Source organism: Mesorhizobium sp. ES1-3 (assembly GCF_020164795.1).
Taxonomy (GTDB): domain Bacteria; phylum Pseudomonadota; class Alphaproteobacteria; order Rhizobiales; family Rhizobiaceae; genus Mesorhizobium.
Genome location: NZ_JAIUGW010000013.1, coordinates 1 through 114847, shown reverse-complemented (window position 1 = coordinate 114847; position 114847 = coordinate 1). Strand labels below are relative to the sequence as shown.

General features: G+C 63.1%; 103 protein-coding genes, 2 tRNA genes and 3 pseudogenes (1 of these 108 cut by a window edge). 53 read left to right on the top strand and 55 right to left on the bottom strand.

The genetic code is table 11. From position 1 onward, the window contains the following. A protein-coding gene (locus LB536_RS18825; protein WP_181183012.1) for a nitroreductase crosses the window boundary here: on the top strand, nucleotides 1-278 show its final stretch. The gene continues 427 nt to the left of window position 1, outside the view; only the last 278 of its 705 coding nucleotides appear in the window; its start codon lies beyond the left edge, outside the window; it ends in the stop codon at nucleotides 276-278. A gap of 21 nt (nucleotides 279-299) precedes the next feature. Here LB536_RS18825 and LB536_RS18820 read toward each other — a convergent pair whose 3' ends face one another. From LB536_RS18820 to LB536_RS18800, 5 genes are all read right to left on the bottom strand, one after another. Next, on the bottom strand, nucleotides 300-1742 hold the full coding sequence (locus LB536_RS18820) for an MFS transporter (protein ID WP_224595358.1): 1443 nt from the start codon (nucleotides 1740-1742) through the stop codon (nucleotides 300-302). A gap of 161 nt (nucleotides 1743-1903) precedes the next feature. Next, a complete protein-coding gene (soxG, locus tag LB536_RS18815; RefSeq protein WP_224595356.1) occupies nucleotides 1904-2491 on the bottom strand; it encodes a sarcosine oxidase subunit gamma family protein in 588 nt (195 codons plus the stop codon). Further along, the gene (locus LB536_RS18810) at nucleotides 2484-5477 is read right to left on the bottom strand and encodes a sarcosine oxidase subunit alpha (protein ID WP_224595354.1); all 2994 of its coding nucleotides are present in this window, start codon (nucleotides 5475-5477) and stop codon (nucleotides 2484-2486) included. The genes soxG and LB536_RS18810 overlap by 8 nt, the downstream gene beginning before the upstream one ends. Beyond that, a complete protein-coding gene (locus LB536_RS18805) occupies nucleotides 5474-5770 on the bottom strand; it encodes a sarcosine oxidase subunit delta (protein ID WP_027145874.1) in 297 nt (98 codons plus the stop codon). Before LB536_RS18805 ends, LB536_RS18810 begins: the two co-directional genes overlap by 4 nt. Nucleotides 5771-5779: 9 nt before the next feature. Beyond that, nucleotides 5780-7039, bottom strand: a complete 1260-nt coding sequence (locus tag LB536_RS18800) for a sarcosine oxidase subunit beta (protein ID WP_140758226.1) — start codon at nucleotides 7037-7039, stop codon at nucleotides 5780-5782. A 199-nt stretch (nucleotides 7040-7238) separates the two neighbouring features. On the opposite strand from LB536_RS18800, the gene LB536_RS18795 reads away from it, so the two are divergent. From LB536_RS18795 to LB536_RS18730, 14 genes are all read left to right on the top strand, one after another. Next, on the top strand, nucleotides 7239-9725 hold the full coding sequence (locus LB536_RS18795) for a mechanosensitive ion channel family protein (RefSeq protein ID WP_224595352.1): 2487 nt from the start codon (nucleotides 7239-7241) through the stop codon (nucleotides 9723-9725). A gap of 128 nt (nucleotides 9726-9853) precedes the next feature. Beyond that, nucleotides 9854-10117: a hypothetical protein gene (locus LB536_RS18790; RefSeq protein WP_224595350.1), complete on the top strand. Its 264-nt coding sequence runs from the start codon at nucleotides 9854-9856 to the stop codon at nucleotides 10115-10117. A 226-nt stretch (nucleotides 10118-10343) separates the two neighbouring features. Further along, entirely contained in the window at nucleotides 10344-11777 is a 1434-nt protein-coding gene (locus LB536_RS18785; RefSeq protein ID WP_224595348.1) for a UbiA family prenyltransferase, read from the top strand. A 2-nt stretch (nucleotides 11778-11779) separates the two neighbouring features. Beyond that, entirely contained in the window at nucleotides 11780-13129 is a 1350-nt protein-coding gene (locus tag LB536_RS18780) for an FAD-dependent oxidoreductase (protein ID WP_224595346.1), read from the top strand. A gap of 124 nt (nucleotides 13130-13253) precedes the next feature. Continuing rightward, nucleotides 13254-13688, top strand: a complete 435-nt coding sequence (locus tag LB536_RS18775) for an EamA family transporter (protein ID WP_224595344.1) — start codon at nucleotides 13254-13256, stop codon at nucleotides 13686-13688. Further along, nucleotides 13685-14692 (top strand): NAD-dependent epimerase/dehydratase family protein, encoded by a 1008-nt coding sequence (locus tag LB536_RS18770; RefSeq protein WP_224595342.1) that lies wholly within the window; start codon nucleotides 13685-13687, stop codon nucleotides 14690-14692. The genes LB536_RS18775 and LB536_RS18770 overlap by 4 nt, the downstream gene beginning before the upstream one ends. Before the next feature lie 61 nt (nucleotides 14693-14753). Continuing rightward, entirely contained in the window at nucleotides 14754-16226 is a 1473-nt protein-coding gene (locus tag LB536_RS18765) for an aspartate aminotransferase family protein (RefSeq protein ID WP_411966556.1), read from the top strand. Between the two features lie 17 nt (nucleotides 16227-16243). Beyond that, nucleotides 16244-17476: a hypothetical protein gene (locus tag LB536_RS18760; protein WP_224595340.1), complete on the top strand. Its 1233-nt coding sequence runs from the start codon at nucleotides 16244-16246 to the stop codon at nucleotides 17474-17476. After that, nucleotides 17473-18231, top strand: coding sequence for an FkbM family methyltransferase (locus LB536_RS18755; RefSeq protein ID WP_224595338.1), 759 nt, complete (start codon nucleotides 17473-17475; stop codon nucleotides 18229-18231). Before LB536_RS18760 ends, LB536_RS18755 begins: the two co-directional genes overlap by 4 nt. 151 nt (nucleotides 18232-18382) lie before the next feature. Next, nucleotides 18383-20944, top strand: a complete 2562-nt coding sequence (locus LB536_RS18750; RefSeq protein WP_224595335.1) for an FAD-dependent oxidoreductase — start codon at nucleotides 18383-18385, stop codon at nucleotides 20942-20944. A 94-nt stretch (nucleotides 20945-21038) separates the two neighbouring features. Next, a complete protein-coding gene (locus LB536_RS18745; protein ID WP_181178486.1) occupies nucleotides 21039-21887 on the top strand; it encodes a DUF1194 domain-containing protein in 849 nt (282 codons plus the stop codon). Between the two features lie 113 nt (nucleotides 21888-22000). Further along, entirely contained in the window at nucleotides 22001-22951 is a 951-nt protein-coding gene (locus LB536_RS18740) for an ABC transporter substrate-binding protein (RefSeq protein WP_224595332.1), read from the top strand. Between the two features lie 68 nt (nucleotides 22952-23019). Then, entirely contained in the window at nucleotides 23020-23793 is a 774-nt protein-coding gene (locus tag LB536_RS18735) for an ABC transporter permease (protein WP_140758239.1), read from the top strand. Then, on the top strand, nucleotides 23790-24575 hold the full coding sequence (locus LB536_RS18730; protein ID WP_140758240.1) for an ABC transporter ATP-binding protein: 786 nt from the start codon (nucleotides 23790-23792) through the stop codon (nucleotides 24573-24575). Before LB536_RS18735 ends, LB536_RS18730 begins: the two co-directional genes overlap by 4 nt. Nucleotides 24576-24612: 37 nt before the next feature. Here LB536_RS18730 and LB536_RS18725 read toward each other — a convergent pair whose 3' ends face one another. The 3 genes from LB536_RS18725 to LB536_RS18720 all read right to left on the bottom strand — a co-directional run bounded on the left by LB536_RS18725 (nucleotide 24613) and on the right by LB536_RS18720 (nucleotide 26590). Continuing rightward, a complete protein-coding gene (locus tag LB536_RS18725) occupies nucleotides 24613-25626 on the bottom strand; it encodes a GlxA family transcriptional regulator (RefSeq protein WP_263489191.1) in 1014 nt (337 codons plus the stop codon). A 293-nt stretch (nucleotides 25627-25919) separates the two neighbouring features. Further along, nucleotides 25920-26054, bottom strand: coding sequence for a hypothetical protein (locus tag LB536_RS31135; protein ID WP_127281166.1), 135 nt, complete (start codon nucleotides 26052-26054; stop codon nucleotides 25920-25922). Between the two features lie 350 nt (nucleotides 26055-26404). Then, nucleotides 26405-26590, bottom strand: a complete 186-nt coding sequence (locus tag LB536_RS18720) for a hypothetical protein (RefSeq protein ID WP_140812411.1) — start codon at nucleotides 26588-26590, stop codon at nucleotides 26405-26407. Nucleotides 26591-26808: 218 nt separating this feature from the next. Between LB536_RS18720 and LB536_RS18715 the strand changes: the two genes are divergently transcribed. Then, nucleotides 26809-27708, top strand: coding sequence for a LysR substrate-binding domain-containing protein (locus LB536_RS18715; RefSeq protein WP_015317416.1), 900 nt, complete (start codon nucleotides 26809-26811; stop codon nucleotides 27706-27708). Here the strand turns inward: LB536_RS18715 and LB536_RS18710 are convergent, their stop codons facing one another. Both LB536_RS18710 and LB536_RS18705 read right to left on the bottom strand, forming a co-directional pair. Continuing rightward, a complete protein-coding gene (locus tag LB536_RS18710; RefSeq protein ID WP_224595327.1) occupies nucleotides 27709-28689 on the bottom strand; it encodes an alpha/beta hydrolase in 981 nt (326 codons plus the stop codon). It abuts the gene before it with no gap. A 216-nt stretch (nucleotides 28690-28905) separates the two neighbouring features. After that, nucleotides 28906-29091 carry a hypothetical protein gene (locus tag LB536_RS18705; protein WP_224595323.1) on the bottom strand — a complete coding sequence of 62 codons (186 nt, stop codon included), beginning with the start codon at nucleotides 29089-29091 and terminating at the stop codon, nucleotides 28906-28908. Between the two features lie 335 nt (nucleotides 29092-29426). Between LB536_RS18705 and LB536_RS18700 the strand changes: the two genes are divergently transcribed. Further along, on the top strand, nucleotides 29427-30401 hold the full coding sequence (locus LB536_RS18700; protein WP_224595319.1) for an acyltransferase family protein: 975 nt from the start codon (nucleotides 29427-29429) through the stop codon (nucleotides 30399-30401). Between the two features lie 75 nt (nucleotides 30402-30476). Here the strand turns inward: LB536_RS18700 and LB536_RS18695 are convergent, their stop codons facing one another. The 7 genes from LB536_RS18695 to LB536_RS18665 all read right to left on the bottom strand — a co-directional run bounded on the left by LB536_RS18695 (nucleotide 30477) and on the right by LB536_RS18665 (nucleotide 37254). Continuing rightward, nucleotides 30477-32606, bottom strand: coding sequence for an ASKHA domain-containing protein (locus LB536_RS18695; protein WP_224595316.1), 2130 nt, complete (start codon nucleotides 32604-32606; stop codon nucleotides 30477-30479). Beyond that, nucleotides 32557-33531 carry a methyltetrahydrofolate cobalamin methyltransferase gene (locus tag LB536_RS18690; RefSeq protein WP_140758244.1) on the bottom strand — a complete coding sequence of 325 codons (975 nt, stop codon included), beginning with the start codon at nucleotides 33529-33531 and terminating at the stop codon, nucleotides 32557-32559. The genes LB536_RS18695 and LB536_RS18690 overlap by 50 nt, the downstream gene beginning before the upstream one ends. 81 nt (nucleotides 33532-33612) lie before the next feature. Further along, nucleotides 33613-34704 (bottom strand): methylenetetrahydrofolate reductase, encoded by a 1092-nt coding sequence (locus LB536_RS18685; protein WP_224595314.1) that lies wholly within the window; start codon nucleotides 34702-34704, stop codon nucleotides 33613-33615. Continuing rightward, entirely contained in the window at nucleotides 34701-35294 is a 594-nt protein-coding gene (locus tag LB536_RS18680; protein WP_224595311.1) for a methylenetetrahydrofolate reductase C-terminal domain-containing protein, read from the bottom strand. The genes LB536_RS18685 and LB536_RS18680 overlap by 4 nt, the downstream gene beginning before the upstream one ends. Continuing rightward, nucleotides 35287-35589 (bottom strand): virulence factor, encoded by a 303-nt coding sequence (locus LB536_RS18675; protein WP_140758247.1) that lies wholly within the window; start codon nucleotides 35587-35589, stop codon nucleotides 35287-35289. Before LB536_RS18675 ends, LB536_RS18680 begins: the two co-directional genes overlap by 8 nt. 202 nt (nucleotides 35590-35791) lie before the next feature. Continuing rightward, on the bottom strand, nucleotides 35792-36574 hold the full coding sequence (locus tag LB536_RS18670) for a formyl transferase (RefSeq protein WP_224595308.1): 783 nt from the start codon (nucleotides 36572-36574) through the stop codon (nucleotides 35792-35794). 104 nt (nucleotides 36575-36678) lie between these two features. Continuing rightward, nucleotides 36679-37254 (bottom strand): DUF4893 domain-containing protein, encoded by a 576-nt coding sequence (locus LB536_RS18665; RefSeq protein WP_224595307.1) that lies wholly within the window; start codon nucleotides 37252-37254, stop codon nucleotides 36679-36681. A gap of 123 nt (nucleotides 37255-37377) precedes the next feature. Here LB536_RS18665 and LB536_RS18660 point away from each other — a divergent pair, with 123 nt between their 5' ends. Next, nucleotides 37378-38298 (top strand): NAD-dependent epimerase/dehydratase family protein, encoded by a 921-nt coding sequence (locus LB536_RS18660; protein WP_224595306.1) that lies wholly within the window; start codon nucleotides 37378-37380, stop codon nucleotides 38296-38298. A gap of 4 nt (nucleotides 38299-38302) precedes the next feature. On the opposite strand, the gene LB536_RS18655 is transcribed toward LB536_RS18660, so the two are convergent. Beyond that, entirely contained in the window at nucleotides 38303-38932 is a 630-nt protein-coding gene (locus LB536_RS18655) for a DUF1638 domain-containing protein (RefSeq protein ID WP_224595305.1), read from the bottom strand. A gap of 55 nt (nucleotides 38933-38987) precedes the next feature. Between LB536_RS18655 and LB536_RS18650 the strand changes: the two genes are divergently transcribed. Then, entirely contained in the window at nucleotides 38988-39125 is a 138-nt protein-coding gene (locus tag LB536_RS18650) for an entericidin A/B family lipoprotein (protein ID WP_140758252.1), read from the top strand. A gap of 80 nt (nucleotides 39126-39205) precedes the next feature. Here LB536_RS18650 and LB536_RS18645 read toward each other — a convergent pair whose 3' ends face one another. Beyond that, on the bottom strand, nucleotides 39206-39904 hold the full coding sequence (locus LB536_RS18645; protein WP_027046950.1) for a corrinoid protein: 699 nt from the start codon (nucleotides 39902-39904) through the stop codon (nucleotides 39206-39208). A 288-nt stretch (nucleotides 39905-40192) separates the two neighbouring features. Here LB536_RS18645 and LB536_RS18640 point away from each other — a divergent pair, with 288 nt between their 5' ends. From LB536_RS18640 to LB536_RS18610, 7 genes are all read left to right on the top strand, one after another. Continuing rightward, nucleotides 40193-41767 carry a trimethylamine methyltransferase family protein gene (locus tag LB536_RS18640; protein ID WP_140615930.1) on the top strand — a complete coding sequence of 525 codons (1575 nt, stop codon included), beginning with the start codon at nucleotides 40193-40195 and terminating at the stop codon, nucleotides 41765-41767. Nucleotides 41768-42330: 563 nt separating this feature from the next. Then, complete coding sequence (locus tag LB536_RS18635; RefSeq protein WP_224595304.1) at nucleotides 42331-43050, top strand: 4Fe-4S dicluster domain-containing protein; 720 nt, start codon at nucleotides 42331-42333, stop codon at nucleotides 43048-43050. 106 nt (nucleotides 43051-43156) lie between these two features. Then, on the top strand, nucleotides 43157-43894 hold the full coding sequence (locus tag LB536_RS18630; protein ID WP_224595303.1) for a dienelactone hydrolase family protein: 738 nt from the start codon (nucleotides 43157-43159) through the stop codon (nucleotides 43892-43894). A 102-nt stretch (nucleotides 43895-43996) separates the two neighbouring features. After that, a complete protein-coding gene (locus LB536_RS18625; protein WP_224595302.1) occupies nucleotides 43997-45175 on the top strand; it encodes an NAD(P)/FAD-dependent oxidoreductase in 1179 nt (392 codons plus the stop codon). A 123-nt stretch (nucleotides 45176-45298) separates the two neighbouring features. Further along, the gene (locus tag LB536_RS18620; protein ID WP_224595301.1) at nucleotides 45299-45859 is read left to right on the top strand and encodes an RNA polymerase sigma factor; all 561 of its coding nucleotides are present in this window, start codon (nucleotides 45299-45301) and stop codon (nucleotides 45857-45859) included. Nucleotides 45860-45861: 2 nt separating this feature from the next. Further along, on the top strand, nucleotides 45862-48003 hold the full coding sequence (locus tag LB536_RS18615; protein ID WP_224595300.1) for a vWA domain-containing protein: 2142 nt from the start codon (nucleotides 45862-45864) through the stop codon (nucleotides 48001-48003). 353 nt (nucleotides 48004-48356) lie between these two features. Beyond that, nucleotides 48357-48626, top strand: a complete 270-nt coding sequence (locus tag LB536_RS18610) for a hypothetical protein (RefSeq protein ID WP_224595297.1) — start codon at nucleotides 48357-48359, stop codon at nucleotides 48624-48626. 17 nt (nucleotides 48627-48643) lie between these two features. Here LB536_RS18610 and bmt read toward each other — a convergent pair whose 3' ends face one another. Continuing rightward, nucleotides 48644-49666 (bottom strand): betaine--homocysteine S-methyltransferase, encoded by a 1023-nt coding sequence (gene bmt / locus LB536_RS18605; protein ID WP_140813183.1) that lies wholly within the window; start codon nucleotides 49664-49666, stop codon nucleotides 48644-48646. A gap of 125 nt (nucleotides 49667-49791) precedes the next feature. Continuing rightward, a complete protein-coding gene (locus LB536_RS18600) occupies nucleotides 49792-50649 on the bottom strand; it encodes a helix-turn-helix domain-containing protein (RefSeq protein ID WP_224595294.1) in 858 nt (285 codons plus the stop codon). Nucleotides 50650-50879: 230 nt separating this feature from the next. On the opposite strand from LB536_RS18600, the gene LB536_RS18595 reads away from it, so the two are divergent. Continuing rightward, nucleotides 50880-51890 (top strand): fatty acid desaturase, encoded by a 1011-nt coding sequence (locus LB536_RS18595; RefSeq protein WP_224595292.1) that lies wholly within the window; start codon nucleotides 50880-50882, stop codon nucleotides 51888-51890. A 93-nt stretch (nucleotides 51891-51983) separates the two neighbouring features. Next, nucleotides 51984-52832, top strand: coding sequence for a phosphate/phosphite/phosphonate ABC transporter substrate-binding protein (locus LB536_RS18590; protein WP_224595290.1), 849 nt, complete (start codon nucleotides 51984-51986; stop codon nucleotides 52830-52832). Here LB536_RS18590 and LB536_RS18585 read toward each other — a convergent pair. The 4 genes from LB536_RS18585 to LB536_RS18570 form a co-directional block, all read right to left on the bottom strand. Beyond that, complete coding sequence (locus LB536_RS18585) at nucleotides 52797-54152, bottom strand: M24 family metallopeptidase (RefSeq protein ID WP_224595288.1); 1356 nt, start codon at nucleotides 54150-54152, stop codon at nucleotides 52797-52799. The two genes, LB536_RS18590 and LB536_RS18585, sit on opposite strands and share 36 nt — an antisense overlap. Before the next feature lie 9 nt (nucleotides 54153-54161). Then, nucleotides 54162-56732, bottom strand: a complete 2571-nt coding sequence (locus LB536_RS18580) for an FAD-dependent oxidoreductase (protein ID WP_224595286.1) — start codon at nucleotides 56730-56732, stop codon at nucleotides 54162-54164. Continuing rightward, entirely contained in the window at nucleotides 56729-57214 is a 486-nt protein-coding gene (locus tag LB536_RS18575; protein WP_224595284.1) for an endonuclease domain-containing protein, read from the bottom strand. The genes LB536_RS18580 and LB536_RS18575 overlap by 4 nt, the downstream gene beginning before the upstream one ends. Nucleotides 57215-57351: 137 nt before the next feature. Beyond that, entirely contained in the window at nucleotides 57352-58929 is a 1578-nt protein-coding gene (locus LB536_RS18570) for a trimethylamine methyltransferase family protein (protein ID WP_140813178.1), read from the bottom strand. 408 nt (nucleotides 58930-59337) lie between these two features. On the opposite strand from LB536_RS18570, the gene LB536_RS18565 reads away from it, so the two are divergent. From LB536_RS18565 to LB536_RS18545, 5 genes are all read left to right on the top strand, one after another. After that, on the top strand, nucleotides 59338-60498 hold the full coding sequence (locus LB536_RS18565; RefSeq protein ID WP_224595283.1) for an MFS transporter: 1161 nt from the start codon (nucleotides 59338-59340) through the stop codon (nucleotides 60496-60498). Nucleotides 60499-60598: 100 nt separating this feature from the next. Then, nucleotides 60599-62668 (top strand): prolyl oligopeptidase family serine peptidase, encoded by a 2070-nt coding sequence (locus LB536_RS18560; protein ID WP_224595282.1) that lies wholly within the window; start codon nucleotides 60599-60601, stop codon nucleotides 62666-62668. A 72-nt stretch (nucleotides 62669-62740) separates the two neighbouring features. Then, a complete protein-coding gene (locus tag LB536_RS18555) occupies nucleotides 62741-62866 on the top strand; it encodes a capsid protein (protein ID WP_081850491.1) in 126 nt (41 codons plus the stop codon). A gap of 48 nt (nucleotides 62867-62914) precedes the next feature. Then, entirely contained in the window at nucleotides 62915-64294 is a 1380-nt protein-coding gene (locus LB536_RS18550) for an aspartate aminotransferase family protein (RefSeq protein ID WP_224595281.1), read from the top strand. 311 nt (nucleotides 64295-64605) lie between these two features. Then, the gene (locus LB536_RS18545) at nucleotides 64606-65250 is read left to right on the top strand and encodes a cytochrome c oxidase assembly factor Coa1 family protein (RefSeq protein ID WP_224595280.1); all 645 of its coding nucleotides are present in this window, start codon (nucleotides 64606-64608) and stop codon (nucleotides 65248-65250) included. A gap of 282 nt (nucleotides 65251-65532) precedes the next feature. On the opposite strand, the gene mmsB is transcribed toward LB536_RS18545, so the two are convergent. The 3 genes from mmsB to LB536_RS18530 are packed head-to-tail and all read right to left on the bottom strand — an operon-like array spanning nucleotide 65533 to nucleotide 68040. Next, nucleotides 65533-66417, bottom strand: a complete 885-nt coding sequence (gene mmsB, locus LB536_RS18540; protein WP_224595277.1) for a 3-hydroxyisobutyrate dehydrogenase — start codon at nucleotides 66415-66417, stop codon at nucleotides 65533-65535. A gap of 53 nt (nucleotides 66418-66470) precedes the next feature. Then, nucleotides 66471-66839, bottom strand: coding sequence for a four helix bundle protein (locus LB536_RS18535; protein WP_224595275.1), 369 nt, complete (start codon nucleotides 66837-66839; stop codon nucleotides 66471-66473). 34 nt (nucleotides 66840-66873) lie between these two features. Further along, on the bottom strand, nucleotides 66874-68040 hold the full coding sequence (locus tag LB536_RS18530) for an isobutyryl-CoA dehydrogenase (protein WP_140813172.1): 1167 nt from the start codon (nucleotides 68038-68040) through the stop codon (nucleotides 66874-66876). A gap of 136 nt (nucleotides 68041-68176) precedes the next feature. Between LB536_RS18530 and LB536_RS18525 the strand changes: the two genes are divergently transcribed. Next, on the top strand, nucleotides 68177-68791 hold the full coding sequence (locus tag LB536_RS18525; protein ID WP_224595272.1) for a dimethylsulfonioproprionate lyase family protein: 615 nt from the start codon (nucleotides 68177-68179) through the stop codon (nucleotides 68789-68791). Beyond that, on the top strand, nucleotides 68791-70266 hold the full coding sequence (locus tag LB536_RS18520; RefSeq protein ID WP_224595270.1) for a cobyric acid synthase: 1476 nt from the start codon (nucleotides 68791-68793) through the stop codon (nucleotides 70264-70266). Before LB536_RS18525 ends, LB536_RS18520 begins: the two co-directional genes overlap by 1 nt. Nucleotides 70267-70393: 127 nt before the next feature. Here the strand turns inward: LB536_RS18520 and LB536_RS18515 are convergent, their stop codons facing one another. The 4 genes from LB536_RS18515 to LB536_RS18500 form a co-directional block, all read right to left on the bottom strand. Then, nucleotides 70394-70813, bottom strand: coding sequence for a VOC family protein (locus LB536_RS18515; RefSeq protein ID WP_140758272.1), 420 nt, complete (start codon nucleotides 70811-70813; stop codon nucleotides 70394-70396). Between the two features lie 72 nt (nucleotides 70814-70885). Further along, a complete protein-coding gene (locus tag LB536_RS18510; RefSeq protein WP_224595266.1) occupies nucleotides 70886-71716 on the bottom strand; it encodes a helix-turn-helix domain-containing protein in 831 nt (276 codons plus the stop codon). 99 nt (nucleotides 71717-71815) lie between these two features. Further along, nucleotides 71816-71986 (bottom strand): hypothetical protein, encoded by a 171-nt coding sequence (locus LB536_RS18505; RefSeq protein ID WP_140758274.1) that lies wholly within the window; start codon nucleotides 71984-71986, stop codon nucleotides 71816-71818. Between the two features lie 51 nt (nucleotides 71987-72037). Continuing rightward, nucleotides 72038-72823 (bottom strand): TSUP family transporter, encoded by a 786-nt coding sequence (locus LB536_RS18500; protein WP_140758275.1) that lies wholly within the window; start codon nucleotides 72821-72823, stop codon nucleotides 72038-72040. A gap of 118 nt (nucleotides 72824-72941) precedes the next feature. Here LB536_RS18500 and LB536_RS18495 point away from each other — a divergent pair, with 118 nt between their 5' ends. Beyond that, nucleotides 72942-73373, top strand: a complete 432-nt coding sequence (locus tag LB536_RS18495; RefSeq protein WP_224595263.1) for a TerB family tellurite resistance protein — start codon at nucleotides 72942-72944, stop codon at nucleotides 73371-73373. A gap of 106 nt (nucleotides 73374-73479) precedes the next feature. On the opposite strand, the gene LB536_RS18490 is transcribed toward LB536_RS18495, so the two are convergent. The 5 genes from LB536_RS18490 to LB536_RS18470 form a co-directional block, all read right to left on the bottom strand. Further along, complete coding sequence (locus LB536_RS18490) at nucleotides 73480-75102, bottom strand: ABC transporter ATP-binding protein (RefSeq protein WP_224595261.1); 1623 nt, start codon at nucleotides 75100-75102, stop codon at nucleotides 73480-73482. Continuing rightward, nucleotides 75099-75968: an ABC transporter permease gene (locus LB536_RS18485; protein WP_140758278.1), complete on the bottom strand. Its 870-nt coding sequence runs from the start codon at nucleotides 75966-75968 to the stop codon at nucleotides 75099-75101. Before LB536_RS18485 ends, LB536_RS18490 begins: the two co-directional genes overlap by 4 nt. After that, on the bottom strand, nucleotides 75965-76912 hold the full coding sequence (locus LB536_RS18480) for an ABC transporter permease (protein ID WP_224595258.1): 948 nt from the start codon (nucleotides 76910-76912) through the stop codon (nucleotides 75965-75967). Before LB536_RS18480 ends, LB536_RS18485 begins: the two co-directional genes overlap by 4 nt. A 211-nt stretch (nucleotides 76913-77123) precedes the next feature. Continuing rightward, nucleotides 77124-78605, bottom strand: a complete 1482-nt coding sequence (locus LB536_RS18475) for an ABC transporter substrate-binding protein (protein WP_224595255.1) — start codon at nucleotides 78603-78605, stop codon at nucleotides 77124-77126. 164 nt (nucleotides 78606-78769) lie between these two features. After that, nucleotides 78770-80050 (bottom strand): acetylornithine deacetylase/succinyl-diaminopimelate desuccinylase family protein, encoded by a 1281-nt coding sequence (locus tag LB536_RS18470; RefSeq protein ID WP_224595252.1) that lies wholly within the window; start codon nucleotides 80048-80050, stop codon nucleotides 78770-78772. 214 nt (nucleotides 80051-80264) lie between these two features. Between LB536_RS18470 and LB536_RS18465 the strand changes: the two genes are divergently transcribed. Continuing rightward, on the top strand, nucleotides 80265-80693 hold the full coding sequence (locus LB536_RS18465) for a L,D-transpeptidase (protein WP_224595250.1): 429 nt from the start codon (nucleotides 80265-80267) through the stop codon (nucleotides 80691-80693). Nucleotides 80694-80765: 72 nt separating this feature from the next. Here the strand turns inward: LB536_RS18465 and LB536_RS18460 are convergent, their stop codons facing one another. The 9 genes from LB536_RS18460 to LB536_RS18420 all read right to left on the bottom strand — a co-directional run bounded on the left by LB536_RS18460 (nucleotide 80766) and on the right by LB536_RS18420 (nucleotide 88279). Beyond that, on the bottom strand, nucleotides 80766-81749 hold the full coding sequence (locus LB536_RS18460; RefSeq protein WP_224595248.1) for a lipid A biosynthesis lauroyl acyltransferase: 984 nt from the start codon (nucleotides 81747-81749) through the stop codon (nucleotides 80766-80768). 13 nt (nucleotides 81750-81762) lie between these two features. After that, nucleotides 81763-82791: a zinc-binding dehydrogenase gene (locus LB536_RS18455; protein ID WP_224595246.1), complete on the bottom strand. Its 1029-nt coding sequence runs from the start codon at nucleotides 82789-82791 to the stop codon at nucleotides 81763-81765. A 36-nt stretch (nucleotides 82792-82827) separates the two neighbouring features. Then, a complete protein-coding gene (locus LB536_RS18450; protein WP_224595244.1) occupies nucleotides 82828-84099 on the bottom strand; it encodes a beta-ketoacyl-ACP synthase in 1272 nt (423 codons plus the stop codon). A gap of 45 nt (nucleotides 84100-84144) precedes the next feature. Further along, a complete protein-coding gene (locus LB536_RS18445) occupies nucleotides 84145-85332 on the bottom strand; it encodes a beta-ketoacyl-ACP synthase (RefSeq protein WP_224595242.1) in 1188 nt (395 codons plus the stop codon). Between the two features lie 55 nt (nucleotides 85333-85387). Further along, nucleotides 85388-85681, bottom strand: a complete 294-nt coding sequence (locus tag LB536_RS18440) for an acyl carrier protein (RefSeq protein WP_140813160.1) — start codon at nucleotides 85679-85681, stop codon at nucleotides 85388-85390. A 175-nt stretch (nucleotides 85682-85856) separates the two neighbouring features. Next, nucleotides 85857-86999, bottom strand: a complete 1143-nt coding sequence (locus LB536_RS18435; protein WP_224595431.1) for a slipin family protein — start codon at nucleotides 86997-86999, stop codon at nucleotides 85857-85859. Between the two features lie 358 nt (nucleotides 87000-87357). Beyond that, nucleotides 87358-87425 (bottom strand) — tRNA-Met (locus LB536_RS18430). A 2-nt stretch (nucleotides 87426-87427) separates the two neighbouring features. Further along, nucleotides 87428-87501 (bottom strand) — tRNA-Tyr (locus tag LB536_RS18425). Nucleotides 87502-87730: 229 nt separating this feature from the next. Then, nucleotides 87731-88279: a histidine phosphatase family protein gene (locus LB536_RS18420; protein WP_140813159.1), complete on the bottom strand. Its 549-nt coding sequence runs from the start codon at nucleotides 88277-88279 to the stop codon at nucleotides 87731-87733. A gap of 255 nt (nucleotides 88280-88534) precedes the next feature. Between LB536_RS18420 and LB536_RS18415 the strand changes: the two genes are divergently transcribed. The 3 genes from LB536_RS18415 (at nucleotide 88535) to LB536_RS18405 (ending at nucleotide 92231) form a co-directional block, all read left to right on the top strand. Continuing rightward, nucleotides 88535-89485 (top strand): AEC family transporter, encoded by a 951-nt coding sequence (locus tag LB536_RS18415; protein WP_224595240.1) that lies wholly within the window; start codon nucleotides 88535-88537, stop codon nucleotides 89483-89485. A 180-nt stretch (nucleotides 89486-89665) separates the two neighbouring features. Continuing rightward, nucleotides 89666-91123 (top strand): NAD-dependent succinate-semialdehyde dehydrogenase, encoded by a 1458-nt coding sequence (locus tag LB536_RS18410; protein ID WP_140758288.1) that lies wholly within the window; start codon nucleotides 89666-89668, stop codon nucleotides 91121-91123. Nucleotides 91124-91208: 85 nt separating this feature from the next. Continuing rightward, nucleotides 91209-92231, top strand: a complete 1023-nt coding sequence (locus tag LB536_RS18405) for an aldose epimerase family protein (protein WP_224595239.1) — start codon at nucleotides 91209-91211, stop codon at nucleotides 92229-92231. Between the two features lie 6 nt (nucleotides 92232-92237). Here LB536_RS18405 and LB536_RS18400 read toward each other — a convergent pair whose 3' ends face one another. After that, nucleotides 92238-93161, bottom strand: a complete 924-nt coding sequence (locus LB536_RS18400; RefSeq protein WP_224595237.1) for a sugar kinase — start codon at nucleotides 93159-93161, stop codon at nucleotides 92238-92240. A 151-nt stretch (nucleotides 93162-93312) separates the two neighbouring features. On the opposite strand from LB536_RS18400, the gene LB536_RS18395 reads away from it, so the two are divergent. From LB536_RS18395 to LB536_RS18380, 4 genes are all read left to right on the top strand, one after another. Next, nucleotides 93313-93762, top strand: coding sequence for a FixH family protein (locus LB536_RS18395; protein WP_224595429.1), 450 nt, complete (start codon nucleotides 93313-93315; stop codon nucleotides 93760-93762). A gap of 7 nt (nucleotides 93763-93769) precedes the next feature. Continuing rightward, on the top strand, nucleotides 93770-94969 hold the full coding sequence (locus LB536_RS18390; RefSeq protein ID WP_224595235.1) for a cytochrome-c peroxidase: 1200 nt from the start codon (nucleotides 93770-93772) through the stop codon (nucleotides 94967-94969). 68 nt (nucleotides 94970-95037) lie between these two features. Continuing rightward, a complete protein-coding gene (locus tag LB536_RS18385) occupies nucleotides 95038-95361 on the top strand; it encodes a type II toxin-antitoxin system RelE/ParE family toxin (protein ID WP_140758292.1) in 324 nt (107 codons plus the stop codon). Next, nucleotides 95358-95672, top strand: a complete 315-nt coding sequence (locus LB536_RS18380; RefSeq protein WP_140758293.1) for a helix-turn-helix domain-containing protein — start codon at nucleotides 95358-95360, stop codon at nucleotides 95670-95672. The genes LB536_RS18385 and LB536_RS18380 overlap by 4 nt, the downstream gene beginning before the upstream one ends. Nucleotides 95673-95676: 4 nt before the next feature. On the opposite strand, the gene LB536_RS18375 is transcribed toward LB536_RS18380, so the two are convergent. Further along, entirely contained in the window at nucleotides 95677-96129 is a 453-nt protein-coding gene (locus LB536_RS18375; RefSeq protein ID WP_027046935.1) for an Lrp/AsnC family transcriptional regulator, read from the bottom strand. 162 nt (nucleotides 96130-96291) lie between these two features. On the opposite strand from LB536_RS18375, the gene putA reads away from it, so the two are divergent. Next, nucleotides 96292-99900, top strand: coding sequence for a bifunctional proline dehydrogenase/L-glutamate gamma-semialdehyde dehydrogenase PutA (putA, locus tag LB536_RS18370; RefSeq protein WP_224595233.1), 3609 nt, complete (start codon nucleotides 96292-96294; stop codon nucleotides 99898-99900). Nucleotides 99901-99912: 12 nt separating this feature from the next. Here the strand turns inward: putA and LB536_RS18365 are convergent, their stop codons facing one another. From LB536_RS18365 to LB536_RS18355, 3 genes are all read right to left on the bottom strand, one after another. Beyond that, the gene (locus LB536_RS18365; RefSeq protein ID WP_140758295.1) at nucleotides 99913-100227 is read right to left on the bottom strand and encodes an antibiotic biosynthesis monooxygenase family protein; all 315 of its coding nucleotides are present in this window, start codon (nucleotides 100225-100227) and stop codon (nucleotides 99913-99915) included. Nucleotides 100228-100284: 57 nt separating this feature from the next. Further along, on the bottom strand, nucleotides 100285-101394 hold the full coding sequence (locus tag LB536_RS18360; protein ID WP_318013471.1) for a TonB family protein: 1110 nt from the start codon (nucleotides 101392-101394) through the stop codon (nucleotides 100285-100287). Nucleotides 101395-101521: 127 nt separating this feature from the next. Next, on the bottom strand, nucleotides 101522-103615 hold the full coding sequence (locus tag LB536_RS18355; RefSeq protein ID WP_224595424.1) for a TonB-dependent hemoglobin/transferrin/lactoferrin family receptor: 2094 nt from the start codon (nucleotides 103613-103615) through the stop codon (nucleotides 101522-101524). On the opposite strand from LB536_RS18355, the pseudogene LB536_RS18350 reads away from it, so the two are divergent. Beyond that, nucleotides 103593-104177, top strand: a pseudogene (locus LB536_RS18350) (FecCD family ABC transporter permease); the annotation flags it as partial. The gene LB536_RS18355 and the pseudogene LB536_RS18350 sit on opposite strands and share 23 nt — an antisense overlap. 26 nt (nucleotides 104178-104203) lie before the next feature. Further along, a pseudogene (locus LB536_RS18345) lies at nucleotides 104204-104985 on the top strand (heme ABC transporter ATP-binding protein). 150 nt (nucleotides 104986-105135) lie between these two features. Here LB536_RS18345 and rirA read toward each other — a convergent pair. Then, nucleotides 105136-105600, bottom strand: coding sequence for an iron-responsive transcriptional regulator RirA (gene rirA / locus LB536_RS18340; RefSeq protein ID WP_224595232.1), 465 nt, complete (start codon nucleotides 105598-105600; stop codon nucleotides 105136-105138). 275 nt (nucleotides 105601-105875) lie between these two features. Between rirA and LB536_RS18335 the strand changes: the two genes are divergently transcribed. The 3 genes from LB536_RS18335 (at nucleotide 105876) to LB536_RS18325 (ending at nucleotide 108460) form a co-directional block, all read left to right on the top strand. Continuing rightward, nucleotides 105876-107171, top strand: a complete 1296-nt coding sequence (locus LB536_RS18335; protein WP_224595230.1) for a DUF445 domain-containing protein — start codon at nucleotides 105876-105878, stop codon at nucleotides 107169-107171. A 105-nt stretch (nucleotides 107172-107276) separates the two neighbouring features. Continuing rightward, a complete protein-coding gene (locus tag LB536_RS18330) occupies nucleotides 107277-107705 on the top strand; it encodes a phasin family protein (RefSeq protein ID WP_224595228.1) in 429 nt (142 codons plus the stop codon). A 257-nt stretch (nucleotides 107706-107962) separates the two neighbouring features. Next, the gene (locus LB536_RS18325) at nucleotides 107963-108460 is read left to right on the top strand and encodes a MaoC family dehydratase (RefSeq protein ID WP_224595226.1); all 498 of its coding nucleotides are present in this window, start codon (nucleotides 107963-107965) and stop codon (nucleotides 108458-108460) included. 43 nt (nucleotides 108461-108503) lie between these two features. On the opposite strand, the gene LB536_RS18320 is transcribed toward LB536_RS18325, so the two are convergent. Further along, the gene (locus LB536_RS18320; RefSeq protein ID WP_224595224.1) at nucleotides 108504-109961 is read right to left on the bottom strand and encodes an MFS transporter; all 1458 of its coding nucleotides are present in this window, start codon (nucleotides 109959-109961) and stop codon (nucleotides 108504-108506) included. A 129-nt stretch (nucleotides 109962-110090) separates the two neighbouring features. Here LB536_RS18320 and LB536_RS18315 point away from each other — a divergent pair, with 129 nt between their 5' ends. Next, nucleotides 110091-110981 (top strand): LysR family transcriptional regulator, encoded by an 891-nt coding sequence (locus LB536_RS18315; RefSeq protein ID WP_224595222.1) that lies wholly within the window; start codon nucleotides 110091-110093, stop codon nucleotides 110979-110981. A 15-nt stretch (nucleotides 110982-110996) separates the two neighbouring features. Here the strand turns inward: LB536_RS18315 and LB536_RS18310 are convergent, their stop codons facing one another. Next, nucleotides 110997-112400, bottom strand: coding sequence for a PLP-dependent aminotransferase family protein (locus tag LB536_RS18310; protein WP_224595220.1), 1404 nt, complete (start codon nucleotides 112398-112400; stop codon nucleotides 110997-110999). Nucleotides 112401-112506: 106 nt separating this feature from the next. Between LB536_RS18310 and LB536_RS18305 the strand changes: the two genes are divergently transcribed. After that, on the top strand, nucleotides 112507-113397 hold the full coding sequence (locus tag LB536_RS18305; protein ID WP_224595218.1) for a DMT family transporter: 891 nt from the start codon (nucleotides 112507-112509) through the stop codon (nucleotides 113395-113397). A gap of 19 nt (nucleotides 113398-113416) precedes the next feature. On the opposite strand, the gene LB536_RS18300 is transcribed toward LB536_RS18305, so the two are convergent. Beyond that, nucleotides 113417-113815: a GFA family protein gene (locus LB536_RS18300; protein WP_140813144.1), complete on the bottom strand. Its 399-nt coding sequence runs from the start codon at nucleotides 113813-113815 to the stop codon at nucleotides 113417-113419. Nucleotides 113816-114067: 252 nt separating this feature from the next. Between LB536_RS18300 and LB536_RS18295 the strand changes: the two are divergent. Continuing rightward, a pseudogene (locus tag LB536_RS18295) lies at nucleotides 114068-114847 on the top strand (IS701 family transposase); the annotation flags it as partial.

Sequence of the window (114847 nt, the reverse complement as noted above, 5' to 3'; positions counted from 1 at the left end):
TCTTCACCATCGACCGCCGGCTCAACCAGGGTTCGTGGATCGATTACGGCATGTTCCTGCAGAACATCATGGTCGCGGCGCGGGGCAGGGGTCTGCATACCTGTCCGCAGGCGGCCTTCGCGCCCTACCACCGGCAGATCCGGCCGGTGCTCGACATTCCCGACGAGGAGATCGTCGTCTGCGGCATGGCGCTCGGCTATGAAGACATTTCCAAGCCCGAGAACGCCTTCCGCACCGATCGTGAGCCGCTCGAGGAATGGGTGACGTTCAGCGAATAGGTTTCGCCCGCCGCAGGCCCGCTATTCCGTATTCATGTGCGCACCGTGACCGCTGACATGGGCGCCGTCCTGTGGCGTCAGCTTGAGATAGGCGAGCAGGGCGCAGAGCGTGATGACGCCTTCGATCACGAACAGGATCCGGAAGTCGCTGGCGACGGCCGGCCCGCCGCCGGCGAGAAACGACAGCATCGCAGCCGCCAGGCCGACGCTGATCGCGACCGCCAGCTGCCAGAGGATGTAGTAGAGCGCACTGAAGCGGGCGAGCTGTTCGGGCGCGATGTCGGAATAGGCGAGGTTGCCGGTCGAAGCCCATTGCACCGAGCGAAAGACGCCAAAGACGAAGATGTAGGTGAGCGTGACCCAGACCGGCGTCGTTGCTTGCATCAAGGCGAAGCCAGCGACCATGCCGGCAACAACGGGCGTGTTGAAGACCAGCACGCGGCGAAAACCGAAGCGGTTGAGAAGGCGTGGCATGAAGACACGCATACCTACCGAGCCGACCGCTGCCACGAAGGTCAGCGATCCCGCCTGCACCGCGCTCATGCCGAAGCCGAGCTGGAACATCAGTGGCAGCAGGAAGACGACGGAGCTGAGACCGATCGTATCCAGCCCGCCGCCGGTAAGGAAGGAGATGCGGAAGGTGCGGATGCGCAGGAGCTTGAGATCGAGCAGGGGATTGCGCACACGCAGACAGTAGAAGGAGGCGGACGCAAGGATGATGAGCGCCAGCACGAGCTCGGCGGCGATCATGCTGCCGGCCGCGTCTTTCGCCGCGAGCGAGTCCATGCCGAAGACCAGTAGGACCATGCCGCTGCCGACCAGCAAAAAGCCTGGAAAATCGAACCGCGTGCGCACCGGCTTGGTCATTGTCGGGAACAGTGAGGCGGCAAGGATTGCCGCCGCGAGCGCGAACGGCACGTTGATGAAGAAGATCCAGCGCCAGGAGATGTAGGTGGTCAGCGCACCGCCGACGAGCGGACCGACCAGCGGCCCGGACTGTCCGGCCAGCGAGATATACATGTTGATCTTCAAGGTCCGGCTGCGCGGGAAGGTCGACAGGATGACGACTTGCCCAAGCGTGCCCATCAACGCACCGCCGAAGCCCTGCAGCGCTCGGGCGCCGACCAGCATCCAGATGTTATCAGACAGTCCGCACAGGGCCGATGAAGCGGCAAACACCAGCAAGGCGAAGCAATAGACGTTGCGCAGACCGAAACGGTCGGCCGCCCAGCCGCCGAGCGGCATCGAGATGATCAGGCTGGCGACATAGGCGGTGATCAGCAGGCCGAGCTGGCTGGGCGGCCGGCCAAGGCTTTCGCTGATGCCCGGCAGCGCCGTCACCACGACATTCTGGTCGAGGCTGGTCATGAACACGCCGCAGGCGACCGTCAGCGGCAGCAGGAGCATCGCTCTGGCCGGCACATCGGCGCGATCGGTGGCGCCGGCTGATAGTTCAGCGGTCATGGGGATGTTCGAACCAAATATGCCGACTCTGAGACGGGACTTTCATCCCTTGGACCGGTTGGGCGGCCACGTTTTCCATCATGGGCGCCCAAGGCGGGATTCTCTAGCGGCAGAACCGGCCGGCATTGAGGCCAGAGGCAGCGGCTCTAAGGCCAGGCCGCCTACTGCACCTCGTAGCCGACTTCCTCGCTGGCGTGGCAAAGCGCCTTCCAGAACGAGCGGGCGAAGGAGCGGAAGACATAGATGTCGAATTGGTCGGTGCCGGTGCGCTGGATCTGGGCGAAGACATCGTGGTGCGTCGTCGAGCGGCCGGCGCCGACCGGAAAGGCGGGCAGGGCGAAGTCGATGGCGAAGAATTTCGACAGCACCCATTCGGCTTTCGGCCCGGCGATGCGGATGGCGGTGCGGCCATGCGACAGATCTGTCACCGTGCCGATGGCCGGCGTCACCGGTTCGGCGAAGGCCGCAGCCAGTCCTTCGGCCTCATCTGCTACCGTGAACTTTCCCGGTGCGAAGCCGAACACCGATTTCACGCCGTCGCTCGAGCCGCCGCCGGCGCCGTCGGGCAGCGCAAGCCCGGTGACAGCGTGGATGGCCGCGATCAGTTTCTTCTCCTCGCCAGGCCATGCCGCGAGTTGCACGATCGAGCCCGGCCTGGTTTCGGTGAGCAGGAGCTCGACGCCATGCTCGAAATTGCCGTGCGAGCCGACAAGGAATTCCGGCTCGAGGGGCGATTGACGCTCAGCCATGCATGCGGGTCCCTTCCGGATCGTAGAAGTGGTTGGAGACGATCTCCACGGGCCCAAAGCGGTTGCGTAAGGGATCGGAGACATGGGCACGCGTGCCGTGCCTGGCCTTGCCGCCCTTGACCAGTGCCAGCGCGATATGCTTGCCGAGCGCCGGCGAATAGCAGCAGGCGGTGATGTGCCCGATCGAGCCGTGCGGATTGGCTTCGTCGACTTCCTCGACAATGTGTGCGCCGCCATTGAGCGGCCGGTTGTCGAGCGCGATCAGGCCGACCAATTCCAGCCGCTCGGACGCGACGAGGCCTTCCCGGTCCATCATCGCCGAGCCGATGAACGGCTTCTTCTTCGACAGCATCCAGTCGAGATGCAGGTCGCGCGCCGTGGTGCGGCCGTCGATCTCGGCGCCGGTGACATGGCCCTTCTCGATGCGCATCGTGCCCAGCGCCTCGAGTCCGTAGGTGACCAGCCCGAACGGCTTGCCGGCCTCGACCAACGCTTCCCAGACATTGGTGCCGTACCCGGCGCCACAATAGACTTCGAAGGCCATTTCACCGGAGAAGGATAGCCGGCAAATCATCACCGGTACGCCTGAGATCTCGCCATGCACGATGCCCATGAAGGGCAGCGTCGCATTGTCGACAGCAGTGCCGGTGACACAGGCTGCGAGAATCTGCCTCGCTTTCGGGCCGCCGATCGCGGCTCCCGCCCATTCGTCGGTCACCGAGGTGACGTGGACCTTGAATTCCGGCCAGATCACGTCGAGGAAATATTCCAGATGCTGCATCACCTTGCCGGCATTGGCCGTGGTGGTGGTCATCAGGAAATCCTGTTCGCCGAGCCGCCAGGTGGTGCCGTCGTCGAAGGCGAAGCCGTCCTCGCGCAGCATCAGCCCATAGCGTGCCTTGCCGACGGCGAGCGTCGAGAACATGTTGGTGTAGACACGGTCGAGGAACGCGGCGGCGTCGGGGCCCTGCACGGCGATCTTGCCCAGCGTCGAGACATCGACGATGCCCGCACTTTCGCGCGTCGCCTTGGCTTCGCGCACATAGGCCTGTTCGACGGTTTCGCCCGCGTGGCCGTAGATCATCGGCCGGTACCAGAGGCCGGCCGAATACATGGTCGCGCCATTGTCGACATGCCAGTCATGCATCGGCGTCAGCCGTTCGGGCTTGAGGTCGCCGAAACGTTCGGCTGCCAGCGAGCCGATCGACACCGGCGCGAAAGGCGGTCGGAAGCGCGTCGTGCCGACTTCCGGGATCGGCCTGCCGAGCGCTTCCGCCATTATGGCGAGGCCGGGAACGTTGGAGCTCTTGCCCTGGTCGGTGGCCATGCCGAGCGTGGTGTAGCGCTTCAGGTGCTCGACAGAGACGAAGCCTTCGCGATGCGCCAGGCGGACATCCTCCGCCGTGACGTCGTGCTGGAAGTCGACAAAGCTCTTGCCGCTGCCCTTGATCTCGAACACGGGCGCGGGACAGGGGTCACAAGGCAAGGATTCGATATCCGGGTACGCCATCGGCGCAACTGTCGCCCCGACCGCGGTGAGACCTGCGTTGCGGCCGTCCAATATTGCTTCAAGGGTCATGAAATGGCCGTTGAAGGCGCCGGCGCCTACCCATTTCTGCGTCGGCATCGGCGGTAGGAAGGCTTGCAGCGCCTCATTCCACTCCGCCCTGGCACCGGCCTGGCTGGCCAGATGGATGGTCGGCGACCAGCCGCCCGACATCAGCAGGCAATCGGCATGGACGCTGCGTGCATCGCCGCTCAGCGCACCGGCGACCATGTCGAACCGCTGAACCTTGAGGCCGGACAAGGCCTTGCCACCTTCCGTGGCGACCACCGCATGGCCGGAAAGCAATTCCGCCTCGGCTTCGCCGGCCAGGGCGCTCATCTCGGCGGACGGTTGCGGGCGCACGTCGACGATGGCTACGATCGCCGCACCTGCCTGCTTCAGCGCCAGCGCCGACCGGTAGGCGCTGTCATTGTTGGTGAACACCACGACCCGCTGCCCCGGCAGCACGCCGAATTCGTTGGCGTAGCGCTCCGCCGCATGCGCCAGCATCACGCCGGGCCTGTCATTGCCCGGAAACACCAGCGGCCTTTCGAAGGCGCCGGTGGCCAGCACGACGGATCCGGCGCGGATCGCCCAGTAGCGATGGCGCGGCTCACCCTTGGCGGGCTGCGCCTTGTGGTCGCTGACCCGCTCGAGCGCGGCAAGCGTGTTGCTGTCGTAGTAACCCCAGACCGTGGTGCGCGGCAGAAGCCGGACATTGTCCCGCGCCTCGAGCTGGGCGACGGTGCGCCGCACCCAATCAGCGGCGGGCGCGCCATCGATGGTTTCGCCGGACCAGTTGGCCGACCCGCCGAAACGCGGCTCGAGATCGGCCAGCATGACGCGGGCGCCTTGATCCGCGGCGGTCTTGGCGGCCATCAGGCCGGCCGGGCCGGAGCCGACCACCAGAACGTCGCAAAAGGCGTTCATGCGCTCGTAGCGGGCCGGGTCCTTTGCCGATCCGGCGCTGCCGAGGCCGGCGGCGCGGCGGATGAAGTGTTCGCAGAACATCCAGAAGCGCGTGCCTTTCAGCGGGCCGACAACCGGTCCCATGAAGGTCTTGTAGTAGAAGCCGGCCGACAGCAGCTTGCCGCCGAGCTGGTTGACGGCATGGATGTCCCAGGTGAGCGAGGGAAAACGGTTCTGGCTGACGGCGATCAGCCCGTCATGGATCTCGACCATGGTTGCAGGAATGTTGGGCTCGCGCACTTCGCCCTTCAGCACCGTTACCAGCGCATTGGGTTCTTCCACGCCTGCGCTCAGCAGGCCGCGCGGGCGGTGGTATTTGAAAGAACGCCCGAACAGCGTGACGCCGCTGGCCAGCAGGGCGGATGCCAGCGTGTCGCCGCCATGCCCGGTATAGGCAACGCCGTCGAAAGTGAAGCGGATCGTCTTCAGCCGGTCGATGCGGCCGCCGGTGTCGGTGCGGCGCGGGCTCATGGCTTGTCCTCCGCCTTGCGGCGCGCGGCCGAGCTGTGATCGCCGCGCACGAAGGCGACACTGGAAATCTCATGCGTCAGCGTGTTGCGCACAACCCTCAGGTGAGCCCGGCAGCCGCCGGAATGCTGCCAGATCTCGTTGTGGTCGCCGGCCGGGTTCAGCCGGTCGTAGACATAGGCGTTCCAGGCCTCGAAATTCTGCGAGGCAGGATCGGGACGTTCGCGGTTGCCGTCACCCTGATAGGTGAACTCGATGACGTCGCGTGGGCCGCAATAGGGGCAAGTGATCAGCACGGAATGTTCCTAATGAAGCCGCGGATTCGCGCCCTGGCCCTTGTCGTCGATCACCAGGCCTCGATGGAAGCGGTCGAGCGTGAAAGGGGCGTTGAAATCGTGCGGTTGGTCCTTGGCGATGGTCCAGGCAAAGCACCAGCCGGAAGCCGGCGTTGCCTTGAAGCCGCCATAGCACCAGCCGCAATTGAGATACATGCCGGGCAGGGGCCCCATGGTGATGATCGGCGAGCCGTCCATCGACATGTCGCAGACGCCGCCCCAGGAGCGCAGCATGCGCACACGCGCAAGACCCGGGAAAAGCGCGAGCATCTCGCTCATCACCTCGTCGACGATGGGCAGGTTGCCGCGCTGGGCGTAGCTGTTGTAGCCGTCTATGTCGCCGCCATAGACAAGGCCGCCCTTGTCGGACTGCGACATGTAGAAATGGCCCATGCCGAACGTCACGACCGTGTCGATGAAGGGTTTCAGGGATTCGGTGACGAAGGCCTGCAGCACATGGCTTTCGATCGGCATCGTCTCGACGCCGGCAAGTTGCATGACGCGGCCGGTGCTGCCGGCCACCGCGACCGCTACCTTCTTGGCCCTGATATCGCCGCGCGAGGTGGTAACGCCGGTGACGCGGTCGCCGTCACGCAGGAAGCCGGTGACCTCGCAATTCTCGACGATGTCGACGCCGCGCCGGTCGGCGCCGCGTGCATAGCCCCAGGCGACCGCATCGTGCCGCGCGGTGCCGGCGCGCCGCTGCATCAGGCCGCCGACGACAGGAAAGCGTGCATCGCTGGAGATGTCGAGCGCCGGGATCAGGCGCTTGATCTCGGCTGGGGTCATCAATTCCGCATCGACGCCGAGATGGCGCATGGCATTGCCGCGCCTTGCATAATCGTCGAACTGAGCCGGTGTGTGCGCCAGGTTCAGGCAGCCGCGCTGCGAGAACATGACGTTGTAATTGAGTTCGTGCGACAGGTTCTCCCACAGCTTCATCGAATGTTCGTAGAAGCGGGTGTTGGCGGGCAGGAGATAGTTCGAGCGAACGGCCGTGGTGTTGCGGCCGACATTGCCGGAGCCCAGCCAGCCTTTTTCCAGCACCGCGACATTGGTGATGCCGTGCTCCTTGGCCAGATAGTAGGCCGTCGCCAGGCCGTGACCGCCGCCGCCGATGATGATGACGTCGTAGGATGCCTTCGGATCCGGCTTGCGCCAGGCCGGCTTCCAGTCCTTGTTTCCCTTGAACGCGTTCGCGAGCAGCGAAAGGGCCGAGTACTCTGCCATGTGTAAGGTGTCCGTTGCGGGCGATGCGGCAGACTATAGAGCAGGGGGCTGATAGAAAGCCAATATTGCGCCATCGCCTTTCGACTGGCCGACGCTTGATGTGTGCGATCGGTCGCGGTGGCTTGCCCCATGATATGGCCGTCTTTATCAAGGACAGGCTTTTTGAATGCCTTTGCCGCCCGCGAGTCGCCGATCCATCATGTTTTTTCGATTGCTTCGCCTCATATTGATCCTGGCGCTTGTCGTTTCGGCGCCGCTGTCGTTCGAGGCGGCGGCGCAAGGCGTTGGCCAGGCGCCCGCGGGACTGGTCGCCGACCAGCAGAAGATCATCCAGGGCCTGACGACCAAGGCCGACAATTTCGAGAAGCAGATACAACAGGATGGCGAGGACGACAGCAACCTCGTCGATATCCGCCTGCAACTCGAGGAATTGTCACGGCAATCGCTGACCAGCGCGCTGGCGTTCCGGACACGCCTGGGCGAAATCAACAGCAGGCTCGAACAGCTCGGGCCGGCACCTGCCGCCGGCCAACCGGCGGAGCCCGACATCGTCAGCGGCGAACGCCAGGCGCTGACGTCCGAAAAGGCGGAGATCAACGCGGTCATCTCGCAAGCTCAGGCCTTGTCGATCCGTATCAGCGGGCTGATCGACAAGATCGGCAACATGCGCAGCGCGCTTTTCCGCAATCTTTTGACCAAGCGCTATGTGCTCTCGGACGCCTTGAGCCCGCAGGTCTTTTCCGATGCCCGGGAAGAGTTCGGCAATTTTTACAAGGCAGTGTCATCCTGGCTGAGCTTCGCCTTCAGGTTCAAGTTCCAGGCCATCCTCGCGGCAACCTTCGTGGCGCTCGGCCTTGCGCTGGTGCTGCTGGTCGGCGGCAGGCGCCTGTTCGGACGGGTTTTCGAAGCCGATCCGACCAACGAGGACCCGTCCTATCTCACTCGCCTTTCGGTGGCCTTCTGGTCGACCCTACTGCCGACGCTTGCAGTCGGCGCCTTTCTCGGATCGACGATCTTCTTCTTCAATTATTACAATGTCTTGCGCGGCGATATCGGCCTCTTTCTCAATGCCCTTGCGATGGTCGTCGGAGTAGTGTTCTGCGTCAACCGGCTGACAAACGCAGCCCTTTCGCCGCGGCTGCCGAACTGGCGCCTGATCCCTGTCGAGACCGGGCCGGCGCGCTGGCTGGTCCGCTTGGCCACAGCCATGGCCGTGGTCATCAGCTTCAACACCTTCCTCTCGGTGATCAATGACAAGATGGGGTCGCCCCTGTCACTGACGATCGCGCGCAGCTTCGTCGCCACCATCGTCGTCGGCATCATCCTGATCCTGATGGCGATGCTGCGGCCGTTCAAGGCGCGCGACGGTAGCTGGCGACCTTGGCCCGCATGGCTGCGTTACCTGTCGCTATCCCTTGGCCTGTTCACAATCATAGCCGCCTTGCTTGGCTATATCGGCCTTGCGCTCTTTGTCTCCTTGCAAGTCGTGGTCACAGGCACAGCCTTGATCACCGCCTATATCGGCTTCCTGTCGGCGCAGGCGATCGGCGAGGAGGGCGCTTTCACCAACACGTCGGTCGGGCGCTGGCTGTCGGCCAATTCCAGCTACGAGGATACCGCACTCGACCAGCTCGGCCTGGTCGTCAGCATCGCCATCAACGTGATGATCGTGCTGGTGTTCCTGCCGCTGATCCTTTTGATGTGGGGCTTCCAGCCCGGCGATATCGAGGCGTGGGCATATAAGCTCGCAACCGGGATCAATATCGGTTCGGTGACGATTTCGGTCACCGGCATAGTGTCGGGCATCGTCGTCTTCGTCATCGGCTATTTCCTGACGCGCTGGTTCCAGGGCTGGCTGGACGGCTCGGTCATGGCGCGCGGCAAGGTCGATACCGGGGTCCGCAACTCGATCCGGCTGGCGGTGGGCTATGCCGGCGTTGCGCTCGCCGCGCTGGTCGGTATTTCGGCGGCCGGCATCGACCTCTCCAGCCTGGCGCTGGTCGCGGGTGCGCTTTCCCTCGGTATCGGCTTTGGCCTGCAGAATGTGGTGTCTAATTTCGTCTCCGGCCTGATCCTTTTGGCCGAACGCCCGTTCAAGGTCGGCGACTGGATCGTGGCCGGCCAAGTGTCCGGCACAGTGAAGCGGATCAGTGTGCGCGCCACCGAGATCGAGACTTTCCAGCGGCAGTCGGTGATCCTGCCGAACTCCGATCTGATCAACGGGCCGGTGGGTAACTGGACGCACCGCAACAAGCTTGGCCGCATCGAAATTCCGGTTGGCGTCGCCTATGGCTCGGATGCGAGGCGCGTGCACGATCTTCTGCTCGATATTGCCCGCAACCACCCGCTGGTGCTCAAGAACCCTGAACCTTTCGTTCTGTTTGCCGCACTGGCCGACTCTTCATTGAACTTTGAGATCAGGGTCTTCCTTGCCGATGTCAGCAACGGCGTGATCGTCCAGAACGACATCCGCTTCGCCATCCTCGATGCCTTCAGGCTGGCGAACATCGAAATCCCGTTCCCGCAACGCGACGTCCATGTAAAGTCCGGCACTACGGCGGCGAAATGGCCCGCCGACGACGACAAGGCCGAGGCGGAGTTCGTGGAGCGTGAGCTTGCCAGGGCCAAGGCTGCCGAGCTTCCGCAAAAGGCCAGGCGCAAAAGCCGAAGACCGGATCCGGCCTGATCCGTTGAACTGTGGCATGAATGCGGCATTCAGTTGCGGTTCAGCTTCCATCTCATATAAGCTCCCATGCAAAGGCGAGAATGCCTTGCGAAATGCAACAGAGGCGGTGGGAACACCGATACTGCAAAATGTGGAAGTCTCTCGTCGCTGCCCTGGCCTTGCTCGCCGTGAGCGGCTCGGCCCATGCCGCAAGTGCGGTCAACAAGGACGCCGAGACCCGCACGCTGGTCGTGACTGAGGGCGGCAGCAAGACCGAGCTCGCGCTGGCCGGCGGTGAAACCGTCGAGTTCTGCCAGAACGGCTGCTTCGTCACCTTGCCGAACGGTGACCTCGAAGCTCTGACCGGTTCGGAAACCGTCGAGATTTCCGGCGGCGTCGCCCGCATCAAGTAGTCTCTGCGGCATGATTGGAAAGGCCGGGCGTTTGTCCGGCCTTTTATCGTTTCCAGTAGCGGTTGTTTAACAATGACGCTGAAAATACCGTCTCGGCAGCCGCTTGCAACCCTGCGTTTTAACGTTCGCTAGGCGATACCCCGCTATACCGCTATCCAAGACGCCGAAACACGGCGCTCAACGGGATTCCGGTTTCCGGATCACACGCTGGCAGGGCAGGACGGGCATGGACGCGCGGTCGGACAGGAACGCAATACCGCTTGCGGTCGATCTCGACGGCACGCTGATCGCGACGGACCTTTTATGGGAAGGACTGTTCATCCTCCTCAAGAACAACCCGCTCTATCTCTTCCTTGTCCCTTTCTGGGCGGCTGGCGGGCCGGCGCGGCTGAAGCAGGCGATCGCCCAGCGCATCGACATCGATCCCGCCACGCTGCCCTATCGGGCGCCGCTGCTCGACCGGCTCCGCGCCGAGCACGCCGAAGGCCGCAAGCTCGTTCTGGCGACCGGCACGCCGCGCAAGTTCGCCGATGCCATTGCTGTCCATCTCGGCATCTTCGATCGGGTGCTGGCCACTGACGGCCTCGACAACCTCACTTCGGGCAAGAAGCGCGCCTCGCTCCTCGATGCCTATGGCGATGCCGGTTTCGACTATGCCGGCAACAGCCGCCATGACCTCCAGGTCTTCGACGCGGCGCGCAGCGCGATCGTGGTGGCGCCGGACCGTCATGCCGCGCGCTGGCAGGCGGCGCATGGCGCCGAAACGATGCCGGCGCCGAAGCCGACATTGCGGATCATCGTCAAGATGCTGCGCGTCCACCAGTGGCTGAAGAACTCCCTGATCGCCGTGCCGATGATGCTGTCGCACGAATATTTCAATCCCAACATGATCTGGCAATGCCTGCTGGCATTCATCTCGTTCAGCGCGGTTGCCTCGGCGATCTATATCCTCAACGATTTCTTCGATCTTGCGCTCGACCGCAGGCATCCCACCAAGCGCAACAGGCCGTTTGCCAGCGGCGCGCTTTCGATCCCGTTCGGCCTCGGCGCGATCGCGGTGCTGCTGGCGATCGGCGTCGGCACCGGCTGCCTTCTGCCGATCGAATTCCTCGGGGTGCTCGGTGGCTATATGGTCGTTACCACGGCCTATTCGCTGTCGTTCAAGCGCATGCTTCTGGTCGACGTGCTGACGCTTGCCGGGCTCTATACGATCCGCGTGCTCGCCGGCGCGGCCGCGACCGGCGTCGACGTGTCGTTCTGGCTGCTCGCCTTTTCGATCTTCTTCTTTCTGTCGCTGGCATTGGTGAAGCGCTTCGTCGAACTGCGCACCACAGCCATACCGCCAGGCGAACGCATTGCCGGCCGCGGCTATCGCACGGAAGACCAGGAGATCGTCGCCCAGGCCGGCATGGCTTCGGCCTTCTCCTCGGCGCTGGTGCTGGCGCTCTACATGGACAGCGTCGCGGTGCGCGAACTCTATCCGCATCCCTGGCTGATCTGGCCGCTGGCGCCGATCGTGCTCTATCTCACCATGCGCGTCTGGATCCTGGCGCGCCGCGACGAAATGCACGACGACCCGGTCGTCTTCATCATCAGCGACTGGCGCAGCCAGATCGTGGTGGCGATCGGCGCCGTGCTGCTGGTCATCGGGGGCTGGTAAGTATGGCCGAACGCTTCCAGAGCTTTGGCCGTGCCACACCGCCAGCGGCAAGGGCGATCCATGCCGATGACGCCATTGCATTGCTGAAGGGTGGCCAGGCGAGGCAAGCATCGCTGCTTGCCTATGGCAATGGCCGGTCCTACGGCGATTCCTGTCAGAACCAGGCCGGTACGGTCATCGACATGCGGCCCTTGAACCGCATTCGCGGCTTCAACGCCGAGAGCGGTCTGCTCGAAGCGGATGCCGGTGTGCTGCTCGCGGATGTCATTGCACATGCCGCGCCTCACGGCTTCTTTCCGGCGGTGGTCCCCGGCACACAATTCGTCACGCTCGGCGGCGCAATTGCCAACGATGTCCACGGCAAGAATCATCACCGGCGCGGCACTTTCGGTTGCCATGTGGAAAGCTTTACGCTGCTGCGGTCGGATGGACGCAGCTATCGCTGCTCGGCGACTGACAATCCGCGGCTGTTTCGGGCGACCATCGGCGGCATGGGTCTCACCGGCCTGATCCTGTCGGCCTCGATCCGGCTGATGTGGGTTCCGTCGCTCGACATCATGGAAAAGACGACGCGGTTCCGCGATCTCGGCGAATATTTCGACTTCGCCGAAGCGGCGGACCAGGCCAATGAATATGCCGTCGCCTGGATCGACCAGCTTGCCGGTGGCCGCAACAGCGGACGGGGGCTGCTGTTTACCGGCAACCATGCCGAGCATGGCTCGCATGTGGCCGTGCGTGCGAGCGGGAAATTCTCCGTGCCGTTCCAGCCGCCTTTCAACGTGCTCGGCCGGCCATTCCTGACCGCGTTCAACGCTGCCTACAGGTGGAAAAAGGGCCGCGCTGCCGTGCCGCGCCAGATCGAATACCAGGGCTTCTTCTTCCCGCTCGACGGCGTTCGCGACTGGAACAGGCTCTATGGACCGAAGGGGCTGTTCCAGCATCAGAGCGTGGTTCCGGAAGAGGCCGCACGCACGATAGTGCCGGCATTGCTCGAGGCTGCCCGGCAGGCCGGGCAGGGGTCGCTCCTCACCGTCTTGAAGCGCTTCGGCGCGGTCCGCTCGCCGGCATTGCTGTCGTTCCCGAGGCCTGGTTACACGCTGACGCTGGACTTCCCCAACAAGGGAGCCGCGACGCTTGCCCTGCTCGGCGAACTCGACCGCATGACCATCGCGGCCGGTGGCGCGGTCAACCCCTACAAGGATGCGCGCATGGGCGCTGCGACCTTCGCCGCCTCCTTCGTCGACTGGCCGAGACTGGAAGCGTTGCGCGACCCTGCCTTCATGTCCGATTTCTGGGCGCGCACGGCCGGGAGCATCGAACTGCGGCGGCGCGGCGCCGAGGCGGCCGAATAGGTAAAACTAGAATGAATCATGGTTTCCGAATGCTTAACACCAAGGTTTACCCAAAACAGTCTTGTGAGTTCACGAAATATTTTTAGGTTTGTATTAGCTAATATCACGAGGGTGGCGGGCTGAAATGAAATATATCTTTTTCATTCTCTTTACGGTCATGACCAATGCCGCTGCGCAGCTGATGCTGAAGCAAGGCATGATATCGCTCGGACCGATTTCGTTCGAGGGCACCAATCCGCTGATCAAGCTGCTGCAGATCGTCTTCAGCCCCTGGGTCTTCCTTGGCCTGTGCACCTTCGTCATTTCGATGGCCTCGCATCTTTATGTGCTGTCCAAGGTCGAACTCTCCTTCGCCTATCCGTTCCTGAGCCTGGCTTACGTCGCCGTCGCGATCTTCGCCTATTTCGTCTTCCGCGAAGATCTCAATGGCTGGCGCATCGCCGGCATTGCCTGCATCTGCGTCGGCACGGTGCTGATCGCGCAAAGTGGGCGAGGGCATGAGGATCAGAACGCGTCCATCACCTCCGACAAGATACAAGCAAACGAGATCGTTCGATGAGACATGTGATTTTCGGCGGTGACGGCTTCGTCGGCCGCCATCTTGCCCCGAAGCTCGCGGCCGATGGCGAAGAGGTTGTCGTCGCCGACATCGTCAACAACGACTTCGCGCATTACCGCAATGTCCGCTTCATCGAGTGCGATGTCACCGATCCGGCGTCGGTCGCCGCCGTCGGGCTCAAGGCCGACGACATGGTCTACAATTTGTCGGCCAAGATGCTGTCGCCGATCCAGGTGCGTGCGAAGCGGCATGACTTCTTCTTCCCGGTCAATTTCCATGGCGCCGAGCACATAATGCAGGCCATGGACAAGGCAGGTGCCTCCAAGCTCGTCCACTATACGACCGACATGATCTACGGCCACACGGTCACCCAGCCGATGACCGAGGAGCACCCGGTCGCGCCACTCGGCGAATATGGCTGGTCGAAGCAGAAGACCGAGGAACTGGCCGCCGAATGGCGCAAGCGCGGTATGTCGATCTCGCTGTTTCGTCCGCGCCTGATCATCGGGCCCGGCCGGCTCGGCATTCTCGAAAAACTGTTCAAGCTGATCGACTGGAGTTTTCCGGTGCCGATGATCGGTTCCGGCAAAAACCCCTATCAATTCATCTCGGTGTTCGACTGCGCCGAGGCCGCATGTGCCGCATGGAAGGCCGGTGTGCCCAACGAGGCCTATAATCTTGGCTCGCTCAACCCGCCACCGGTGAAGAAATTGCTTGGCGACCTGATCCGACATGCCGGCTCGAAGTCGATCCTGCTGCCTACGCCCGGTTGGGCGGTCAAGCGCACGCTCGACCTGCTCGACCTCATCAACATGCCGATCATGGATCCGGAGCAATATCTGATCGCCGACGAGGAATGCGTGCTCGACGTGTCCAAGGCCAAGCGCCAGCTCGGCTGGGTCCCGCAATATCGCGATGAGGACATGCTGATCGCCGCCTACAGCGAATACCGCGCCAAGAAGGCGGGTCCGGCTGTCGCCGCCAAACATGTGCCCGCCGAATAGCGGATAGCCAAACAGTTTTATGGCGCACGACGCTGGTCGTAGGCGCGGACAGGAGATTGAAATGACCGTCATGGCCAAGCCGGAACAGACGAATGCGCGCACCCTGGTTGACGCACCGGCGCTTTCGCCCGCCACTATCGCCAAGCCCGACCTGATCTCCGTCGAGCAGGCGAAGGCGATGGACGTGGCCGGGATGACCGGCCTGTTCAAGGCGCATCTCAACCCCGGCCAGCTGCATTTCATGAAGCTGCTCGGCTTCCACAAGATCAAGATCGAGCGTGCCGAGGGCATGTTCTACATCGACCAGAATGGCCGCAAGATCCTCGACTTCTTCGGCGGCTTCGGGTCGCTGGCCTTCGGCCATAACCATCCGCGCATTCTGGAAGCGAGGAAGAAATTCCAGGAAGAAAAGCGCCAGGAGATCGCCATCGCCTTCATGTCGCAATATGCGGCCGCGTTGGCGCATAACATCGCCAAATGCTCGCCCGGCGACCTCGACATGGTATTTTTGGGCTCGTCCGGCTCGGAGGCGATGGAAGCGGCGGTGAAGCTTGCCGAACGCGCCGCCGGCCCGAAGCGGCCGAAGATCGCCTATGCGGAGAACTCCTTCCACGGCAAGACCAAGGGCGTGCTGGGCATCACCGATGGCCAGCTCTATCGCGCCGACTTCAAGATGGCCGACAACACGGTCCGCATCCCCTTCGCCGATATCGAAGCGGTCGAACGCCTGTTCCGCTCCGATCCGGAGATCGGCGTCATCGTGCTGGAAACCATCCAGGGCGGCGGTGGCATCATCCAGGCGCCGGCGCAATATTGGCAGAAGCTGCGCGCGCTATGCGACCAGCATGGCGTGCTGTGGGTCGCCGACGAAGTGCAGTGCGGTTATGGCCGCTCGGGCCGCTTCTATGCCTTCGAGCATTATGGCGTCGTGCCTGACGTGACGGCATTGGCCAAGTCTCTGGGCGCCGGCAAGGCCGCGGTCGGCGCAATGATTGCGCGTCGCGAAATCTACATGAAGGCCTATGGCACGCCGAAGACGGCGATGATCCATGCCATGGCCACTTTCGGCGGGATGGGCGAGGCATGTGCCACCGCGATCGAGGGCATCAACGTGCTTTACGACGAGGGGCTGATCGACAACGCCGCGATCACCGGCGACTATCTGCTGACCCGCTTGCAGGCGCTGAAAGAAAAATATCCGAAGATCATCAAGGACGTGCGTGGCAAGGGTTTGATGATCGGCCTGGAGTTCCACGACTTCTCGCAGACCTTGCCGATGGTGCTGCGCCCCATCGTCAGCGTGCTCGACGACAAGCTGAAAGGCTCGCTGTCCGGCTTCGTCGGCGCGCTGCTCTTGCGCGACTATGACGTGCTCGTCGCCTTCACCGAATACAACCGCAACGTCATCCGGCTCGAGCCGCCGCTGATCTGCCAGCGCGAACATGTCGACCGCTTCGTCGACGCCTTCGACAGCCTGCTGTCACGCGGCATCGTGGCGATCGTGAAGGACTTCGTGAAAAGCCAGGTCCGTTGAACGTTCGCTGATCAGACATGCTGACCAAGTCGCCCGCTCCGCAAAATCCACTCGACCGGTTCGCCGAAGCCGGTCTGGCGTGGGGCGAGCGGACCTATGCACGGCTGGCGGCTCCGATCGGTGCGGCGGCTTTCGCGCTCTATATCGTTTTGACGGCGCTCACGGCCTGGGCGATGCCCGATGCCAACTGGGACATGCTGCCCTATCTCGCCATATCGGAGGAGGGCACCTATCCTAATGCGCAGACGCTGCATGATTATGCCTACAACACCGTCAAATCGGGTGTCTCGGCCGGCGACTACAAGGGGCTGACCGACGATGGCGGTGGCTTCCGCAGCCACATGGCGCAGAACGCCGTCGACTTCCATTCGCTGCTTGGGATGTACCGGATCAAGTTTCTCTATGCCGAGATCCTGTCGACGCTGGGTTCCGTAATGTCGCCGATCGAGGCGATGCGGCTGGTGCAGGTGTTTTCGGTACTGCTGTTCGGCGCGATCACATTGCTCTGGCTGCGTGGGGAAAAGGCATTGGCGTTGGCGCCGGTGGTCGGCGCGGTGCTGATCATGGCCGATTTCGGCGATGCGGCGCGCGCCTCGACGCCTGATCTGCTCACGTCGGCGCTGCTGCTCGGAGGGCTCTATGCCTATATTAGAGGCCGCGAGGCGGCGACGGCGATCCTGCTCTTCCTTGCCTTCATGGTGCGGCCTGACAACATTGTTTTCCTTGCCGTTTTCGCAGTGCTGCTGGTCGTGTTCCGGCAGAAGGCATGGGGCGCATTGGCGGGCTTCGCCGCCTCGCTGGTCGCTTATTTCGCCATTTCGCATTGGGCGCATCATCCAGGCTGGTGGCCGCATCTATGGTTCTCCAGCATCGAACAGCACTACAACATGGACGGGTTCGAGCCGGCTTTTTCCATCACCGCCTATCTCCGGGCGTTTGCCGCCTCGCTGCTGCGCGCCGTCAATCTGAACAGCTGGGTCGGGGTCTCGGTGCTGGCGCTGGCCGGCTGGTTTGCGGCCAACCGTGCCGGCTTCGGGCTCGGTCGCCGCGCCGGTATCCTGTTTGCGGCGCTGGTGCTCGGTGCGCTGGCCAAATTCACCGTCTTCCCGATCCACGACACGCGCATCTATTTTCCGCATCTGGTCCCGCCCTTCCTGCTGCTGGCATCGCCCTTCATGGCGCTGTGGGCGGCGGTCGCCCGCGGCCAGCACCGCGTCGCCTTGCACGTCATACCAGGAGACAAATCATGAGCTCAGTTTCCAGCCTGGCGCGCATTGCCCTGTCGCTTGGCCTTCCCGCCGGCCTGCTGGATCGCGGGCCATCGCTGCGCGGCACCAAGTTCCTCGCCAAAGCGGCGCTGAAGGCACGCTTCGGTGGTAGCGGCCGGCCATTCCAGATGGTCAATGTGGGCGCCTGCGATGGTGCGCTGTTCGATGACGTGACGCCGTGGCTGCACCGCATTCCAACGGCCCGCGCCATGCTGGTCGAGCCAATCCCGTACAACCAGAAACGGCTGCGCGCCAATTATCCCGACACGGACCGCTTCGTCATCGAACCGGTGGCAGTGACGAGGACAAAAGGTACGATCACCGTCCACACCTTTGACGCGGCCGCGCTCGAGGCCGGCACGCTGCCGATCGAGTTCATTGGCTGCTCGTCGGTCACGGACACCAATCTGACGTCGGGCAAGAATGCCTGGGGCGAGGCCGACGCGAATTTCAACAAGTTCGCGCCGCACCTGAAAGACATCGAGGTGCCATCGGAGACCTTGCAGACATTGCTCGACCGCAATGGCATCACCCATATCGATGCCTTCCTCGTCGATTGCGAAGGCGCCGACTGGATCGTGTTCGAGCAGCTCGACCTCAAGCGCTATCGTCCCGGCATGATCAAGGTCGAGGTCGGTGCACTGCCTGCCCTGGAGATAGGCCAGGTCGTGGTCAAGCTGAAAACGGCGGGCTACCAGCTTGGCTTCCAGGCCGAGGATGTCTGGGCATTTGCCTGATGGGTAGCTGTTTTCCCTGATTTGGGAAGGGTCGCGCCGCATCCGCGGCGTGTCGCAAACAGGCGGTAGCGCCGTGCCCGTCGCCTGCATATTGTGCGCCGATCAAACGGGCGCCGAAGCCGCCCGCAACAGCATTCTGGAGTCGCGGGCAATGGCAGAGTTTCCGAAAAAGGCGAAGGTCGTCATCGTAGGCCTCGGCGGCATTGTCGGCGCATCGATCGCCCATCATCTGATCGAGCGCGGTTGGGACGACATTGTCGGCATCGACAAGTCGGGCATCCCGACCGACATCGGCTCGACCGCGCACGCTTCCGACTTCTGCTACACCACCAGCCACGATTTTCTGTCGTGCTGGACGACGCTCTATTCCATCGATTTCTACGAGAAGATGGGCCATTACGCGCGCGTCGGCGGCCTCGAGGTCGCCCGTGTCGGCGACGACGGCCGCATGGACGAGATCAAGCGCAAGATTGCCTCGGCCAAGGCTTTCGGCACACGTGCGCGCCTGATCGAGCCGGCCGAGATCAAGGAAAAATTCCCGCTGATCGAACAGGATCTGGTGCAGGGCGGCCTGTGGGATCCGGACGCCGGTCTCGTCATTCCGCGCTCGCAGACCGTCGCCGGCAAGCTGGTCGACCAGGCGGAAGCGTCCGGCAAGCTCAAATCCTTCGCCAACACGCCGGCGAAGTCGCTTGTCGTCAAGGACGGCCGCATCAGCGCCGTGGTGACCGACCGCGGCACGATCGAGGCCGACTATGTCATCGTCTGCGCCGGCATCTGGGGCCGGCTCATCGCCGAAATGGTCGGCGAGGATCTGCCTGTCATGCCGATCGACCATCCGCTGACCTTCTTCGGCCCGTACACCGAGTTCGCCGGCACCGGCAAGGAGATCGGCTGGCCGCTGCTGCGCGATCAGGGCAACTCGGCCTATATGCGCGACACCGGCGATCCCAAGACCGCCGAGGGCGGCCAGATCGAATGGGGCTATTACGAAGAGACCAATCCGCGCCTTTGCCACCCCCGCGATCTGCTGGAGAAGGACCAGGCGCGGCTGTCGCCGTCGCAGCGCGATCTCGACATGGAGCAGATCCTAGCGCCGCTCGAACGCGCCATGGAGCTGACGCCGATCCTGGGCGAACTCGGCTATAACGAAAGCCATTCGTTCAATGGCCTGCTGCAGGTGACGGCCGATGGCGGCCCATCCATGGGCGAAAGCCAGAAGGTGAGGGGCCTGTGGTACGCCGTCGCCATCTGGGTCAAGGACGGCCCCGGCATGGGCAAGCTGATCGCCGACTGGATGACGGACGGCCGCACCGAGATCGACCACCACGCGATCGACTATGCCCGCTTCTATCCGCACCAGACCAAGGAACAGTTCATCTGGGATCGCTGCACCGAGACGGCGATGAAGGTCTACAATCCGGCGGTGCATCCGCGTGAACCCTTCTCCAAGGCCCGCAATATCAGGCGCTCGCCGTTCTGGGAGCGCGAGAAGGAACTCGGCGGCTATTTCATGGAGCTCGGCGGCTGGGAGCGCGCACATGGCTATGCCGCCAACGAGCATCTGCTCGAGAAATATGGCAACCGGGTGCCGGTGCGCGAGAACGAATGGGACAACCGCCATTTCTGGCGCGTCTCCAACGCGGAGCATCTGGCGATGAGCGAGGATTGCGGCATCGTCAATCTCTCGCATTTCTCGATGTATGACATCGAAGGGCCCGACCATGTCGCGCTGCTGGAATGGCTGTGCGCGGCCAAGATCGGCGGCGACAACAACATCGGCAAGGGCATCTACACCCACTTCCTCGATGAGGAAGGCATGGTGCGCGCCGACTTCACCGTGATCCGCATGGCGGACCGCTGCCGGCTGATCGACGGCGCCGACGCCGGGCCGCGCGACTTCCAGTACATGCGCCTTACGGCTCAGGACAAAGGGTTCGACGTCACCATCACCGATGTGACCGAGAAGTACGTCACCATCGGCATCTGGGGACCGAACGCGCGGACGACCTTGAAGAAGGTGGTCGAGAACCCGGATGGGCTTTCGCCGGAGAATTTTCCATTCGCGGCCATCAAGCCGGTCAGGATCGGCGGCAAGGATGTCACCGCCTTCCGCATCTCCTATGTCGGCGAGCAGGGCTGGGAACTTCATATGCGCTACGAGGACGGTCTGGCCGTCTGGGACGCGCTGCGCTCGACAGGCGTCATGCCGTTCGGCGTCGAGACCTACGCCAACACCCGCCGGATGGAAAAGAGCCTGCGGCTGCAGAACGCCGACCTTCTGACCGAGTATAATCTGCTGGAAGCCGATCTCGCCCGACCGAAGGTCAAGGAGAACGATTTCTGCGGCAAGGCCAAGCATGTGGAGTATCGCGAACGCGCGCACCAGCCTGCCATGCTGTGCACGCTGGTGATGACCGAGAATACGGATTCCAAGGGTGTTGCCCGTTATCCCGTCGGCATCATGCCGGTGATGGACCCCGAGAGCGGGGAAACGCTGGTCGACGAACTCGGCCGCCGCTCCTTCACCACATCGGTCGCCTATGGCCCGACCATCGGCAAGAACATCGCGCTCGCCTATCTGCCGTGGGCCTATGCGCAGGAGGGCCGCAAGCTCGCGGTCGAGTATTTCGGCGAGACCTATCCGGTCGAGGTGGCAAGCGTCGGCTACAAGCCGCTTTACGACCCGGAGAATCTGAAGCCGCGGAGCTGATCGCCCAACGCCAGGGCGCGCACAGATTGGATCAGCCCGGCAAAGGCCGGGCTTTTCTCTTTTTCGGTGGGCGATTCTGGCTTACCCTCGCGGAATGTCTGGTTTGCCCTGCGCAAGACATCTGTTTTCCGCCTCTGCCGTACTGGGACTGATGCTCTGGCCGGCGCCAATGTCCCGCGCGGACGAGCCGGTCGATGTCGAGCTGGTGCTGGCGGTGGATGTTTCGCTGTCGATGTCGGCGGATGAGCTTGAGATCCAGCGCCATGGCTACGCAGCGGCGCTGACGCATGACAATGTGCTGCAGGCGATCGCCGATGGCGTCTATGGCAAGATCGCCGTCACCTATGTCGAATGGGCCGGTACCAGCTGGCAACGCGTCATCGTGCCGTGGACGGTGATCGCAAGCCGGGCCGACGCCGAGCGGGTTGTGGCGCAATTTTCGGCCCAGCCGCCCGACAGCGCGCGGCGCACCTCGATCTCCGGTGCGCTGGAGTTCGGTAGCGACCTTTTCGCCGAAAGCGGCTACCAGGGAACCAAGCGCGTCATCGACATTTCGGGCGACGGGCCAAACAACCAGGGCGCGCCGGTCAATCTCGCCCGCGACGGCGTGGTCAGGCAAGGCATCGTCATCAACGGCCTACCGCTGATGACCCGAGGCGGCTTTTCCGGGGTCTATGACGTCAACGATCTCGACCGCTACTACAGCGACTGCGTCATCGGCGGCGCCGGCGCCTTCATGATCCCGGTCAACGACTGGACGCAATTTCCCGAAGCCATCCGCCGCAAGCTGGTGCTGGAGCTTGCCGGTCCGGCGTCGCGCCAATGGGCGGCGGAGGAGGCGGATCACCCGCCAGTGGTGCTGGCGCAGGACAAACCCGCCGCCGACTGCCAGGTCGGCGAGAAAATGTGGCGCAACCGCAACTGGATGCCCGACACCAGGTAGAACAATCTGAAACCGGTTGCCGGCTGCTTTCCACGCAAACACGTTCCTGTCGATTGACAAGCCCATCGGCCTCTGTGAACAATTTCCCCCAGAGAAACAAAAGGGGAACCGACATGAACAGGATAACCGTCTTTGCCGCGACATTGACGCTTGCCGCGGGTTTGACCGCGCCGGCGATGGCCGCCACGTCACTTACCATCGGCATCAGCGGATGGACCGGATTCGCGCCGCTGACGCTCGCCAAGCAGACAGGGCTGTTCGAGAAGCATGGCCTCGACGTGACCTTGAAGAAGGTGCCGCAGGCCAGCCGTCCGCTCGCCATCGCCAGCGGCGACCTGCAATGCGCCGCCACCACGGTCGAGACCTGGCTGGTCTGGAACGCCAGCGGGGTGGCCACCAAGCAGATTTTCCAGCTCGACAAATCCTATGGCGCCGACGGCATCGTCGCGCGCAACGACATCAAGACCGTCGCCGATCTCAAGGGCAAGACCGTCGCCTCCTCGGCGCCAGGCACGTCGCCCTATTTCCTGCTCGCCTGGGTGCTGAACAAAAACGGCATGTCGACCAAGGACGTGACGGTCGTCAATCTCGAGCCTGACGCGGCGGCGCAAGCCTTCCTCGCCGGCCAGAACGATGCGGCGGTCACCTATGAGCCGTTCCTTTCGGCCGTGCGCGACAAGGCCGACCAGGGTCATATCCTGGCGACCACGCTCGACTATCCGATGGTTCTCGACACGGTCGGCTGCACGCCCGAATTCCTCAAGGCCAATCCTAACGCCGCCAAGGCGCTTGCCGACAGCTATTTCGACGCTCTCGACATGATCAAGAAGGATCCGCAGAAATCCTACGAGATCATGGGCGCCGACGTGAAACAGTCGGCCAAGGAATTCGAGGATTCGGCGAAGTACCTGAAATGGGCCGACAAGGCTGAGAACAAGCAGTTCTTCACCAAGGAATTCCAGGATTTTTCCAAGACCGCGGGTGCACTGCTGCTGCAGATGGGGCTGATCAAGGAGGCGCCCGACGTCGCCACGCTGGCCGACACCAGCGCCGTGGCGAATTGACGGTTCAACCCTTGGGCATCGTGCGGTGGCGCAGAGCGCCGCCGCCTTCCCCCTGACAAAGGACGAAGATGCGCCCCTTGCATCCTGTCTCACCGAGCCTGCGAACAGTGCTCGGCATTTCCTTCTTCGTGCTGTTCGTGGCCTTCTGGGCCTGGATCACGCTTGGCGGCCACGTCAACCGCATCTTCCTCGCCGATCCGCTGTCGATGCTGCGGGACGGCTGGCGGCTGCTGGTCGAGGACCGTTTCTGGCTCGACATACTGATCACCATCTGGCGCGTCTTCGGCGGCTTTGTGCTGGCCTCGGTCGTCGCCGTGCCGCTCGGCATCGCCATGGGCGCCTGGAAGCCGGTGGAAGCGTTTCTGGAGCCCTTCGTCTCCTTCGCCCGCTACCTGCCGGCGTCGGCCTTCATTCCGCTGCTCATCCTGTGGGCCGGCATTGGCGAACTGGAAAAACTGCTCGTCATCTTCGTCGGCTCGGTGTTCCAGATCATCCTGATCATTGCCGTCAAGGTGGGTTCCACGCGGCGCGACCTGGTCGAGGCCGCCTATACTCTGGGCTCGACCAGCAACGGCATCGTCAGGCGGGTGATCATGCCGGCCAACGCGCCCGAGATCGCCGAGACGTTGCGGCTGGTGCTCGGCTGGGCCTGGACCTATGTCATCGTTGCCGAACTGATCGGTTCGTCGTCCGGCATCGGCTACATGATCATCAACAGCCAATCGCGGCTGGCGACCGGTCAGATCATCTTCGGCATCATCGTCATCGGCCTGATCGGGCTGTTGTCCGATTTCGCTTTCAAGGCGTTCAACCGCTGGCTCTTTCCGTGGAGCCTGGCGTGAGCAAGCTTCTCATCGAGGGCGTTTCCCGGACTTTTGCCGGCGTGCGCGGCGGAGAGCCGGTCAGGGCGCTGATGCCGGTCGACCTGGCGGTCGCGGCCAATGATTTCATCACCATACTGGGGCCGTCCGGTTGCGGAAAGTCGACGCTGTTGAGGATCGTCGCCGGCCTGGAGGCGCCAAGCGAAGGCCGCGTTCTGCTTGATGGCAAGGCGGTGACGAGACCGGGACCGGATCGCGGCATGGTCTTCCAGTCCTACACGCTTTTCCCATGGCTGACGGTCGCCGAAAACATCGCCTTCGGCCTACGCGAACGCGGCATGGCCGAAGAGGAGCGGGACGGGATCGTTGCCTCCTATGTCGATCTCGTTGGGCTGAAGGGGTTCGAGAACCATTGGCCGAAGCAGCTTTCCGGCGGCATGCAGCAGCGCACGGCGATAGCGCGGGCACTGGCCAACGATCCGGAAATCCTGTTGCTGGACGAGCCGTTCGGGGCGCTCGACAACCAGACGCGCGGGCTGATGCAGGAATTGCTGCTCGGCATCTGGGAACGGCGCAAGAAAACGGTGCTGTTCGTCACCCACGATATCGAGGAGGCGATCTTCATGGCCTCGCGGGTTATCGTGATGACGGCACGGCCCGGCCGCATCAAGTCGGATGTCGCCATCGACCTGCCGCATCCGCGCCACTACACGCTGAAGACCAGTCCGGAATTCTCGGCGTTGAAGGCACGGCTGACCGAGGACATCCGCGTCGAAGCGATGCGGACGGCAGACGCGCACTAACCGCTCGCGGCTCGGTCGTCCGCGCGTATGGTTTGGATCAGGCCGCCAGCAACTGCTTGCGGTCAACGCGCTCCTGCTGCGGCGAGCGGGCGTAGAGCTCGCGGTAGCATTTCGAGAAATGCGAGGCCGAGACGAAGCCGCAGGCGACCGCCACTTCGACCACCGGGAGCGACGACTGGATCAAGAGATGGCGGGCGCGGTCGAGGCGGATTTCGAGATAATAGCGAGCTGGGGAACGGCCCATCTCGGTGCGGAACAGGCGCTCGATCTGGCGGCGCGACAAGTCGACATGGTCGGCGATCTCGATCAGCGACAGCGGCTCGGACAAATTGGCCTCCATCAGTTCGATGATGGTCAGCACTTTCGAGTTCTGCACGCCGAGGCGGGCACGCAGCGGCAGGCGTTGGCGGTCGGTCGGGCTGCGCACACGGTCGGTCAGCACCTGCTCGCACACGCGGTTGACGAGGTTCTCGTCGAAATCGTCGCCGATCAGCTTCAGCATCATGTCGAGCGCGGCGGTGCCGCCGGCGCAGGTGTAAATGTTCTGGTCGATCTCGAACAGGTCGGCAAAGACATTGGCCTTCGGGAAGGCCTCGGAAAAGCCCGGCAGGTTTTCCCAATGGATGGCGCAGCGCTTGTTCGACAACAGCCCGGCGGCGGCGAGGATATGCGCACCGGTGCACAGGCCGCCGACGGCGACGCCGCGGTTGTATTCCTCGCGCAGCCAGGCAAAGGCCGATTTGTTCTGGTAGCGCTCGACATTGATGCCGCTGCAGACGATGGCCATGTTGGGGCGATCCGGCCCTGCCATCTTCTTGCGTTCCTCCTCGAGCGAGGTGTTGACCGCACACTCCACGCCGTTCGAGGCGCGCACGGGTTTGCCGTCGATGCTGGCGAGACGCCAGCAATAGGCCTCGTAGCCGAGCATCCGATTGGCGGAGCGCAACGGGTCTAGCGCGGTCGCAAAAGCGATCATGGTGAAATCGGGGACAAGGAAGAACACAAACGATCGCTTGATCGGATGCTTGACGGCGTTCACGGGGAACCTCATCTGGCCATGACGCGAACAGGATGTCGCGAATAGCATAGCGTCATCAGGAAAAACCATTCCTGTCAATTGGCTAGACGGCTTTGGCAAGATTAAATTTGCGACATGGGTCGCAAATGGACAATCGCCGCGCGGTGCTGCTCAAACTAGGCCACCGCCAGGTTGTGAAAAGGCGATGGAAGCGCAACGAGATAAACGCCGCCTCGGCGGAACCGAAGCGGCGGCAGTCGACTCTCAAGCCGTAGCAGGGAGCACGGCTCTGGAGATATCTTTGTATTCTCTATTTTTTACGCAGTTCAGGCGACGAAGCCGAGACGCGCGGCAGCCATGGCGCCAGTCTGGCCAGGCATGGTCTTGGCAAGGCGCTGACGCTCGAGAGCCGTGGTCAGGTTCATTTCGCGGCGTGCGAAGAGGCGGGCAAAAAGCTTCATGATCATCTCCAATCGGTTGCTCAGACGGGTCGCCTTCGCTTGATGGAGTGGGGCAGCTCGTTTGCTGGCGGTGATATAGGCTCGTGTAAGCAGAAACTAAATCGCAAAAGCGAAGCGCTTGATATGAAAAGCGACACCGAATGCGGCAAATTTGGGCAGGGTGTGGGTGGTGTGCTCAATATTTACGAATAGTTACAGATGGTTAGCTTCAAAAGCGAGCTGCCATGCGGCTTGCTCATATGCGCCATGCGGCGGCAGCATGGCTCCTGAATTCATTTGAATACAAATAAAATAGAGAAGGCCTGCCGGGCGGGTTGCGCGGCAGGCCTTCAGCACGAGGTACACACGATCTACTTTACTCCAGCCCAGGATCCGACGCCATTGCGAATGCCGGTCTTGGTGTCGGAAGCTTCCGGCCAACCGATGTCCTTCTGCAACTCGATCGGCAGGGAACGGATGGCGCGTTCGGTCTGGTAGCGGGCGCGGGCCGCGCTGAATTCGGTCGCGATGCGGCCGAGGGAGGACAGGATAGACATTTCGATCTCCTTTGCAGCGGCGCGGGAGGCGCCGGCAATGCGTTACGTCAGTCTGTTTCAGCTTCATTTCACGTCGAATGCAGGTCTGCGCCGTGGGCGTTTCGTGACCGCTTCTGGCAGCATGCTGCTTCGACGGAGTTGACTATGCTCCTGATCTGATGTTCAATCAAACGAAATGGAATGATGCTTTGTATCAGAAAAATTGAAGGCTGATCGCCATGAACGCCCCACTCAATCACCCGCTGCCGCTGCTCGACCTCGATGTTTTGCGCACTTTCGTGGCGATTGCCGAGACCGGCAGTTTCACCACCGCGGCCAATGCGGTGTTCCGCACACCGTCGGCGGTCTCCATGCAGATCAAAAAGCTGGAAGACATTCTCGGCCGCTCGGTGTTCGCGCGCGACGCGCGTTCGGTGACGCTGACCACGGACGGCGAAATGCTGCTCGGCTATGCCCGCCGGCTTTTGTCGATCAACCGCGAGGTGGTATCGAAGTTCATCATCCCCGACATTGTCGGCGTGGTGCGGCTCGGCTCACCTGACGACTATGGCGAGCGCGTGCTGCCGCATGTGCTGAAGCGTTTCGCGCAGTCGCATCCCTCGATTGCAGTCGATGTCACCATCGACCAGAGCAGCAATCTGCGTCGGCGCATGGACGACCGGGCGCTCGACATCACGCTTCTGACCAACTCCTACAAGACCAGCGCGCTCGGCGCCGAGGTGCTCTTGACCGAGCCGATCGTGTGGGCCGGCGCCAAGGGCGGCTGCGCGCATCTGCGCGAACCGCTGCCGGTGTCATTGTGGGAAGAAGGCTGTGCCTGGCGGGCCGGTGCGCTCGAAGCATTGGGCCGCGAGGGCCGCAACTATCGCGTCGCTTACATGAGTGCCCATACCGCAGGCCAGCGTGCCGCGATCATGGCAGACCTTGCGGTCGCGCCGCTGCCGCGATCGTTCCTCGGCAACGACATGGTCGAACTCTGCCCGAAGGACGGGATGCCCGATATCGGCACTTACAATCTTGCCATGGTGGTGGCGCCGGACGCCAGCGCGCCGGTCAAGGCCGTCGCCGACCACATTCGCGCGACCTTCGAGGTGTTTCGGGAAACCGGCAAGTTCTGATCATCCGGGATACTCGGACCGAAGGCCTTGCTCCGCCGCCTCTTCGGAGGGCGCTTTGAACCTTGCCGCCGTGCCTTGAACGATCGGCGACGGGCTCTCGCTCAGGAAAGCGACGATGTGTTGGCGCGCACGCCGCGCTTCCGGCATGTCGATCAACGGCCAAACGTGGAACATGCCTTCCTCGTAGACCAACTCCACCTCGACACCGACGGCGCGCGCTTTTTGTGCAAAGATCAGATTGTCGGGCGTGAGAAGATCGCGGGAGCCGGTCAGGAGCAATGTCTTCGGCAATACCGACAGTTCGCCATAGACCGGGCTGATGCGCCAGTCGGTCGGATCCATACCGGCACTGTAGAGCCGGATTGCCTCCCGCCCACCGGCAATGCCCAACCATGGATCGTTCCGCTCCGCCTCGAACACTTCGGGGTTTGCGAGCGAGACGTCGAGCCCGGGTGAAATCAGCACATGGCGCGAGGGCAGGGGCAAGCCCTCTTCCGCCGCCATCATGGTCAGCACCACGGCCATGTTGCCGCCCGCGGAATCGCCCATGAAGATGATCTCTTCGGCCTCCATCTCCTCAAGCATCTGGCGATAGACGGCGCCGACCATGCCGAACATGGCGTGGAAATCATGTTCAGGGGCGATGGGATAGATCGGCACGGTGATGCCGTAGCCCAGCCGCTCGGCCATGTCGGCGATCAGATACCAGTGATAAGGCGTAATCTCAAAGACATAGGCGCCGCCATGCAGGTAGAGTATCCGTTTGTGCTCTCCAGCCCTGGGGGCGACTTCGTAGACCGGGAAACCGTCAACGGTGCGCGTCTGGATGTCGTAACGCTGCTGCAGCGCGGCCGGCGGATGGTGATCCTCGGTCTTGCGCGCGGCCGCGATCCAGCGCTGCAGGTTTTCCGGGCTGGAAAAGGCCTGCTTGCGGCTGTGCCTGAGCACGAAGGACACGACGTGGCTTTTCAAACTTGGCATGCGGATACACGGACTTCGGCTGCAGCCGACTAAGAGAATTCCCCTTCGCTCTTGAAGATCGTGCCCTGGCCAAAGATGTCAAGATCGGCGCCTTGTCCACACGCTGGTGTGATCAGTGGCGCGGCAGAAGTGCCGCGCGCAGCCGGTTGTTGGCCGTCGGGAACGTACGAGGTCCCCGGCGGAGGCCGAGCAATTTGCATTTCTCGGAGAAGGTCATCAGCGCGTCGTCCCCAGAAGCAGCGAGGCGAGCGTGGCCTGCGGATCGTTCGGCGGCGATGCGGGCCAGCCGATGTCCTTCTGGACATGCGCCGGAAGACTGTTCAGCGCGCGGATCGTCTTGTTCCTGGCATGGGTTTGCCTGATGGCCACACCGAAGCGGCCGAGACTTTCGAACATCGACATTTTCATCTCCCTTGATGAACGGCGCTGGCCAAGGACTGTCTTCGGCCGCCGTTCGATGCGGGGTAAATGCGCCTGACATGTATCGGATAGATTTCGCGAAAATAGAGCGTTCGTTTCAAGATCCACCTGATCTGGAAACATTGCATACAAATGAGTTTCCGAGGCGCTGAAGCCGTTTTCAGGCTCCGAAAAATTCCATGTCCTCGCGCGGTGGTGCGCTGCGACTCGAATAGAAAGTGGTTGACAAGTCGCCCCGCAACTGCCCGTAATTGTGCAGTGCAGCAGAAGAAGTGTGCGCTGCAGCGCAAATACGGAAACCATGACCGGGAGTCATCGTGCCGAGTATCCATAGTATTCAATACCTGCGGGCGTTGGCCGCGAGCGCCGTGGTCTGCTTCCACGTCAGCGAGCAGTTTGGCGGCCCGTTCTCGGTCGGCGCCGCCGGGGTCGACATCTTCTTTGTGATCAGCGGTTTCATCATGTGGGTGACGACGGCGAGCCGCCCGGCGGATCCAGCGGGCTTCATCAGCCGCCGGATCACCCGCATCGTGCCGCTCTACTGGATCGTCACCTTGCTGATTGCGTCAGCCATGCTGATCAAGCCGCAATTTTTTTACGATCATCTGTTCAGTCCGCTGAATCTCGGCCGCTCGCTGTTCTTCTTGCCGCTTCGGGAAAACGGCGCATTGCACCCAATCGTCCTCCAGGGTTGGACGCTGAGTTACGAGATGATGTTCTACCTGGTTTTCGCGTTGACTCTTTTTCTGGGCGAACGATGGCGTTTGAGCGTGCTCGTCGGCGTTCTCACCATCATCGTCGCGCTGCATCTTGTCTTGCCTGACGGATATCCACGCTCCTTCACCAGCCCGATCGTACTCGAGTTCGCGGCCGGTGTCATTGTCGGACGCCTGTGGGTCCAGGACGTTCGGCTCTCGTTTGCGCTGGCCCTGACGCTGCTTGTTGGCGGGTTTCTTCTGCTTGCCGTCACCCCTGTGGCGGATGCCGATATGCCGCGCGTACTGCGCTGGGGCATCCCGGCCATGCTGATCGTGACGGGCGCGGTCTTTGCCGAACGTGCTCGGCCATTCAGGCCTGTGGCCTTGTTCAACTTCCTCGGCGAGGCCTCCTATTCGATCTATCTTTGGCACGCCCTGATGGGCGTCGCGGTGACCGGCATCACCTTGCGGCTCGGCATGCTGCCGGCACTGCAGCCGGCAGTGATCGTCGTTCTCAGCCTTGCGTTCTCGGCGATGCTTTATCTGGTCGTCGAAAAGCCGCTCATCCGGGCGCTGCACCCCTCGCGCCCCTAAGGCTCCAAGCTCGGACAAGAGACCCCACTTGCCCGGGCCGCGGACTCATGAATCCGACCGCGATGGCCTGAAGCGTCAGTCGCGGCTGCGCCGAGCAGCATGGCCTTCGCGGGAGCGTCGGCGCGGTGCTGCATCTCCGGCGATGCCATCCTCGCTCACCGTCTTGCGTGGCGGCAGTTTCACCGCCGCCGACAGCTTCGGGAACGGATCGACCTTGTTGGGTAGCGCCATGGCGTAGACGAAATGCTCCTGGAATTTCGGTTCCAGCGCGGTCTCGATCTTCTCGATCTGGCTCACCGTCTCCTCGATCTCGCGGCGATAGCCACGATTGAGCAGCGCCATGCGGGCACCGGCACCGGCAGCGTTGCCGACGGCCGAGACCTTGTCGAGATCGCAATCGGGGATAAGGCCGAGCACCATGGCGTATTTCGGATCGATGAAGGAGCCGAAGGCACCAGCGAAATGGATGCGGTCGACATGCTCGGTGTTCTGCTTTTCCATCAACAACTTGGTGCCGGCATAGAGCGCCGCCTTGGCAAGCTGGATGGCGCGCACGTCGGTCTGGGTGATGGTGATCTTGGGTTCGCCTTCCTTCAGCACATAGGAGAAAGTGCGGCCGTTGGCGACGACGCGCGGCGAGCGCGCGGCAAGCGATCCGTCGACGACACCATCCTCCGAGATGATACCGGCGAGATACATTTCGGCGACGATCTCGATGATGCCAGAGCCGCAGATGCCGGTGACACCGGTCGCCTGCACGCTGTCGAGGAAGCCCGGTTCGTCGGACCACAGTTCCGAGCCGATGACGCGGTATTTCGGCTCCAGCGTGTCGGGATCGATGCGCACGCGCTCGATGGCCCCGGGCGCGGCACGCTGGCCGCCGGAGATTTCGGCACCTTCGAAGGCCGGACCGGTGGGCGAGGAGGCAGCGACAACACGCGCGCGATTGCCGAGTACGATCTCGGCATTGGTGCCGACATCGACGATCAGCATCATCTCATCCTGGCGATGCGGGCCTTCCGACAGCGTCACCGCCGCCGCGTCGGCGCCGACATGGCCGGCAATGCAAGGCAGCATGTAGAGGCGCGCGCCCTGGTTGAGCTTGAGGCCTATGTCGGAGGCCTTGATGCGCACGGCGCCCGAGACAGCGAGCGCGAAGGGAGCGCCGCCGAGCTCGGTCGGATCGATGCCGAGGAACAGGTGATGCATGATCGGATTGCCGACGAAGACGGAATCCAGAATGTCGTTGCGCTGGACATTGCCTTCCGCGCAGACCTTGTCGACGAGGCCGGAGATCGCCTCGCGGACGGCAACCGTCATGCCTTCGCGGCCATCGGGGTTCATCATCACATAGGAGACGCGGCTCATCAGATCCTCGCCGAAGCGGATCTGCGGGTTCGACGTTCCGGACGAGGCGGCGACGCGGCCCGACAGCAGCGACACCAGATGCATGGCGATGGTGGTCGAGCCGATGTCGCAGGCCAGGCCATAGGCCTCGTTCTTGAGGCCAGGCCACAGCGCGATGACGCGCGCGATGTCGCTGTCGGCATCCTTGTGGATGGCGGCTGTCGCGGTCCAGTTGCCTTTGCGCAATATGCCTTGCACCTGCGGCAGCAGATAGAAGTCGAATTCGAGGTTCTTAAAACCCCAGTCCTTCATCAGCGCGATCTTGAGCCGGTCGAGATCGCCTGATGGATTGTGCATGTCGGGCTCTTCGATCTCGACATAGCACATGCGGATGGCGGTATCGCGGGCGATCACCCTGGTGTCTGCATCCTTGCGGATGGTCTGCGCATTGATGACGGTATCCTGCGGCACGTCGATGACGAGATCGCCGAGGATCTGGGCGGAGCAGGAGAGGCGGCGCCGTTCGGGCAGGCCGCGCACGCGTTCGTAGCGCTCTTCCTTGGGGCCCTTGGGCGAGATGTGATCGTTCGAGGAGGTGATCTTGTGCTTGGCGAAATTGCCTTCCTGCACCTCGATCTGGCAGCGCCCGCAAGTGGCGCGTCCGCCGCACACGCTCTCGACATAGACGCCGAGCTGGCGCGCGGCGTCGAGCACCGGCGTGCCGACAGGGAACCGCCCGCGCTTGCCTGACGGCATGAACAGCACGAGCGGATCGGTAATGTTTGCAGGTGAATTCACGATTGCGCGCTTATCCCCGGCCCATCCGGGCTTCACGACCGCCGCGCCGCCGGCTGCCATTGCCGCCGCCTTCGCCCGGTGCATTGACCGCTGTCGGCGCCGCCACCGCGTGGCCGCCTTCGGCCGGCTTGTAATCCTTGTAGGTCTTGATCCACTTGGTGCAGTTCTCGTCGGTGCCGTTCAGCACGTTGGCGCCGCGCACGGCTTCCATCTCCTGCGGGCGAACCGGGTTCATGATCGCCGAGGTCATGCCGGCGCCGATCACCATCGGGATGAAAGCGGCGTTGATGCCGTGCCGGTGCGGCAGGCCGAAGGAGATATTCGACAGGCCGCAGGTGGTGTTGACCTTGAGTTCTTCGCGCAGGCGGCGCAGCAACGCGAACACCTGGCGGCCGGCATCGCCAAGCGCACCGATCGGCATGACCAGCGGGTCGACGACGACGTCATGCGCCGGAATGCCGAAATCGGCGCAGCGCTCGACGATCTTCTTGGCGACGGCGAAGCGTACGTCCGGATCCATCGAAATGCCGGTCTCGTCGTTGGAGATGGCGACGACCGGCACGTTGTACTTCTTGACCAGCGGCAGGATGGCCTCGAGCTTTTCCTCCTCGCCGGTGACGGAGTTGACCAGCGGGCGCCCCTTGGCGACCTTCAGCGCGGCCTCGATCGCGGCGCTGACGGAGCTGTCGATCGAGAGCGGCAGATCGACCAGGCCCTGGACGATCTCCAGCGTCTGCACCAGCAGGCCAGGTTCGGTTTCGTTCGGGTTGACCGAGGTGACGCCGGCATTGACGTCGAGCATGGTGGCGCCGCATGCGGCCTGCTCCAGCGCGTCCTTGATGACGGTCTCGAAATTGCCAACCACCATCTCGGCGGCGAGCTTCTTGCGGCCGGTCGGGTTGATGCGTTCGCCAATCACGCAGAAGGGCTGGTCGAAGCCGATGATGATTTCTCGTGTCGCCGAGGCGACGATGGTCCGGGTCATGAAATCTCTCCGTCGTGATATAAAGAGTTCTTTATATCGTTATCTGTTGTCGATCAAGCGAATGGTGATCGCGCAGCGCTCTCAATGCGCGGTCTTCACCATATCCACCTGGGTTTCGGTAATTTCGTCGTGCAGGATGTGGTCCAGCCGGTCGGCGACCATCTGGTCGTCGCGGCGGATCTCACGCTTCCATGGCTGGCGGCCCTTCAGCACGCCCGATTCGTCGACGATCTCGGCGACATATTCTTCCTGGCGGTAGGCCATCACATGGACGCCTGAGACACCGGGAATTTCCTTCACCTCGTTGATGATGTCGGTGCAGAGCTGCTTGCCTTCCTTCTTCTGGTCCTGGGCGCCTTCCAGTCGCTTGATGACGGCGTCGGGGATATGGATGCCGGGCACGTTGGAGCGGATCCATTTTGCCGTCTTGGCGGAAGCGAGCGGGCCGACGCCGCACAGGATGAACACCTTTTCGGTGTGACCGAGATCGCGGGCCTTCTGCATGAAGGTTTTGAACATCGGCACATCGAAGCAATACTGCGTCTGCACGAACTGCGCGCCGGCGGCGATCTTCTTGCCGAGATGGATCGGGCGAAAGTCGAAGGGCGGCGCGAACGGATTGACTGCAGCGCCCAGGAACAGCTGCGGTGGCGTCGTCAGCTTGCGGCCGGACAGAAACTTGCCGTTGTCACGCATGATGCGGCAGGTCTCCAGCAGCGACATGGAATCGAGATCGAACACCGGCTTGGCACCCGGCTGGTCGCCGGCCTGCACGCCGTCGCCGGTCAGGCACAGCATGTTGGCGACGCCCATCGCGGCACCCCCCAGCACATCGCCCTGAATGGCGATGCGGTTCTTGTCGCGGCAGGCGATCTGCATGATCGGCGCATAGCCCATGCGGGTCAGCAATGCGCAGATGCCGACCGAGGACATGTGGCAATTGGCGCCGGACGCATCGACCGCGTTGATGGCGTCGACCCAGCCGTCGAAGATCTTCGCACGGTTGTAGACGTCCTCGGGATCGGCGCTGTCGGGCGGGTTGAGCTCGGTCGTCACCGCGAACTCGCCGCGCCTGAGCACCCGCTCCAGCCGACCGCGCGAGGTGTGGCCGGGCAGGGGATCGAGCGGCAAATGGATGCCGGCCGGATTTTCGTCGAGCTGGCGGCCGATCATGCGGAGCCTCCGGTCTTCGCGGCAGCGGCCTCACGGGCTGCCGCGGCCTGCGCGGTCACCCGCAGCCAGGCCGAGGTTTCGCGTAAAGACTGGTCGACCGGCTTCTGCACGGTGAGAATCCTGTCGGAATTGACCATGTTCTGCGAACCTTCCCAGGCCTTGACCCAGACGCAGGGCATATTGGGCTCGACTTCGCAATTGCCGTTGGCGCGCACGCCGCCGCAAGGGCCGTTGCGCAACTGCTTGGGGCAGTTCATCGGGCACGACATACCGGTCGAGGACAGGATGCACTGACCGCACATGCGGCAGTCGAACATGAAGCCTTTGACGCGCTTTTCGACGAATTTGATCGGAGCTTCGACGCGGCCATAACCGATGCCCTTCCACAAGGGGTGCAGCAGCAGGAAGGCGTCGGAAAAACGGGCATAAAACCATTCGAGCAATCGCGAGTGCCGAACAGACCATAATCTCACCGCGAACGAGCGCTGTACGCGGCGCTGCGGCGACACGTCGGCCGGCTTGTAGTCGGATTTCGGCGCTGCCTTCTTGACCAGCGTGGCCTGGGTAACCGCCGGGTTCTCGTCAGACATTTTCTTTTCCGCCCGCCTTGACCAGAGCGACCAGCCGCTCGCGGTCGTATTTCGCGTCGAGTTCGTGGAATGCCTTTTCGACCTCGGCTTCGAGATCGTCACCGACCGCAACCGGATCGGCCTTGCGCCATTCGGCGAGATAGTCGTCGGTGCCACCGGCGCCGGTGCGCATGGCGCACATGTCGATCGCCTCGGTGAAGCGCAAGGGCAGTTCGCGCTTGGCGTTCTGCCGGCCTTTCCTGACGATGACCTGGGCAGGGATGTCGCGCCAGTAGACGACGATAAGATCGGCCATGAATTCTCGCTCCTCGATATTCCGAGCATTGCCGCAAGCGTCGAAAGGCTGCTTGTTATGGGACGACGCGCGCGCATTCAAAAGCGACGCATTTCGATGTCGTAAAATGAAAGGTGGGTTTATTCGTTTGCGACCCATGTCGCGACGGGGTCGATGCAGCAGCAATGGCGGCGGAGTTTGCGCTGTTCCGACGCCGGATGCGTTACCAGATGCCGGTTCTCAGCCCTTTCCAGACGTAGAACCAGATCGTCGGGTGGTACCACTGTTTCGATGGCAGGCCTGGATCGAACGTCGCGAGTTTTCCGGCCAGCGCGTCGCTGACCGCCTCGACGCAGATATCGCGCGAAAACGCCGTCTGGCGCAGCGCATAGCTCGAGATGGTGTCGCCTTGTTTCGGCTTGCCGCGCGCCTGCTTCAGCACACCGCCGGTGTCGACTCCCGCATCGACCAGATGGACGGTCGTGCCGAAATTCTGCGGATCGCCTGACGTCAACGCCCAATAGCCGCCATTCATGCCGCGATATTTCGGCGTGATGCCGGCATGATAATTCAGCACCGGACAAGGCATTTTGCCCAGCATCTCCCTGGAAATCAGCCGGCAGCCGTTCAGCAGCACGACGCCGGGCTTGATCGTCTCGATCGCCTGCAGGCATTCCTGGCTGTTGGCGGATGCCACATGGACGATGACCTGGCCTTGCCGCGGTTCCGTTTCAAGCTTCTCCTCGGCAATCAACCGGGCGGCGTGTTTGACATTAAGCCGTTTGCCAAGCCTGCTCAGCACCATCGTGCCGAGCTGACCCATGGCGGAGATCCAGCCCTGGCGTCGGGCGCGGCCGCGCAGCAATTGTTTTTTGGATTCAGGGATTTCGAGGACGACGCTGACAGGGCCGACGCGGTCGGCGAGGTCGTTGATCATGGCCCAGACGTGTGCGCCGCCACCGGTGACGACTACAATCGGCCGCGGATTGGATTGCGACGCTGCCATTGATCTTGCCATGCTCCACGGACCGGCTGATGTGGCCGGGACCTTAGGGCAGGTGGGTTAATCCTTGGTGTGCCGGAAGCCTTACGAGGACATGAAGATGCCGGTCAGCGCTTGAACTCCATGATGTCGAGCTTCGATTCGTAGTAGGGCGCGGGGAATTCGATGCGCCATTCCTTGGCGCTGTTGCGGAAAGCGTAACCGACCTGGTCGGTTTGCGGGCCGCTGCCATAGGGCTTTGCCCGGTCGTCGTTGACGGAGCCGGAGCCAAGATAGATCGAGCGCTTGTCGCCATCGTCGAAGAAGCGGCCCCGGGTGCGCTGCGAACCACTGATCTTTTCCAGCCGCCAGCCGGAGCCATCATCGGTCACCCTGCATTTGAACCAGCCATAGATGACGAGCGGGCTCAGCCCGCCGACCTTGATCGTGCGGCACCGCCAGCTGCCGGTGAGGTCCTTGTCGGAGAAGGCGGCCAGCGGCTTGGCCAGCAGTGCGTCGAGTTGCTCGACCTCGGCGGGGTCGCCCGCCTTTGCCTCGGCGAGCGCCGCCTTGCGGATGTCGCCATATTTGTCGAGCCGCTCCTTGTCGGCGGTGGTCATCAGTTTCTGCACTTGACCATCGGCAAGGGCGGGCAAAACGCAGCAGAGGAAAACAAGGGCGGCAAGCAAGGGGCGAAGGTTCATCAAAGGATTCCCTGTTTTTTGTTCTGGAACGGCGCCGCTGCCGTCTGGTGCATAACTTACCGGGTCGCTGGCGCCTGTCATCCGTGCTTAACAGCGTCACGGTCGAAATTCATGGTGTGACGAATGCGAATCTTGCTCACGGGATCGTCGGGTTGGCTGGGAAGCGCGTTGGCGCCGCTGCTGCGCGGGCTTGGACATGACGTCACCGGCCTCGATCCCGTTCCATCGGCCGAAACGCGGATCGTCGGTTCGATCGCCGATCGCGATCTGGTCATGCGAGCGGTCAGGGACAATCGAACTGAAGCCATCATTCACAGCGGCGCGCTGCACAAGCCCGACATAGAAAGCCACGCCAACAGCGATTTCGTCGCCACCAACGTGCAAGGCACGCTGAACTTGCTCGATGCGGCGGTGGCGGCCAACGTGCAACGCTTCGTCTTCACGTCAACGACTTCATTGATGATCTCGCAGGCGATACGCGACGGCTTCAAGGGCGGTGCGCGCAAGGCGGCATGGCTGACGGAAGCGATGTCGCCCGAGCCGCGCAACATCTATGGGGTGACCAAGCTCTCCGCCGAACATCTCTGCCGCCTCTATCACCTTCAACATGGGCTGGCGGTGGTAGTGCTGCGCACGGCACGTTTCTTCCCCGAGGCCGACGACATGGCGCATGCGATCGAGCAGTCGGACGCCAACACCAAGGCGAACGAGTTGCTGTTCCGGCGGCTGACGGTGGACGATGCGGCGCAGGCGCATGTCGCTGCATTGGAGAAGGCACCGGAGCTCGGCTTCGACATCTTCATCGTCTGCGCGCCAACGCCGTTCCAGCCCGAAGATTGCGCGGACTTGATCGCCGACGCTCCATCGGTCGTGGCGCGTTATTTTCCCGAGTTTCCCATGCTTTATGCGCGCAAAGGCTGGACGATGTTTTCCTCGATCGGCCGGGTCTATGACGCGTCGCGGGCGAGGGACAGGCTGGATTTCGCCTGCAGGACCAGCTTTGCCGACGTGCTGGCGGCGCTGGCCGCCGAAGACGGGAGCTGACCCGTCAGGCGTTCGTGGCCGCCCGCGCCAGGCCCGGCGTCAGGTCGCCAAAACCGGTGGAGCGGCGCTCATAGGTAAGGCCAAGCAGGGCCGCGGCCTTTTCCGCGACCTTGTCGAGCTCCGGATCGTCGGTCTGCGCAAGGTAGATCAGCTTCTCGTAATTGCCGAAATAGTCCTTGATCAGCTCCGGGTGCTTGTCCAGCCCGAGCGGCTTCATGAAGAAGGCATCGAACTGGCGGCACAGGAAGTCCGTCATGTAGAACGACATCATGTCGTCGTCGGCAACCTTCGCATAGGCGTCCATGCCTTGATAGAAGGCGAAGCAATGCGGTCCGGCCATGCGCTCGACGCCGTGCTTCTCCAGTACGCGGTCAAGCAGGCCGCCTGTGCCGCAATCGGCATAGCCGACGAAGATGTGCTCATAACCCTCCGCCCTGGCCTTCTCGATCGCCTTGTCCATGGCCGGTGCGATGCGGTCGGGATAGAAATGAAATTCCGCCGGCAAACACGTCAATTCGAGGTGATCCAGCCCGAGCCGTTCCTTGACGGCCAACACCTCGCGCGCAATCATCCCGCAGGCGATGACGAGCAGCCTGTCTGTCTGATTCGGTTTCGTTTTTTTCGTCTTGACCAAGTCGAGCCGGCTTTTCGCTGCGGGGTTAATTTATCTGTCGAGGGAGACACCGTCCATGAAACTGCTACGGGTAGCGCCGATGGTTATCCTTGCCTGCGCGCTCGCACTCACGGCCTGCGCCAACACCATTCGAGGTGTCGGCAAGGATGTCAAATCGACCGCGAGGGCGGTCAAAGACACTGTCGCCAATTGATCGGCAGCCACTTCCTTCATCTGGGAACAAAAAAGCCGCGCTGCAAGGCGCGGCTTTTTTCGTCGTCCTGATGCCTTGGATCAGGCCGAAGCACGCACGTTGTGCTTGCGCTTCATGAAATCCTTGGCGGTCTCGACCGCCACCGCGGCGTCGCGGCAATAGGCATCGGCGCCGACGGCCTTGCCGAATTCCTCGTTGAGCGGTGCGCCGCCAACCAGCACGACATAGTCGTCGCGAATGCCCTTTTCCTTCATCGTGTCGATGACGACCTTCATGTAGGGCATGGTGGTGGTGAGCAGCGCCGACATGCCGATGATGTCGGGCTGGTGCTGCTCGATCGCATCGAGATACTTTTCGACCGCGTTGTTGATGCCGAGGTCGATGACGTCGAAGCCGGCGCCTTCCATCATCATGCCGACGAGGTTCTTGCCGATGTCATGGATGTCGCCCTTGACGGTGCCGATCACCATCTTGCCCTGTTTCGGCGCGCCTGTGGCGGCGAGCAGCGGGCGCAGGATGAACATGCCGGCCTTCATGGCGTTGGCGGACAACAGCACTTCGGGGACGAACAGGATGCCGTCGCGAAAATCCTCGCCGACGATACGCATGCCTTCGACCAGCGCTTCGGTCAGTACCTTGTAGGGCACCCAGCCGCGCTCGAGCAGAATGCGCGTGCCTTCCTCGATTTCTTCCTTCAGACCGTCATAGAGATCGTCGTGCATCTGCTGCACCAACTCATCGTCGGAAAGTTCGGAAAGGATAATCTCGTCGTCGGACATTTTAATCCAGCTCCTCACGGCATCGCGACTGTGTCGCAAGGCACAAAATAATGGCGTTCATACCTAACCCGCAACGGGCGGGTATCCATAGCTGATTTGCGACTTCCCGCAAAAGGAAAGCGACTGGAAAATCTATCGGATTTCTTGTCGATTTTGCGACAGGCGTTGGCGCGGACGGGCCGTTTCGAATAGGGTGCATGGCTACGATCCGGCGAAAGCCGCGCCATGCGGCCGCAACGGTTACGGACCGGCCATAGTCAGGCAGGCCATATTCAGGGAAGAGCGATCATGAGCGAACACGCGGCAGTCGACCAGGAAGCGTCAAACGCGCGGCGTGGGCGCGGCGCCAGCGGCGGAGCAGCGGCAAGGCGCGCGGCGCGCTCCGGCGGCGGCCCGGGCACCCAGCTCACCTACATCAAGCGCAAGATCAACGTCTACGAAGTGCTGAACGAGGAAGGCCTGGCGCTGATCGAGAAGAACACCGACACGGTGCTCGAGGAAATCGGCATCATTTTTCGCGATGACGCGGAAGCGCTGCAGCTCTGGAAAGAGGCCGGAGCCGACGTCAAGGGCGAGCGCGTGCATTTTCCCAAGGGGCTCTGCCGTTCGCTCCTGAAGACCGCGCCGCCCATCTACACCCAGCATGCCCGCAATTCGGAACGCTCGGTGCAGATCGGCGGCAACGCGACCGTGTTTGCGCCGGTCTACGGTCCGCCCTTCGTGCGCGATCTCGATGGTGTCAGGCGCTATGCGACGATCGAGGATTTCCAGAATTTCGTGAAGCTCGCCTATATGGCGCCGTCGATCCACCATTCGGGCGGCACGGTGTGCGAGCCGGTCGACGTGCCGGTGAACAAACGCCATCTCGACATGGTCTACGCGCATATCAAATATTCCGACAAGCCGTTCATGGGTTCGGTGACCGCGCCGGAACGCGCTGAGGACACGGTGGCGATGGCCAAGCTGGTCTTCGGCGACGACTTCGTCGAGAACAACACGGTGCTGACCAGCCTGATCAACGCCAACTCGCCGATGGTGTTCGACGAGACCATGCTTGGCGCCCTGAAAGTCTATTCGCGGCATAACCAGGCCTGCATCGTCACACCGTTCATCCTGGCCGGTGCGATGAGCCCGGTGACGGTCGCCGGCACGCTGACGCAGGTTCTAGCCGAAGTGCTGGCCGGCGCCTCGTTCACGCAGCTGATCCGTCCGGGCGCGCCGGTGCTGTTCGGCACCTTCGCCTCGTCGATCTCGATGCAATCGGGCGCGCCGACCTTCGGCACGCCGGAGCCGTCGCTGGTCTCCTATGGCGCGGCGCAACTCGCCCGCCGTCTCGGCCTGCCGTTCCGCACCGGCGGCTCGCTCTGCGCCTCGAAAGTGCCGGACGCGCAGGCGGCGTATGAGAGCGCCAACACGCTGAACTCGACCATTCTCGCCGGCACCAATTTCGTGCTGCATTCGGCCGGCTGGCTCGAAGGCGGCCTGGCGTCCTGCTACGAAAAATTCATGATGGACATCGACCAGCTCGGCATGACCCAAAAATTCTCCGAGGGCGTCGATCTTTCGGAAAACGGCCAGGCGATGGACGCCATCCGCCAGGTCGGGCCGGGCAGCCACTATCTCGGCTGCGACCACACCCAGGCCAATTTCCAGACCGCCTTCTACCGCTCGTCGATCGCCGACAACAACTCCTACGAGCAGTGGCTGGCCGAGGGTCAGAAGACCGCGCCGCAGCGCGCCAACGATCTCGCGCGGCGCTGGCTGGAGGCTTATGAGGCGCCGCACCTCGATGAAGGCATCGACGAAGCCCTGAAGGACTTCATCGCCAAGAAGAAGGGGTCGATGCCCGACGCCTTCACCTGAAAGGAGCCCGAGTCAGGCGGGGCTAAAGTCGCCAACATCATCCACAAGGAAGTCTGGCGGAGCGCCTTCTCCGATCCGGACAAGAAGGGATGATTTGCGGAGACCGAAATGGCTCGAAGGAGCGCGTTCAAGGGTGTCGCGAGCGATGTGGCTAATTCGTTTGTAAGCCGCACCAACGATGTTGATGGATATTGGGGCGTCGGAATGCTTCATTCGTCAGCGCGAGAAAATTTGACATCCAAAATTCGAATGGAACTCTCTGACGAGTCCTGCATGTCTCTTCCCGCCTTCGCCTCGCTAATCAGGCGGCATCGTTCGATGGTCGAAAAGCAGGCAGCAGATAAGGGCCTTAAGTTCCAAGCGTGTTCGATCGAAATCGAGTTCGATTTACCTCAAGAGAGATCTGATATCGATCTCTGCCTGGGGAATGAGAGCGTCTTTAGATGCTTGGTGACGATCATCGATGATCATGCAAGGGCGTGGACGCATTTTGATTTCCGGTTGCTCGCGCCCACACGATCCCGCACGGGAGTTACGCAGCACCAGAGCCTCATAGTGTTACCATGTCCGATGTGACGTCCCTCGGGTTGCCAAAGCACGGTTCTCAGCGTCGTTTCGACAGCATCGGCGAAGCGTTAGCCCACCACGGACTTCTTGTTCGCGGCGGCTTTAATTTCACATCGAATGATACAGCACCGGCTGGTCCTTCAGGCGCACCGGCAAAGTCTGTCCTGCTGGTGGGGCAGGCGGGTGCCGCGCCTTGGCGGCATTTCCTGCGCTGGCGGGAACAGCAGCCGCAGGCGATCGCCAATCCGCTCGATACCTGGTCGCGCCAGGTGATTGGCGCTGTGGCAGAAAGGTTTGGCGCGCGCGCCGTTTCGCCGTCGGACAAGCCTTATCTGCCGTTCCAGCAATGGGCTGTTCGGGCGGAGGGGCTGAGGCCGTCGCCGCTCGGGATCCTCATGCATCCGCGATACGGGCTTTGGCACGCCTATCGCGGCGCGTTGCTGTTCGAGGAAGAGATAGCGCTTCCCGAGCCCTGCGAGGCGATCCATCTCTGCGACACATGTGTCGACAAACCCTGTCTGAAATCCTGCCCGGTCGATGCCCATTCCACGGATGGTTTCGCCTACCAGCCCTGCCTTGCGCATGTGCGGGGCGCGGGCGGCGGGCCGTGCCGCGCTGGCGGTTGCCTTGACCGCAATGCCTGCCCCTATGGCACAAGCTACCGCTATCCGGCAGAGGTTCAGGCCTTCCATATGGCCGCATTCGCTGGTCTTTAGCGCCTCACGCGATCCCGCACGAAATGTTGACTGGCGGGTTCAGGCAACGCCTTGCCGTGGCCGCTTGCGCGGATATGTATCGCGCATCTGATCAACGGAGCAGGCAATGACGAAGCAAGACCTTCAGATCAAGACCCGTGACGGTGTGGCGAATGCAGGCCTGTTTCGTTCGGCCGAGGTTTCTCCAGCCAAGGCCGGTGTCATAATCTACCAGGACGCCTTCGGTCCGCGCCCGGCGCTTGACCAGATGGCGGAACGGCTGGCGGGCGAGGGCTATGCGGTGCTGGTGCCCGACCTCTTCTATCGCAACGCGCCTTACGGTCCGTTCGACGCCAAGACCGCCTTCACCGAGGAAAAGACCAAGGCGGCGTTGATGGCGCTGGTCACCGGCACGACGCAGGAGATGACCATCAGCGACAGCGGCGCGTTTCTCGAGGCGCTCGCCGGCGAAGGCGTTACGGGGCCGATCGGGACGGTCGGCTATTGCATGGGCGGTGCGCGGGCGATCAACGCCGCCGCGACCCACCCAGACCGGATCAAGGCCGCCGCCAGCTTTCATGGCGGCAATCTGGCCAGCGATGCGGCCGACAGTCCGCACCGCAAGGCGGCTTCCATCAAGGCGCGCGTCTATGTCGGCATGGCGGGGGTCGACCGGAGCTTTCCGCCGGAACAGTCGACGCGGCTGGAAGAGGCACTGCGGAACGCTGAAGTCGACCATTTGATGGAGAATTATGTCGGCATGGCACATGGCTGGTGCGTGCCGGACCACAGCGTCTTCAATGCAGCCGGTGCCGAGCGGCATTGGAAGCGATTGACTGACTTGTTCGCCGAAACGCTGGTCTGAGCCTTCGCCCCCTGTTGGCCGCGCGGCACATTGGAGGTATCAGCGGGATGAGCGGCTCGCCCGGCTGGTGCGGCGCGGGGTCATGCGGGAACGATCAACCTGATGCAATCCTATGATGTCGTGATCATCGGCGCCGGCGCAGCCGGAATGATGTGCGCCGTGGAGGCCGGCAAGCGCCGCCGTTCGGTGCTGATCCTCGATCATGCGGCGGCACCTGGCGAAAAGATCCGCATCTCCGGCGGCGGCCGGTGCAATTTCACCAACGTCCATGCGAGCCCGAAGAATTTTATCTCCAGGAATCCGCATTTCTGCATCTCGGCGCTCAGCCGCTATACGCAACGCGACTTCATTGCGCTCGTCGAACGTCACGGCATTGCCTATCACGAGAAGACATTGGGACAGCTGTTTTGTGACGGCTCCGCGCGCCAGATCATCGACATGATGGTCTCGGAAATGCGGGGCAGGGGCGCCGAGCTGGCATTGTCGACCCGCGTTGAGACTGTCAGCAAAACCGAGCAAGGGTTCGAACTCACGCTCTCCACCGGCTCGGTCTCTTGCCAGTCCCTGGTCGTGGCCTGTGGCGGCAAGTCGATCCCCAAGATGGGCGCGACGGGCTTCGGCTACGAGCTTGCCGAACGGTTTGGCCTTGCCGTCGTCGAAACACGGCCCGCCCTGGTGCCGCTGACCTTCGATGCAAAGACGCTAGAGCGGCTTTCGCCCCTGGCCGGGAACGCCGTCGACGCCGAGATTGCCTGCGGCAAGACGCGGTTTTCCGAGGCGATGCTGTTCACGCATCGCGGCGTCAGCGGGCCATCCATCCTGCAAATCTCCTCCTATTGGCGCGAGGGGGATGAAATCCGCATCGCCATGCTGCCGGGCACGGATGTGGCTGAACTCGTCCGCGCCGCCAAGCGTGGCAATGGCCGGCAAGCGGTGCAGACCGTGCTTGCAAATCATTTGCCGAAACGGCTGGCCCAGGCGATAGCCGAGCGAACCGGGCTCGACGGCAATCTTGCCGATCTTTCCGAGGCCCAGATTAAAGCCGTCGAGGCCGCGGTCAACGACTGGCGCATCAAGCCGGCCGGTTCGGAGGGCTACCGTACGGCCGAAGTGACGCTCGGCGGGGTAGACACCAATAGCCTCGACCAGAAGACCATGCAGGCGAAGTCGGTGCCGGGCCTGTTCTTCATCGGCGAGGTCGTCGACGTCACCGGCTGGCTCGGCGGCTATAATTTCCAATGGGCGTGGTCGTCGGGCTGGGTGGCGGGCCAGGCGTGTTGACATTCGGGTGAGGCCAGCCTGACCTGAATCTCAACCCGCCCACAGCTGCAAAAGTCCCTGTTCGAAAAAAATCTTTCCATCACCCCAAGGATTAGCCATTAGCCTTCGTCCAACAGGCAAATGATGGCGATGATGCTGGATGAGAGCGAAGCCTCCGACGCCGAACTGATCGGGCGGGCGAAGGGCGGAGACAGGGGGGCTTTCGGCAAGTTGCTGGAGCGTCACTATGACTTCGTCTATCGCGCCGCCTATCGCTGGTGCGGCAGGAAGGCCGATGCCGAAGACATCGCCCAGGAAGTCTGTGTCCGGCTCGGCAAGGCGATCCGCGATTATCGCGGCGGCGGCGCGTTCACGACATGGCTCTATGCCATGACGATGAACGCCGCGCGCGACATGATGCGCAAGACCGCGCGCGAGACGGTCAAGACCGAGGCCTATGGCGTCCATGCGCTGATTTCGGGCGAGGCCCCGGCCGAGAGCGAAGACCCCGCCGAGGCGCTGTGGGCGGCGGTGCGGCAATTGCCGGACAAGCAGCGCGATGCCGTGATGCTTGTCTATGGCGAAGGCTTGGGCCACGCGGCCGCCGCCGAGGCGATGGCGATCTCGGAGACGACGGTTTCCTGGCACATCCATGAAGCGAAGAAACGGCTGAAGACGTTGATGCGTTCAGCCGGGGAAGTGTGACCATGGTCGACGAAAACGAACTCACGAAGCTGCGCGACGCAGCGATACCCGCACCCGGCGAGAGCGCGAAGGCGCGTGCCTTCGAGGCCGCCCTGCGCGCCTATGACCAGCAGAATATTTCCGCCGTCACCCAAGGATCGGTCGGCGGCCTTCGTCTCACAGAGCGAGCACAAAAGCTCTGGAGCGAGATCATGCAAAAGAAACTCATTGCCGCGCCGGCCCTTGCCGGGCTCGTCGCCCTGCCGATCGCCGGATACGCCACCTTCCATATTCTGAGGGAACAGCCGTCACCGTTCGGCGGCGACGAAAAGATCACCGAGACGCTGGCCGACAAGCCGGCAACGCTGAAGCCATTGGCCAAGCAGGCACCGGGAGATCGGGCCGCCGACGAGCCGACCGTGACCACTGCGCCGACCAAGGACAAGAAAGCCGACGCGGATGTGGAAAGCCGCGATGCGACCGATGCTCTCGTGGCCCCGGCCTCGCCGCCAAAGTCCGAATCGGCCCAGGCGGGCAGGGCAGCGCAGCAGACTTCGACGGAGCGCGGAATATTGTCCGAACCAGCACCGCCGGCGCCGACCGGTGAATTCGCGCTGGATGGCGCCACTGGCGCGCCCAGCACGTCGCGGGTGGCCCGCATGCCGGCGGCCGAATCCAAGCTGATGGTCCAGCAGCCGGCCATGGCGCCGGCGGACCAGATCGCGCCGCAGGAGGAAAACCGCGACCGCGTCCAGGATTTCAAGACCAATCCGGTGCACGCCGCATTGGAAGACCCGGTCTCGACCTTCTCGATCGATGTCGACACCGCTTCCTATTCCTTCGTGCGCGGCTCGCTGAAGCAGGGCTACCTGCCGCAGGCCGATACGGTCCGCGTCGAGGAGATGATCAATTACTTCCCCTATGACTGGAAGGGGCCGGACTCGGCCTCGACGCCGTTCAACTCGACCGTCAGCGTCATGCCGACGCCGTGGAACACGCACACCAAGCTGATGCATGTCGCCATCAAGGGTTTCGACATCAAGCCGACCGAGCAGCCGAAGGCCAATCTGGTCTTCCTGATCGACGTCTCGGGCTCGATGGACGAACCGGACAAGCTGCCGCTGCTCAAGTCGGCGTTCCGGCTGCTGGTCAGCAAGCTGAAGGCCGACGACACGATCTCGATCGTCACCTATGCGGGCGATGCCGGGACCGTGCTGATGCCGACCAAGGTTGCCGAGAAGGACAAGGTCCTCAATGCCATCGACAATCTGCGGCCCGGTGGCTCGACGGCAGGCGAAGCCGGCATCAAGGAAGCCTACAAGCTTGCCCAGCAATCCTTCATCAAGGACGGTGTCAACCGGGTGATACTTGCCACCGACGGCGACTTCAATGTCGGCCAGACCGATGACGACGACCTGAAGCGACTGATCGAGAGCGAGCGCAAGACCGGCGTGTTCCTGTCGGTGTTCGGCTTCGGCCGCGGCAATCTCAACGATGAAATGATGCAGACCATTGCCCAGAACGGCAACGGCACCGCCGCCTATATCGACACGCTGGCCGAGGCCGAGAAGGTGCTGGTCGAGGATGCTTCCTCGACGTTGTTCACCATCGCCAAGGATGTGAAGATCCAGGTCGAGTTCAATCCGAACAAGGTCTCCGAATATCGCCTGATCGGCTACGAGACCCGGGCGCTCAATCGGGAGGATTTCAACAATGACCGCGTCGATGCCGGCGATATCGGCTCGGGGCATTCGGTCACCGCGATTTATGAGATCACGCCCAAAGGCGGTGGCGGCGAGCAGATCGATCCGCTGCGCTATGGCCAGGCCACGGTGAATAATGGCGGCGTTGCCAATGCGGACGAATATGCCTTCGTCAAGATCCGCTACAAGCTGCCCAACGAGGACGTCTCGAAGCTGATCACCACGCCGGTGACCTCGGCCAATGAGGTGGCGTCCTTCGACCAGGCGAGCACTGATCAGCGTTTTTCCGTCGCGGTCGCGGCCTTCGGCCAGAAGCTGCGCGACGAGGATGCGACCGCGAAGTTCGGCTACGACAAGATTGTGGAGATTGCCACTGCTGCCCGAGGAGCCGACCCGTTTGGGTACAGGTCCGAGTTCCTTTCACTTGTGCGCCTTGCCTCGGCGCTGGGCGGTAACCGGTAGTGGCGATGAAGGCCGATTTCTTTCAGATGATGGGATCGTTCTGATAACCGGCCCACGGGCGGGTGAGGCAGGCCGGCGAGGGATACTTTCCCTTGCCGGCCTTTTTTTTGGATCTATTGATATTCAGGGGATGCCGGCCTGCAAACAGTGGCTTCCTGCGCTTCCGGTGCCTCACGTACTTAAGTACGCTCCGCTCCGGTTCTCGAAAGTCACTGTTTTCGGCTCGGCCTGACCTGAATCTCAACAGATCCTGGGCGCGCGCGCAGGATCGTTAAATTGCGCTGCATTTCCGGTACCGGATCGCAATTTCCTCTCGCTACACCGGACATGTCTAAGGCTTGAGGGAGCCGGAATTGCAGATCAGAACCATCGCCAACTCTACTCCGCCGGCACGGGATGCTGCGGCGGTTTCATCAGCCCCGTCAGCCGAATCCAGACGCATCAGCGATGACGTCGCGCAGGCGCGTCACACCGCCATGTCGGCGCTGACCAACGACCGCTTCCGCGCCATGCTGGAGCAGATTACCGATCCCGGCGCATCGGGTGCGCTGGCTACAATGCGCGGCGACAATGCGGTCGATCTCAAGTCGGCGCAGTCGAGCTACGCCGACAACAGCGAATAACCGCTAAAGGAATCGCGTCAGGCGCGGGTGCGCCGCCGCTCGCGGCGGGCTTCGCTGGTCTCGGCCGTGTTTGCGGTTGCCACCTTGTTGCGCATCGGGCCGATGCGCTCGACGATTTTTTCGACCGTCGGACGATCCGCTTTGGTGTGGGCGTCGAGCGCCTTGCGCATCGCGGCAAGATGCTGGAACGAGGTGCCGCAGCAGCCGCCGATGATTTTGGCCCCGCCATCCACGGCGAGCCGGACATAGTCGGCCATCAGTTCCGGCGTGCCGGAATAGTGGATCTCGGTGCCACGGAATTCGGGGATGCCGCAATTGCCCTTGACGATGACAGTCGCCTCCGGCTTCGCCTCGGTCATGTCGAGCAGCGAGGCCAGTATGTCTGAGGCACCGACGCCGCAATTGGCGCCGACGCCGAGCGGCGCTTGCGACAGGCCGTCGGCGACGCCGTGGATGTCTTTCGGCAGCAGTCCCATCATGGTACGGCCGGCGGTGTCGAAGGAGCCAGTATAGGTGTAGGGGAGGCCGACGCGGATGGCAGCTTCGGCGGCGGCGCGGATCTCGTCGGGCGCCGACATCGTCTCGATCCAGGCGACTTCGGCGCCGCCTTCCTTGAGACCCTCGATCTGCTCGGCGAAGGCGTCGACCGCCTCGCCATAGGTCATGGCGCCGAGTGGCACCAGCAATTCGCCGGTCGGGCCGACGGAGCCGGCGACGATCACCTTGCGGCCGGCCTTGTCGGCGACAGCGCGGGCAATCTCGGCGGCGCGTTTGTTCAGCGCATGGACGCGATCCTGCGCGTGGTGCAGCTTCAGCCGGTGGCGGGTGCCGCCGAAGGAGTTGGTCAAGATGATGTCGGCGCCGGCATCGACGAAATTCTGGTGCAGCCGGGTGATGGTGTCGGGCGCGGTTTCGTTCAGTAGTTCCGGCGCCTCGCCAGCCTCCAGACCCATGGCGAACAAATTGGTGCCCGTGGCGCCATCGGCCAGCAGCACACCCTTTTCGGCCAGCAGCGCATCGATCGGATTGCTCGTCGTCATCGGATTGGCTTTCGTGTCCTGGAATTCGGATAAGGATATAAAGAAGTCTTTATGTCTAGTCAATGAAATTGCATCGTGAAGCGCATGGAGGCGGGTTGACGACCCGGGCCATTCCTGGCGCGCTCTCAAACAGAACCTGATGCGAACGACATGTCCGCCAGATTGCGCGCGAAGGCGGCGGCCTCATGCGGATTGATGTCGGCGGCGCGGATCAGATTGTCGAAATGCTTGGTCAGTGCCTGGACCGGCTGGGTGGCGTTCAGCACCACATACATGTCGCCGACGTAGATGGCGGCGCGATAGGGGCCGAAGATGGTAAGCGGGATGGAATAGCGCATGCGGCCGTCATAGAGGAACAGGCGGAAGGTCGGATAGAGGTCGTCGAGCAGCGTCGCCATATGGGCAAGCTGCTGCTGGCGGTCGGCCGCCGGGAAACGGTCCCACACACCGAGGCCGCGCGCGAAAATCTCCAGCGTGTGGCGCGGCATGCAGACTTCCATGTCGGTTTCCGGCCGCCGGTTGTACTCGATGCGGTATTGCGTTTCGCTGGCCTGCGCCAGGCGGCTCCTGTTGGTGATGTTGGCCTCGTAGTCGACGAGCGCGTGGGTGCGCAGGAGATCGGGAATGCCGGCCGGCACATAACGGATCTTGGTGCCGGCGGCTTCAGCGAACCATTTGGCCAGCAGCGTGCGGTCGAAGCCGTCGGGCGCTTCCTCGATTTCGAGGCTCTCGCGGATTTCGCCGGTCACGCCCTCGTCCTGGCTGAGGCCGAGCAGCCAGTCCAGCGACACCTTGAATTCGGCGGCGATGTTGAGCAGCGTTTCGGCGCGCGGCAGGCGCGTCGAGGCGCCCGACATCAGTTGCGACAGCGCCGACCGATCGATGCCGACTGCTGACGCGAAAGCCGACTGGTTGAGGTCGGACCTTGTCAGGAGCAGCTTCAGACGCTCCCGGAAAATCGTCGACAGATCGCGCTTGTCCATGCCTTTGCTCCTGTCTTTTGGAGGAAAAATTTGCGCCGGAGCCAAGAGATTAGCCGCTCAAGGCGTAAATGAATCCCTAAGTTTGTTCACAATGTACAACATATGCAGCCAAAAATGCGCAGACGCAACATTTTGTACACTTTGTCGCGTTGAGTGGAATCACGTCTCCTGACACAATGCTGTCAGGAACCAGTTGGGGTTCCGGCGACTGAGGGACAGTGGTCGATAGCATGACTGGCAAGAGCATTCGGCGAAGCAGCAAACCGGCCATCGAGTGGCCGACCGTGGTTCTCGCTTTCTTCTGCTACGGCACATGGTTCGCCGCCGGCTTCTTCCTCTGGCCATCCTATCCCCTAACAGCACTGATCGTGATGGCCGTTACGCTGGCTCTGCAGTCCTCAATCATGCATGAGGTGCTGCATGGTCACCCGACCCGCAACGCCGTCGTCAATGAGGCCTTCGTCTTCCTGCCGATCGGTCTTGCGTGGCCGTTCCGCCGCTTCAAGACCATTCACCTGCGCCACCATGCGGACGAGCGGCTCACCGATCCGCTGGACGATCCCGAGAGCTACTACAAGGCTCTGTGGCATCACGATGAATTGCCGCCGTTGATGAAATTCGTGCTGAAGATCAACAATACCATGGCCGGTCGCCTCGTGCTTGGCCCGTGGCTGTCGTGCGTCGGCTTCTTCATCGATGACGCCAAGCAGGCGATCGCCGGAGACAAGGCGATCGGCACGGCCTGGCTGCTGCATGCCATTGGCCTTGCCGTGGTGCTGCCGGTCGTGCAGTTCGGGTTCAGCATGCCGGTTTGGCTTTATGTGCTGGTGCCGGTGTGGCTCGGCCAGTCGCTGATCTCGATCCGCACCTATGCCGAGCATCAGTGGTCTGAACATCCGGAAGGCCGCACGGTGATCGTCGAGCGCTCGCCCCTATCGTTCCTGTTCCTCAACAACAATCTGCACTTTGTCCATCACAAGAGCCCGACCATCGCCTGGTACCAGCTGCCGAAGCTGTTTCGTGACCGGCGCGAGGAATGGCTGCGGATGAACAATGGCTATGCCTATCCGAATTATTTCGCGCTGGTCAAAGCCTATGCCTTCAAGGCCAAGGAGCCGATCGTGCATCCGGTGCTGCGCCGCGCACCGGAGCCGGGCAGGGCGTTCAAGCCGCGCGTCAGGGCGCGCAGCATCAATGGGCTCGGCACGGTGCCGGTCCCGGCCGAGCCGCCCAAGGAATAACATCCGCTGATAGCATGATATCGTGTCGGCCAATTCTGATCGGACGCCGCGTTTTTGCGATCTTTTTTCCGGGCATGGTGGTTTGATATCGGCATGAGTGAATTGATTGCGGCGTTGCCGATGTATGACTGGCCCGAAGCGCGCGACGAGGTCGACGCGCAATGGGCGTGGTTGCGCGATGCCTTCCGGCGGAAGGGTATCGATGCGCCGCAATCCATCGTGCGCCGCAATGGCGACCTGCCGCCGGTGCCGGGCGGCATTCGCGACGGCGAGGGTAAACTCATCGCTCCGGATCCGGCGACGCTGCCGCCGGACGAACTCGATTTCCACAAGCTCTGGCTGCATCCGGCGCTGCTGTTCGCGCAGACCTGCTGGGGGCCGATGGAACTTGGTCTATCCCGGCATGTGCAGGTTGTCGGCCAGCCAAGCTACGACGCCTATGAAGGCGGGCAGGGCGAACTCTATTCGAGCGCGCTGGTTATGCGCGCAGGCGAGGGACCGGAGGTCCGGTCGCCCGCCGACGGCAAGGCCTTGCTGCCGCTCGATCTCATCCGAGGCCGGCGCTTCACCTTCAACAGCCTCGATTCCATGTCGGGCATCATCGCGCTGACGCGCGACCTGGAAGCGGCCGGCGAAAGCCTCGACATATTTTCATCGAGCGGCGAAAGCTTTTCACCGAGCGGCGAAAGCGGCGGCCATCGCCACTCGATCGTGGCGGTCGCCGAAGGCAGGGCGGATGTCGCAGCGGTCGACTGCCAAAGCTGGGCGCTGGCGCAGCGTTTCGAATCGGCGGCGCGCAAGGTCGTGATCGTCGGCTGGACGGCACGGCGCAAAGGCCTGCCTTACATCACTGCCGGGACGACGCCGGAAAAGACAGTGCGCGCGATGCGCGAAGCCCTCGCCGGCCTAGCCGAGCAGCCTCGCATCCAACGGGTAGGTTGAAAGTTTTTCGTTGCCGGTCTCGGTGATGAGGATCTGCTCCTCGATCTTGACACCTTCGCGCCCGCCAAGCCGGCCGATATAGCTTTCCACGCACAGCACCATGCCTGGCTCAAGCACGCCGTCCGGCGTGTCTGGCGTCCAGTCGCTGGCATGCGGCAAGGTCGGGTATTCGTCGGCCAGTCCAACGCCGTGGTAGAGTACGCCGTAGCGGGTCGGGAAGCAGTCGCCTGGCGGCACCGCTGAGCGCTCGACGAGGTCGCGGAACGAGACGCCGGGCTGCATCAATGCCGTATTGTGTTCGATCTGATCGGCGGCGATGCGGAACAGGTCGCGCTGTTCGTTGGTTGGCCTTGTATCGCCGCACAGCCAGGTACGTGACAGGTCGGCGCAGAAGCCGTAGGGGCCGATCAGGTCGGTGTCGAAGGCGACGAGATCGCCTGATACAATGATCCGCGATGCGCATTCCTGAAACCACGGGTTGGTACGCGGTCCCGACGTCAGCAGCCGCGTCTCGATCCATTCGCCGCCGCGCGCGATGTTGCCGCGATGCAGCTCGGCCCACAATTCGTTTTCGGAGATACCGGGCTTTAGTGCCTGTTCCATCTCGCCCATACCTGCCTCGCAAGCGACGATGGCGCGGCGCATGGCGAGGATTTCGTCCGGCGATTTGATCAGCCGCGCATTTTCCATCACCGCTTCGCCATTGCCGATGGAGATACCAAGGCGGTGGAGTTCTTCAACGCCTTCCGGATTGATGTGGTCGACGGCGATGCGGTTGTTGCCGCCGCCGTGCTCCCTCACCAGATCGGCGATGCCGGCCGCCCAGCGGCGGACTTTCTGCTCGGTCAGCTCGCCGCCATAGAGATACATCCACGACACTGCCGGCCGCACTTCGTCGACGACACCGGAATGATCGGACAGGTGTTCGCAGGAGAAATAGTCGAACAGCACCACCGGACCCTCGGTGGCGACGAAGCAATGCCGCGTCGGATTGTGCGCGACCCAGAGCTGCATGTTGGTGCTGTCGGTCGCATAGCGGATGTTGACGGGATCGTAGAGCAGGGCGCCGGCATAGCCGCGGCGCTTCAGCTCGGCGCGGATGCGCTCGAGCCGGTATTTTCGCATAGCCGGCAGGTCGGGCGCGGCGATACCCGCCGCGGCCCATTCAGCTTCGGCTACAGCGCCATAACCCAGCACATGCTGGTTGAGCGAAGCCGCCTTCTCGCGGGAGGCGTCGCGCAACGCCTCGATCGAGCCTGGCTCGAACGGCATGATCTTGCGATGGCGGCCGAAGCTTCCCTTTGGCGCCTCACTGTCCATGGCCGGACCTCAGGTCCGCATCTTCTCGCCGCTTGGGTCGAAGGGCGCCTCGACATTGATGCGGGCCGGGCGCCGGTGACCAAGAATCTCGATCTCGAACAGTCCGGCGCTTTCATCCTCGGCGAGGGCTGCCGGCACATAGCCTTGCGCCATCGACTTCTGCACGTAATGCGCATAGCCGCCCGACGTCACCCAGCCGACAACGCGCCAGTCGCCATCGACGATGCCGCGCACGGCGGACGCGCCTTCGGCGGCCTTCGAGCCACGTATTTCCTTGCCTGAAGTGTCGAAGCGCGGCGCGCCGTAGCCGTGCGGCTTTTCCACCGTGCCGTAATCCTTGCTGACCTTGGCCCAGATCGGCTCGTCGCCCATCACGTCGGCGTCCGCTGCGTCGACGACGAAGGAGACACGGCGTAGTTTTGGCCCTTCCGCCTGTTCCTTGGCGGCGGCGCCACGGCCGATGAAGTCGTTCTTCTCCAGCTTGATGAAACGGTCCATCGAACCTTCGAACGGGCCGTAGATCGGCCGCAACTCGCGGAACCAGGTCGGAAAATTCTTTTCCAGGCGCATCGACAGCAAGGCGCGCATGCCGAAATCGACGATGCCGAATTCCTCGCCGGCATCCTTGATCTGATGATAGACAAGACGCTCATAGGCCGGCGCCATCCATATCTCGTAGCCGAGGTCACCGGTGTAGGTGATGCGATTAACCAGGCATGGCGCGCCGCCGACCGCCATTTCGCGGAAATCCATGAAGCGGAAAGCCTTGGTCGAGATGTCGACATCGACCAGCTTCTGCAGGAGTTCACGCGACTTCGGACCGGCGATCGAGAGGCCGACCAGCGTCTGGTCGAAGCGGTGGATGCGGACCGAACCGTCCTTGGGCAGCTGCCTTTCGAACCAGCGCATGTGATACTTCTGCGCGGCCGACGAGCCCCAGATCATGAAGCGGTCTTCGCCGGCCTTGGCAATGGTGAAGTCGCCGATCAGCTTGCCGAATTCGTTGATCATCGGCGTCAGCACGATGCGGCCGGTCTTCGGCATGCGGTTGGTCATCAGCCGGTTGAGGAACTCTTCCGCTCCAGGTCCCGACACTTCGTATTTGGCGAAGTTGGCGATCTCGGTGACGCCGACGCGTTCGCGCGTGGCGCGCACTTCCTCGCCGATAGGCCCAAAATCGTTGGAGCGGTGGAAGGAGACGACGTCCTTCGGCTCCTTGCCCTTCGGCGCGAACCAGAGCGGGGTTTCGAGGCCCCACGAGTCGCCCATGACGGCGTTGTTGGCGAGCATGGTGTCGTAGAGCGGCGTCGTCTGCGCTGGGCGGGCGGCCGGCAGTTCCTCGTTGGGGAAGCGGATCGAGAAGCGGCGCGAATAATTTTCGCGCACCTTGGCGTTGGTGTAGCGCAGGCCGGCCCACTCGCCGAAGCGGGCGACATCCATGCCCCAGACGTCGAAGCCCGGATCGCCGTGGACCATCCAGTTGGACAGAGCGAGGCCGACCCCGCCGCCCTGGCTGAAACCGGCCATCACGGCGCAGGCACACCAGAAATTGGTCAGGCCCCGCACCGGACCGACCAGCGGGTTGCCGTCGAGCGCGAAGGTGAAGGGGCCGTTGATGATCTGCTTGATGCCGGCCTTCTCGATGCCAGGGAAGTGCTTGAAGCCGATTTCCAGCGACGGCGCGATGCGGTCGAGGTCGGGCGGCAGCAGTTCATGGCCGAAATCCCACGGCGTGTTGACCGGCGACCACGGCTTGCAGGCCTTTTCATAGGTGCCGAGCAGGATGCCGTTGCGCTCCTGGCGGGTGTAGATCTCGCCCTTGAAGTCGAGCACGCCGATCATCTCGCGGCCGGTCGACTTGTTGAACTCCTCGACCTCCGGCATCGGTTCGGTCAAGAGATACATGTGCTCCATGGCCAGCACCGGCAACTCGACGCCGACCATGCGGCCGATCTCGCGCGCCCACAGGCCGCCGCAGTTGACGACATGCTCGGCGTGGACCGTGCCTTGTTCGGTGACGACGTTCCAGGTGCCATCCGGCTGCTGCGTCAGGTCGACCACGCGGTTGCGCAGCACGATTTCGGCGCCGAGTTTTTTCGCCGCCTTGGAATAGGCGATGGTGGTGCCGGAGGGGTCGAGATGGCCTTCGACCGGATCCCACATGGCGCCGACGAAATTGGTCTCGTCCATCAGCGGGAACATCGCCTTGGCTTCGGATGGCGTGATCAGTTCGGTGTCCATGCCGAGATAGCGGCCCTTGGCGTGGGCAAGGCGCAGAAAATCCATGCGCTCGGGCGTATCGGCCAACATCACCCCGCCGGTCAGGTGCAGCGAACAGGACTGGCCCGAAATCTCCTCGATCTCTTTGTACAGTTGCACCGTGTAGGCCTGCAGCTTGGCGACGTTCGGATCGCCGTTCAGCGTATGGAAGCCACCGGCCGCATGCCAGGACGAGCCTGAGGTGAGCTCCGAGCGCTCGATCAGCATGATGTCGGTCCAGCCGGCCTTGGCCAGATGATAGAGCACCGAGCAGCCGACGACGCCGCCGCCAATGACAACCGCTTTTACGTGGGATTTCATGAAGATAGGTCCGTTTTTGAAGAGATTGAATCGAATGAGTGGGGCGTGAAAGCAAAGCGGAGGTCGGATACAGCGATGTTTTCGGAGAGCCTGCCATCAAGCGCGGCAAGGATGGTTTCACAGACGGAAGTGCGATGTTTCAGGACATCGTGGCTCCAGACACGCAGGATCGAATAGCCTTGGGCGCGCATGAAATTGTCGCGGCGACGGTCATGGGGACTGTCGGCGTGCTGGGATCCATCGATCTCGATGACGAGCCATTTTTCGCGGCAGGCTAAGTCTGCATAGAAAGAGCCGATGGAGAGCTGACGGGTAAAGCGATGACCACCAAGCTTGCGCGCTTTCAGTTCAAGCCAAAGCAATGCCTCCGCTTGATTGCCCGCTTGCCGGAGTTTTCGTGCTCGCTGCGTTGTGCCGGTTTTGCGGCGGCTGCGCGATGCGTGAACGGCTTCCCCCACTCCGTCGCTGCTTCGCAGCGCCACCTCTCCCCCCTCCGGAGGGAGAGGAAGGGAGCCAACTAGGCTAGGCTCGCGCCCTTCCTCTCCCCCGTCGAACGGGGGAGAGGTGGCGAGCGAAGCTCGACGGAGTGGGGGTCGACCGCGCATCAAATCCATACAGATCAAAAATCGGTCGGCGCGCCGCCTTCGGCGGTGCGCTTCTGAACGAAGGCGTTGAGTTCCTCGCGGATGGCAGGGTCCATGTAAGGCTCGTCATAGGATGCCAGCCGCTCCTTCCACACCTTGTTGGCCTTTTCCAGCGCCGTCGGCGAGCCGGCTTCGGCCCAGGTCTCGAAATTGCGCCAGTCGGACAGGATCGGCGAATAGAAGGCGGTCTTGTAGCGGTCCTGCGTGTGCTGGGTGCCGAAGAAGTGGCCGCCGGGGCCGACCGACTGGATGGCGTCGAAGCCAAGCGCCTCTTCGGAGAGATCGAGCGGGGTCAGGAATTCGGCCACCATCTGCAACAGGTCGATATCCAGAATGGTCTTCTCGTAGGAGCAGCGCAGGCCGCCCTCGAGCCAGCCGGCGGCATGCATCATGAGATTGCCGCCGCCCTGGATGGCGCCCCACAGCGAGAACACGCTTTCATAGGCGGCCTGCGCGTCGACCGTGTTGGCGGCGCAGGTGTTCGAGGTGCGGTATGGGATGTTGTAGCGGCGGGCAAGCTGGCCGCCGACGAGCTGCGCCTTCATGTATTCGGGCGTGCCGAAAGCCGGTGAACCGGACTTCATGTCGACATTGGAGGTGAAGCCGCCATAGCCGACCGGTGCACCCTTGCGCACCATCTGGGCGAAGGCGATGCCGGACAGCGCCTCGGCATTCTGCTGCACCAGCGCGCCGGCGATGGTGACGGGCGCCATCGCCCCAGACAGGGTGAAGGGCGTGACGATGACGACCTGGCCCTTGCTCGACATCTGGATGATGCCTTCCATCATCGGCACGTCGAGCTTGAGCGGCGAATTGGTGTTGATGATGGTGAAGACGGACGGCTCCTCGAGCAACTGCTCGTGGCTGATGCCGCGCGCGATGCGGGTGATCTCGATGCCGTCGACATTGCGCTCCTTGCCGAGCGAATAGATGTGGAACACCTTGTCGGTCAGCGTTGCGAGGTCGCGGATGCATTCGAGATGGCGGACCGACGGGTGGATGTCGGTCGGCTCGACCGGATAGCCGCCGGTGCAATTCAGGATGTTGTGCATCTGGGCCAGGCGCAGGAAATTGCGATAGTCCTGCTGGTTGCCTGGCCGCCGGCCGCGATCGATGTCGGAGCAGTTGGGCGCCGAGGCCATCATCGAGATGATCAGATTGTCGCCGCCGAAGCGCACATTGTGCGCGGGGTTGCGGGCATGGATGGTGAATTCGGACGGGCAGTTCGACACCAGCTCCAGGATCATGTCGCTGTCGAAGCGCACGCGCTCCGAGCCCTCGCGCACATCGGCGCCATTCGCCTTCATGATGCGGCGGGCTTCGTCGTGCAGCACATCGACACCGATTTCCCTGAGCACGCGCAAGGAGGCGAGGTGGATCGATTCCAGCTCGTCCTCGGAAACCAGCTTGGTCGGCGTCAGGGGATTTTTCAGCTGGCGGAAGGCCGGCTGTTCGAACGCGGCCGAGCCACCGGCACGCTTTCCGGCGCGACCGCCACGGCGGGCACGGTCGGGTGCCAAAGCCGGTTCTGAGGGTTGTAGGACGGCGGTCATGATGGTCCTCGTAGGATGCGATAACGGGCGGCATAATGGACCGGCGCCCGTCCGGCCATTGCGGAGGCGGCGACCACTAGGGCGAGGGAAGCGACATGCCCGAACGGCAGCTGCGTGGCCGCGACATCCGCCTTGATCATCCATCCGTTGGCGCAAGCGGATCTTCCTCGCCGGCCCTTTCTTTCCCCCGATCGAGCACGTAGCCAGTAAGGCCTGTCAGCGGGGAGGTCGGCCGGCACCGTGATCGTCGCCCTCGACGCTTTTCTGGTCGTCTTCGCGCTCTATAGATCAGCCAGCCGCAGAGGCTCCTGACAGGGTTTGGCTGGAGCCGAGCGTCGGTTCGAGCTGCGAGGCTTACCGCCATCGGACCGAACCGCTAAGGCTGCAACCGCGACGGCATTATGGATCATGGACTTGGTAGACACGAGAAGCGACGAGACGATGCAGTGGGCAGCGATCACCGGTGTGATCGCCACCGTGTCCGTGTTCGCCATCGCGCAGGGGCTGTCCTATCCGCTGCTGAGCTTCATCCTGCAGCGCCATGGCGTCTCGCCGGCGATGATCGGCCTGTCGGCTTCAATGACACCTGTCGGCTTCATCCTGTCATCGCCGCTGATACCTGGCATGGCAAGGCGGTTCGGGGCAGGGCGCACGGCGCTCACTTGCGCGGTGCTTTCGGCTGTCGTGCTGGCGCTGATCGGCTGGACGCAGAATGTCTATCTCTGGTTTCCGCTGCGCTTCCTGATCGGCGTGGTGACCAATCCGCTCTATGTGCTCAGCGAAATCTGGGTGATCGCGCTGGCACCGCCGGCCCGGCGCGGCCGCATCATGGGTCTCTATTCGACGATCATTTCCGCCGGCTTCGCGACCGGCCCGCTTTGCCTGCTTGCCGTCGGCACGGAGGGCTGGCCGCCGTTCCTTGTCGGCATCGGCGCCTTCGTGCTCTGCGGCTTCTGCCTGGCGTCGGTTCTGCCGCGGCTTCCCATGGTGGACGAGGCCGGGCATCAGGTTTCGGTGATGGGTTTCATGCCGCTCGCCTGGCTGCTTCTATCGGCGGTGGTCGTGGCCGCCGGCTTCGAGCAGGCGGTGCTGGCGCTGCTGCCTGTCTACGGCACGCATCATGGCATCGCGGAGGCTCGCATGTCCGCGCTGCTCTCGGTCATGATCGCCGGCAACATTGCCATGCAGGTGCCGCTTGGCCTGCTGGCAGAGCGGCTGACGGCCCGCCTGGTGCGCTTCCTCTGCGTCTTGCTGACGCTGTTCGGATGTACGCTGCTGCCGGTGCTGATTGAAAGCCCGCTGGTCTGGCCCTGCGTCTTCGTCTGGGGCGCTGTGTCCTACGGCATCTACACGATGTCGATCATCGAGCTTGGCGAGCGCTTTGCCGGCTCGGCGCTGGTCGCCGGCAATGCGGCATTCTCCCTGATGTGGGGCGTCGGCGGCATTCTGGTCCCGCCGCTTACCGGCGGCGTGATGGATGTGCTCGGCGCGGGCGGCCTGCCGGCCACGCTGGGTGCGATCTGCGCTATGCTGGCGCTGGCGACGATCATCCGCCAGCGGGTTCTGTGAAGCAACGTGACGCGGACCGCAAAAGACCATATCGCATCTTGAATGTCGGCGCCGCCAAGGCGATGTAGGCAAAGCCGCCCAGAATCCCCCGGAGACCTGCATGACCTCTTCGACGACCAAAGCTCAGCCTTATCAGAAGGCCGGCGATCCCTTCCTCTGGCTGGAAGACAGGACCAGCAAACAGTCGCTCGACTGGGTTCATAGCCAGAACGAGGTCACGGTGGCGGAATTGCAGGGCGATCCATCCTACCAGGCGTCGTTCCAGACGGCGCTCGACCTGATGACTGCGGAGGACAATATCGCGGTTGGCGCGGCAATCGCGGGCCATGTCTACAATTTCTGGCAGGACAAGACCAATGCGCTCGGCCTGTGGCGGCGCACGACGGTCGCTTCCTACAAGACCGACAAGCCTGACTGGGAAACGATCATCGACTTCGATCAACTGGCGGCGAAGGAGGGGATAAAGTGGGTGTTCGGCGGCGCTGTCAGGCTTTACCCCGATTTCAACCTCTGCCTGGTCTCGATGTCGCCCGATGGCGGTGACGCCAGCGCGATGCGCGAGTTCGACATCGCGGCCAAGTCCTTCGTGGAAGGCGGTTTTCAGGCGCCGGCCTCGAAATCGGGCTTTGGCTGGCTGGACGAGGATACGGTCATCGTCTCGGCCGCATTCGAAGAGGCCGACAAGACCGAGTCCGGATATCCGCGCGTGGTCAAGCTCTGGAAGCGCGGCACCAAGCTGGAAGAGGCGACCCCGATCTTCGAGGGAAAGACCGAGGATCTTGCCATGGGCGCCGGTGTCGAGTTCGACGGCGAGAAGCGACACCTGTTTCTGGCGCGGACACTCAACTTCTTCGCATCGCACAGTTTCCTGCGCCTGCCCTCGGGCGAGAACCGCCGGATCCCGCTGCCCGACGATGTCACCGATACCGCGCTCTTTAGGGATCAACTGGTGTTCGGGGTGCGTACCCCGTGGATGGCGCCGGACGGCACCGCATGTCAGCCGGACGGGCTTTATTCGATCGATTTCGCGTATTGGATCGAAACCGGCAGTTTTGGCCCGATCGAAACGTTGCTGGCGCCGGCATATCGCGTCTCGATCGCCGGTATCAGCCGCACGCAGGACCGCCTGTTCATCAACGTGATGGACAATGTGCGCGGCAAGGTTCTCGTTTGCGAGCGTAAGGATGACGCCTGGTCGCTGAAACCTGTGGCGCTGCCCGAAAACGGCACGGTCGGCATCAGTCATGCCGAGCATTTCGGCTCCACCGTCTCTTTTTCCTTCACCGATTTCCTGACGCCCAGCTCCATCATCTGGTCGGATGACGACGGCGAGACGCTTGCCACCGTGAAGTCGCAGCCGGCCCGCTTCGATGCCTCGCCGCTTATCTCGGAACAGTTCGAGGCACGCTCGAAGGACGGCACGATGATCCCTTACTTCGTCGTCAGGCGGCGCGACCAGAATGGGCCGGTGCCGACGCTGCTCTACGGCTATGGCGGCTTCGAAGTGCCGCTGTTGCCCGGCTATGCCGGCGTGCGCGGCAGGCTGTGGCTGGAGAAAGGCAATGCCTATGTGCAGGCCTGTATTCGCGGCGGTGGCGAGTTCGGCCCGGCCTGGCACCAGGCGGCGCTGAAAGGCAAGCGCCAGAACGGCTTCGACGACTTTGCCGCGGTGGCTGAGGATGTCGTCAGGCGTGGCATCGCAACGCCTCAATCGCTTGGCATCCAGGGCGGCTCCAATGGCGGCCTGCTGACCGGCGCTTCCCTGACACAGCATCCCGAGCTTTTCGGCGCCGTTATCATCGAGGTGCCGCTGCTCGACATGCTGCGCTACACCGAACTGCCGCCGGGCGCTTCGTGGATGGCCGAATATGGCGATCCGTCGAAGCCGGAAGACGCCAAGTGGCTTTCCGCCTATTCGCCCTATCAACACGTCAAAGCCAATGCCGCCTATCCGCCGGTGCTGCTGACCACCTCGACCGCCGACGACCGGGTCCATCCCGGCCATGCGCGCAAGATGGCGGCACGCCTGCAGGAAGCAGGACACGGCAAGACGCTATTCTTCGAGGAGACCGAAGGCGGACATGGCGGGCGCGGCGACCGCCGGCCGCAGGCAGCGCAGACCGCGATGAAGTATGTGTTCCTGCAGCGGGCGTTGAGCGGCGAAGCCTGACCTCATTCCATGGCACCACGTGAGCAAAGGGGGTAGTTCTCCTCGACCTCCCTTTGCTCTAAGGTGCCCTTCATGGCTCTCGCTAGATTATCAGCTCGCGCATTCCGCGTCGCGGTGACACCGTCGTCACGCACGCTGCGCGCCGAGCTTTTGCGGCTGTGCGCCCGCATCGGCTATTCGCCACCTGCCGTCCTCTGACGAATTCGCCCCGGCACCGCCGGAATGATTTCAGAGGAAAGATCAGACATGACCTATCAGAATTATTCGCTGAAGCAGCTTCAGCAGATCGATGCCGCGCATCATCTCCATCCGTTCACCGACCACAAGGAACTGCGTGAGGCCGGCGCGCGCGTCATCACCCACGCCAAGGGCCCGTTCATCTACGATTCCGAAGGGACGGAACTGCTGGACGGCATGGCCGGCCTGTGGTGCGTCAATATCGGCTACGGCCGTGACGAACTGGCCGAAGCCGCCTATGCCCAGATGAAGGAGCTGCCTTACTACAATTCCTTCTTCAAATGTTCGACGCCGACGCCGGTGCTGTTGTCGAAGAAGCTGGCCGAGATCGCGCCACGCAACGTCAACCAGGTGTTCTATGGCTCGTCCGGGTCGGAGGCCAACGACACCGCGTTGCGCCTCGTGCGCCACTATTGGGTGCTGGAAGGCAAGCCGGAGAAGAACCGCGTCATCTCGCGCAAGATGGCCTATCACGGCTCGACCATCGCCGGCACTTCGCTCGGCGGCATGGATGCCATGCACAAGCAGCTCAACGGCGCGGTGCCCAACATCGTCCATGTGATGATGCCCTATGCCTATGAGCTGGCGCTTCCTGGCGAAAGCGACCATGATTTCGGCCTGCGCGCGGCAAAGTCCGTCGAGGACGCCATCCTCGAGGCCGGCGCCGACAAGGTCGCGGCTTTCATCGGCGAGCCGGTGATGGGCGCGGGCGGCGTCAAGATCCCGCCGGCGAGCTACTGGCCCGAAGTGCAGCGCATCTGCCGCAAATACGATGTGCTTTTGATGCTGGACGAGGTCATCACCGGCTATGGCCGTACCGGCGAGTGGTTCGCGGCTCAGACCTTCGGCATCGAAGCGGACACCATCACCACGGCCAAGGCGCTGACATCGGGCTATCAGCCTCTGTCGGCGCTGCTGGTTGGCGACCGCATTGCCTCGACGCTGGTCGAGAAGGGCGGCGAGTTCAACCATGGCTACACCTATTCGGGGCATCCCGTGGCCTGCGCCGTGGCACTGAAGAACCTCGAGATCATCGAACAGGAAGGCTTGGTCGACCGCGTCAGGAACGACACCGGCCCTTATTTCGCCAGGGCTTTGCAGGAGCGTATTGCCGGGCATGATCTGGTCGGCGAGGTGCGGTCGATCGGCCTGATGGGTGCCATCGAGATCGTCAAGGACAAGGCGACGAAGGAGCGCTTCCTGCCGTCGGGGAGTGCTGCGGTGACGGTGCGCGATCATGCAATCGCAAATGGCATGATGCTGCGCGCCACCGGCGACACGATGATCCTGTCGCCGCCGCTGATCTGGACCCGCGACACCATCGACATGGCCTGCGAGCGCATCGGCAAGGCGCTCGACCTGGCGCAGGCGGACCTGCGCAGGCGGTAGAACGAAACCGGGCGTCCGTTGATTGGGCGCCCGGCCCTAAAAAATCCGTCGCGGCGGGAACGAATATCACCCGACGCGCAGCTGTTGGGGGCTGTATTCATGAGCAGGACGGGCAAGAGCCGGCGCAGCCGAGAGGCCGCGTTGCGGCCGAACGGTCGATCAGCGCCGCGCTGAAGCCGGCCAGCCGAGCGGTAAAAGTAAATTCGCCGGTTTTCGTCTAAGACTTGAATGAGCGCCGCGGAACTTTGATTTTGCGCATTGTCGAGATGATGCGCTAGAACCAACCGGCATGTGCACCGATGGGGAATATCATGGCCGGACAACCGCTCAACCAGCCGGCTGAAATTCCAGCCGAACTCGATCGCTGGAACTGGGGCGCCTTCTTCCTCAACTGGATTTGGGGCATTGGCAACAGCACCTTCATCGCGCTGCTGGCGCTGATCCCCGTCGTCAACCTCATCATGATCATCGTGCTCGGCGCGCGCGGGAGCCGCTGGGCCTGGCGGAACCGTGCCTGGCGCGACGCCGAGCAATTTCGCAAGACGCAGCGCAACTGGGCGATTGCCGGCCTTGCCGTCTGGGTGGTCAGCATCGGCGGCTGTGCGACAATGGTCGGCAGCATCCCTTTCGTGCTCAAAGGCAGCGACGCCTTCCGCATGACCATGGACGCCGTCCGCACCGACACCCGGGTGAAGGCCGCCATCGGCGACGATGTGACCAACAATTTCTGGGTCGGAGGCCACCTCAACGTCAATGCGAATGGCGCGGGCGACGCCCAATTCAGCATTCCCGTCCACGGCGCCAAGGGCAAAGGCACCGTGTTTTCTCATCTGGTTCGCAATGCGGGCATATGGAGCACCCGCCTGCTCGTGGTCCGCGTGGACGGCGTCGATGCACCGATCGTGCTGACCAATGAAGATCACGTGCCGATCCCGGGTGCGGCGATCGGAATATAGACGGATCGTCGGTAACAAAGGGACCGGAAATGCAAAAACCGCGCCCCATCGGGAACGCGGCTTTGCCAGATACGCATGGCGTTTCGCTACGAAGACACTTGCGAAACTTACGGGCTCCGGTACGCGAGACCTGATCCGGAGCGCCGGGCGGATGCGATATGTCCGCCTCGCAATCCGTTTTATAGGGACATCGTTACCGCGGAGTTATCGAGAACTTAAGCAAATCTAAATTTACGGTGCTTTCTCTGGAAGGGTCCGAAAAAAATCCATCGAATCCGCTGCTTACGCTGAATTGCCGCGTAGAAAATTAATTATACCGGAGAAATCGGCGCCGCCATGGCCCTGGGCGTTGAACAAGGCATAGAGCTGCGCCGCTTCGGCGCCGAGCGGCGTCACCGCGCCCGCGCCAAGCGCTGCTTCCTGGGACAATTTCAGGTCTTTCAGCATAAGAGCCGCCGCAAATCCCGGCTTGTAATCCTTGTTGGCGGGCGAAGTGGGCACCGGGCCGGGCACCGGGCAATAGGTGGTCAGCGACCAGCACTGGCCCGACGAGGTCGAGGCAACGTCGAACAGCGCCTGATGCGACAGGCCGAGTTTCTCCGCAAGCACGAAAGCCTCGGCCACGCCGATCATCGAAATGCCGAGGATCATGTTGTTGCAAATCTTGGCTGCCTGGCCGGCGCCGTTGCCACCGCAATGGACGATGCGGCCGGCCATCGGCTTCAGGATCGGCTCGGCGGCGGCAAAGGCATCGTCGGAACCGCCGGCCATGAAGGTCAATGTGCCGGCCGTGGCACCACCGGTGCCCCCCGAAACCGGCGCATCGATTGAGAGCAGGCCATGCTTCGCGGCAATCGCATGCGCCTTGCGCGCCGATTCCACGTCGATGGTCGAGGAATCGATGAACAAGGCTTTTTTCTTCGCCTTGGGGGCGATGTCCTCATAGACCGACAAAACATGCTTGCCGGCGGGCAGCATGGTGATCACCACGTCGGCGTCCTTTGTCGCGGCGGTCGCGTTGGCCATGACGACGACACCGTGTTCGCGCGCGACGGTGAGGTTCTCCGGGATCAGGTCGAAGCCATGCACGGCATCTCCTGCCTTGACCAGGTTTGCCGCCATTGGGTTGCCCATGTTACCGAGGCCGATGAAGGCGATGGTGGTCATAGTGGCGCTCCGTGATTGGGTAAGTAGGCAGTAGGCAGTAGGCAGTAGGCAATCTATTCCGGCGTAAGTTTTCTGATGAGTTGGCGAAGCATTTTTCCGATGCCCTCGTTTGCTAACAGCATGCGGTCAGCTTGATCTTGCGTGGCAAGACCGATGCGCTCGGCGATCTGGAGGTGGGTCTCCAACTCCTTCAGGGAGCCTTGGGCGATCCTGAGAAATTGGTGATATGAGCCTCGATTGTCCCGGCCATAGCCTTCTGCAATGTTTGCAGGAATAGAGGTTGCAGAGCGGCGGATTTGGCTGGTCAGGCCATACAATTCCTCTTTAGGCCATGCTTTAGTCAAGGCGTATGTCGCGACGGCCAGATCCATCGCCTGCTGCCATACGATGAGATCCTTGTACGAATTGATCGTGCCGGTCATCTGCCTACTGCCTTCTGCCATCTGCCTACTGCCTTTACCGTCCTATCAGTGCGCGCGCGATGATGACGCGCATAATCTCGTTGGTGCCTTCGAGAATCTGGTGGACGCGCAGATCGCGCACCAGCTTCTCGATGCCGTAATCATGCAGATAGCCGTAGCCGCCGAGCAATTGCAGCGCATCGTTGGCGACGTTGAAGCCGGTGTCGGTGACGAAGCGCTTGGCCATCGCCGACCATTTGCCGGCGTCCGGCGCCTTGCGATCGAGCTTCGAGGCCGCCGCATAAAGGAAGATGCGCGCGGCCTGCAACTCTGTCTCCATGTCGGCCAGCCTGAACTGCAGCGCCTGGAACTGGTTGATCTTCGAGCCGAAGGCCTTGCGTTCGGCCGTATAAGACAGGGCCTTGTCGAGCGCCGACTGCGCGCCGCCCAGCGAACAGGCGGCGATGTTCAGCCGGCCCCCGTCGAGCCCGGCCATGGCGATGCCGAAGCCGGCGCCTTCGCCCGACAGGAGGTTTTCCGCCGGCACCTTGCAATCCTCGAAGATGACCTGGCGGGTTGACTGCATGTGCCAGCCCATCTTGTGCTCGTTGGCGCCGAAGGAGAGGCCGGGCGCATCCTTGGGCACGACGATGGTGGAGATGCCTTTCGGGCCGTCGGCGCCGGTGCGCACCATGACGGCGTAGACATCGCTGTCGCCGGCGCCGGAGATGAACTGCTTGGCGCCGTTGAGAACATAGTCGCCGCCGCTCTTCACCGCGCGCGTCTTCAATGCGGCGGCATCGGAGCCGGAACCCGGCTCGGTCAGGCAATAGCTCGCCAGCCATTCCATGGAGGTGAGCTTCGGCAGGAAGCGCTGGCGTTGTTCTTCATTGCCGAAACGGTCGATCATCGAAGCCACCATGTTGTGGATCGAGATGAAGGAAGAAAAGGCCGGATCGGCATGTGACAGCGCTTCGAAGATCAACACCGCGTCGAGCCGGCCGAGCGCGGAACCGCCGACGTCGTCCCTGATATAGATGCCGCCGAGTCCGAGCGGTCCGGTTTCACGGATCACGTCGGCGGGGAAGTGTTTCCTGCGATCCCAGTCGAGCGCGTTCGGCGCGACGCGATCTGCGGCGAAGGCCTGCGCCATCTCCTGGATGGCGCGCTGTTCCTCGTTGAGTTCGAACTGGCTGGTGCTCGCATCGACCGCGGCGTCCATGGCGTGCTCCCTGATGTCTGACCTGCTGGCCTGTCTTTTTTGGCTTTGCGCGCGCACCAATCTAGACCAATGATGCCGCCGCGCAACCCGACCTTCCGCGGAGCGGCTGTGCACCAATGCATGCCCGGAGCGAGATGTGACGACAAAATTCGATGAGCTGCAGGGACAGTTCCACGCCTATCTTGCTTCCGTCGACGACGCCCTGGTGCGTGAGGCCGTGGCGCGCATCGGCTGGGACATGCCGGCCCGCGATCTGGAGCCGCATGCGCTTGGCTGCCTGCGCCATCTGGATCGCGCGACTGAGCTGGCGCCGCCGGCCGCGAAACCGCTGGTGCAATTGCTGGCACGGCAGCGCAACGACCTCCATTGGGGGCAGACTTACAGCGAAGCGGATTTCGGAAAAGATTTCATCGACAATTACGGCTGGCTGGAAATCTTCGGCACGCGCGGCCATTTCGCCAATGACGTTGTCGCGGCCGGCCTGCTGATCCTTGGGCCCGGGATCGTCTATCCCGACCACCATCACGTTGCCGAGGAGATCTATATTCCGCTGACCGGCGGCACCGAATGGCGCATGGGCGAGGGCGGCTTTCGCACGCGTGAAGCCGGCGAGGTCGTCCACCACGCTTCCAATGTCAACCATGCCATGCGCACGGGCAAGGAACCGTTGCTGGCGCTTTATATCTGGCGCGGCGGGCCGCTGGCGCAGAAATCCACGATCACCGGAACCGCGACGCAGGGCCGGAGCTGATGACTAGGGCAATCATGCTGCAAGGCACGGGTTCGGATGTCGGCAAGACGGTGCTGGTCGCCGGGCTGTGCCGCGCCGCCAGGAATCGCGGCCTGAAGGTGCGGCCGTTCAAGCCGCAGAACATGTCGAACAACGCCGCCGTTGCCGATATTCCCGGTGACGACAACCACGGCGGCGGCGAGATCGGCCGCGCGCAATGGCTGCAGGCGATCGCTTGCGGGGTTGCGCCGTCGGTCCATATGAACCCGGTGCTGCTCAAGCCGCAGACCGATGTCGGCGCCCAGGTCATCGTCCAAGGCAAGGTGTTCGGCGAAGCGCGGGCGCGCGACTATCAGGCGCTGAAGGGCCGATTGATGGATGCTGTGCTCGATTCCTGGGGCAAGGTCGGCGAGGGCGCCGATCTCGTCATCGTCGAGGGCGCCGGCTCGCCGGCCGAGATTAACCTTCGCAGCCGCGACATCGCCAATATGGGTTTTGCCACGCGCGCCGACGTGCCGGTGGTGCTGGTCGGCGACATCGACCGCGGCGGTGTCATCGCCTCGGTCGCCGGCACGCACCTGATCCTGCCGGAAGAGGACCGGCGCATGATCGTCGGCTACCTCATCAACAAGTTCCGGGGCGATGTTTCGCTGTTCGACGATGGCCTGAAGGCGATCGAGAAATTCACGGGATGGCGCTGTTTTGGCGTCGTGCCGTGGCTGAAGTCGGCGGCCCGGCTGCCCTCGGAGGATTCGGTGGTGCTGGAGCGGCTGGCGTCCGCCGAGACGCGCGCGCTGAAAGTGGCGGTGCCGATGCTTGGCCGCATCGCCAATTTCGACGATCTCGACCCGCTCAAGGCCGAACCGCAGGTCGAGGTGGTGTTCGTGCCGCCGGGAAAGAAGCTGCCGGCCGATGCCGGGCTGGTGGTCATTCCCGGGTCCAAGTCGACGATCGGCGACCTCTTGAAGTTTCGCGAGAATGCCTGGGACCGGGACTTAGCGGCGCACCGCAAGCGCGGCGGCCATGTCGTCGGCATTTGCGGCGGCTTCCAGATGCTCGGCCGCATGGTGCGCGATCCCGATGGCATCGAAGGCAGCGTGACCGAGGCCGAAGGGCTGGGTTTGCTCGATATCGAAACGGTGATGGAGCCGGAGAAGACGGTGCGCAATGTCAGCGCCCGCTCGGTGCCGTTCGACCTGCCGCTCGAGGGCTACGAGATTCATCTCGGCCGCACCACCGGCCCGGACACCAGGCGACCGTCGGCGATCATCAACGGCGTCGAGGATGGTGCGATCTCCGCCGACGGCAAGGTGATCGGCACCTATATGCACGGTCTGTTCGGCGCCGATGCCTTTCGGGGAAAATTCCTCGAAAGCCTCGGCATCAAAGGCGGGGGCATCAATTACCGGGCCGAGGTCGAGCGGGCGCTGGACGAGGTCGCGGCCGAGCTGGAGGGCCATCTCGACTGTGACGCGATTTTTGGGCTTGCTCGGTAAGCCCGTAACATAGGCGATCAGCTGAAACGCCCGACACTTCGTCATCCACGGGCGGAGCAAGGAGCGCAGCGACGCGGCGCAGACCCGAGGATCCATGCCGCGACTTGGCGGACACAAGCATGCTGATTCAAGCCTTTTCACCTGCCTTCGGCCAGTAGGTGCCGAACGACCAGACATTGCCTTCGGGATCACGGCAGATGAATTCGCGGCTGCCATAATCGCGGTTCGTCAGTTCCTGGATGATCGTCGCGCCGCCCCTTCTGGCTTTGGCGTAGGCGGCGTCGGCATCGTCGACGGCGATATAGATCGACTTGCCGCCGCCTGAACCGGGTTCGCCGACCATCTTGCCGTAGTCGTCGTCGCGCACCGTGCCCAACATGATCATCGAAGAGCCGAAGACCAGTTCGGCATGGTGCACGACATCGCCTTCGCCATAGCGGGCGCGAACGCTGAAGCCGAAGGCTTCACAGAGCCAGTCGATCATTTTCGCCGCGTTTTTGTAACGCAGGGCAGGGTAGAGGCGGGGGGCTTCAGTGGTTGCGGGCACGGGAACCTCCTTCATCTGGATTGGTCTATTCCTCACACTGTTCGAAGACCGTTCCAGCGTCTTGAAGAAATGTTACCTGGCCGAAAGTGCCGTCGGCGTCTCGCCGGCAAGAACGCGGAACTCGCGCACCAGATGCGCCTGGTCGGCATAGCCGCAATCGGCTGCGACATCGGCCCAGTCGGCGGTCGGCTGCTTCGACAGGCGGAGCGCCCGGTTGAAACGGACGATACGCGATAGCGTCTTGGGGCCGACGCCGGTCGCGTCGAAGAATTTGTCGGCGAGGTGTTTGCGGCTCCAGCCCAGCCGTTCGGCAAGCGATGCAATCCGGGTCCGGCCGCCGGACGCGATGATGCGGTCATAGGCCCAGGCGATTTCGAGCGGCGTCTCGGTGGTGCTCTCAAGGCGGGCGGCGACGAAGGCTTCGGCAATATCGAAACGTGCCGTCCAGTCAGGCGCGTTGCCGAGCCGTTCGCGCAACGCCGCGCCTTCCGCGCCAAGTAAGTCATCGAGGACGACCATGCTGTCAGTCAATTCGCTCATAGGCAGGCGGAAGAAGCGGCGTGCGCCAAGGGGGGTGAAATTGACCTGAACGCAGCAGGCTCCGCCGAAGGATTCGATCATCACCGGCCCGGCGAAAAGGCCGGCGGCGAAACTGGCGAAGCGGTCATTGTCATCAGGCACCCTGCCGAGGCCGATGGCGAACGGTTCGGCGAAGCTGATCACCAACGGCACCGTCAGCGATGCATACTCGACATTGCGAAAATGGCCGGGAGCAGTTTCGCGGTAACCGCAGATGTCAGTGACGACACCGGCGAGTTCAGCGCCGGGGACGCGCCGCATTATCTCGAAGCGACCGGCAATGGACTGGTCGCGTTCCTTGCGGTGTTGCATCTCCACCGGCATCGCTTTCCTCCGCAGTGAAGAATCTAGCAGACCACCGCCCAACATCAAAAGCGCCCGGCTTTTGACCGGGCGCTCCACGTTATCCAGGATTTCTGGTATTTACGCGCCGCGCATCAGGCAGCCGGCGGCGAGCACGATGTAGGCGACGAGCATGATCCACACCGATGCGAGCGGAATGAACGCGAGGACGCCAAACCCGGCGAGAAGACCGATGATGGCGATAACAAGGGAGATGATGAAGACAATCTGGGTAGGCGCGCTGAGATTCATGTCTGGTCCCTCCAACATGATTCGAACAATGTCATTGTAACAGGCGCGTGATCACACACCAATCATGACGCGCAGCGGGTTGGCCGGATCCGCCAGCAGCTTCACCGCCAGAGCCACGCAGACGATGACCAGCAGCGGCTTGATCAGTTTGGCGCCAATGCGCATGGCAAGGCTGGCACCAAGCCGGGCGCCGAGGAACTGGGCAACGCCCATCATCAGGCCGATTTTCCACGAGATGACGCCGACGGCGGCAAAGACGATGAAGCCGCCAATGTTGGAAGCGAAATTGAGCAGTTTGGTGTGCGCGGTCGCCTTAAGCACGCCGTAGCCGGCGAGCGTCACGAAGGCCAGCATGTAGAAGGAACCGGCGCCCGGCCCGAACACGCCGTCATAGAAGCCGATGGCCGGCACCAGGGTCACACCGAAGAGGAAGGGCGACAGGCGCTCGGCGCGGTCGACATCGTTCATGTTGGGCTTGAGGGCGAAATATAGCGCGATGGCAATCAGCACCAGCGGCAGGGCCGCGCGCAACAGGTCGCCGGGCACGATCGTGGCCAGCAATGCGCCGATGGCACCGCCGGCAAGGGCCAGCAGCGCCGATGGCAATTGCCGGCGCAGATCGACATGGCCTTTCGAGGCATAGTGGATCGTCGCCGACCCGGAGCCGAACATGCCTTGCAGTTTGTTGGTTCCAAGCGCCTCGACCGGCGAGAAACCGGCCAGTAGCAGCGCCGGAATGGTGATCAGTCCGCCGCCGCCGGCAATCGAATCGACAAAACCCGCGGCGAAAGCCGCGAAGGCGAGCATGGCGATGGACTGGGCGGTGAGGTCGATCATCTGATGGGTCGAGATGTCCGGTCGGCTGAGATAGCGCGCGTTCGACCACGACCACCCCGTTTGCGCAAGGCCGATTCCGCGCTAATTCTATTTGAAGGGAATCGGAAAGGGGCCGTTCATGGCATTCGCGTTGCTGGACCAGATACGCTCGATCTTCGACGGCGACCCTGGCGTGCGCAAGGTCGCGGACGATCCCGTCCTGTCGGCGGAGCTGCTGATGCTGTTCCGCATGATCCTGGCCGACGGCACGGTCAGCGAGAGCGAGATGGTTGCCTTCCGGCGCATCTGCAAGGATGGCTTCGGCATTCCGGAAACCAGCATCGACAGCGTCATCGAATATCTCAACGAATTCGGCTACGAGACCAACGGCTCGCAGGCGATCGCGCTGTTCCGCGACCTCGACATCGAGCGGCGCAAGCAATTGGCGCAGCACATGGCCGAGATCGCCAAGGCGGATTCGCAGCTGGCCGAAACCGAGGTGCGCCTGTTGCGCCGCACGCTCGATTTGCTCGACATCAGCCCGGTCGATGTCGTGAAGCCGGACGAGTAGGGGCGGATGTCCTGGCCGGGGGGCCTACTGCCTGCGGCAGCTCCCCGGCGTTCGCGGCCTTCCATCGTGCCACCGGCACGATGGATTCGCTTCGCGAACCGGCTGCTCACCCCTGTTCCTGCAGCCGACGAGCGATCGCGCGATGCAAATCCGGGGCGGCGGTGACCAGCGCCCTGGCGGCCTCGGATTGCGGGTGGTCCAGCACTTCGTTGGTCTTGCCGCGCTCGACGATCTTGCCGTCATGCATGACCAGCACTTCATCCGTGATGGCGCGGGCGACGGTAAGGTCATGGGTGATGAAGAGATAGGCGATGCCAAGCTTCTGGTTGAGATCGGCGAACAGGTCGAGGATCTGGGCGCGGATCGAGACATCGAGCGCCGAGACTGGCTCGTCGGCGACCACCAGTTTCGGGCGGGTGATGATGGCGCGGGCGATCGACAGGCGCTGACGCTGGCCGCCCGAAAACTCGTGCGGGTATTTGTCCATGTCGCGTTGGTCGAGGCCGACCTCGTGGAGCGCATGCGCCACCATCTCCCGGCGCTCGGCGCGCGTCGGTTTTTTCGCCAGGACATGCAACGGCTCGGCGACCAGCCTCTCGACCTTCTGGCGTGGATCGAAGGAGCCGTAGGGGTCCTGGAAAACGACCTGCATGTCGCGCCTGGCCGGCTTCAGCTCGGCTTCGCTCTTGCCGGTGATGGCTTCGCCGCGAAACCGGATCGTGCCTGAACCCGGTCTGTCCAGTGCCAGGATCATGCGGGCAAGGGTCGACTTACCGCAGCCGGAGCGGCCGACCAGCGCCACCGACTGGCCCGGCGCCATCGACAGGGAGACGTTGTCGACCGCGCGGATAGCAGGCGCGCGCCTGAACAGCGAGATGCGGCGGCCGGGGCAATCGCGGGTGACGCCTTCGACCTGGAGCAAAGGTTTGTCCGTCCCGACACTGTGAGGCCTGGCGCGCGCCGGAACATGCATCGAAGCCTGCGCCAGTTGGCGCGTATAGGGGTGGAACTGACCGGAGAGCGTGCGCGCGGTGTCGCCTGCTTCCATCACCTCGCCATGGCGCAGGATGGTGATGCGGTCCGCCATCTCGGTCACGACAGCCAGATCATGCGAGATCAGCAGCAGGCCCATGCGGTTCTCCGCCACGAGGTCGCGCAGGAGGTCGAGGATCTGCGCCTGCAGCACCACGTCGAGCGCCGTCGTCGGCTCATCGGCGATCAGCAGCTTCGGCTTCAGCGCGCAGGCGATGGCGATGACGACGCGCTGGCGCTGGCCGCCGGACAGTTCGTGCGGATAGCGCGACAGCGGGAATTTCGCTTCGGGCAGGCCGACGCGGTCGAGCATTTTTCGCGCCCGCTCCTCGGCCTCGGCGCGGCTCGCCCTAACGTGCCAGCGTATGCCTTCGGCCACCTGTTCGCCGATCGTCTTGACTGGATTGAGCGCTGTCATCGGTTCCTGGAACACCATGCCGATGTCGTCGCCGCGCAGGGCGCACATCTGGTCCTCGGTTGCCCTCAGGATGTCGATGCCGTCGAATGTGACGCGCCCGGTGGCGCGTGCGGCATGGGGCAGGAGCCGCATCACCGTCAGCGCGGTTATCGATTTGCCGGAGCCGGATTCGCCGACCAGCCCCATGACTTCGCCCGGCGCGACGGAGAGCTCCATATCTTTCAGGATCTGTGTGTCGCCGATGGCCAGCGACAAATTGTCGACTTCGAGCAGGCTCATCGCTGCCGCCGCGATTTCGGGTCGAGAATGTCGGCGATGCCGTCGCCCAAAAGGTTCAAGCCGAGCACGGTGACGACGATCGCCATGCCGGGGAAGATCGCCATCCACGGCGCCACCACCATGCGCGTCTGCGCGTCGAACAGCATGCGGCCCCAGCTCGGCATAGGCGGCTGCGCGCCGAGGCCGAGATAGGAAAGCCCGGCTTCGGCCAGGATGCCCAGCGCGAACTGGATTGTGCCCTGCACCAGCAGCAACGTGGCGATGTTGGGCAGCACATGTTCGATCGATATCTGCGTGCTGCTCTTGCCGGCGGCGCGTGCGGCAAGGATGAATTCGCGCGGCCAGATGGCAAGCGCGCCGGCGCGGGCAACGCGGGCAAAGACCGGAATGTTGAAGATGCCGATGGCGATGATGGCGTTGACGGCGCCCGGCCCGAAAATGGCGGTGATCATGATCGCCGACAGCAGCGCGGGGAAGGCGAAGACGAGGTCGTTGACGCGCATCAGCGCCTCGTCGACGAGGCCGCCGCGCGCCGCCGCGAAGGCGCCGAGCGGCACGCCGATCCCCATGCCGATGCCGACGGCGACCAGCGCCACGGCAATCGAGTTGCGGGCGCCGACCATGATCATCGACAGGATGTCGCGGCCGAAATGGTCGGTGCCGAACCAATGGGCCAGCGAGGGGCCTTGCGTCTTGTCCGCTATGACCAGCTTCGTCACATCGTAAGGCGTCCAGACATAGGAGACGATGGCCATCGCAAGGATCAGCACGGTGATGACGAAGCCGGCGACGAATGCGATATTCCCAAACGCCTTGGCCAGGATGCCGCGGAACGTCTCGTCGGGGATGTCGATGCGCAGCGTCATTGCCGGGTCCTCAGGCGGGGATCGACCACCGCGTAGGAAAGGTCGACGACGAGGTTGACGGCGATGACGGCTGCGACCAGCAGCATAACGACGCTTTCGACGACGATCAGGTCGCGCTGGGTGATAGCCTGGAACACCAACCGGCCGAGCCCGGGCAAATAGAAGACATTCTCGATGATGATGGTGCCGGCGAGCAGGAAGGCGAATTGCAGGCCAAGGATGGTCAGCACCGGGATCATGGCGTTGCGCAGCGCGTGCCGCCACAGCACGGCGCGATAGGGCAAGCCCTTGGCGCGGGCGGTGCGGATATAGTCCTCGTTCAGCACCTCGATCAGCGCCGAGCGGGTGACGCGTGCGAGGATCGCCGCTTGCGGCAAGGCAAGCGCCACCGCCGGCAGAAGCAGCGATTTCAGCGCTGGCCAGGCACCGGCACTCCAACCGGGAAAACCACCGGACGGGACCAGGCGCAGCCAGACGGCGAAGACATAGATCAGCATCAGCGCGAACCAGAAATTGGGCACGGCGACGCCAAGCTGCGCCACGCCCATCGAAATCGTGTCGCCGGCCCGTCCGCGCCGGCTGGCGGAAAACAGGCCGACCGGAATGGCGAGGATGGTGGAGAGCGCCAGCGCGATCAGCGCCAGCGGCAGCGAGACGGCGAGCCGTTCACGCACGAGATCGATGACCGGCACCGAATAGGTATAGGAGCGGCCGAAATCGAGGCTGAGCAGGCCGCCGGCCCAGTGCAGGTAACGCCAAGCCAGCGGCGCGTTGAGCCCCATCTGGTTGCGCAAGAGTTCCACCTGGTCGGCGCTGGCGTTCATGCCCAGCATCAGCCGCGCAGGGTCGCCGGGGAGGACTTCCAGCACGGCGAACACCACCATCGAGGCGAGGATCAGCGTGGCAAGGGCGATGGCGAGGCGCTTGAGGAGGTAGGCAGTCATGGGAGGCGAGGAGGCGGCAGCATGGCGTTCTTCCTTCTCCCCTTGTGGGAGAAGGTGGCCTCGCGAAGCGAGGTCGGATGAGGGGTGCTGGACGAATTGCAGGTTGAGTTTGTTCCAGCACCCCTCATCCGTCTTGGCGCTTTGCGCCAATCCACCTTCTCCCACAAGGGAAGAAGGGAAGTCCCGCGCAACCGCTGCCGCACCACAAGCCTCACTCGCTCCATTTCACCTTGGTGAGATCATTGGCCTGGATCGGCGCGTTCTCCCACAGGCCCTGCAATTTGGCGTCCCAAACGCCAACCTTGGGCAATTCGTAGAGGAAGCCGACCACGGCGTCGTCGGCCAAGATCTTCTGTGCCTCGCCAAGCAGTTCCTTGCGCTTGGTTTCGTCGGAGGTGAGGTTGAGGTCGGCGATTATCTTGTCGAAGGTCGGGTTGTCGTAGTTGAAGTAGTAGTCCTTGCGCGAATAGATATCGATGTCGTTGGGTTCGGTGTGTGAGACGATGGTCAGGTCGTAGTCCTTCTTGGTGAACACCTGGTCCAGCCACTGCGCCCATTCGACCGGGATGATCTCGAGGTTGATGCCGACATCGCGAAGTTCCGAGGCGATGATCTCGCCACCCAGCCGTGCATAGCTGGGCGGCGGCAGTTTCAACGTCGCCTTGAAGCCGTTCTCCAGCCCGGCTTCCTTCAGCAACTCCTTGGCCTTGTCGACATTGTGCGGATAGAGGCCGGTGAGGTCGACATAGTCCTTGTTGGCTGGCGACATGTGCGAGCCGATCGGCAGGCCAAGGCCGGCCGAGGCGCCGTCGATGATCGCCTTGCGGTCGAGCGCGTAGGAGATCGCCTGCCTGACCTGCAGCTTGTCGAAAGGCGGCTTCTTGTTGTTGATCGCCAGGATGGTCTCGCCCTCGGTCGAGCCGATCACCACCTTGAACCGCGGGTCGTCCTTGACCTGTGCCAGGCTGTCGGGATCGAAAAAGGGGAAGGCCTGGATGTCGCCGGACAGCAGCGCCGGCACATAGGCCGCGGCATCCGGGACGATGCGGAACTCGACCTTGTCGAGGAAAACCGGAGCGCCCCAGTAATGGTCTGCTTTTACCAGGGTGATCGATGATCCCTTGGCCCAGTTCTGGAACTTGAACGGGCCGGTGCCGATCGGTTTCTCCTTGTTGGTTTCGGCGGATTTCGGCGACACCATCACCGCGTCGCCCCAGCCCATATTGTAGAGGAAGGACCCTTGCGGGTTCTTCAGCGTGACCTTGACCGTTGCGGGATCGATGATCTCGACCTTGTCGATGGCCGCGAACAGGCCCTTCTGCGCATTGACCGAATTGTCGGCGCGGGCCCGGTCGAGCGAGAATTTCACGTCGTCGGCGCTGAAATCGGCGCCGTCGTGGAATTTGACGCCGGTGTGCAGCTTGAAGGTGTAGACCTTGCCGTCATCGGAAATGGTCCAGCTTTCGGCCAGATCCGGCAGCACCTCACCCTTCGGGCCGATGCGCGTCAGCCCTTCGAAGACATTGGCGTAAAGCACCTCGTCGATCGCGGCCGCCGCACCCGCGGTCGGATCGAGATGCGGCGGTTCGAGCGGAATGCCGATGACCAGGTCGGTCCGCGCCGCGAACGCCTGAGTGCCTGCGGCCAGCATCAGCACGACCGCGGCGGCCAGAATGGTTTTCCACAATTTCATCGCGCGACTCTCCCTATCAGCTCAAACATGCGCTCAAACCTAAGGGATAGAAGCGTGATTTCGCGCGGGAGTAAATTGCGTTTCGTGCTGCGCGGCGGCAGGGCCGGGAATGTCTTTCTCCCGGCGGCCTCGCCGATCGATCCAAGCTTGGCCGTGTGCGGACATTATCCAGCGACTGTACCACGCAGCAGCACGTTGAGCCCGATCGCCATCACCTTGGCCGATTCCACCATGTCCGATATGCCGACCCATTCGTCCGGCCGGTGGGCAAGGTCGAGAATGCCCGGGCCATAGGCGATGCAGTCGTAGATATGGCCGATACGGGCGATATGCTTCTGGTCGTAGGTGCCTGGCGAAATGACGTAGTCGGGCTCGCGGTCGAAGATCGCATGAATGCCTTGCGCCACCGCCTTGACCACGGGTGCGTCGCGCTCGGTCATCAGCGGCAGCACTTCCATCAGGTCGCGGATTTCGTAGTCGAATTTTTTGCGCTCGCGCTTCAGCCGTTCGAGAATGCCGGTCACTTCGCTTTTGACCGTGGCCAGATCCTCCTCGAGCAGGAAGCGGCGGTCGATGGTCAGCCGGCAGGAATCGGGCACGTTGGGCGAGGGCAGGCCGGGCCGGAAATCCTCGGTCTGGCCGCCATGGATGGAATTGATGTTCATGGTCGAGCGCCTGGCGCCTTCCGGCACCACCGGCATGCGCGTCGTCTTGCGGTCGAGCGCCGGAAACAACTCGTCCTCGAAGGCTCGCAGGACGGCGCCCATGTGGCGCACCGCATTGTCGCCGAGAAACGGCATCGAGCCGTGCGCGATCTCGCCCTTGGTCTCGATCTCAGCCCACCAGACGCCGCGATGGCCAAGGCAGATGCGGTCCTTGTTCAATGGTTCAGGAATGATGACATGGTCGACCCTGGGTTTCGAGAAATAGCCGAGCCCGGCCAGATGGGCGACGCCGCCGAAGCCGCCGGACTCCTCATCGACCGTGCCCGAAATCTCGATGGCGCCGGGAAAGTCGGGGAAGACCTCCATGAAGGCTTCGACAGCGATGATGGAGGCGGCGAGGCCGCCCTTCATGTCGCAGGCGCCGCGCCCATAGACCTTGCCGTCCCTGATGACGCCGGCAAAGGGATCCACGGTCCAGCCTTCGCCAGCCTCGACCACGTCGATATGCGAATTGAAGTGGACGCAGGCGCCGGGTGACCGGCCGTCGAAACGGGCAACGACATTGACGCGCGGATAGCGATCGGTGTCGCCGGGCGTGCCTTCGGCGCGGATGAACTCGGTCTCGAAGCCGCGCTTCCTTAGCCGCGCGCCGATGTATTCGGCGCATGGTCGGTAGGCTTCGCCCGGTGGATTGATGGTCGGAAAGCGGATCAGGTCGGCGGTCAGCCCCACCAACTCGTCGCGCCTGCTATCGATTGCCTCGAGGAGTCGCTCGTTCATGCCGCGAGTTGAGCAGCGATCGCCACGGTTTTGCAAGCCCGTCGATCAGACCGTGCAGCGTGTCCTTGCGGCAACTATCGCGGGAAATCGTTCAAATTCGCTGCTTTGGATTGGCGAATTGGTCAAGGAATGTGTGTTATCCGTTCGCCGCCATTAAGAAGGTGAAAAAGAACGTGATGGCGGGCAGGCAAGGGGCAAAAAGGGGTTTGATCGCATGAAGAAGTTTTTACTTGCGGCCGCCGTGCTGGCAACCGCGTTGTTTGGCACATCTGTGGGGAGCCAGGCGGCGATGCTTGAAGCAAAGATCGATGTGTCATCGCAGACTATGACAGTGAGATATGGCCTGGAGGTTTACCGGTGGACGGTGTCCACGGCGCGTCCAGGTTATTTCACGCCGCGCGGCACCTACCGGCCGCAGCGGACCGCACGGATGTGGTATTCGAAAAAATACCACATGTCGCCGATGCCATATTCCGTATTCTTCCATGGTGGCTACGCAATTCATGGCACGGGTGCGGTGCGGCAGCTTGGACGTCCGGCGTCGCACGGATGCGTACGGCTGCATACGGCCAACGCCGCGACCTTCTATGCGATGGTGCGGGAAGTCGGATTCGGCAATACGCGCATTGTCGTCACCAATTAGGCGATTGGCGGTTCGCTGATATTGGCTTGGTGGTCCGGTATAGAGACTCGCGTTTCTCGCCGCCGCCTTTGCTCAGGTATTTGAGACGGGAACCGGCTTGGCGCGCTTCTTGCGCCGCCAGTTGCTGATCTCCCACCTTTTGTGGAACCACATCCACTGGCCGGGATCCTCGCGCACCCAGCGCTCGACGACGTCGTTCAGCATCTGGGTGGTGGCATGCACGTCGACGCTCCCGTCGGCGGTGCGCGGCAGGACCAGCTTGTCCTCGATCTCGAGCCGGAAGCGGTTCCCCGGTAACCTGACGCAACGCGCCGGGTAGACATCGCAGTCATAGTGGCGGGCAAGGGTGCCGAGTACGCGGTTGCTCTGGCAGGGACGGCCGAAGAAGGTGGTGTCCAGGCCGTTGGAGAATTTCTGGTCGACGAGAATGCCGATATTGCCGCCATTCTCCAAGACCCCCGCGAGCGCGAACGATGCACCGGCCATCGAAGGCAGCAAGCCTCCCATGGTCGATCGCCTTGTCGAAAGGATGTAGTCGGCAAGGTAGGGGTTGTTGGGCGGGCGAAACAGCGCCGTGATGTTCATTCCGAAGGTCGCGGCCGCCACCGGCAGCAGCTCGAAATTGCCGAGATGGCCGGTGAAGACGATGTGCGGCTGCTTCTCGGCCGCGATCTCGACGAAATGCTCTGTTCCCTTGACCTCGATCCGACCCGGCTTGCCGGCAGCGGGGTCATAGTCGAACAGGGCGTCGAGGAAGATATATTCGGCGGCAAGGCGGGCCATGTTGCCCCACATGTCGGAAGCGATAGCCTGGATTTCGCCGTCGCTCTTTTTCGGATAGGCCTTGCGCAGATTGTCGATGGCGACCTGGTGGCGTCCGACCCTTGGGCCGATGAGGCGAGCCGTGCGGTCGGCAAAATTCAGCGCGCTGTCGACCGGCAGCAGGCGCAGCAGCGACATGATCACCATCGCCGCGCGCGCGACAAGCCAGTAATTCACCTGGCGCAGTTGCCTGCCATAGCGAAATTTCAGATCCCGGCGAAGCTTCTTGAGCACGGAAATCGAGGCTCTAGGCGACGCGCAGGATGATCTTGCCGAAGACGTGGCGGCCTTCCATGCGCTTCAACGCGGCATCGATATCGTCGAAGCCAACCTCGGTGTCGATGACCGGCGCGACTTGTCCCGCGGCCATCTTCTGCATGGCGTTGGCCATGTTCTCCATGCGGCAACCGAAGGATCCGAGCAGTTTCAACTGCTGCTGGAAGAGCTGCATCAGGTTGATCTGCGTCGACACGCCCGAGGTCGAGCCGCAGGTCACCAGTCGGCCACCGCGCTTCAGGCACAGCATCGAGCCGGCAAAGGTGTCGGCGCCGACATGTTCGAACACGACGTCGACGCCCTTCTTCTTCGTCAGCTTGCGCACGACGCCTTCGAAGCGATCGTCGCGGTAGTTGATGACATGGTCGGCGCCGAGCGCCTTGGCCTTGTCGACCTTGTCGTTCGAACCGACCGTGGTGATGATCGTGCAGCCCATCCGCTTGGCCAACTGGATAGCCGCCGAGCCGATGCCCGATCCGCCGGCATGGACGAGGATCGTCTCGCCGGGCTGCAGCCTGGCATTGTCGAACAGCATGTGCTCGACGGTGCCGAAAGTAACGGGCGCCACCGCGGCCCCGATATCGGTCACGCCGGGCGGGGCGGGGACCAGCAGGCGCGCCGGCAGGTTGATCTTCTCCTGCGCGAAGCCGTCGAGATGGAAGCCGTGAACGCCAGAAACATGTTCGCACAGATTGTCGCGGCCTTCGCGGCAGGCACGGCAGAGGCCGCAGGTGCGAGCGCCGTAGATCGACACCAATTGTCCGGGCAGCAGGCTGGAAACGCCGGGACCGACCGTCTCGACCTCGCCGGAGGCCTCGGCGCCGACGACCAGCGGCAGCTTGCGCTTGGCGAAGGCCATGCCACGCCAGCCCCAGACGTCGATATGGTTCAGCGCCACAGCCTTGATGCGCAGCGTGACTTCGCCAAGCGCAGGGGGCGGCGGGGGCGGCAGGTCCACCGTCTCAAGGCGGCGGTCCTCGATAAGTTGCAGTGCGCGCATGGAGCCTGTCGGTTCTGTTAAGCGGAAAGGGCTCGCTTAGACCGGTTCCCGTGCCATGACAAGGCAAGTGTTCTGGCCACCGAAGCCGAAGGAGTTCGACAGAACGGTGCGAACCTGCGCATCGCGCTTCTTGTTCGGCACGACGTCGAGCACGATCGCGGGGTCGGGATTATCATAGTTGATGGTCGGGGGAATGACGCTTTCGCGCATCGTCATCAGCGAAAACGCCGCTTCGACCGCGCCCGCCGCCGACAGTGTATGGCCGATCATCGACTTGTTGGACGAGATGGGCATCGAGCCGATGCGCTCGCCAAACACCGTCGACAGCGACAGGTGCTCCATCTTGTCGTTTTCCGGCGTCGAGGTGCCATGGGCGTTGACATAGTCGATCTCGTCCTGGCCGAGGCCCGCGTCGGCAAGTGCCGCCCGGACAGCGGCAATCGCCGGCGAACCGTCCGGCTTGGAGCGGGTGCGGTGGAAATCGTCGGCCTTTTCGCCACAACCGCTGAGGATGCCGAGAACGACAGCCCCACGAGCAAGTGCCGCCTCCAGCGATTCCAGCACCAGAGCGCCGGACCCCTCCGCCAAGACGAAGCCGTCACGGTCCTTGGAAAACGGCTTGGAAGCCTTTTCCGGATTGTCGTTGTGGGTGGAGAGAGCCGACAGCAGCGAGAATCGGATCAACGCCTCGGCGGTCGCGGAGCCATCGGCGCCGATCGACAGCGCCCGGTCGCATTCGCCACGACGGATCGCCTCGACGCCGAGCTGGATGGCGGTAGCGCCGGACGCGCAAGCCGTCGAGAGCGTGATTGGCAGGCCGCGCGTGCCGAACCGGTCGGCGAGCCGGTCGGCGATCGAGCCGAATTGGGTGGTTTCGAAGACATCGAGTTCCTTCAGGCCGCGCGCCACGCGCAGCAGCCTTTCGGCGCCGGAATCCTGCTTGTCGGAATTGTAGAGCGCGAAGCGCTCGTGCCAGTCGAGTTCGACCGGCGGTGAGGCAAGGAAGAGAGGACCGCCGAAATCGCTCGAATCAAGGCCGGATTCGGCCACGGCCTCGCTCGCGGCCGTCTCGGCCAGTTCGTAGGTGAGGGGGCTGGCGCCCTTCGAACTCGATGCAAGAAAGTCGACCATGCCGGAGATGCGCGTGTTGAGGTGATCGACCGGGAACCGGGTAATCGGGTGGATGCCCGACTTGCCCGAAGTCAGCGCTGCCCAGTTATCCGATTTGCCGACGCCGAGCGAGGTCACCACCCCGATGCCGGTGACGGCGACAACGGGCCTGCCCATGTGATCTCTGAAATTGGCCATCCGGGAGCCCCTCTTATCTCTGCGGCATGATCGCGAAACGCCGCCTCAGGCAGCGTTGACCAGCGCCATGCCCTCGAATTGGTGATAGCCGATCGCCGTTGCAAGGACGCTCGCGGGAATGCCTTCGAATGGCTTTTCGGCCGTAGCGTCAAAAACAGGGTAGGCGGCCTTGCGGTCGACAGCCAATGCCGCCAGCGCCACGGCGAATGGGAACTGTGCTTCCTTCATATGCCCGGTCAGCGTCGAGAAGCCGCGCGCGGCGATTGCCGGATTGGCGTCGAGCGCCGCTTTCTCGGCAATGGTTGCCGCATGTGCGCCGGACGCGCCCGACATGGCGAGCAACTTGCCGCCAGGCGACGCCTGCTTGAGCAAAGCGGCGATCCCGGCGTCGAGTTCTCCGCGCGACCGTCTGGCGCGGCCGGACACGACTTGTCCGAGCTCGGCGTAAATCTTGCGCCCGCGGCTTGCCGCGTGTTCGCGCTGCTCAAGCACCAGGAAGGCGCCGCCGGAACCCGACACCACGCCGCCGCCCTCGGCGCCCTGCCTTTGCCAGACAGGCTTCCACGGGCCGCGATGCAGATAACCGGCAAGCTCATAGCCGAGCAGCATGTCGGAATGTTCGGTCTGGAAGGCGCCGCCGACCAGGATGTGCGTCGACTGGCCGGAGCGGATACGCGCGGCCGCGGTCTCGACGGCGGCGACGCCGGCGCCTTCCTCGCCCATGAAGGTGCGCGAGGACCCCGTCACCTTGTGGACGATGGAGATGTTGCCGGCCAGCAGATTGGACAGCTGCGCCAGGAACAGCGTTGGGCGCAGCTCGGTGGTCAGCTTCTCGTTGAGCAGCACGTCGCGGTCGTTGCGGTTTTCCGAAGCGGCGAGAATGTCGGCGTCGACCGCTTCGTCGCGCTCGCCGCCGCCGGCCGCCACAACCATGTCCATGGTCGTGCAGAGTTCGTCATTGCCCTTGATGCCGGCATCGTCCAGCGCAAGTCCGGCGGCATAGGTGCCGAGCCTCTGCCATGTCTCCATCTGGCGCTGATCGCCGCGCTTGGCGATCTGAAGGTTCCAGTCGATCTCGGGCAGCGGATGGACGGTGTAGGGTGCAAAGCGCACGGCTTCGAGCACCGGCTCCCGGCCGGGTTGCGCCAGCTTCTGCCAATGGGCGTCGGGACCTTCCCCCAGCGAGGAAACAAGGCCGATACCAGTGATGACGACGTCGTGGGGGCTGCTCATGGGCGGCTTTGTGGGTCAGGCGACGGAGCGCGTCAAGTCACGCGTCCTGATGACCTCAGGCGGTCTTGGCGGCAACCAGCGCGTCGATCTTGGCGCACAGGTTCCTCATGACGAAGTAATCATCGGTCGAAGCCTTGCCGTCATTGACTTCCTGGGTCCACTTTTCCAACGGCACCTTGATGCCGAATTCCTTGTCGATGGCGAAGACGATGTCGAGGAAGTCGAGGCTGTCGATACCGAGATCGTCAATGGTATGGCTCTCGGGCGTGATGGTGTCGATATCGATCTCGCTGGTGTCGGCAATGATCTTCGCGACTTTGTCGAACGTGGTGGAGTTCGTGGTGGACAAGGGGCTTTTCCTTCTTTGCGGGTGGAATCTGTCCGCATTCGTTTGGGCGCTGTCTAATCGGTTTTTTCCGGCAGGAAAAGGCCTGATAAGCCGGGCGCAGATGGGCAGGGCGCCCAGGAAATGCAAGAAGGGCCGCCGGTTGACCCGGCGGCCCTTCCATTGACGCAGCGTAAGCTCAGCCGTCGCGGAGCTTGACCAGGTCGTTCAACAGCCCGCCCGTTCCGTTGTGGACGGTCAGCCGCTCGACCTTGCCGGCGATGGTTTCCAGAGCCTCGAGCTCCTTCAGCCGCAGCATCACCGGGTTCTCCGCCATCACCCTGGCCGTGTTGAGCAGGGAACGCGTGGCGTTCGTCTCCTCGCGGCGGCGGATGACATTGGCCTCGGCCTGCTTTTCGGCCGAAACCACCTGGTTGAGGATCTCGCGCATCTCGCCCGGCAAGATGACATCCTTGAGCGCGATATCGCTGACCTCGACCCCGATCTCGGCCATGTCGGCCCGGACCTTGGCCGCCGCCTCTTCGTCGACCGTCACCTTCTTTTCAAGGATCTGGTCGAGGGTGAGCGCGCCCAACGTCTTGCGGAAGGCGTATTGCAGGGCACGGTAGAGGGCCTCGGAGAAGTCCTTCACCGCGCTCACCGCCTTGACCGGATCGACGACCCGGTATTCGGCGGCGATGTTGACGCGGATCGTGACGCGATCCCTGGTCAGCACTTCCTGCCCGGCGACGTCGAGCGACTGGCGCTTGAGGTCGACGACCTTGATCTGCACCATCCGTCCGACGTTCCAGAAGCCGTGCACGCCAGCGGCAAGCGTCCGCACAAGGACACCGTCGACGAACAGCAATCCGGCCTGACCATCCAGAACCGGATGGACGGACATCAACTCCGCCTTCCGGGCCTGGCCGAGCCGGCGCATGACCGCCGGATCGATGGCAAGATCGGCCGACGTTTCGATCATCGTCACCTTCCACGGTCCGGCATCGGTCCACAGCACCAGCTTGCGGTCCGGCGCCAGCACGGAATGGAGGTTGCCGTCACGCTCGATGATTGCGACCTCCGTGCGCCCGGTGCGGACGACGGTGAAATGACGCGCGGCCACGTCCGGGAGCTTGTCGAACAACGCCTTCTCGTACGCCGAAACGAATTCCGGGTTCTTCAGATCGTGCCGGGACACCTCAAGGCTCTGGTTCCGGTTGGCGAGCAAGTGCTCACCCGGCAGCAGGACAGCCTTGATCTCTCCCTTGTAGAGGGTGAGGGCACGTTCGTTTTCCTTTACGAGGACGCGCTCGCGTCCAAGAACCTTGTCGAGAATGGTCATCATTGTCTTACTCCTGTCGGGCATGTTCCCATGCGAGGCGTCACGTCATGCGTCGATCTTCCCTTCGTTTCTCGTGTCACTTCCAATTCCGGCACGAATGATCCGGGGACTGGTGGCATCAATCCGTGGCGGGTCCTCGGGAGCGGATCGCGGGGCAGTGAAGCGGGCGCCGGAGGCCAAAAGTCTCCGTTGCCGGCGACGTTGCGCCTTGACCATCACCGCGAGCCTGGCCGCGAGCCGATGGCGTCAGACCTTTCGATACGGCCTTGGCCCGAAGGCTTTGGCCGTCCGTTAGGTCTTCAGCATTCCAGTCCCCGGACCGTTTCAGATAACACCTGGTAGGTGCTGGCTTATCAGGCCAATGGAGAAGGAATCGAACCTTCGACAGTCAGATTATGAGTCTGATGCTCTCCCAGCTGAGCTATCCGTGGTGCAGACGACGGGACTCGAACCCACAACCTCCGGATTACGTCCGGCGCTCTCCCAGTTGAGCTACATCCGCGATCCCAATCCCCAAAGCGGCGCCGTACACAGGGCGGCAAAGCCGCCTGCACGGGCGGAGACGAAAGCTCCAACCGTTGTGCTCGCTTCGGTTTTCGTGACCGGGAGCGCGCCTATAGCCCCTGCGACGGGTTGTCGCAAGCGGCATTGACATGTCGAATTCGCGGCTTCTTTTCGGTGTGGCATTTTGGCAACGCTGGAGGCCGCGTCTGCAATCGGGAGCTGCAGCCTCAGAAGGTGACGCGGCCAAGCACGCGCAGGCCGTCGCCCTGCGGTTCGACGACCACCGCCTCGCCCTCGCGCGGCGCGACGCCCGTGAGCGCCACGATGTTTTCCAGATGGGTGACCAGGACCAGATTGTCGGAGCCGGAATAGGCGCGGATTTCCTTCATGATGGCGGCGATCTGCGCTGCTTTCTGTGCATCGTCGCCCTTCAGGAGGTCGAGCGGTGGAAAAGGCTCCGGCTCGGCCTCGAAGGCGGTGCGTGCCGTGTCGAGGCAGCGGCAATAGCGGCTGGACAGAATGCGCTCGATGGGAGCCGCGCGGGCGGCAAACAGGGCGCCGATCTTGCTTGCCTGCTGCTTGCCGCGCGCCGACAGATTGACCTGGGTGGCGCAATTGCCGATGTCGAAATTGGCGGGGTCGGTGGTGCCGGTGACCATGGCGTGGCGCAGCAGCACGACATGGCCGCCGTCGCGCAGCAGCGCCCAGCCGGCGTCCGTCGCGTGCGCGGCGGCGGGGACCACAAGCAGGAACAACGCCAAGGCTAACCGGATCATCGCCACCCCTTCCATGAGTCCGCATCGGGTCCCAACCATTCGCATATAGGGATTGGAAAGCGGGCACAAAGACAAGCCAGGCGTCGGCCGCGTCTCATGCCTCACTTTTTGGCGAGCTGCTGCTTCACCAGATCGATCTTCTGGTCGGTGAGCGGCATGGGGATCGTGTAGCCGGCTTCGGTAAAGCTTGCCTGCCGACGATGATCAAATTCGGGCGCGATTGCGCCGCGACCGTGGGTCGCCTATCCCTGAAAAATGTCTCCGCTCACCGAAACCGTCCTGTTCGTCTTCAGTCTTGTCGCGCTCGGCTATCTCGCTGGGCTCACAGGCTATTTGAGGCCGGCGAGCGGCGAGGGGATATCCGACTTCGCGGTCTCGGTGGCAATGCCGCTGCTCCTGTTCCAGACCATGGTCAAGGCGGATTTCCACGGCGTGGCGCCTTGGCCGCTATGGGGCGCCTATTTCACGGCCGCGGCGATCACCTGGGCGGCGGGCCATGCCGTCACCACGCGGATCTTCGGTCGCGATGCGCGCGCCGGGGTGGTCGGCGGGGTGTCGTCGGCCTATTCCAATATCGTGCTGCTCGGTGCCCCCTTCATCCTTGGGATATTCGGTCCGAGCGGCTTCGAAGTGCTGTCGCTGCTGGTCTCGGTGCATCTGCCGATCATGATGATGGCGTCGATCGTGCTGTTCGAGATGTTCGGCCGGGGCAACGGCGAACATGTGCACCCGTTGCGGGTCCTGCGGAGCTTCCTGAGACGGCTGTTCATCAACCCGCTGATCATCGGCATTCTCCTGGGGCTGGCGTGGCGGCTCAGCGGCGTGCCGCTGCCCGGTCTCGTCATGCGGCTGGTCGATGCGCTGGCGAATACGGCCGGGCCGGTGGCGCTGTTCGCCATGGGGCTCAGCCTGCGCCGCTTCGGCATATCGGGCAATGTCCGGCCGGCGCTGGCGCTCTCGGTGCTGAAGCTGTTCCTGATGCCGGCGCTGGTTCTTGCCTTCGTCTGGCTGCTCGGCCTGCCGCCGTTGACGGCCAAGGTGGCGGTCGTGGTGGCGGCGCTGCCCTCCGGCATCAACTCCTATCTCATCGCCGTCCAGTTCAACACCGGCCAGGCACTGGCGTCGAACCAGATGACCATCGCGACCGCCTGCGCGGTCCTCACGACCGCTATCTGGCTGACGGTGGTCCTGCATGTTTTCGGGTGAGTTGACGACGCGTGTGCCACTCGCTCTCGCCTTGCGCTGGTCCAACCCCTATATGCCATCTTGCGATTGCTTGCGGGGCTTTCCCTAGGTTAAGAGCAATGGCTCCAGCGTGCGGCCCTGCCTGCGCTTTACCGAAGACATCCAGATAGCGGCCCGTGAGCGCCGAACGGAGGCTAGACCATGCTTCAGAAAACCAGCCATTTCATGCGCCAGGCCAATCTCATCAACGGCGAGTGGGTGCAGGCCGACAGCGGCCAGACGGTCGATGTGAACAATCCGGCTACCGGCCTCAAGATCGGCACGGTGCCGAAGTCGGGCAAGGCCGAGACACGCCGCGCCATCGAGGCCGCCGACGAAGCTTTCAAGACCTGGCGCAAGACGACCGCGCTCGAGCGCTCCAAGCTGCTGCGCAAGCTGCATGACGCGATGATGGACAATCAGGACGTGCTGGCCGAACTGCTCACCATCGAGCAGGGCAAGTCGCTGTTCGAATCCAAGGGCGAGATCGGTTCGGCTGCCGCCTACATCCTGTGGTTCGCCGAAGAAGGCCGCCGCACTTACGGCGACGTCGTGCCCTCGCCATGGGCGGACCGCCGCATCCTGGTGACCAAGGAACCGGTCGGCGTCATCGCCGCCATCACGCCGTGGAATTTCCCGTCCTCGATGCTGGCCCGCAAGCTCGGTCCCGCACTTGCCGCAGGCTGCACCGCCGTCGTCAAGCCGGCCTCGCAGACGCCGTATTCCGGCCTCGCCTGGGGCGCGCTGGCCGAGGAAGTGGGCTTTCCCAAGGGCGTCGTCAACATCCTGACGGGCGCCGCCGGCGAGATCGGTGACGAGATCTGCGCCAATCCGCTGGTCAAGAAGATCACCTTCACCGGCTCGACCGAGGTCGGCAAGATCCTGATCCAGAAATCGTCGGTCACCGTCAAGAAGGTGTCTATGGAACTCGGCGGCAACGCGCCGTTCATCGTCTTCGACGACGCCGACATCGATCGCGCGGTGGCCGGCGCGATCACCGCCAAATACCGCAATTCCGGCCAGACCTGCGTCTGCACCAACCGCTTCCTCGTCCAGGCCGGCGTTTACGACAAGTTCGTCGAGAAGCTCGCCGCGGCCAGCAACGGACTGAAGGTCGGTTCCGGCCTCGAAGAGGGCGTCCAGCAGGGGCCACTGATCGACGAGAAGGCGGTCGAGAAGGTCGAGGAGCTGATCGCCGATGCCACTTCGAAGGGCGGCAAGGTCGTCGCAGGCGGTCATCGCCACGCGCTCGGCGGCTCATTCTTCCAGCCGACGGTCATCGCCAACGCGACGCCGAAAATGCGCTTCATGAAGGAAGAGATCTTTGGCCCGGTCGCACCCGTGTTCAAGTTCGAAACCGAGGAAGAGGCCGTCGCTCTTGCCAACGACACCGAGTTCGGCCTTGCCTGCTATTTCTATACCGGTGATCTCGGCCGCGCCTTCCGGGTCATGGAAGGCCTGAAATACGGCATGGTCGGCGTCAATGAAGGCCTCATCACCACCCCGGAGGCACCGTTCGGCGGCGTCAAGGAATCCGGACTTGGCAAGGAAGGCGGACATCAGGGCATTGAGGACTACCTCGATACCAAATATGTGTGCATCGGCGGCCTCGGCCTCTGATAGGCTGGTGCTGGGGCAGGCTTGTAACCTGCCTCAGGGCTGAACAACCAGCCGAAGTCCTTTGGATCCACTGGCATTTGCGGGCATGATGATGAAGGACGGCGAGGTTTTCGGCACGACGCAGGCGGGCGAACCGATCCGCCGCTTCACCATCAGGGGCGGCGGCCTCGCCGCCAACATCATCGGGCTTGGCGCCATCGTCCAGGACCTTCGCCTGACCGGGCATGATGCGCCGTTGGTCCTCGGCTACAGCAATCTGGAGGCCTATGAGACCGACACTGGCTTCTTCGGGGCCGTGGTTGGGCGCTACGCCAACCGCATCGGCGACGGCCGCTTCACGATTGGCGGCAACCGCTACCAGACCGAGCGCAACTTCCTGGACAAGCATACGCTGCATGGCGGCTCGCAAGGCTACTCCCACCGGCCATGGACGGTTTCACTGCATGGTAGGGACTTCGTCACGCTGACGCTGCATGATCCCGATGGCGCGATGGGCTTTCCCGGCGCGCTCGACGTGACCTGCACCTACCGGCTGAAAATTCCCGGCACGCTCAGCGTCGAACTGACGGCGACCTGCGAGGAGCCGACGCCGTGCAATCTCACCCAGCATTCCTACTTCAACCTCGATGATGGCGGCACGGGCGACATTCTCGACCACAGGATGATGCTGAACGCCGGCGCCTATCTGCCTGTCGACGGCGACATGATCCCGACCGGCGTGGTCAAGCCGGTCGACGGCACGCCTTTCGATTTTCGCCAGGCGCGGCCGCTGCGCATGGAGACCGAGGGTGAGCAGCTTCCCTACGACCAGAATTTCTGCCTGGCCGCGACACGCGGGCCGCTCAAGCAGGCAGCGTGGGTGCAAGGGGCGAATTCCGGCGTCGAGATGGAAGTCTGGACCACGGAGCCTGGTGTTCAGCTCTATACCGGCCAATATGTGACGCCACGCACCGGCCTGGAAGGACGAAATTACAAGGCCTTCAGCGGCTTCTGCCTGGAGCCGCAGATATGGCCCGACGCGCCGAACCGGCCCTATTTTCCGCAGGCGACGCTATGGCCGGGCGCAATCTACCACCACGTGACGGAATATCGCTTCCGGCAGGGTTAGCTTTTTTCAGGACCTGCCGAACGCCGCCCGCAGCGTTTCGAACGGCGCCAGTGCGCCACGGACCTGCACGACGGCGGCGGCAACGCGGTGCGCGTGCCGGACAGCATCCGTCGGACCAAACCCGGCAAGCCGTGCGGCGAGATAGCCGCCGTTGAAGGAATCCCCGGCACCTGTCGTGTCCACGGGCATCGCGACATGGATTGCGGCGACCTCCCGCAACGCTCCACCATCGGCAATCAAGGCCGGCGCTTCGCCGTTCTTGACCACGACCTCCTTGACCAATTGACCGAGGCGATCAGCGGTCGCCTGCGGTGTCTCATCACCGAACAGCATTTGCTCGTCCGGGAAGGTCGGCAATGCGATGTCGGTGACGGCAAGCGCCGCGACGATCGCTGCCTGCGCATCTTCGCGGCGGCGCCAGAGCCGGGGCCGATAATTCGGATCAAAAGCGATCAGCGAGCCCGCCGCGCGTGCCTTGGTCACCGCTGCAAGCAGTGTCTTGCGCGCGGCATCGTCCAGAATTGCCAAGGTGATTCCAGAAAAGTACACAAGCGCCTGATTTTCCAGATTTTTCGACAGTGCTGCTGGATCCGACGCGAGCTGCCTGGCGGCGGCGTCGCCGCGCCAGTAGGTGAAGGAACGCTCTGCGCCGGTCAGCGTGATCGCATAGAGGCCGGGGCGTGCGCGCGGTATGACCGGGCTGGAACCGATGCGGATGCCGTTTTCGGCGAAGAAAGCGATCTGGCCTTGCGAGAAAGGGTCGTCGCCGAAAGCCGAGACATAGGTTGCCGGCCGGTCAGCGCTCAGCGCATGCAGCGCCCACAGTGTGTTGAACGTGTCGCCGGCAAAGCCCATGCGCCAGTTCGGGCCGGTCTGGCCCGACAGTTCCAGCATGCATTCGCCGATCGAGGCGACGCCGTTTCCGACCATCTGCAATCCTCCAGTGATTTGCGTGCTGTAGCTTTTTGCCGGCCGCAGCGCCATGCTTGGCAAGCAGGCATTTTTGCGCCACAGCGTTTTCCCACAGGCTGGCGGGATGCGATCCGCCCGGCAGAACGTTATCCGCGGAAGAGGAACCGGTTTGGCATCGTTATGGCGTTATCTGTTGGCGGGTCTTGGTCTGGCTGCTTTGCTGGTCGGCGTGCTGGCGGCCGTTTATCTGACCGCGCCGCATTCGGCACAGCCCGTCGGCCCGGATGTCTCGCGGACGAAGAAAACCGACAACGGGTTGTATGTAGCGAGCTTCGTGCCGGAACGGGGCGTGGTGCGGCAGGGCGAGCTGGAATCCTGGCTGCTGACGCTGAAGACAAAGACAGGGGCTTCGGTGGAGCGCGCCGCGATCGGCATCTCCGGCGGAATGCCGCAACACAATCACGGTCTGCCGACCAGCCCTCAGGCGACCGACTATCTGGGCGAGGGACGCTACCGCATCGAAGGGGTGAAATTCACCATGAGCGGCTGGTGGCAACTGCGTTTCGCCATATCGTCCGGCGCGGGCTCCGACACTGTGCTGTTCAACGTGGTGCTGTGAGCGGTTGATGAGGCGCTTTTTCTGCTTTTTGGCACTGACGGTGGCGGCCATCCTTGCCGGTTGCGGCAAGCCGGATTTTTCCGACGCCGAGAAGAAAACGATTGCTTCGCTGGCATTGAACACACTGCCGGCGCTAAAGCCGGACACTACCAATCGCTTTGCGGATGTGCCAGCCGCCGCAGCACTCGGCTCGACGCTGTTCTTCGACGTCGGGATGAGCCGGGATGGCACGGTTTCTTGCTCGACCTGCCACAAGATCGACCGCCAGTTCCAGGATGACCTGCCGCAAGCGGTGGCCGTCGGCCGCACCAACCGGCGCACCATGCCCCTGGCCGGTGTGGCGCGCGACCCCTGGTTCTTCTGGGACGGACGTCGGGACAGCCTGTGGGCGCAGGCGCTGACACCGCTCGAAAACCCGTTGGAACAGGCGGGAAACCGCACCGCCTATGCGCATTACATGAAGACACGCTTCGGCGAACGCTATGAGCGGATCTTCGGGCCATTGCCTGATTTGTCTGGCATTCCGCCGAATGCCAGCCCGCTTGGAAACGATGCGGAAAGGGCAGCCTGGAACGCGATGAGCGGCGCGCAGCGTGATGCCGTCAACCGTGTCTATGCCAATATAGGCAAGGCGATCGCCGCTTTCGAACGCTCGATCGAGCCGGCGCCGACGCGCTTCGACCGCTTTGCGCTGGACCTTGCCACGGGCGCCGAGCCGAAAGGCGACGCCGTCTTTTCCAAGGAGGAAGTTCTTGGGCTGAAACTGTTCATCGGCAAGGCCAATTGCGTGACCTGCCACAACGGCCCGCGCTTCAGCGACAACGGTTTTCACAACACGGGTGTGCCGCCGGTTGCCGGCCTGCCGGCGGATCGTGGGCGGGTCGATGCAGTGGCCCAGGTCGAGGCCGACCCGTTCAACTGCTTCGGCGCCTATCGCGATGGCGACGCCAGTGCCTGCGGCGAACTACGCTTCATGGTCAAGGATGCGCCGGAACTTGTGCGCGCCTACAAGACGCCGTCGCTGCGCGGTGCGGCGACGCGGCCGCCTTACATGCATGCCGGGCAGTTTTCATCGCTCGACGAGGTGGTGGCGCGCTACGCCAAAGCGGCGCCAAGTGTGGAGGGGACATCCGAGATCCATCCACTGGAGCTGTCGGACCGCGAGCGCGCCGCACTGGTGGCCTTCCTGAAGACGTTGTCGCAATGACGCCAAGGACTGTCAGTCGCATGCAGGGCAGTTGAAAAAATATTGCAAAAAAGATATGTTCTAACCCGATGAGCTGGTCAGTCGAGTTTCTCAATGTCGAGGTGAGACGGGAGCTGGAGGCCCAGCCAAAAGATATTCTCGCCAGTTTTCTGCGGATATCGCGGCTGATCGAAGTGCATGGGCTGCAGAAAGTCCATGAACCATATGTGAAGCATCTGGAAGGCCCGCTCTGGGAAATGCGGATGAAGGGCCGGGATGGCATTGCTCGCGCGGTCTATGTCACTGCTTTCGAACGCCGCGTGGTTGTGGTGCGGGTGTTTGCCAAGAAGACCCAGAAGACGCCGCGAAACGAGATCGAGCTTGCCCTAAAGCGAGCGAAGGAGGTTCCATGAGCCGAAAAGCAATTTCAGTCGAGGACGCCGCCAAGGAGTGGTTCAAGGACCCGCAATTCGTTGTCGAATACGATGCCTTGGAGGAAGAATTCGCCATAGCCGAAGCCTTGATCAGGGCACGAGGCGACGCCGATATGACTCAGGAACAGGTCGCTGCGGCCATGGGAACTACACAAGCCGTGATCGCTCGCCTGGAGAGCGGCCGAAACATGCCCTCGACCCGAACCTTGCAGCGCTTCGCAAAGGCGACCGGATCGAAATTGCGCATCAGCTTCGAGCCGGGCAAGCCGAAGTCACGCGCCGGCCATTAAGCGTCTACCGGTCCTTCACCGTTTCCATCGCCACGAAGGTCGAGGTCTGGGCGACATGGGGCAGGGCCGAGATGCGCTCGCCGAGCACGCGACGGTAGGCGGCGATGTCCCGGGTACGGACCTTCAACAGATAGTCGAAGCTCGACGCCATCATGTGGCACTGCTCGATCTCCGGCACGGCCTGTACGGACCGGTTGAAGGCATCGAGCGCGGCGGATCGGGTGTCCGACAATTTCACCTGGACGAAGGCGACATGGCCTTCGCCCATGCGCTCGCGGTCGATGATCGCCTGGTATCCCCTGATATAGCCGTCCTTCTCCAGCCGCTTCACCCGCGCCTGCACCGGTGTCTTCGACAGGCCAACCTTGGCGGCCAGTTCCGACATGGAAAGCCGGCCATTGCCGGCCAGCGCCGACAGGATGTTCCTGTCGATGCGGTCCAATTGGTCTTCTGTCATCGAAACTGTAGCCTAAATCAGCGATTCTTAGCGCTATCATAGGTCAATTGATCTACGCTGTCGATTTTTTCAGACCGCCTGAAATCTGGTACTTGTGCTAGCTTGCGCCATTCGGTCCGGTGACCGCCGGCCCGTTCCCTTATGCTTGCTCATAGGACCGCCATGCCGCTCGACGCCATCCGCCAGCAGATCCGTGCCAACTATTTGCCCGACGAAGACGCAGCGGTTAAGCGATTAGCCGAGGCGACCGGGCTTTCGGCAGGAGACCGCAAGGCGATCTCGGTCCGCGCGGCCGACCTGGTGCGGGCGGTGCGGGGCTCCACCGATCCCCGCCTGATGGAAGTCTTCCTCTCCGCCTATGGTCTCTCCACCAAGGAAGGCGTGGCGCTGATGTGCCTGGCCGAGGCGCTGCTGCGCGTGCCCGATACCGAGACGATGGACGATCTCATCGCCGACAAGATCGCGCCGCACGACTGGTCGGCGCATTCAGGCGGTTCGAGCTCGATCTTCGTCAACGCGTCGACCTGGGCGCTGATGCTGACCGGCAGGGTGCTCGACGAAGGCGAGGGCGGCATCGAAGGCACGCTGCGCTCGATGGTGCGCCGTCTTGGCGAACCGGTCATCCGCAAGGCGGTGGCCGCCGCCATGCGCGAGATGGGCGAGCAGTTCGTACTCGGCCGCACCATCGCCGAAGCCGTCAAGCGCGGCCGGCCGATGATCCAGAAGGGCTACCTCTATTCCTTCGACATGCTGGGCGAGGCTGCCCGCACCGAAGCCGACGCCTTGCGCTATCACAAGGCCTATGCCGACGCCATTTCCTCGCTCGATTCCGGCTCCAACGGCCCCGATATCCGCTTCAACCATGGCATCTCGGTCAAGCTCTCGGCGCTGCATCCGCGCTACGAGGTGGCACAGAAGGAAGAAATGCTGCCCGTGATGGCCGAGCGGCTGCTGTCGCTGGCTCTGGCGGCCAGACATTCGCGGATGGGCCTCAACATCGACGCCGAGGAGGCGGACCGCCTTGATCTGTCGCTCGACGTCATCGAGCGTGTGCTGGCCGAGCCGGAGCTCGCCGGCTGGAACGGTTTTGGCGTCGTCGTGCAGGCCTATGGCCCGCGCGCGGCTTTCACCATCGACTGGCTCTATGCGCTGGCCAAAAAGTACAATCGCAACATCATGGTTCGGCTGGTCAAGGGCGCCTATTGGGACACCGAGATCAAGCGGGCGCAGACGCTGGGGCTGTCAGGCTATCCCGTGTTCACGCGCAAGGCCAACACCGACGTTTCCTACATCGCATGCGCGAAAAAACTGCTTGGCATGACCGATCGAATCTATCCGCAATTCGCCACCCACAATGCCCACACCGTCGCCGCCATTCTGTCGATGGCCGACAACCGCGACACCTTCGAATTCCAACGCCTGCACGGTATGGGGGAGGCGCTGCACGAAACGGTGCGCAAGGCCGAAGGCACGCGCTGCCGCATCTATGCTCCGGTTGGCGCGCATTCGGACCTGCTTGCCTATCTGGTCCGCCGCCTGCTGGAGAATGGCGCCAATTCCTCTTTCGTGCATCAGCTGACCGACGAGGAGGTCGAGCCGGAGGACATCGCGCGTGATCCACTGGAAACGGTCGAACACCAGGGTCCCGCCGCCAATCCGGCGATTGCCCGGCCTTCCCAGATTTTTGGCGCGGGCCGTCGCAACTCGAAAGGGTTCGACATTACCGATACGGTGACGCTGGCTGATATCGACAAGGCCAAAGCGGCTTTTGCCGGGCCGGATCGCTGGCATGCCAAGCCGATCACGCGCGCCGCCGGCTACGGCAAGCAGCGCCAGATCGTCAATCCGGCAAAGCCTTCCGAGGTCGTCGGCACGGTTCACGAGGCCGCCGCCAAGCAAGTCGCGACCGCCGTGCGCATCGCGGTGGAGGCGCAGCCGGCCTGGGCAAAACGGCCGGTCGCCGAGCGTGCCGCGATCCTTGACCGTGCGGCCGACCTTTACGAGGCCAATGCCGTCGAGTTCTTTGCGCTCGCCACGCGCGAGGCCGGCAAATCGCTGGCCGACGGCGTTGCCGAGGTGCGCGAGGCCGTCGACTTCCTGCGCTACTACGCCGCCGAGGCGGCGAATGCCGAGGCGGGCACGCAAGCGCGTGGCGCGATCGCGTGCATTTCGCCGTGGAATTTCCCGCTCGCCATCTTCACCGGCCAGATCGCGGCAGCACTCGTCACCGGCAATTCGGTGATCGCCAAACCGGCCGAGCAGACGCCGCTGATCGCCTTCCGCGCCGTCGAGATGCTGCACGAGGCCGGCGTGCCGGAAGACGTCATCCAGCTCCTGCCCGGCGACGGCCCATCGGTCGGCGGCCCGCTGACAGCGGATCCGCGTATTGCCGGCGTCTGCTTCACCGGCTCGACCGAGGTTGCCAAGCTGATCGAAAAACAGCTGGCCGAGACCGCCGCGCCGGACGCCATGCTGATTGCCGAGACCGGCGGTCTCAATGCCATGATCGTCGATTCCACCGCACTGCCCGAACAGGCGGTGCGCGACATCCTGGCGTCGGCGTTCCAGAGCGCCGGCCAGCGCTGCTCGGCGCTGCGCGTGCTCTATGTGCAGAAAGACGTCGAGAAGAAGATGCTGGAGATGCTGAAGGGCGCCATGGAGGCACTCAATGTCGGCGATCCCTGGCGGATTTCGACCGATGTCGGGCCGGTGATCGACGATGAAGCGCAAAGTTCGATCCGCGATTATTGCACGACGATGGGGCTGCAAGGGCGGCTGATCGCCAAGCTGGAAACCCCTAAGGACGGCCGCTTCGTCGCGCCGCACGTCTTCCGCGTCAAGGGCATCGAGGAGATGGAACGCGAAGTGTTCGGGCCGGTGCTGCACGTCGCGACCTTCGACGCCGACCAGATCGACGCCGTCATCGCCGCCATCAACCGCAAGGGTTATGGCCTGACCTTCGGCCTGCATACGCGCATCGAGGGCCGCGTGCAGCATTTCGTCGACGGCATCCATGCCGGCAACATCTACGTCAATCGCAACCAGATCGGCGCCGTCGTCGGTTCGCAGCCATTTGGCGGCGAGGGGCTGTCGGGCACCGGGCCAAAGGCCGGCGGCCCGCACTATCTCAGGCGTTTCCGCAAGGGGCCGGAGGCCGGCACGGAAGTCGGCGAGGGTCATAGGGTGACAGCGACCGAACTGGCCGACAATCTGCCCGATCCGGCGCTTGGCGGCTGGTCGACACGGCCGGACCGGATCGCCATCCTGAGGAAGCATCTGCGCGGCAAGGGCGCGGCGGCGATCGGTGCCGCTGCCGGCATCGATTTCGGCCAGGTCGATTTGCCTGGCCCGACCGGCGAAGCCAACACGCTGTCGCTGTCGCCGCGCGGCCGGGTGCTGTGCCTGGGGCCGGACGCCGACACGCTGCTTGCGCAGACCATCCAGGCGCTCGCCGCCGGCAATGCGGTGCTGGCGGTGGCGCCAGGTGCCCCGGCTGCCCTCTCCGCATTGACCGGGAAAGGCCTGCCGCTGGCGGCCATCGACGGCCGCCCCGATCCTGTCGAGGCGCGCTCGCTGCGCGTCGATGTCGTTGCTTTTTCAGGCACGCCTGAGGCGGCGCGCATCGTGCGCAAGGTCATCGCCGAGCGCAGCGGGCCGATCGTGCCGCTGGTCAGCGAGGTGCTCAATCCGGCGGCCTATGCGCATGAGCGGGCGGTCTGCGTCGACACCACCGCCGCGGGTGGCAATGCCAGCCTCTTGGCGGCCGCATAGACTGGTCGGTGCTTACGCGCCCTCGACGACGGAAAAGCCCTCGAACTGAGGGTGGCCGAGATAATGGACCTTCGTCGTCCCGACATTGCGGTGGGCGGCGCGGAAGTTCTCCGATTTGGTCCAGGCGACGAAGTCGCCGTGGCTCGCCCACACCGTGTGCGAGGCGAAAAGCGTGTAGCCTTCGGCCTCGTTGACCGGGCCGCGCAGCAGATGGAATTCCCGAAAGCCTTTCATCTCGGCAAGGCTGGAATCCCGGTTCTTCCAAACGGCTTCGAAGTCGGCCTCGGAGCCGGTCTGCACCTTGAAACGGTTCATGGCGATGTACATGGGGTTCCTTTCATGCGGATGTTGATGGTTGGCGCCGCAACGTTGTTCTTGGCCTGTTCAAAACGGGCCGATCCCGACCTCGAACTCCAAACTCGGAGTCCCGGCCTGTGGCGGAATTGGAGGGAAGGGAGCGGCCTTGCGCACGATGCCAAGCGCGGCCTCATCGAAAGTCGCCGATCCTGAGCTTTCCAGAATGCGCAACTGATCCATGTTGCCCTTCCGGCCTATGACGAATGCGACAACCGCATTGTTACGCGCAGCCAGTTGCAGCGATGGCGGGAGAGTACGATTGACGCTGCCAAGCTTTCGAAAGACGTCGCCGCGGTAGCTGTCTTCCGCGGCGCTGCCGGCCTCTTTCTGCCTTTTGCCCTTGCTGGCCGCTTGCGCCGGCCGATCCTGGCCATCGGCCGTGCCGCTCCTTTCGGCTGTCGCAGGGACGGTTGCCGGAGTTGGCCTTGCATAGGGGATCGGCGGCTGGTCCGGGACGGCGACAGGCATTTCGACCGGTTCGGCCCGGGCGTTCGGCTGCACCGGCGTTTCGCTGCTGGCGGCCACGCTCTGCTTGTCCGGGCGCGCGGTTGCCGCCACCAATATGTCGGGCGTGACCACTGGCTGTTTGGCGGGTTCCCGCGAGGGCTCCGACGCTTGCTTTACGGCCTCACGGACAGGCTCGCTATCCTGTGTCGCGGCTTCCCGCACGGGCCGCGAAGATTCTGTCGGCGGCGTCGGCCTCGCCGCCTCAGCCTGATGTGGTTTGACCGGCGGCTGGTTCGGCACCAGCCTGACATTTATCGCCGTGGGATCCTTGTCCAGGACACTCCCTGCCACCTTGTCGCCTGTGTGATCGCCGCCTTCCGACTGCTCCGACTCCCTGGAATCGAAAGCTCGGGCCGGCGAGATCAGAAAAGCCGCAGCCACGCCTGCATGGAGCAGGCAGGAGACGACGATCGCAGCCGGCCATTTGCCGTTGCCGGCAGGCGGTCGCGTCTGGGCAAGCGGCTCAGCCGGCACGATGGCCAACTCGCCGCCGGCATCGGGGAGGAGACTGGTTTTCTGCATGTCGCGCGGCGGAAAATGCAGCGGCCCAGGCAACATTGTCAAATCAAGATAGACTGGCTCGAACGGCAGAAGGCCGGCCAGAGGCCGGGCCACGATATGTCGTGCCAAGGCGGGATTCCAGTCCCACCTTAGGTCAGGACCGGCGCGGACTGTTCAGCCCACGCCGGAACCGTCGCAAGCGACATCGCCAGCGTCGAGGTCAGCAGACGAAGGGATGTCGTCAAGTCCGTCATGCTCAGCCTCCAAATCGCATGGTTGCCGCCAGCTTCAGCGTGATGCCGGGTTCGTAGACAGCGACGGTCGTGCTGCCATTCAGCGGGTTGGCGTATTTGACGTCGAACAGATTGTCGGCACGGAAATCGACTTTCAGATCGTCGGTCGCCTGATAGCTGGCGAAGGCGTTGACCAGCGTATAGTCGGTGGCCACCGCATTGCCCTTCGGCTTGCCGTTGTACTGCACCTCGCCACCGACGGTCAGCTTGTCCTCGAGGAAGCGCAAGCCGAGTTGAGCGGTGACCTGGGAGGAGGGAATGGTGGCGAGGTCGGCTTCCACACCCTTATAGGAAACGGTGTGGCCGTCCGTGATCGAAGCCGAGAGGCCGGCATAGCCCCATCCCGCCTCGTAAACGCCTTCCAGCTCGAAGCCGTTGATCTGGGCCTTGGCGAAATTCTGATACTGGAAGCAGATCGGGATGCCGGGACCGAAGGGGCAGCCGCTGCCTGGGGCGAACGGTGACAGCGTCACACCTTCGATATAATCGTCGACATCGTTGTTGAAGTAGGCGGCCTTGAGACGAAGCGCGTCGCCAGCCTCGATGATGTCGTTCTGCTTGTAATTGACGCCGAACTCCGTCGTCTTGCCGGTTTCAGGTCGCAGATTTGGATTGGGTAGGAACGGGAAGCTGAGGCCAGCCGGATGGTTGCCGCTGATTAGCGTCTCCGTGATCGACGGCGAGCGGTAGCCTTCCGCATAGGTGCCATAGAATTGCAGGCCGGCAAGCCCGGCGCTCTCGAACGGCGAGACACCGACCGTGACGCGCGGCGATAGCCTGTCGCCGGAAATATCGTGCGTGTCATCCTTCAGGCTGTAGCTGTCGTAACGCAAGCCGGCGATGACCTCGAGCCAATCCCAGGTGAGTTTGTCCTGGACGTAGGCGCCCGACACATTCCGCTTGCCCGAAGGGGTGTAGAAACTGTCGCCGCCTGCGGCGCCGCTCGTCTTGACGTTGTCGCCGACCCAGTCGCCGCCATAGGTCAGTTCATGCGCGATGGCGCTCGTTTCGAACCTTGACGTGTTCCAGATATCGATTCCGGTCGTGCCGACATCGAATGTCGACTGTGATCCTGCCGGCAGCACCACGGGAAGCCCGGTCACCGGATCGAAGCGGTTCTGCGGCACGAGACTGGTCAGGTCGAGATTGGTCTTGTTGTAGGAGGTGTTGATGTGGAGATCGAGCCAGCTCTTGTCTTCGTCCGTGATGTTGTAGCGGGCCGTGAAGGTGTTCGACTTCAGGTCGACATCATTCACAGGCACGCCGCCGCTGGTCTCGTCCCAGCCGTCGCTCGATCCGACCCAGCCGAGCTTGAGCTCACTGTTCTCGGTTGGCCGGATGGTGGTCTTGAGCAGGCCGCTCAGCACGTCGAAACCAGTGCCGTTGACGGTGTCGCCGTCGCCGTCCTTGTAGTTGTCGTAGTCGCGGTAGACGATGTTGCCCAACACGTCCCAGTTCTCATTGATGCGATAAGCGCCGGATGCGCTTGATGTCCAGCCCTTGCCATTGCTCTCGTAGCGTCCGGTGACGGAGCCGGCCCACGTCTCGTCAGGCTTGAGGAAATCCACCGCATCCTTGGTGTCGAAGAAGACGACGCCGCCGATGGCACCCGAGCCATAGGTGTTGGCGACCGGACCACGGATCACGTCGACGGATTTGACCAGTTCGGGATCGATGTAGAAGGTCGACTGGGTGCCGTGGTCGGAACGCTGGAAATCCTGGCGCGCGCCGTCGACGATGACGGCGACGCGGCCGAAATCCTGCAGGCCTCGTATGTTGATGCTGGTGCTGACACGCCTGGCGTCTGCCTGCCCGACGACACCGGGCACACCGAAAAGCATCTCGTTCGGCGTCGTCGCCATGCGGCGGTCGAGCTGCTCCCGGTCGACATGGCTGGCCGAAGCCAGCGATTCGATTGTCGTTTCGCCGGTGCGGCTGAGCACCAGGATCTTGTCGAGCGGCGTCGCGCCTGCGGGAGCTGCTTCTTCCTGGTCAGTCTTCTTCGATTGATCGGTCTGCTCGCCCGCCGGCAGCGGGCAAACCTCGGTCGCCACCATGCTGCTCGCGGGTATAGCCCTGGCGGCACTTGCCATGGCACTGACCGGGATCCTGATATTCATGGCCGACGATCGCCAGTTGCGCGACCTCACCTTCTGGTCACTGGGATCGCTCGGTGGTGCGACATGGGCCAAGATCGCCTCCGTCGGGCCGATCATCGTTCTGGCACTTGCGGCGATGCCATTCCTGGCCCGCGGCCTGAACGCGCTGGCGCTCGGCGAGGCCACCGCCGGCCATCTCGGCATTCCGGTGCAGCGGCTGAAATACACGGCCATCATCGGTGTCTCGGCGGCGGTCGGCGCGTCCGTCGCCGTCAGCGGCGGCATCGGTTTCGTCGGCATCGTGGTGCCGCATCTGCTGCGCCTGCTGATCGGTCCCGACAATCGCTATCTGCTGCCGGCCTCGGCGCTGCTCGGCGCTTCGCTGCTACTGCTCGCCGATGCCGTCGCGCGCACCATCGTGGCGCCGGCCGAATTGCCGATCGGCATCGTCACCGCGATAGCAGGCGCGCCGTTCTTCCTGTGGATCCTGCTGCGCAAACGCGGCCTGATCGACCTGTGAGATTTGGGACCCTGTAGGAGTGTTTCATGATCGAAGCGCGCGATGTTTCTGTGGCGATCGGCAAGAAGCGCATTGTCGCCAACGTCGATTTCAAAGTCAGGCCGGGTGAAATCTCGGCCATCGTCGGCCCCACGGATCGGCCAAGACGACCTTTCTCAAGGCGATGTCGGGGGATCTCGCCCATACCGGACGGATCGTCATCAACGGTTGCGATCTGTCGGCGATGACGCCGGTCGAGGCCGCGACCGTGCGAGCGGTGCTGCCTCAGGCAACGACCTTGTCCTTTCCCTTCACCGTGCGCGAGATCGTCAGGCTTGGCCTCCTCGGCGGCCGCTCGGGCGTGCTGCCCGGCGAGGACGAACGCCTGCCGGAGCGCGCGCTGGCGCGGGTCGATCTCGACGGCTTTGCCGGGCGTTTCTACCAGGAGCTTTCGGGTGGTGAGCAGCAGCGCGTCCAGCTTGCGCGCGTGCTGTGCCAGGTCTGGGCGCCGGTGCTCGACGGCAGGACCCGCTATCTTTTCCTCGATGAGCCGGTTTCCAGCCTCGATATCAAGCACCAGCTTATCATCATGAACATCGCCAGCGATTTCGCCAGGAGGGGCGGGGGCGTGGTCGCGATCCTGCACGACCTCAATCTGACGGCCATGTACGCCGACCGCATCTTCGTGATGCATCGCGGCCGGCTGGCCGCGACCGGCTCGCCGCGGGACGTGCTGAGCGACGACCTGATCGAGAAGGTGTTCGACTGCCGGCTCAAGGTCGGCGTGCTACCGGCTGGCGACGTGCTTCCGCAATCATTGGTCAGCTGATGTTCAGGTGATGCCGGCCTGCAAATGGTGGTTTTTTGCGCTTCCAGTACTCGCGTACCCAAACGTACGCTCCGTTCCGGTTCTCAGAAGCCACTTTTTTCGACTCGACCCGACCTGAATCCGAGCCGACCTCGCACGACGCGACAGGGATCAAGCCGCCGGCGCGCGGCGCTCCGTCAACATGTCGATGCCGAGCAGGTTGCGCACATTCGGCCGTGCCGCCACCAGGTCGGCGATCGTGTAGCGGGTAAGCACGGCGAAGAAGGCGTTGAGCGCTTCGCGCAAAGCCGAGTTCAATGCGCAGCTGTCGACCAGCGGGCATTCGGCGGCATCGTTCTCGAAGCACTCCGCCATGGCAAAGCTTTCCTCGGTCACGCGCACTACGTCGAAGAGGCTTATCGATTCGGCGGCACGGCCGAGCCGCACCCCGCCGTTCCGGCCGCGCACGGTCTCGACCAGGCCGTTCTCGACCAAGGGCTGCAGAATTTTGAACAGAAACAGTTCGGACACCGAATAGGCGGCCGCGATCTCCGGGATGCGGCTCAACCGTTCATTGTTGGCGGCGCAATACATCAGGATGCGCATGGCATAGTTGGTTTGGCGGGTAAGCCGCATTTCATCCTCACGAAGCGCTGGCGCGGGTGCAACCATGCCAGAGTCTAGAACTTTGCTGGCGCGGCTTCATCCGGATCCTCGGAGTCGCCACACTGGCCCCGTCCGAATATGGCCTATACCTTGGAATAATTCCAGACTGGCCGGGCATCATAGATGAATAAATTCGTCAACTTTATGTGCATCGCCGGGCAAAAGCCGGGACAAACCGGCCGCCACGGGCATTCCGGCGGCCGCAGCACTAGATAGGCTTGAGATCGACGAGGAGCGGCCCATCCATGGCTCAATCGGACCAGTCCCTGGCGCCAGTGCGGTTCGATGCCGACGCGGGCGCCAAGCTTTCCGCGCTACGGCGGACAAAGTTCGTCGCCACCGCCGCACTGGCACTCTGCGTGCTGGTCTTTGCCTTGGCCAAGTCCTTCCAGAGCAGCTATCCGTGGCTCGGCTTCGTCGCCGCCTTCGCCGAGGCGGCAACTATCGGCGGCCTTGCCGACTGGTACGCGGTGGTGGCGCTGTTCAAACGGCCGCTCGGGCTGCCCATCCCCCACACCGCCATCATTCCGGAAAACCAGGACCGCATCGCCGACAATCTCGGCCGTTTCATCGAGGTCAATTTCCTGGCGCCGGAGCCGGTGCGTGATAAACTCGCCGAGGTCGATTTTTCGGCGCTCGTGGCCGACTGGCTGGCCGATGCCGAGCGCGCCGCCGACCTGTCGCGCTTCGTCGTGCGGCTGGTGCCGCAGACGCTTGCCGCCGTCGAGCAATCCGGTCTGCGCGGTTTCGTCACCAGCCGTATGCTCGAGCAGATCGAAAAGGTGCCGCTGGCGCCGCTGGCCGCCGAACTCTTGTCGGCGCTCACCGACGATCGCCGCCACCAGAAGCTGTTCGACGAATTCATCAAGGTCATCGGCCGGTTCCTCAATGACGAACAGGCGCTGGCGCCGATGCGCGACAAGATCCGCGAGGAACTGCCGTCGCTGTTCAACCTGTTCCGCGCCGATGCCTATCTCCTGAAGAAGATCGTCGCCTCGGCGGGCTCGTTGCTGGATGAGGTGCGTGCCGATCCCGACCACCCGATGCGCGCCGAATTCGACCGTTTCGCGCAAGGTTTCGTCGAGCGGCTGCGCACGTCCAAGCAATATGCCAGGCGAGCGGAGAAAATGAAGCGCGATTTCCTCGCCAGACCCGAAGTCAAGGCGCTGGCCGGCGACATGTGGGAGAGCCTCAGCCTGTTCATCGAGCAGGACGCCAAGGCGCCGAATTCGCTGATACGAGAACATCTCGCCAACATGTTCGTCGAGGTCGGCCGCCATCTTGCCGGCGATGCGCAGATCCGGGCCGACATGAATGGAGGATTCGTGGTGGCGCTGGCCTCTTTCGTCGAGAACCAGAAGAGCGGCGTATCGAAATTCATCGCCGACCAGGTCAAGCGCTGGGATCTGGCGCAACTGACACGCCTGATCGAGATGAACATCGGCAGGGACCTGCAATATATCCGCTTCAACGGCATGATCATCGGCGGGCTGGCTGGCATCGTGCTCTATACGATCGAGTTGCTGCTCCCGGTCAATTGATCCGTGTCGACCGCCAGGCGTGCGTTCGAAATGGACACACGGCGTTCGAGTGCTATTCTCCCGTCGAGGGCGTCCGCACCCGCGGCGACAGGGGAGAAGACAATCATGGCCAGGCAACCGGAATCCGATTCCTTCATGGAGATGTTCGGCAGGTTCGGCCGCGACCTGAAGGTGCCCAACGTCGATGTCGAGGCGATCCTTGCCCATCATCGCAAGAATCTCGAAGCGCTGGAGAAGGCGGCACGGACCAGTGCGGCCGGGGCATCCTCGGTGTTGTCGAAGCAGCGCGAAATGCTGCAGGACACGCTGCGCGAGGTCGCCGACATGGCGCAGAGCTACCGCGCACCGGGCAATCCGCAGGAGCTAATGGCCAAACAGACGGAGTTTGCCAGAAAATCCTTCGAGGCCGCGCTCAAGAACACGGGTGAAGTGGCTGAACTGGCCAGAAAATCAGGCACCGAATCGATCGACATCCTGCGGGCGCGCATCAAGGAGGCGATGGAGGAGGTCCGCGCCGGTTACGGGCAGAAGTAGATTCTCATCGATTGTCGTTCCGCCCGCGGCCGGGCAAGGCGGTTCGCGATTCCGCAACCTTGCACATAGTTGCATTAGCGCCACGGCATGAACTCCTGGTAACCTGGAAGCTCGGAAAATCCGAATTCGGCCTGCCATCGCATGGCAAGGCATGGCACGAATGAGCTCGAATCCGCCGGAACGGATTTGCGCAGTACGAATTGACAGAGGCCGCCGGTTCGTGGTCCGGAAGCTTGGAAGCGATCGGGAAAGCAGGAATGACGGAAGTACGGCCTAAAACGCCGCCTACCTACGAGCAGTTGAGAACGATGTCCGGACAGGAGCTCGGCGTCTCGGAATGGACCACGGTCGACCAGAACCGTATCAACCAGTTCGCTGACTGCACCGGCGACCATCAATGGATTCATGTCGATCCTGAACGGGCGCGGCGGCAAAGCCCGTTCCGCACCACGATCGCGCATGGCTATCTGACGTTGTCGATCATCGGCGCGCTGGCCCTCGACATGGGGATCGTGCCCGAGAATACACAGGCCGCCTTCAATTACGGTTTCGACAAGGTGCGTTTCCTGGCTCCCGTCAGGGTCGGCGCACGCATTCGCCTGCGCACGACCTTGCTTTCCATGGAAGACAAAGGCCCGGGCCAGTACCTGATGAAGGCTGCCAACACCGTCGAGATCGAAGGTGAGGAAAAGCCGGCGCTGATGGCTGAAACGCTGGTCATGCTTTACGAACGCCGCAAACGGGCAGGGGCCTGAACGGCGGTCCTTTGGGCTGCCCGCCGCCGGTGGCGTCAACAGGTCACGCAACCCCGGGCCGTGTACGGCCGGCAAAGCGCAGTGAGAACAGCGCGAGCAGCAGCGCAACCAGCGCCAGGGCCGTTGCCGTCTGGAAGGTGACCTGCATGCCTCTGGCCGCCGCCGCGGAACTCAAGAGCTGCTGCCCAATCCCTTGCTGTGCGCCACTTGATGCAATCGCGAAGATGGCGCCCATCAGCGATGCGCCGGTGATGAGACCGAGATTGCGCGACAGGTTGAGCAGACCGGAAACGACGCCACGTTCGTTTGCGCTTACACCGCCCATGACCGCTGCGTTGTTGGAGGTCTGGAACAGGGCGTAGCCGAAGCAGGTGACGGTGATTGGAACGACATAGCTGGCAATGCCGACCTTGGTCAGGGCAAGCGACAGGAGGACCGTCCCCGTGGCGAGGCAGGCCAGGCCGGCGACCATCATCGCGTGGGCGCCGAAGCGATCGGTGAGGCGGCCGGCCAACAGTGCCGACAGGGTCGAGACAAGTGGTCCGGTCGAAAGCGCCATTCCGACCATCGCGGCATCCAATCCGAGCCCGCGCGACAGGTAGAAAGGAGCAACCACCAGGGTTGCCATCATCACCGTGGCGACGATCAAGCTCATGGCCAGGCCGGCGCTCAGTTGCGGGTCGCGGAAGCTGGCGGGTTTGACAAGGGGCGCCGTCGCCTTCGCCTGCGTGGTGGCGAACATGATGACGCCGATACCGGCCGCGACCAGCAAGCCCAAATTGAGCAAGCCGAAATTACCTTTGCCAAGCGTCAATGCCAGGGCATAGGCGCCCAAGGTAAGGGCCAGCAGAGCTGTGCCCGTGACGTCAAACGTGCCTCGACCGGCCTCCATTGTTCCGCCACGCGCCGGCAAGGCACGCCAGGCGAGAGCGAAGGTCACAAGGCCCAGCGGGACATTGACAAGAAAGATCGCCCGCCAGCCGAGGCCGGCGATCAAAAGGCCACCAAGCGAGGGCCCGAGCGTCGTGCCGATCGCCGACATGGCGCCGAGCAGGCCCATGGCGCTGCCGGTTCGCTCCTTGCTCACGGTTTCCGCGACGAAGGCCAGCGTCAGCGCCATCATCAGCGCGGCGCCCAGCCCCTGCATGGTGCGTGCCGCGATCAGCAGCCAGAGCGTCGGTGCCAGGCCGCAGAGCACCGATGCCAGCGTGAACAGTGCGATGCCGCCAAGCAGCAACGGCCGGCGCCCGAACATGTCGGCCAGCCGCCCGGCACCGACGATCAGCGTCGTGATGGCGAGCAGATAAGCGAGAACCACCCATTGCACGGACTGGAACGATGCATCGAAAGCCTGCATGAGCGAGGGCAGCCCGACGCTGGCGATGCTGGTTCCCAACGACGATAGCAGGGTCGCAAGCGACAGGCTCGCCAGCGCCAGGCCGGCGGACCGGACCAGTCGCGGCGTCGATATCAGTTCCCGATTTTGCTCAGCGACTGCCAAGGCGATCTCCTTTCTGTCTGCTCTCGAAGCGGAGCTGTCGGAGATCTAGTCTTGTGGTTGATGCGGCGGAAGGCGCAGCATTTGCATCTTATCCGTGCGTCAAACGCCATATCATGCTATGATCGATCGATGACATCACCCGATCTCAATCTGCTGTTTGCCCTCGATGTCCTGCTGGCCGAGGGCAGCGTGGCGCGCGCGGCGCGCCGTCTGCGCCTCAGCCCTTCGGCGATGAGCCGGACGCTGGCGCGGCTGCGCGAGGCAACGGGCGATCCTCTGCTGGTGCGTGCCGGGCGCGGCCTGGTGGCGACGCCGCGCGCGGAGGAATTGCGGCGACAGGTCGGCCGTGTCGTCCAAGACGCGGAGGTGCTCCTGCGCCCTACCGAGTTGCTTGATCCCCGGAGCCTGGATCGGGTCTTCACGTTGCGTACCAACGAAAGCTTCGTCGAGGAGTTCGCGCCCCGCCTCGTCGCCCGTATCGAGGCCGATGCGCCGGGGGTGCGGCTGCGTTTCTCGCCGAAGTCCGACAAGGATGCGATGTCACTGCGTGAGGCGGCGATTGACCTTGAAATCGGCGTTGCCGGCGAGACCGGACCCGAGTTGCGCATCCAGGCGCTGCTTCGCGATCGCTTCATCGGCGCTGTTCGATCAGGCCACCCCCTGAGCGAGGGCAAGGTGACGCCCGAGCGCTATGCGGCCGGCCGGCACATCAGCGTTTCGCGGCGCGGCCGCGAGAAAGGGCCGATCGACGAGGCCTTGGGCACGATTGGCTTGCGGCGGACGGTGGTGTGCATGGTCTCGGGTTTTTCGGCGGCACTTGCCATGGCGCGGGCCTCGGACCTGATCGCCAGCGTGCCCGAGCGGCATACGGCGGGAGCGCGCGCCGGCATGCACAGTTTTCCCCTGCCGGTCGCCACCCTGGACGTTACCATTTCGATGCTCTGGCATCCGCGCCTCGATGCCGACCCGGCGCAACGCTGGTTGCGTGAGTGCGTGCGCGAGGTCTGTGCGAAGCACTGACGATTTCGTGCCAAATCAGCGAACCATCGCTGTTTCGAGCACCTTGAAAATTCGCTCGTCCGCGCACTGGGCGACGTTGAAGCGCAGGAAGCGGCTGGCGGACTGCGACAGGCTGAACGCATTGCCGGGTGCCAGCACGATGTTGTCGGCCAGCGCGCGGCGGGCGATTTCGGCCGCGTCCACCCCGTCCGGCAGGCCGCACCACAGGAACAGCCCGGCCGGCTGCTCGATCCAGGGCGTGATGCCGATCGCTTTCAGCCGGGCGCTGGTCTCTACCATGGCGCGTGCAAGGCGGGCGCGCAGCAAATCCATGTGCTTGCGGTAGCTGCCGTCCTTCAGCAACGTCAGCACCAGTTCGGCCGCCAGCCGTCCGCCGCCGAATGTCGTGGCGATCTTGAAGTCGGTCAGGCGCTCGATCCAGTCGCGGGGCGCGGCGATGAAACCGCAGCGGACCGATGCCGATAGCGTCTTGGAGAAACTGCCGATCTGGACGACGCGGCTGAGGCCATCGAACGCCGCCAACCTGGGGGCAGGGGTGTGCTCGAAATCGGCGAAGATGTCGTCCTCGACGATCGTCAGATCCGACTGGTCGGCCAGCTTGAGCAAACGATGGGCCGTCACCGGAGACAGGATCGCGCCCGTGGGATTGTGGATGGCGGAGTTGGTGATGTAGAGGCGCGGCCGATGTTCGGCGAGCGCCTGGGCGAACAACTCTATGTCCGGCCCCGACGGCGTATAGGGAACGCTGACGACCTTGGCGCGATGGGCGCGCAGCAAAGCGTGGAAATTGAAATAGCAGGGATCGTCGACCAGCACCGTGTCGCCGGGCTCGATCAGGAACCGGCAGAGCAGGTCGATCGCCTGGGTGCCCGATTCCGTCAGCATGATCTGTTCGGGCGAAGCTTCGATGCCGTGCCCGGCCATGCGCCGCGCCAGCAGTTGTCGCAACGGCGGCAGCCCGAGCGGCGTGCCGTAATCGGCAAGCGCGACATCGTCGGCACGCGCGACCGTGCGCAATGCCCGGCGCAGCCCTGCCTGTGGCATCCATGAAGCCGGCAGCCAACCGCAGCCGGGTTTCAGGACCTCCTCGCCTGCCTCCAGCGACTGGCGCGAAACCCAGAGCGGATCGACGGCACGATCTAACCGGGGGCCGATCTCGGCCAAAGACAGCGGCGCCAGAGAGCCGGCGGCATAAAATCCGGAACCCGGCCGTGAGCGAATCGCGCCTTCGGCGGCGAGCCGCTCATAGGCTTCGACGACGGTGGATTTGGACACCCGCATGGACTTCGCGAAGGCACGGATCGACGGCAATCGGGTTCCCGGTGTCAGGCTGCGCGCGGCGATCCGCTGACGGATGGTCGCCATGACGCTCTCCACAAGGGTGCGTGCGCCGTCGGATTCCAAAGCAAGGTCTGTCATCCGTACTGCTCGATCCGCCATTACAGTTTCATCGAATTGTACCCTATTGTCTCTGGCCGCACCATGGGCGTCCGCACGATAGAGGGCGAAAGCAATGGAGCCTGCGATGAACAAGACGGCGAGCGGCTGGGTGAACGGATTTATCGGCGTGCTGATCTTCAGCGGTTCGTTGCCGGCTACGCGTGTGGCGGTGATGGATCTCGATCCGATATTCCTGACATCGGCCCGCGCGGTCATAGCTGGTCTGCTTGGCGTCGCGCTGCTACTTGCATTCCGCGAGAAACGCCCTTCGCGTCATGACTTGCTGTCGCTTGTCATTGTTGCTCTTGGCGTGGTGGTCGGCTTTCCCTTGCTGACGGCATTGGCGCTGAAGCATGTCACCTCGGCCCACTCCATCATCTTTGTCGGCCTGCTGCCGCTGGCGACCGCGATCTTCGGTGTGCTGCGCGGCGGTGAACGGCCCCGGCCGGCCTTCTGGCTGTTCTCATGCCTCGGCAGCGCGCTGGTGGCGGGTTTCGCGCTTGCGCAAGGCGTTACGGCTTCGCCGGTCGGCGATGGGCTGATGCTTGCGGCCATCATCGCCTGCGGCCTTGGCTACGCCGAGGGTGCGGCATTGTCGCGCAAGCTCGGCGGCTGGCAAGTGATCTGCTGGGCGCTGGTGCTGTCTCTGCCGGTGATGCTTGTGCTGACGTTTGCGACCCTGCCGCCATCCTTCGCCAGTGTCGGCTCCAATGCCTGGATCGGTCTTGGCTATGTCTCGCTGTTCAGCATGCTGATCGGCTTCGTCTTCTGGTATCGCGGCTTGTCCCAAGGCGGCATTGCAGCGGTGGGGCAGCTGCAGCTCCTGCAGCCGTTTTTCGGGCTCGCACTGGCGGCGACGCTGCTGCACGAGCAGGTCAGCCCGATGATGATCGTCGTCACGCTCGGCGTGGTGACATGCGTGTTCGGCGCGAAGAAATTCGCCAGGCGGGATTTGCCGCGGCGTGCGACTGCATAGTGATGATGCCGACCCCCGACTAGTTCTTCGTATAGTCAGGCCCAACGCGTGTCGGCAGGCCGTCGGCGAGTTTCAACCAAGGGAGCTTCTCCTCAAAAGCGACATGCAGCGTGGGTGCGAATTTTTCTGGCTCCTCCATCGCCGCGGCAAAAAAATGCATGACACCAGACATGTTCGTCGAGCGGAAGGACAGCGGCGTTCCGCAGTTATCGCAAAATGTTCTTTCCACACCGGGAGAGGAATTGAATATTTTCGGTGGCTTGCCCAGCCATCGCCAGTGGCCGTCCAAGACGCCAATGTAGGTGGTCATCGGCGCGGAACATTGCCGCCGACAACTTTCACAATGACAGGCCACGCATGCTTGCGCCGGGCCATCGACTTCGAAAGCAATAGCGCCACATAAGCAATGACCACGCATGGAAACTCTCCTCAAGTCACTGACCCAACAAGTTGTACCGGGCGTGGTGGGAGAGTCGCCATGAGATGCGCCGAGCTGGCGCTCAATTGCGACATTGCCGATGAAAGTACCAGCGGCGCCTTCTGTCTGTCGAGCATGGCCTTGGCGGCCATCAGATTGTCGCCTCACTTTATGAATCCGCAGCCTAGCACTACTTTGGCAGATTTTTAGTTCTGGGAGCGTTTTGAGGATTCCCAAGAGCGGTTTTGCGTGATTCATGAGAGGTCGGCTGTTGGAGGGGCCGGCCATGAACAGGGATTGGCAAGTCGATCTGGAGCAGTGGCTTGAGCCGTTCGTCTCGGCGTTGAGGCACAAGACGCGTGCGCGGATGTGTCCGGCCTATATTGCTGGGCTGATTGGCCTTGGGGATCGCAAGAGCATCCAACCGATGGCGGCGCGCGACGCAGGCGTCAATTATGACCAGCTGCACCACTTCATCTCGAGCGGCGTGTGGGATGCTGCGCCGCTGGAGAAGGTGCTACTTGCGGAGGCCGACAGACAAGTTGGCGGGAACGATGCGTGGCTGATCGTGGACGACACCGCGCTCCCCAAGAAGGGGCGCCACTCGGTCGGCGTCGCGCCGCAATATGCCTCGGCGCTTGGCAAGAACGCCAACTGCCAGACGCTGGTGTCGCTGACGCTGGCCTCTGGCGAAGTGCCGGTCATGGTGGGGCTGCGGCTGTTTCTGCCCGAGAGCTGGACTTCCGATCCCGCCCGGCTCGACCGTGCCGGTGTGCCCGCGGACCATCGTGCCTACAGGACCAAGCCCGAAATCGCGCTGGCCGAGATCGACCGGGCTCGCGCAGCCGGCCTACGCTTTGGCTGCGTGCTCGCCGATGCCGGATATGGCTTGAGCGCCCCCTTCCGGCAGGCGCTCACCGAGCGCGGCCTTACCTGGGCCGTCGGTATCCCGTTCAAGCAGAAGGTCTATCCCGCCGACGTGGCAATGATCTTTCCCCTTGCCGGACGCGGCCGTCCGCGCCAGCGGCATAT

Coding starts and splice junctions, on each gene's coding strand:
- LB536_RS18755 (WP_224595338.1), top strand. CDS start 17,473: ATGAGCTCAGTTTCCAGCCTGGCGCGCATTGCCCTGTCGCTTGGCCTT.
- LB536_RS18390 (WP_224595235.1), top strand. CDS start 93,770: ATGAGGCGCTTTTTCTGCTTTTTGGCACTGACGGTGGCGGCCATCCTT.
- LB536_RS18400 (WP_224595237.1), bottom strand. CDS start 93,161: ATGGTCGGAAACGGCGTCGCCTCGATCGGCGAATGCATGCTGGAACTG.
- LB536_RS18590 (WP_224595290.1), top strand. CDS start 51,984: ATGAGTGAATTGATTGCGGCGTTGCCGATGTATGACTGGCCCGAAGCG.
- LB536_RS18810 (WP_224595354.1), bottom strand. CDS start 5,477: ATGAGCCCGCGCCGCACCGACACCGGCGGCCGCATCGACCGGCTGAAG.
- LB536_RS18335 (WP_224595230.1), top strand. CDS start 105,876: ATGGCTCAATCGGACCAGTCCCTGGCGCCAGTGCGGTTCGATGCCGAC.
- mmsB (WP_224595277.1), bottom strand. CDS start 66,417: ATGACCACCATCGCCTTCATCGGCCTCGGTAACATGGGCAACCCAATG.
- LB536_RS18620 (WP_224595301.1), top strand. CDS start 45,299: ATGGCGATGATGCTGGATGAGAGCGAAGCCTCCGACGCCGAACTGATC.
- LB536_RS18595 (WP_224595292.1), top strand. CDS start 50,880: ATGACTGGCAAGAGCATTCGGCGAAGCAGCAAACCGGCCATCGAGTGG.
- LB536_RS18770 (WP_224595342.1), top strand. CDS start 13,685: ATGAGACATGTGATTTTCGGCGGTGACGGCTTCGTCGGCCGCCATCTT.
- LB536_RS18585 (WP_224595288.1), bottom strand. CDS start 54,152: ATGGACAGTGAGGCGCCAAAGGGAAGCTTCGGCCGCCATCGCAAGATC.
- LB536_RS18635 (WP_224595304.1), top strand. CDS start 42,331: ATGTCCGATGTGACGTCCCTCGGGTTGCCAAAGCACGGTTCTCAGCGT.
- LB536_RS18490 (WP_224595261.1), bottom strand. CDS start 75,102: ATGAGCCTGCTCGAAGTCGACAATTTGTCGCTGGCCATCGGCGACACA.
- LB536_RS18485 (WP_140758278.1), bottom strand. CDS start 75,968: ATGACGCTGCGCATCGACATCCCCGACGAGACGTTCCGCGGCATCCTG.
- LB536_RS18365 (WP_140758295.1), bottom strand. CDS start 100,227: ATGTACATCGCCATGAACCGTTTCAAGGTGCAGACCGGCTCCGAGGCC.
- putA (WP_224595233.1), top strand. CDS start 96,292: ATGCCGCTCGACGCCATCCGCCAGCAGATCCGTGCCAACTATTTGCCC.
- LB536_RS18420 (WP_140813159.1), bottom strand. CDS start 88,279: ATGATCCGGTTAGCCTTGGCGTTGTTCCTGCTTGTGGTCCCCGCCGCC.
- LB536_RS18725 (WP_263489191.1), bottom strand. CDS start 25,626: ATGAGGTTCCCCGTGAACGCCGTCAAGCATCCGATCAAGCGATCGTTT.
- LB536_RS18375 (WP_027046935.1), bottom strand. CDS start 96,129: ATGACAGAAGACCAATTGGACCGCATCGACAGGAACATCCTGTCGGCG.
- LB536_RS18820 (WP_224595358.1), bottom strand. CDS start 1,742: ATGACCGCTGAACTATCAGCCGGCGCCACCGATCGCGCCGATGTGCCG.
- LB536_RS18800 (WP_140758226.1), bottom strand. CDS start 7,039: ATGGCAGAGTACTCGGCCCTTTCGCTGCTCGCGAACGCGTTCAAGGGA.
- LB536_RS18640 (WP_140615930.1), top strand. CDS start 40,193: ATGAGCGAACACGCGGCAGTCGACCAGGAAGCGTCAAACGCGCGGCGT.
- LB536_RS18530 (WP_140813172.1), bottom strand. CDS start 68,040: ATGGACGCCGCGGTCGATGCGAGCACCAGCCAGTTCGAACTCAACGAG.
- LB536_RS18355 (WP_224595424.1), bottom strand. CDS start 103,615: ATGGTGGCGACCGAGGTTTGCCCGCTGCCGGCGGGCGAGCAGACCGAT.
- LB536_RS18600 (WP_224595294.1), bottom strand. CDS start 50,649: ATGGACAAGCGCGATCTGTCGACGATTTTCCGGGAGCGTCTGAAGCTG.
- rirA (WP_224595232.1), bottom strand. CDS start 105,600: ATGCGGCTTACCCGCCAAACCAACTATGCCATGCGCATCCTGATGTAT.
- LB536_RS18720 (WP_140812411.1), bottom strand. CDS start 26,590: ATGTCTATCCTGTCCTCCCTCGGCCGCATCGCGACCGAATTCAGCGCG.
- LB536_RS18675 (WP_140758247.1), bottom strand. CDS start 35,589: ATGGCCGATCTTATCGTCGTCTACTGGCGCGACATCCCTGCCCAGGTC.
- LB536_RS18715 (WP_015317416.1), top strand. CDS start 26,809: ATGAACGCCCCACTCAATCACCCGCTGCCGCTGCTCGACCTCGATGTT.
- LB536_RS18780 (WP_224595346.1), top strand. CDS start 11,780: ATGGCCGAACGCTTCCAGAGCTTTGGCCGTGCCACACCGCCAGCGGCA.
- LB536_RS18625 (WP_224595302.1), top strand. CDS start 43,997: ATGCAATCCTATGATGTCGTGATCATCGGCGCCGGCGCAGCCGGAATG.
- LB536_RS18645 (WP_027046950.1), bottom strand. CDS start 39,904: ATGTCCGACGACGAGATTATCCTTTCCGAACTTTCCGACGATGAGTTG.
- soxG (WP_224595356.1), bottom strand. CDS start 2,491: ATGGCTGAGCGTCAATCGCCCCTCGAGCCGGAATTCCTTGTCGGCTCG.
- LB536_RS18380 (WP_140758293.1), top strand. CDS start 95,358: ATGAGCCGAAAAGCAATTTCAGTCGAGGACGCCGCCAAGGAGTGGTTC.
- LB536_RS18385 (WP_140758292.1), top strand. CDS start 95,038: ATGAGCTGGTCAGTCGAGTTTCTCAATGTCGAGGTGAGACGGGAGCTG.
- bmt (WP_140813183.1), bottom strand. CDS start 49,666: ATGACGACGAGCAATCCGATCGATGCGCTGCTGGCCGAAAAGGGTGTG.
- LB536_RS18325 (WP_224595226.1), top strand. CDS start 107,963: ATGACGGAAGTACGGCCTAAAACGCCGCCTACCTACGAGCAGTTGAGA.
- LB536_RS18450 (WP_224595244.1), bottom strand. CDS start 84,099: ATGGCCAATTTCAGAGATCACATGGGCAGGCCCGTTGTCGCCGTCACC.
- LB536_RS18735 (WP_140758239.1), top strand. CDS start 23,020: ATGCGCCCCTTGCATCCTGTCTCACCGAGCCTGCGAACAGTGCTCGGC.
- LB536_RS18790 (WP_224595350.1), top strand. CDS start 9,854: ATGTGGAAGTCTCTCGTCGCTGCCCTGGCCTTGCTCGCCGTGAGCGGC.
- LB536_RS18435 (WP_224595431.1), bottom strand. CDS start 86,999: ATGACCATTCTCGACAAGGTTCTTGGACGCGAGCGCGTCCTCGTAAAG.
- LB536_RS18505 (WP_140758274.1), bottom strand. CDS start 71,986: ATGAATCTCAGCGCGCCTACCCAGATTGTCTTCATCATCTCCCTTGTT.
- LB536_RS18580 (WP_224595286.1), bottom strand. CDS start 56,732: ATGAAATCCCACGTAAAAGCGGTTGTCATTGGCGGCGGCGTCGTCGGC.
- LB536_RS18475 (WP_224595255.1), bottom strand. CDS start 78,605: ATGAAATTGTGGAAAACCATTCTGGCCGCCGCGGTCGTGCTGATGCTG.
- LB536_RS18660 (WP_224595306.1), top strand. CDS start 37,378: ATGCGAATCTTGCTCACGGGATCGTCGGGTTGGCTGGGAAGCGCGTTG.
- LB536_RS18785 (WP_224595348.1), top strand. CDS start 10,344: ATGGACGCGCGGTCGGACAGGAACGCAATACCGCTTGCGGTCGATCTC.
- LB536_RS18670 (WP_224595308.1), bottom strand. CDS start 36,574: ATGGCAGCGTCGCAATCCAATCCGCGGCCGATTGTAGTCGTCACCGGT.
- LB536_RS18750 (WP_224595335.1), top strand. CDS start 18,383: ATGGCAGAGTTTCCGAAAAAGGCGAAGGTCGTCATCGTAGGCCTCGGC.
- LB536_RS18405 (WP_224595239.1), top strand. CDS start 91,209: ATGATGATGAAGGACGGCGAGGTTTTCGGCACGACGCAGGCGGGCGAA.
- LB536_RS18330 (WP_224595228.1), top strand. CDS start 107,277: ATGGCCAGGCAACCGGAATCCGATTCCTTCATGGAGATGTTCGGCAGG.
- LB536_RS18565 (WP_224595283.1), top strand. CDS start 59,338: ATGGACTTGGTAGACACGAGAAGCGACGAGACGATGCAGTGGGCAGCG.
- LB536_RS18520 (WP_224595270.1), top strand. CDS start 68,791: ATGACTAGGGCAATCATGCTGCAAGGCACGGGTTCGGATGTCGGCAAG.
- LB536_RS18465 (WP_224595250.1), top strand. CDS start 80,265: ATGAAGAAGTTTTTACTTGCGGCCGCCGTGCTGGCAACCGCGTTGTTT.
- LB536_RS18765 (WP_411966556.1), top strand. CDS start 14,754: ATGACCGTCATGGCCAAGCCGGAACAGACGAATGCGCGCACCCTGGTT.
- LB536_RS18775 (WP_224595344.1), top strand. CDS start 13,254: ATGAAATATATCTTTTTCATTCTCTTTACGGTCATGACCAATGCCGCT.
- LB536_RS18560 (WP_224595282.1), top strand. CDS start 60,599: ATGACCTCTTCGACGACCAAAGCTCAGCCTTATCAGAAGGCCGGCGAT.
- LB536_RS18555 (WP_081850491.1), top strand. CDS start 62,741: ATGGCTCTCGCTAGATTATCAGCTCGCGCATTCCGCGTCGCGGTGACA.
- LB536_RS18300 (WP_140813144.1), bottom strand. CDS start 113,815: ATGCGTGGTCATTGCTTATGTGGCGCTATTGCTTTCGAAGTCGATGGC.
- LB536_RS18710 (WP_224595327.1), bottom strand. CDS start 28,689: ATGCCAAGTTTGAAAAGCCACGTCGTGTCCTTCGTGCTCAGGCACAGC.
- LB536_RS18510 (WP_224595266.1), bottom strand. CDS start 71,716: ATGCCGGTGGAGATGCAACACCGCAAGGAACGCGACCAGTCCATTGCC.
- LB536_RS18615 (WP_224595300.1), top strand. CDS start 45,862: ATGGTCGACGAAAACGAACTCACGAAGCTGCGCGACGCAGCGATACCC.
- LB536_RS18680 (WP_224595311.1), bottom strand. CDS start 35,294: ATGTCTGACGAGAACCCGGCGGTTACCCAGGCCACGCTGGTCAAGAAG.
- LB536_RS18745 (WP_181178486.1), top strand. CDS start 21,039: ATGTCTGGTTTGCCCTGCGCAAGACATCTGTTTTCCGCCTCTGCCGTA.
- LB536_RS18470 (WP_224595252.1), bottom strand. CDS start 80,050: ATGAACGAGCGACTCCTCGAGGCAATCGATAGCAGGCGCGACGAGTTG.
- LB536_RS18500 (WP_140758275.1), bottom strand. CDS start 72,823: ATGATCGACCTCACCGCCCAGTCCATCGCCATGCTCGCCTTCGCGGCT.
- LB536_RS18690 (WP_140758244.1), bottom strand. CDS start 33,531: ATGACCCGGACCATCGTCGCCTCGGCGACACGAGAAATCATCATCGGC.
- LB536_RS18495 (WP_224595263.1), top strand. CDS start 72,942: ATGGCATTCGCGTTGCTGGACCAGATACGCTCGATCTTCGACGGCGAC.
- LB536_RS18535 (WP_224595275.1), bottom strand. CDS start 66,839: ATGACCGGCACGATCAATTCGTACAAGGATCTCATCGTATGGCAGCAG.
- LB536_RS31135 (WP_127281166.1), bottom strand. CDS start 26,054: ATGAAGCTTTTTGCCCGCCTCTTCGCACGCCGCGAAATGAACCTGACC.
- LB536_RS18665 (WP_224595307.1), bottom strand. CDS start 37,254: ATGAACCTTCGCCCCTTGCTTGCCGCCCTTGTTTTCCTCTGCTGCGTT.
- LB536_RS18305 (WP_224595218.1), top strand. CDS start 112,507: ATGAACAAGACGGCGAGCGGCTGGGTGAACGGATTTATCGGCGTGCTG.
- LB536_RS18545 (WP_224595280.1), top strand. CDS start 64,606: ATGGCCGGACAACCGCTCAACCAGCCGGCTGAAATTCCAGCCGAACTC.
- LB536_RS18695 (WP_224595316.1), bottom strand. CDS start 32,606: ATGGCAGCCGGCGGCGCGGCGGTCGTGAAGCCCGGATGGGCCGGGGAT.
- LB536_RS18445 (WP_224595242.1), bottom strand. CDS start 85,332: ATGAGCAGCCCCCACGACGTCGTCATCACTGGTATCGGCCTTGTTTCC.
- LB536_RS18570 (WP_140813178.1), bottom strand. CDS start 58,929: ATGACCGCCGTCCTACAACCCTCAGAACCGGCTTTGGCACCCGACCGT.
- LB536_RS18315 (WP_224595222.1), top strand. CDS start 110,091: ATGACATCACCCGATCTCAATCTGCTGTTTGCCCTCGATGTCCTGCTG.
- LB536_RS18630 (WP_224595303.1), top strand. CDS start 43,157: ATGACGAAGCAAGACCTTCAGATCAAGACCCGTGACGGTGTGGCGAAT.
- LB536_RS18415 (WP_224595240.1), top strand. CDS start 88,535: ATGTCTCCGCTCACCGAAACCGTCCTGTTCGTCTTCAGTCTTGTCGCG.
- LB536_RS18705 (WP_224595323.1), bottom strand. CDS start 29,091: ATGTCGATGTTCGAAAGTCTCGGCCGCTTCGGTGTGGCCATCAGGCAA.
- LB536_RS18310 (WP_224595220.1), bottom strand. CDS start 112,400: ATGACAGACCTTGCTTTGGAATCCGACGGCGCACGCACCCTTGTGGAG.
- LB536_RS18685 (WP_224595314.1), bottom strand. CDS start 34,704: ATGATCGGCCGCCAGCTCGACGAAAATCCGGCCGGCATCCATTTGCCG.
- LB536_RS18650 (WP_140758252.1), top strand. CDS start 38,988: ATGAAACTGCTACGGGTAGCGCCGATGGTTATCCTTGCCTGCGCGCTC.
- LB536_RS18550 (WP_224595281.1), top strand. CDS start 62,915: ATGACCTATCAGAATTATTCGCTGAAGCAGCTTCAGCAGATCGATGCC.
- LB536_RS18410 (WP_140758288.1), top strand. CDS start 89,666: ATGCTTCAGAAAACCAGCCATTTCATGCGCCAGGCCAATCTCATCAAC.
- LB536_RS18795 (WP_224595352.1), top strand. CDS start 7,239: ATGTTTTTTCGATTGCTTCGCCTCATATTGATCCTGGCGCTTGTCGTT.
- LB536_RS18480 (WP_224595258.1), bottom strand. CDS start 76,912: ATGACTGCCTACCTCCTCAAGCGCCTCGCCATCGCCCTTGCCACGCTG.
- LB536_RS18760 (WP_224595340.1), top strand. CDS start 16,244: ATGCTGACCAAGTCGCCCGCTCCGCAAAATCCACTCGACCGGTTCGCC.
- LB536_RS18455 (WP_224595246.1), bottom strand. CDS start 82,791: ATGCGCGCACTGCAACTTATCGAGGACCGCCGCCTTGAGACGGTGGAC.
- LB536_RS18740 (WP_224595332.1), top strand. CDS start 22,001: ATGAACAGGATAACCGTCTTTGCCGCGACATTGACGCTTGCCGCGGGT.